The organism is Microbacterium shaanxiense (genome assembly GCF_054779995.1).
In genome coordinates this window covers 456970-568316 of record NZ_BAAGXE010000004.1, presented here as the reverse complement: position 1 = coordinate 568316, position 111347 = coordinate 456970, and the positions used below count along the sequence as shown (strand labels likewise).

Sequence of the window (111347 nt, the reverse complement as noted above, 5' to 3'; positions counted from 1 at the left end):
GGTTTCGTGTGCCAGCAGCGCTTTGCCACTTGAGGCTCCGATCGCGGGGATCACAGTTCCCGTGCGGTCGCCGATGCGCAGAATCGCGCTGGACTCGACCGTGGCCAAGAAGCGGATGTTGATCCCCACGCGCACCACGAGGTTCACCGTCTCGACGAGCTGCGCCGACAGGATCTCCATGGGCTCCATGGCGCGGTGCCGAAAGTCATGAAGCCACGGCGCCCCGATCGCCCTGGTGCCCAGGGCGGGGCCGGCCACATACCGCCTGCTGTCCTCCTGCATCGCGAAACCGCGGTACACGAGCATCGCCATCAGCCGGTGCGCGGTGGATGGCGCGACCTGCAGTTCCTCGGCCGCATCCGTGAGACGGATGCTGCCGCCATCGCGCAATAACTGCAGCAGGCGCAGGGCATTGTCGACGGATTCGATGGGGTAGGGCGGTCGCTGTTGCAGGAGTTGCTTCCTCATAGCAGAAGATCATTGCTCACAATCTTGCGGAAGGAAAGACTCTGAGTACCCGATAACCGGGACGAGCTCGAAGGAGAGACCGATGCCAGACACCGATGTCGTGCCGACCGACACGCGCGAAGACACCCTTTACGTGGGGGTCGATACCGGGGGAACCTTCACAGACGTCGTCGTGATGGATGCCGACGGCGGTGTCGTCACGAACAAAGCGCCCACGACCCCCCACGCTCTGGAAGAAGGCGTGCTCGCCGCACTCAGCCTGATCGCGGATGAGCGCGGCGAGACCCTGAGCGAGATGCTGGGTCACGTGGCCAGCTTCGGGCACGGGACGACGCAGGCGACGAATGCCCTGATCGAACGGCGGGGCACCACGACCGGGCTGATCACCACCCGCGGGTTCGGCGACACCATCCTCGTGCAGCGGCTGATGGGATTCACCGCCGGCACCCCGACAGAGCTGCTGGGCAAGTTCAGCGCCCGGAGATACCCCGATCCGCTGGTCCCCCGCACCCTGATCGCCGAGGTACCCGAACGCGTCGACCAAGCAGGCACCGTGCTCCTGGGCCTGGATGAGGAAGCCACTCGCGCGCAGGTTCGTCGGCTCCGGGATGCCGGCGCCGAGGCATACGCCGTGTGTCTCCTCTGGTCTTTCCGCAACGCCGCGCACGAGCGCCGTGTCGGCGAGATCATCCGGGAAGAGGCAGGAGAGGGCGCCTACATCAGCCTCTCGAGCGAGGTGAACCCGGTGCTCGGCGAGTACGAGCGCACCGCCACGACAGTGCTCAACTCCTACCTGGGGCCCACCGTCGAGCGGTATCTTGAAAGGCTCGAGCGATCGCTGCGCGATGAAGGTCTGCGTGGCCGCTTCAGTGTGCTCAACTCCATCGGCGGGGTGATGGGCGCTCGGGATGCGGCGAGCCGCGCCGTGCTGCTGCTCGCATCAGGACCCACCGGCGGAGTGCTCGGCTCCCACTTCCTGGCGCAGGAGCTCGGCCATCGCAACGTCATCACGACCGACATGGGCGGCACGAGCTTCGACGTCGGCCTCGTGGTCGCCGACCGCCCCGTCATCTCGCAGGTGACAGAGGTCGCTCAGTACCACGTGGCCGTACCGATGGTGAACATCGCGGCCATCGGCGCCGGAGGCGGCTCGATCGCCGAGGTCGTAGGCGGCGAGCTGCGCGTCGGACCCGCCAGCGCCGGCGCGTTCCCCGGACCGGTGTGCTATCGGCGCGGCGGCCAGCGGGTCACCGTGACCGACGCCGATGTCGTTCTCGGCGTCATCGACCCCGATGTCTTCCTGGGAGGACGAATGAGCCTCGACAAGGCGGCCGCGGAAGCCGCTGTCCGCGAGCAGATCGCCGACCCTCTCGGTCTGAGCGTCGTCGAAGCAGCCGCCGGGATCAAGCGCATCGTCGACTCGCGAATGGCGGACACCCTGCGTGAGCTGACCGTCGGACACGGTCACGACCCGCGCGACTTCGTCATCTACGCCTATGGGGGTGCCGGCCCGATGCACTGCGCAGGGTTCGGAGCCGACCTCGGAGTGGGCACGATCCTGGTTCCGGCGACATCGATGGCCCATTCGGCGTATGGCGCGCTCGCCGCGGACATCCGCCACAGTGCCGAGCGCTCGGTGTCGTTCCGGTCCGCGCCCGGCAGCCCGCATCCCTCCGCCGACTTCGATACCGCGCTGCTGCGTGGCGTCTTCGAGGAGCTCGAAGAGAATGCGCGGGCGCAGCTGATGCAGGACGGAGTTCGTCCCGAGGACATCGTCATTGAACGGTCGGTCGACATGCGATACCGCATGCAGACCCACGAGCTCATCGTGCCGGTTCAAGAGCCTCTCGACGACGATGCCGCGGCGGGACGCCTGATCGACCTGTTCGAGGAGATCTATGAAGACACCTACGGTCATGGCGCCGGCTTCCGAGAAGCGGGGATAGAGATGACGACGTTCCGCGTGTCGGGGATCGGTCGCACCCCGAAGCCCAAATTCGCGCACGCGCCGGCGAAAGCCGCCACCGCGTCCTACGGCAGCAGGCCCGTCTACGACGTGAGTATCGGTGCCTGGTCCGATGCCGTGGTCGCCGACTGGGATTCGCTGGGCAGCGAGCCGCTTCTCGGACCGGCCGTGATCGAACACCCGACGACGACCGTCTACGTCGCCAGCGGCCAGCAAGTCGCGGTCGACCGCATCCGCAATCTCGTCATCACACCCACCGCGTGACAGGGAGGCCACACACCATGAGTATCACCATGCAAGAAGAGTCCGTTTCTCCGCTCGACGTCGATCCCATCACTTTCGAAGTGGTGCGCAACCGCCTCTCCGCCATCACGGAGGAACAGGCGATCACCCTCAAGGCGGTCTCCGGGTCACCGGTGGTCACCGATGCCACCGACTTCAACGTGGGCACGTATCTCTCCGACGGGCAGATCGTGACGATGGGGCCGCAGGTGCTGTTCCACTCGGGATCGATGGCGAGTGTCGTCCGCAACATCGTCGCCGACTGCGAGGCGAGTCCCGGCATCCGCGAGGGCGACATGTTCATCCTGAACAACCCCTACAAGGGTGCACTGCACCAGCAAGACGTCTCGATCGTCGCCCCGGTCTTCTACCACGGCGAGCGCGTGGCGTGGGTGGGGGCGTGCGCACATCAGATCGACATGGGAGGAATGAACTTCGGCTCCTGGGGGATCGGCGCGACCATGATCCAGCAGGAGGCCGTGCTCATGAGCGGTGTCCGTCTGGTCGAGCAGGGCGAGATCCGCACCGACATCTGGGACATGGTGCTCGGGATGACCAGGATGCCGCTCGCGGTCGGCCTGGATCTGAAAGCGATGATCGCCGCCAACAACGTCGCGGCGCGCCGCCTCACCGAACTCTTCGACCGCTATGGCCTCGCCGAGGTGCTGCGCATCATGGAGCTGGAGATCGAGCACTCGGAGCAGCACCTGCGCGATCGGCTCCGGGAGCTTCCCGACGGTTCGTACCGCGGTCAGGACTTCCTGGAGCACGACGGGCACACGAACACGCTTTACGAGATCTGCGTGGAGGTGCGCAAGACAGGGGATCGACTCGTCTTCGATTTCACGGGCACGAGCCCGCAAGCGCCCGGCTTCATCAACTGCACCTGGTCGGGAATGCTCGCGGGAGTCTTCACCGCGCTGCTGCCGACTCTGGCCCCCGATCTTCGGTGGAACGAAGGGCTGCTGCGAGTCATCGAACTGGAAGCACCGGAGGCGATCGTCTGCAACGCGTCGTTCCCCGCACCTGTCTCGTCTGCGACCATCTCAGCGACGTGGGTCGTCACCAATGTCGCCCTGCAAGCGCTGTCGCGACTCGCCGCGACCACCGCTGCCACGCTGCCCGATGCGACCGCGGTGACGAAGGGCTCCATGACCGCGTTCGTCATCAACGGCGTCAACCGTGACGGGACGCCATACGGCAACTTCCTTCTGGATTCGACCGCCGGAGGCGGTGGCGCGTACAGCGACCACGACGGTCTGAGCGGGTCCGGAGACTTCTGCGTGCCGCGCCCCGCCATCACGAACGTGGAATCGCACGAAGCGTCCGGGCCGATCCTGTTCCTGTACCGGAGCATCCTCACCGACACCGGCGGGCCAGGGCGGCAGCGCGGGGGAGCGACGCTGGGGCTGGCCATCACTCCTCACGATGTCGACGGGCTGCACGGCATGATCGTCGGCCACGGCGTCGAGGTGCCGAATAGTCTCGGTCTGTTCGGCGGACTGGAGGGATCTTGCAATCGCAACGCGAAACTCCATGCCGATGGCGATACGCCGGTGGGACGCATCTTCGGAGTGCACGACCTGCCGTCATGGTCGGGTGAGATCGAGCACTTCGGTGCCAAACCCGGCTTCTTCCGGATCGACCGCGGCGACGTGATCGCCTACAGCTTCCAGGGCGGCGGCGGATTCGGCGATCCGATCGACCGCTCGCCTGGGCTGGTGGCCGCCGATGTGGCCGACGAGTACGTGAGCATCGGCGTCGCCCGTGACATCTACGGTGTCGAGTTCGACGGCAGCGACGTGGATGAGCTTGCGACGCTGCGGCGACGCGACAGCATCCGTGAAGGGCGGGTCGCCGGCGCCGGTATCGGCGAGGACGTCACCGTGCCCGACGATGCGGTGTGGCTGACGCCGGACGTGTTCCAGTTCGGAAACGAGGTGCGCACGCGTGCGGGGGCCCTGCTCGGCGCCCCGACGGACTGGGTGTCCGGCGTCATCAAGCGGGTCGTGCCGGCTGAGGCGCATGGCCCCTACATCGCGTTGCACGAAGAACTCGAGCTGCGAGAGTACCTGTGCCCGGCGAGCGGTCGTCTGCTCTGGTCGGCCGTGGCGCGCACCGGCGCCGCCGACCTCGTTCCGGTGGAGGTGCGATGACTCTCCAGTTCCAGGTGCAGACACGTATCCACGCGGGGATCGGCGCGGTGTCAGGCACGAGAAGCATCCTCGATCGGCTGGGTGCGCAACGGGTGCTCGTCGTGGTCGATCGGGGACTCGAAGAGATCGGCATGCTCACACGGATGCTGGACACCGGTCGTGTCGGCGATCTGGTCGTCGACACGGTGCGCATCGATGTGAACCCCGCACCTGCGCCGGTGGAGGAGGCGGCAGCGGGTGCACGTGCGGCCGATGTCGATGTCGTCCTCGGCGTGGGAGGAGGCAGCGCGCTGGGAGCGGCCAAGGCCATCGCGCTGCTGCAGACCAACCGCGTGCCGATCCTCGAACTGGAGGGTGACGCACGCGCTCGGCACCTGCCAGTGCCCACCGTGGCGATTCCGACGACGGCGGGCAGCGGCAGTGAGGTCTCCAATGCCCTCGTGCTGCACGAACCCGGCCTCGTGCGTGAAATCGTGATCCGCGGGGCGGGTTACGAACCCGTCGCGGCGATCCTGGATGGCACGACCCTGCGAGACCTGCCGAGGAACCCCCTGGTCTTCGCCGGGCTGGATGCGCTCACTCATGCCCTGGAATCGCTCTGGGCGCGAGGGCGCAGCGTGTTCACCGATGCCTGCGCAGCCCAGGCCGCGCGCGAGCTATTCGAGGTGCTGCCCATCGCCGTCTCCGGAGATGCCGATGGCCGAAACAGCTCGGGAGAGAACGACACCGCGCTGCAGCGCCTGATCGAAGCATCCAGTCTCGCCAACATCGCCTGCGGGAACAGCGGCCTCGCTCTGGTGCATGCGCTCTCGTCGTCCCCTGTGGTGGAACTCGCGCACGGCTTGCAGAACGGGGTTCTGCTTCCGCATGTGGCGCACTTCAACCGCGATGCTCTTGACACCTCGACACGTGAGCTTGTGGAACGACTGCCCGCGCTGTACGAGCAGATCGGCTTCCACGCCCGCTTCGAGGAGCAGATCGCCGATGCGGTCGCCATGGTTCAGGCGAGCCGCGGGCATCCCTTCCGTGAGAACAACGTCCGCGACGCGACCGATGAAGAGCTCCACGCTCTACTGCACGCAGCGGGCGCTGACGACCTGGCACGAACGACATGACCCTGGAGGAGCACGAAATGACAGACGTGGACGTGGACAAGGTGCTGTCCGGCCGTGAGCACGAGGCGACGGTTCGCCGCCTGCTGCAACGCGATTGGCGGATGCTGATCGACGGTGAGCTATGCGGCGCGAGTGACGGTGGCGAGTTCGCCACGGTGGACCCGTTCTCGCAACTTCCCATCGCGCGCGTGCCGGACGCGAGTGCGCACGATGTCGATCGTGCGGTGGAAGCAGCCCTCGCGGCCCGTGCCGCCTGGCGTGAGACGACGGCTGTGGAGCGTGCGCGTCTCGTACTCGACTTCGCTGATCTCGTGGAAGAGCATCGAGACGACCTGGCGCTGCTGGATGCGATCGACGCCGGATCGCCCATTGTCAATGCGCGATTCGATGTGACGATCGCCCTTGCGCAGATGCGGATGTTCGCGGGCCTTGCCTTGGAGATGAAGGGGCAGACGGTACCCGCATCCGCTGCTCTGCATTTCACGATCCGCGAGCCTGTGGGCGTGGTCGCGAAGATCTGGCCGTACAACCATCCGCTGATGTTCTTCTGCCGCATCGCGGCGCCACTCGTCGCCGGCAACTGCGTCGTGGCCAAGCCACCGGAGGCGGCTCCGCTGTCGCCCCTCGCCCTCGGCGAGCTGGCGGCACAGGTCTTCCCCCCGGGAGTCGTGAATGTCGTGGTGGGCGACGGGCCGTCGGTACCCGACCGGATCGTCCGGCACCGCGGCGTGCGCCGGGTCGGCTTCATCGGGTCGGAACCGACCGGACGATCGATCCAGAAAGCTGCGGCGGAAAGCGGCGTGAAGCACGTGACGCTGGAGCTGGGCGGCAAGAACGCGATGGTCGTGTTCCCGGACGTCGATCTCGATGCGGCTGCGGCCAGCGCCGTGAACGGCATGAACTTCACCTGGTCGGGACAGTCCTGCGGATCGACGTCACGGTTGCTCGTGCATGAGGATGTGCACGATGCTCTGGTGGAGAAGGTCGCCGCCCTCATCCGCGAGCGGCGCCAGGACGATCCCCTCAGCGAGGCCTCTCAGCAGGGGACGATGATCAACAAGAATCAGTACGACAAGTCGCTCGACTTCATTCAGACCGCCCAGGCAGAGGGAGCGACAGTCGTCGTCGGCGGTGGCAGGCCCGAAGGGGAGCGGTTCGGAGACGGCCTGTTCGTCGCAGCCACGTTGCTGACCGGAGTGTCTCCCGATTCGCGGATCGCTCAGCAGGAGGTCTTCGGGCCGGTGCTGTCGGTCATCACGTTCCGCACCGAGGACGAGGCGCTCCATATCGCGAACGATGTCGAATACGGACTCACCGCGAGCGTGTGGAGTAACGACATCCATCGCGCGCTTCGCATGGCTCGCGGGTTCGAGGCGGGCTTCGTGTGGGTGAACGGGTCGAGTGCGCACTACCCGAACGTGCCCTACGGAGGTGTGAAGAGCAGCGGTGTCGGTGGAAAAGAGGAGTGCCTGGAGGAACTGCTCTCGTACACCGAAGAGAAAGCCATCAACATCCTGTGAGCGGGTCAACGAGCGTGAAAATGGGTCGACATGACTGACTATCCCGAGCTGCGAGAGACCGTGGCTCTCTCCAGCCGCATCATGGCGGCCTCCGGCAGCGGGGACTTCATCTGGGGTCATGTGTCGGCGCGTGATCCTGATGGTCGAGGGGTCTGGCTGAAGCAGGCATCCTGGGGTCTTGAAGAGATCACGCCTGAGCGCGTCCACCTCGTCTCGCCCGGGGGCGAGGTGCTCGCAGGCGGCGGCCAGCGCCACAGCGAGTACCCGATTCACACCGAGATCATGGCAGCGCGCCCCGATGTCGGCGGCGTGGTCCATGTGCACAGCAGGCACTCGGTCGCTCTCGCAGCCGCCGGGGTGGAGCTGCGTCCCGTGAGCCATGAGGCGAACTACTTCGCACCTCTCGGGGTGCCGAGGTTCACCCGGACGGCCGATCTCATCCTGACCCGCGAACTCGGCGGCGCCGTCGCTGATGCTCTGGGCGATGCTGAAGCGGTCTTCCTGGTCAATCACGGCGTCGCCGTCGTCGGCCCTGATCTCCAGACGGCCACTGTCGCCGCGATCGTGCTCGACCGTGCCTGCGCCCAGCAGCTGCTCACCAGCGGCTACGGCGGCTCACCGTCGTGGTCGGACCCAGAGGAGTCGCTCGCCAAGCGCGAGCACATCTACGGCGGCAATGCTCGCCGCCAGGTGTGGGACTACCTCGTGCGGCAGCTGCCTGCACTGCGATAGCCGCGTTCGGACGCGCACAACGACGTCGCACCTTCCCCTCAGAAAAGGTGCGACGTCGTCACTCGTTCAGGGGGCGCTGGCGCTGACCGCGTTCGGATCGAGGACCACGGATGCGGCGAAGCCCCCGTCGACGGCCAAGTCCACGCCGTGCACCAAGTGGGTGGATTCGCTCAGGAGGCACCCAATGGCCGGTGAGATGTCGTCTGCCGTGGCGGTCGTGGGCCGCGAGCGATGTCCGATTGATCAGCTCGTCGCCCAGCGCGGAACGGAATTGCGTGATCATCGGCGTCACGACCGGTCCCGGGCTTACGGTGTTCAGCCGGTGTCCGGTCCTCGTCCAGCTCACGGCCTCGCGTGCCGACCAGATGATCAGCGCCTCCTTCGATTTCGAGTAGCTGTGCAGGCCGTCCTGCGGGTTCTCCTCCAGTCATGCCTCGCCGGATTCCCAATCGGTCGTTTCAGCAAGCGGAAGGAATGTATCGAGGTCGTCCCGCCATTTCAGACCGGTTCCTGATGCGACGTTCACGACCAAGCCGCCCTCGGCGATGTGCTCGCGGAACACCCATACCATCTCGCGGGTGCCGAGGAAGTTGACGGCGAATTACGCCCTCCACGGGAACGACGACGGCACGCCGGCCGTGTTGACGAGACCATCGAGTGCGCCCACCCGCTCACCGAGAGCATGTATGTGCGCGCGGTCGGACAGGTCGAGCTGGTGCTCATTTTGCTGTTTTCTCTCTGCGGGTGAAAGCCCGGGGTGGATTGTGATGCGGTCAGTGCGCGCGCATCACCCGGATCAGAGCGACCGGAGTCAGCGCGGAGAATTGCGCACGCGGCCGCCGAGGACCGCGAAGAGCAGGATGATGCCCGTGAGCACCTGCTGCCATGCTTGAGGAACACCTGAGATGCTCAACAGGTTGCCGAGTCCGCCGATGAAGAGGACTCCCAGAACCGCGCCGATGACGCTGCCAGCACCTCCAGTGAGGAGGGTGCCGCCGAGCAGGACGGCTGCGATCGCCTGCAGAGGGAGGAACGCATCCACCTGGGCGGTTGCCGCTCCCGCCCGGCCGACAGCGATCGCCCCGCCAGTGCCGCAGCGCCTCCGGAGATCGCGTACACCACGGTCAGGGTACGGACGGTGCGGATGCCCGAGAGCTCTGCTGCCGTGACCGACCCGCCGACGGCGAAGACGTCGCGGCCGAATTAGGTGTAGCGCTCGACGAAGAATGCGAGCGCGAGGGTGGCGACCATGATCCACACCGGCACTGCGACCCCGAGCACTTTCCCGCTGCCAAAGGGCTGTGAAGAACGCATCCGAGAGGACGACGGACGACGAGCCCGTCCAGAGCTGGACGACACCGGTCAGCACCGTCATCGAGGCGAGCGTCACCAAGTAGACGGAGAGTTTCAGCCAGACGCTGAACAGCCCGTTGAGGAGTCCTCCCAGCGCCGCCCCGAGGGCGACCACGACGACGAGCGTCGGCCACGCCGGCACGCTGGCGGTGACCAGCGTCGTGACGACACCCGAGAATGTGGCGATCGCTCCGACCGACAGATCGAGTCCGCCGCTGACGAGCACGAAAGTCATAGCGAGGGCGATGACCCATGTGACTGACTGCGATAAAACGAATCCTGCTCTTCATTGAGACTCCAGATTCATCGTGGAGCCACGCTCCACGATTTGCACGGCGGGGGTTCCCGCCTTGGCGAGTATGCAGCGCATGCCGAAGGTCGACACTGTCATTTCTAGCAGGAGGAAAAAGGCGTCAGACGCAGTCATGGCGGGGCGCATCATAAGCTGCCGTTTCTGACTTACAGAATCCTCTGTACCCGCACGCATTTCGCGACAAGTCTGCAGATCAGCGGGGCAAGGATGCTCCACCGACGAAGGAGTCAGCTCACATGAGCGATATCGACACTCTGAAACGCGACTCCGCCCCTGCAGTGCGGACACCGCAGTCCGACCATGCGCGGCGGCCGCTGCGCGGCATCGGATACAGGTACGGGCTGATAGTGGTCTGGGCGATCGAGATCACGATCTTCGCTTCTCTTGCACCGAACTTCTTCACCGTCGCAACCGTGACGTCCATTCTCAGCTCTCAATCCGCCCTGATCGTACTCGCTCTCGCGGTGGTGCCGACTCTCGTGGCCGGCGAATACGACCTATCGGCGGCGGGTGCCATGACCGTGGCGGCGACGATCGTCGGGCAGCTCAACGGCGTGCTCGGGATTCCGATCCTCGTGGCGGTGACCGCCGGTCTGGCAGCGGCCGCCCTGGTGGGCGTCGTGAACGGTCTTCTTGTCGTGCGGGTCGGGGTGCAGAGCATCGTCGTGACCCTTGGAATGGGGACGCTGCTGGTCGGGATCTCGATCTGGCTCAGCGATTCCCTGACCATCGGCGGGGTCTCGCGTGACCTGGGCAAGCTGTTGAACACACCTGTTCTCGGCGTAAACGCATCGTTCTTCCTCGCCATGCTGATCGGCGTCGTGCTCTGGTACGTCTACCGCCACACCCCGTTCGGCCGTCACGTGGTCTTCGTCGGCCAGAGCCGAGACGTTGCACGCCTTTCGGGGCTTCCGGTCGGACGAATCAGATTCCTGTGCTTCGTCGCGACAAGCCTGCTTGCGGGCGTCGCGGGCGTCATGGTCGTCGGTATCGCGGGCGGCCTTCAGCCGTCGTCACTGCAGGGACTGCTGCTTCCCGCATTCGCCGCCGCGTTTCTCGGGACGGCGGTCTTCGAGCCGGGTCGGGTGAATCCGATGGGAACGATCGTCGCTCTGCTCTTCCTCGCGACGGGAATCAACGGGCTGGTGCTTCTCGGACTCGATGCCTGGATCCGCGATGTCTTCTACGGGGGCGCCGTCGTCATCGCCGTGACCGTTTCGCACCTTCTCTATCGACGAGCTCAGCAGAAGAACCTGCTCTGACCTGTTATCCGCAATACCCGATCTGAGCCGGCACTGTCGCCGGCATGAAAGGAAATTCCTGTGCATTCTGCTACCCGAAAAGCAACTCTTGCGGCGGCTTCGGTCTTCACCGTTGCGGCTCTTCTCTCAGGCTGCTCCGCCCCTACGAATTCATCGTCGGATACTTCTGCATCGAGTGAGATCGATTCTGAAGTGATCGCCCAGCTCGATGAATACTCTGCTCCCACCGAAGTGTCGTACGAAGGAGCGCCTTTCTCCGTGGGAGACGCAGCAGGAAAGACGGTCTGGTGGGTGACGTTCTACAGTGGCAATCCATTCCTCGCGGCCGTTGGCGAAAGTTTCACTCAGGCTCTGGAGGCCCAGGGAGTCAATGTTGTCAACTGCGATGGGAAAGGCAATCCCGTTGACGTGGATGCGTGCATCTCACAGGCGGTGGCGCAGAATGCCGACGCCATTCAGGTGGACGGGCCCGAGCCGAAAACGTACTCGAATGCGCTCGCTAGTGCCCAAGCGGCCGGTATCCCAGTCATGTCGGGAGCAGCGCTCGACGCTTCAGGTGAACTCTACGATGGCCTCGCCGCGCAGAGCAGTCAGCCCTTCGAGCTGACCGGCGCACTGGCCGCCGACTGGATCATCCGCGACTCCGGCGGCGTGGCGAACGTGCTGTTCCTATCTGTTCCGGATGTGATCGGCTCGACCCAGGAAGAGACCGCGTTTAGCGACCGGGTCGCCGAGAAGTGCCCGTCCTGCACAGTTTCGGTTGAAGGAGTCACTCTGGCAAACTGGGCCACCGATCTGGCGACGACGACGAGTGCAGCGCTTCTGAAGAACCCTGACATCGACTATGTCGTGCCGGCCTTCGATCCGATGACGCAGTTCGTGACGCCCGCTATCCAGCAGGCAGGTAAGGCATCCAACGTCAAGACCGTCACGGTGAACGGCAGCCTGCAGCAGATGCAGGACCTTGCAGACGGAGTCATCGCTGCGGAGATCGGGATCGACCTGAACGCCCTTGGCTACATCGAGGCGGATCAGGCGCTCCGTGTGATCACCGGTAATACGCCGGTCGAGCTTGCGTATGCGCCAGTGCGGATCTTCGATGAGAGCAATGTCGGCGAGCTCACCATCGACGAGGCGTCGAGAACCAGCGGAGCGTGGTTCGTCGACTCCGGATCGTTCTCAGACGTGTTCACCGACCAGATCTGGACGAAGTGATGACCACCCCGGCGGCGCTGCGTGCGCGCGGCATCCGTAAGGCATACGTCGAAGGCGTGACCGTGCTCGACGGGGTCGAGCTCACTGTGCCCCCGGGGTGCATCGCCGCTCTTGTGGGCGCGAATGGGTCGGGCAAGAGCACTCTGGTCAAGATCCTGAGCGGATTTCACCGGCCCGACGAAGGATTCATTGAGATCAGGGGTGAGCGGATCGAGGGAATCACCCCTGATCTTCTGCGGTCGGCGGGCGTTCGCTTCGTCCATCAGGAACCCACGATCGTCGGCGGGGTGAGCGTTCTGGAGAACCTCGCAGCGGGCAGCTACGAGACCCTCGGCGGGCGCATCCGTTGGCGAAAGGAGCGCCGCAGGGTGCGAGCGCTTCTCGAGGAGTGGCGGATTCCGGTTGACCCGTCCACGAATGTCGCACGCTTGAGCGCGGCAATGGTCGCGAAGCTCGCCCTGCTGAAGGCGATCCGCATGCGGCCGGGCGATGAGCCGGTTCACGCCATCGTGCTCGACGAGCCGACGGCGGCGCTCGGACGGGAGGACGCCGACGAACTGCTGGGATGGCTGCGAGACATCGCGCAGCAGCAAGGAGTCGGCATCCTTTTCATCAGCCACCGAATCGAGGAGATCCTCGCGTTCGCCGACAGCGTCGCGGTTCTCCGAGAAGGGCGAATCATCGTTGACGGGCCCACTGCGGGTCTGAGCGCGACGGCCCTCGTCGAGCACATCGTGGGCGGGGCACTGGGCGAGTATTACCCGCAGCGAGAAGAGGCGACCTCTGAGGATGCGGTCCTCGTAGTGAAAGGCGCCACTGGCTCGGGAGTGGACATGCTCACCTTCACCTTGGCGGCGGGAGAGACGCTCGGAATAACCGGTCTGCCCGGCAGTGGGTTCGAGAGCATTCCTCTTCTGTTGATGGACCCCCAGTACGCGGAGGCCGGGACCCTAACATTGGACGATCGAGAGCTGTCGCTGCGATCGACGTCCATCAGAGCGCGGGTGCGGCTCGGGATGGCGCTAGTTCCGGCTGATCGTAAGCGCACCGCGCTCGCGACCGAACTGAGCGTGCGAGAGAACATCGCCTTGCCGCGGTTGAAGCAGTTCCGCGTGAGCGGTGTACATCTGCTGTCGCGGGAGAAGCGCGATGCGGAAGGCCTCATCGCGCGCTTCGGGATATCGACGCAGTCTCCGGCAACGGCGGCGAGCCGCCTGTCGGGCGGGAATCAGCAGAAGGTCGTGCTGGCGAAGTGGATGAGCACAGAGCCTCGCGTGCTCATCGTTCATGAGCCGACACAGGCGGTCGATGTGGGGGCCAAGGCCGAGATCTTCGCATTGCTGTCAGAAGCGTCCGCACGAGGAGTGGCCACGGTGATCGTCAGCGTCGAACACGAAGACCTCGCGCATCTGTGCGATCGTGTGCTCGTACTCGCGGACGGCGTCGTATCTGCCGAGCTGTCCGGCTCTGGGCTGACCGGCGGTTCACTTGCGGCGGCGACGTTGGCCGGTACTCCGGCCTGACGGCGGGCGTGGCAGGTTTACAGTACCGGCGCGACTCTCTTCGACGTCAGGAATCGTAGACGATCTCCCTGCCGGAGCTAGAGCTGCGCTGTCCTCCAGGCGGACCAGCAGCCGCGGGTCTCGGGGCTCTTCCGCTCGGAACGTTATACGCGCGGAGCGCGTCTCGATGTGACTGAGGACACGGTCGGCTGCTTGGTAGTACGCGGTGATCTCCGTCTCCAGTTCGCGAACACGCGGATCGAGCGGATGGAGGGAGTGCTTGCCGGCATGGAGAGCGTGGCCTAGGAGGCGGGTCTGCTCGTCGATGCGGTCGAGACGCTCGGCGACTTCCGCTACTGCATCCATGATGTCGGTGACGCCTGCGCTGGCCGACAGGAATGACGACCAACGCGCCAGGGCGGTGGTGAGAATGTCGTGATCGTCAGCTGCGGCTTGTGAGAGGAGACTCACTCTTCCAGATATTCGGCCGTGGTCGAGAAGGGCGATGTGGTCGGCGAGTTCGTCAGCCTCCTGGAGATACTGGGTGGTGAGGAACACCTGCCGGGTGTGACCGTGACAGGCGTGCACCTGGACACTGCGATCTGCAGTGTCCAGGACGGCGCGCGATTGGGGGACCGCATCGGTGGCGAGGTCTTCCCGGACCTATCTCAGCAGATCAGTGTTCTCGCTCCGTGCGGGTGAAGGGTGGTGGACCGACGTGTGGCCCGGTGCGTAGGCGCTCAGCAGCATCTGCAGTTCACGAACGTCACGCGACAGACTGCGCAGAAGGGTTGGAAAGGGATGGGATTTCCTCGGGTCGGCGCACAGCGACGGGGGAGCGGGAGACGGACTCCCACAGCGCGGGGCGCTGTGGTGCAGCCACAGGTGCACATCCCGGTGTTCGGAGAGAGCGTCGAGCATCTCGAGGTCACGGCGGGTCCCCGGCTCGGCCCGAACATACTGAAACGGCGCGGGAGCACCACCCGCTGCGGGTTGTTGCGCATTTCCTCCAGGAGTTGCTAGTGCAGGTCGACGGGAGAAGCGCTTCCCAGCCTGTTCAGCACGCTTCGCCAGAGGCGGGTTGCCACTGCTCTGGGACAGCTACTGGTGAACCGTCGGACCGTACGTACTCATCGGTGGCCCACCGTGCCAGCATGGCTGGTCGAGAATGCGCGTACGTGTCGAACAGCCGCGCAACGCGCGCCGCGAAACCTAACCGACGATCCGGTACCTCATCTTCACCTGCATCGTTTGGAAAGAGATACTGACGTGGCAGTCGGCACCAGTCCTCGTTGAGGTTCTCGTCCAGAGCGGCACGGACAGACCAGGTCAGTCGCGGTGGCGCCCACATCGCCAACTGCTCTGCAAGGACGGGGGAGCTCTCAGCGGCGGCGTCCTGGAGCAGTTGCCGAGGCGAGGGGAAACGACGTTCGCACACACCCCGTCGTCGGGTGCGATGCCGTCGAGGCGGGATGTCCCTAAGTGCAGTGAGAGGCGCTGCACCAACCAGCGCTCCACGCCCTTCGCGGGTACTGCGACGATCTCGGGCGCAAAGGGGGTCCTCCAAAGGGTCGGCGAGCAGCCGCGCGGGCTCTTCCGCAAGCACTTCACCGCTCTCTGCCCGATGGACGACGAACATGCCTCACCCCCTTCACAGCGAGAGTACCGGCTGACCTGAACGCACCGCACGGCGGGGTGCCACCGTCCCCGTTGATACGAGCTACCTTGCATCTATGTCACGTTCCCGGTAAGCTTTCGTGACATGAGCAGTATGTCTCCGTCGGCCGTGATCCGGAGTGCCCCTGAACGGTCCTTCGTTCACGTCAACCGCCTGCCTGGCACCGCCGCGGCCGCGCGGCAGGCTGCCTCGCGGGCTGCGCGGAACGGCGACCTTTTTCCTATCCGTCGGGGCCTGTACTACCGGGGAGCGAAGACGCGGTACGGCATGTCTCGCCCCCGTGTAGAAGAGATCGCCCGCGAGGTACTCGGGGAAGTAGGAAGCGGCCCGGCCGGGTACTCTGCTGCACGCGAGTGGGGCGTGACGACCCAAGTTCCCTCTTCATTCCATGTCGCGACGCTCTGGACAGCCGATCCGATTGCCGGGGTGACGCAACATGCGCGACGGAACAAGGAGCGGACGAAGCTCAACGCGAAGGAGATCGCCCTCCTCGAACTGCTTCGCGCCCCCGACGTGTACGTCGAAGCGGGCTGGGATGCGCTGGTCGGGCGAGTCCGGGACGCTCTCGCGGCAGAAGAAGTGCGAGAGGAGACTCTTCGTGCTGCCGTCACTGGGGAACGGAATACCGCCGTGCGAGAGAGCTTCGACAGGCTCATTATCGACCTGGTGACTGAATGAGCGAGCGGCTTCGGGATAGCCCAGACGATCTTGACGCGCTCGTAGGTGTTACGGCTGAGGCTTTGGGGATGCCCGCGGCCTACGTAGAGAAGGATTTTTGGGTAACTGAAGTTCTCCGGGCCGCTAGCGCCGAGCAGTCGATCGCCGTCCCGGACGGATCGTTTGCACCGGTGACGTTCACGTTCAAGGGCGGGACGAGCCTCAGTCGGGTGTTCGGTATCGTGAAACGCTTCTCGGAAGACGTCGACCTGCTCGCAGAATTCCCCGCCGAAGCTTCTCTGAACGCTCGGCACAAGATTCTGAAAGCGGTTGATGACGCCGTTCGGAACCATCTATCCCTCGAGAACGATCGGGTGACCGTTGGTTCCTCGACGACGGGCGTCAAGCGCTACACGACCTATGCCTACCCAACCGCAACCCAAGACCCGTCGCTGAAGGAGGGCGTGCTCCTCGAGCCTGGGAGTAGGGGTGGAACTCAGCCGTCTGCGCCGCACCGGTATCGATCGCTCGTCGCGGATCACGCGATCGGCATGCTCGGCGATGATGAGTCAGCGTGGGAAGAGTTTGCCTCCTTCGATGTGAATGTGCTGGCACCCGAACGCACTCTGTTTGAGAAACTCGCCGCCGTTCATGACGCGGCAAGTAGGAATGACGCTGCCACTCTGTTGAAGTACGGTCGCCACTTCTACGACATTCACCGTCTCGTAGAGAACGAGCAAGTCGCGAGGGTACTCGAGACGCTCAGCCCCGTCGGCAAGCAGCAGCTCATCGACGACATCGAGCAGCAGAGCATTGCCGCAGGTTTTCCGTCGACGAACCGACCAGCCGGCGGCTACGCATCGAGTCCTGCATTCGACCCCGAACACTCATCACGCGACGCGATCGAGACCGGCTACAACGCCGCGCAGCAGCTCATCTACGGCGAACTCGTCTCGCTGGACGAGGTGGTCGGGAGCGTGCATCGCCTGCGGGATCTGCTCTAGAGGGGCGTGTCTGCGAGGTGCCACGCGCTCAGTCGGAGCGATCGCCCCCCCCGGGTGTTACGAGCTCCCAACGGTCGGCGAGCACGTCTCATCCCGCGCCTCTCGTCATCGCTGATGGTCTCGGCGTTTGCGGCGCTTCTTGCTGATCTTCACATCGATCCGCCGACGAATTGGCGCATGACCACGGATTCTCGCCGCGTTGGGGTGTCGCGGTTGGCTGCTCGGGGAGAGACCCCACAGGCATCGACGTTCTCTCGTACTTGTCCCGTTCGTCACAGTGGGTCCTATCTATCGGTCCGACGAGGCGCTGCAAGTACCCTAATGATTCCGAGCATCGACGTTCGAAGGAGCCTGAGGATGTCCAGGTCGTTCGGCTCTTGAGCTTCTCCGACATGCGCCGCGAGGAAGATATCTGTGTATGCGCACAAGAGCACGGAGCCATGCTCACGTATCTGCGAAGTCCACCTCGGGTCAACCGCACCTCCGAAGTTTGGTTCTCCCGTGGGCTGGAGCACGAGTGTTGATGCGGTGAAGTCGTTGGTGGGATTCAAGATGCAGGTACGAACGGACTCTGCTTCGTCGATGAAGAGTGCTAGGGGGTCCGAGAACTCGAACTGGGTCGGCTGCGTAGCTCCTGGTTGGAGCTGCAAATCGAGCTCGTCGGAGAAGCCCTTTGGAACGAGCAGCATTGGCAGGCGGCCAACGACATCGTCGATGTTAAGGACCGTCCAGACTTCGGGGCCCGTGCCGAGTTCGTAGACGGCGCTCACCAGTTGTGTCCGAATGGATCGAATGCAATCGCCCGCCCGTCCATAGTTCTCATTGAACTGTTGGGTGAGCGTCTGCCGGGTGCCGTGGGCGGGTGAGGTTCGTTGAGGAACATCCGCAGGGCCACAGATTCGGAGTTTCTGTCGCGGACGTCGCCGCTTCCGTCCTCCGGCGAATGCCCGATCAACCAGCGAAACATAGAACTCGCAATGCCAACTGCTGCGGGGGAGGCGGCCTCGATGGCGGTCGCAGCCAAGTTTTGATGCGTGAACGCCGCGACTGGGGCGACCGCGATCCCCGCTTGGATTGAATCACCCAGGCCGGCTTTTAGCGCCGATGACAGTCGTTCATTGGTCTGAAGTTGTTGTGCGTGGTCAGCGATGTTCTCCTGCACCTCCAACCTGGTGGCGAGGTCGGGCGTTGAACTGAGGAGTTCAATATCCTCACGGAAAAGTTCACGCCAGTGGCTCATGTGATCGGTGTGCCGGACTGCCAGGATGTCTTTGACTGAAAGTTGTTGCACGATGTTCGCTGCGGGCGCCGGCAGATCGAGTAGTTGAGAGACGGCTCTTTGGTCCCGGAGTCCCTGCGTGTTCAACCATCCGGGTGGTGTCGCGGTTCTATACAACCATTCGAGAAGCTCGGGACCGGCGAACCAGTCCGGAAGATACAGATCGACGCTTTGGCGGTGACGTTCGGCGTGGCCGAGGGCCGCCTGTAACTGCTGGAACCAGTATCCAAGCTCGAAGATGACTTGGTCACGGCCGTGCGGACTGTCCTTGACAGTGGGAATCCAGCCTCGCCGCTCAGCCACCAGAGTGTCGAGATCCTTCGCCGCTTTCGTGGCAACTTTCTCGCGAACCTCGTCTTCGTCGGGGAAGATCGGTGGTTCGACATAGTAGAGCAACTGGGCGTTCTCTAGCTCTGCGTATCGTGCGATGCGGCGGAGAGCCCAGGGTAGATTGCCGCATTCAGGGAATCCGCCAAAGTACATCTCGTTGAGATGCGCTTCCGGATCGTGCTGTGCGGCCCAACCGGCGACTTCATCGACGACTGCGACCTGGTCGGCGTAGCTCAACGAACGTGCAACGAAGGCGAACTCTCGGTCGTAGGGAGTGTCGCTTTCTCCGTAGTAATCGAGGAGGAAAGCTGGACGAAACGTCGATGGCGTCTTCGATGGCACAGGGTCGAGGTAGCCAGATCGGTACCTCTCGAGAACATCGAGCGCGAGCGCCATTCCGCTGCGATCTTGACGCGTCGCCAGCCAGAGGTTCCGGTCTGTCGGTTCCGCTCCAAGGGAATCTGCGAGGAGTTCAGAAACGAGCATCGTGTTCCCATCTATGTGAAGGCGTCGTCGTTCAGCGGATCCACCGCGGGTGTAGGCACATGTTAGGGGAGACGAGCCTGAGAACGCGGAGGCAGTCCGCGGTCACGCAGCGTATCGACCGGAGGATCGCTGCGATCAGGGTGCAAAACGAGCGTTCTCGGACAAGCTATCCGTCTCGGCACGACTCACTACGCAAGCTCTTCGCCGACCGGCGCCACCTTCATCGGGTTTGAGCTCATCGACGCGGTGTGAAGGAGGCTTGAGCGAAGGGGAGGGTCTGATCATCGGGAACCGAACCGGGACCACACCCAGCGCTGCACCCCTTGCAAGATCGTGCCAGAAATCGCGAGATCGTCCGGGGGATGGCGTTGATAGACCGAGACCCGGTGCCTGGAAACGGTCTACAGCGAAGAGCCCACAAGCACGAATGAGTGGTCAGGGGAAAACGGCCCCTGCGCGATGTGGTACTCGCTATGGCGGCCTTTGAGGGCCGATTTGTCGGCCGTGCGTGCAACTATTGGCTATGGCTCACATCCAAGTTACTGCAGGTAGGACGCTGCTTGAGGGGTACGTCAGGACGCCCCCGGTCGGGTTGTGTGAGCTGGTCTGGAATGCGTTCGATGAAGATGCGACGACGGTGCGTATCGAGATAGAAGCAGGATCGCTCGGCGGGACGGAACTGATCCGTGTTGTCGACGATGGCAACGGGATGACGCGCGAGCGTGCCGAGCTAGCCTTTTCACGAGTTGGTGACAGTTGGAAGCTAGCGCCCGGCACAACGAGCGAGGGCGGGCGGCCTGTTCACGGTAAGCATGGGCGTGGACGGTACGCAGCTTTCTCTCTTGGCTCATTGGTGCAGTGGGTGTCGACCAGCGAAGTAGTCGCGGGAGGTAGCCTGGCGACGATACGCGTCAGAGGCTCCCGGTCGTCTCTCGATGGGTTCGAAATTGAGGAGGTACCGGTCGAGGGGGATGACACCGGTACACGGGTTGAAATTGCCTCGATTACGCCGGATGCGATCGCTGCCTTCGATGCCCCAGAATCGCTTCGGCAACGACTGCTGATGGAGTTCGCTCTTCACTTGGAAAGACATGAGAACTTCGCAATCGAGTTTCTCGGGACGCAGGTAGATCCATCGGCTGTGATCTTGTCACGCACCCCGATCCCGGTTGAGCGCCCTGAAGGCGTTGAGGGTGACGTGCTACTGACCGTGATTGAGTGGAAACTCAGCCACGTTGAGCGACGTCTCTACCTTTGCAGCCCAGGCGGTGCGATTGTCGACGAGATGCAGCCGGGTATCCGAGCCGTCGGGTCAGAGTTCACGGCATACCTCGAATGGGACGGCTTCACCCATGACCAAGGGCTCTTGCTGGAAGGCGACAACGCTACCCCGGCGGGCAAAGTGGTTCAGGCGGGCCGCGAGGCTCTACGGGCTCATCTCGTGGAGACATCGAGACGACGCGAGGCAGAAACAGTCCAAAGATGGAAAGCTGAAGGCGTCTACCCATACAAGGGAGAACCCTCGACGACCGTCGAGCGGGCGACTCGTGACACGTTCAATATCGTCGCAATGGCCGCTTCACGTACTGTCGATGAAGCGAAATCCCAGTCTTCAAAGGCGCTTGCGCTCGGCCTCTTGAAAGAGACGTTCGAGAACGATCCGGAATCTCTACTGCCCATCCTGCGGCAGTTCTCACAGCTTCCGGCTGCACGGATCGACGAGCTCCGCGAGATCCTCGAGCATACGACGCTTACGCAACTGATCTCGCTCGGGAAAGAAGTAGGAGACCGGATCGAGTTTCTCAGCGGTCTGAACGCGTTGATCTTCGACAAGGCTACGAAGAAGCGCATGCTAGAGCGTCGACAGTTGCATCGGATTCTCGCCCATGAAACCTGGCTCTTCGGAGAGGAATGGTCGCTTACCGGGGATGACGAGCGGCTCACCGAAGTGCTCAAGAAGTTCCTCGGGAAGCTTGGCGCCGATGTGGAGCTTGTTGGCGAAAAGTTGGTTCTGCGTGAAGACGGTTCAGACGCCATACCCGACCTCGTGCTCGGGCGGCAGCTGGAGACCAGAGAAAATCACTTCTCGCACCTGGTCGTCGAATTGAAGCGGCCCAGTCACAAGCTGACCGACGACGACGTCTCCCAGCTGCGGAGCTATGCGAGCGCGATCACCAACGACGAACGCTTCGACCAGCCCAACAGCTCGTGGGAATTCTGGCTTGTCGGCAACGAGACGACTAACGCCGTGGACGAGCAGCGTGAGCAAGAGCATCTTCCTTTCGGGGTCGTGCAAAACAGCAAGAAGTATCGGTTGATCGTCCGTACATGGGCGGAAGTGCTTGGTGACGCCGAGCATCGCCTCAAATTTGTCCAGAAGTCGCTGCAGTACGAGTCCAACCGCGATACTGGTCTGGCATCTATGCGAGACAAATACGCTGACTATCTCCCGAAGGAGGCGTTCGATCAACTCGACCGAATCCCCGACATCGTCTTGGCGGCGGACAGTGAGACAGCCGACGAAGAAGATGGTTCGATGCCGAACGAAAACACCGCGTAGAACTGAGTCAGCGGCTGACAATTACAAACTCGTCGGAAGTGCGGGACGAGCGTTCTGTCGTCCGGCGAATGAAGCGCGATGGCCGCGGACCGGGACCGCAAGCGCAGCGTGCGATCTGCTCGGTGCGGTGGTTTCTGTGCATGAGTGGGTAGCAGACGCGGCAGGAGGGGTCGCTGTCGCCCTCGGCGCCGGGAGGATCTACGCGGGATTGCAGCAAACCCGACGCTACTAGTGGTGCCACGTACCTACGTCACGTAAGGGTGGAAGCGGCGCAATCCTTCCGGCGGTTCCAGCTGAGAGAGTCTGACATTCGCCGGGACCAGAGCGGGACCACAACCATGCAATCCATGCAATGCATAACATGAATTGGAGTCCTCTGCGCAGCACTACGGCCCGGAAAATCAAGGAAAACGCCTGAACGGGCTACCTGGGGGTCAAGGGGTCGCAGGTTCAAATCCTGTCAGCCCGACAAAAAGCCCTGGTGAGAGTTGACTTTCACCAGGGCTTTGTCGTCACCGGACTTGATCACTGCCTGAATCGGAGTTCTGGGCCTGATTTTCCGTTCCTGCCCTGCAGCGTCTCGGGATCATTCCGAGTAACGCGACGACCCGCCTTGCAGGGCTCATCACGCTCGGGTGTTCGGCCGTGCCTCGGCGTCGAGGGGCCCAACTCCTATGCCTGAGCAGGGACTGGTGTCTGCTGGTAGAGCGCGAGTCGCCACACGCCTTCGTGCCGTGTGTAGACACTGGACATGAGTGCGCTGAACGCGGGTTCACTCTCGTCGCGGTAGGCGCGGCCGGTGTAAACGAGGATCGCACAATCCTCGCCGAGAGAGATGAGTCGCTCGTCGGCGACGTCGTAGGTCCGCCACGGAGGCGCCTCATTCAGGGAGTCGATGACCGCCTGACGGTCGAAGACCTGGCCGTGCGCCAGGACCATGACACCGTCGCCGGTCATAATTCGCCCGTAGAAATCCGCGCCACTGCTGTTGCAAAGGGATTTCCATCCTTGGTGTTCGAGGTCGAGCAGTTCGTCGAGCATGGTCTTTCTCCTTCCATAACCGGGGCGTTCAAGCCTACTGAGGGAGCTAGCGGAGGTTAGAGGGCGTTGAGATCGCGGTCAGCGCTGCCCATATCAGACCGCACCGGTCGCCGATGCATCATGCGACGCCGCCGGAGTTGTGGACCTCGGCGAGGACGCAGTCCTCGGGCAGGTCGGCGGCGTGCGGACGAGGATCGTGTGACTCCTCCACGCTTGTGGTGGGCCGCGGACGCATGCGGCAGTTCATTCGAAGTGCGAAGAAGCGATGCGGTCGAACCTGACGGGCCGAAGGCAAGTGGTCCGCCAGGCTGACCGGCATCGTCAGGCGGTGAACTCGGAGACGGCGGCGTAGATGCCGGGGCTTGGCGTCGCGATGGCGGCGGTGCGTTCGACGTACGCGGCCGCGGCAGGGTCTGCCTGGGTGGCCTTCGCGTCGTCGGCGCTTTTCCATTGGGCGATGTTGACGACGCGGCTCTTGTCGGCGCTCGCGAGGACCGTGACGGAGATGAAACCGGGCCGCTTGGAGATGACCTGCTCGGTTCCTTCATTCAGGATGTCGATCACCTCCTGCTGCTTGGACGGGTCGACGTCGATGATGTTGACGAACGTGACGGGACTGGACATGTCCGGCCTTCCTTTCTGATCGTTCCGCGATTGGTGTCCGTGGTCGGCGCTGTTGAGTGCGTCCGGCCTGGTGAGCAAGACGGTCGTCCGCTCTGGGACGAGACGAGATAGCGCCGCAGAGTGTGAGGCGCCCCCAGCAGTGGGGCGGCCCGCCTCACGGTCTGGGGGGCTGCGTCGTCCTCATTGGGGTCGGGCTTTTCCGGCCCTCGGTGACGGAAGGGGCAAGATTGGCAGGGTCAGCGCGGGGGAGTGCTCGGGTCACCGATCGGGCCGCCCGGTGGTTGGATGATCGGACACGTATCGGTGTGATGGTCCGCGTTTGGCGGGGCCGGGCGTTCCCGGATCACTGGTCACTGTTGCTCGGGCACGTCGTCGTAGTGAGTTTCGTCGTCTGCTCGCTCACAGGAGTGTTTCTGCTGTTCTTCTACGACCCGTCAACCACTGCCGTGCAGTACGACGGGCCCTATATCCCGCTCCAGGGTGTTGAGATGTCCCGTGCGTTGGAGTCGACCCTGGACATCTCCTTCGAGGTCCGCGGCGGCCTGCTGATGCGGCAACTTCACCACTGGAGCGCGTCGCTGATGATCGCAGCTCTCCTGCTGCATATCCTGCGCGTGTTCTTCACGGGCGCGTTCCGCAAGCCGCGTGAGCTGAACTGGCTGCTCCTGTTCGGCATCCTGTTCGCGAGCATGGCGGCGGGACTGACCGGCCACGTCTTGCCCGACGACATGCTCTCCGGCAGCAGCCTGGCTGTGCTGGACGGGATACTCAAGGCGATCCCCGTCGTGGGTACGTGGCTGTCATCCCTGGTGTTCCAGGGCGAATTCCCCGCCGGCGCGATCACCACGTTCTATCTGCTCCACATTCTTGTGCTGCCGGCGATCATCGCCGTGCTGATGGTCGTGAACGGCATCCTCGCCACCCTGCACAAGCCTGCACAGTTCCCTGGCCCCGGCAGAACGGAAAGCAACGTCGTCGGGCGGCCATTCGGTGCGGCGGCGATGAAGAGCGTGGGCCTGTTCTTCATCGTGTTTGGCGTGCTCACCGGGATCGCGGCGACCGTGACTGTGAACCCGATCTGGACCTATGGGCCGGCCGATCCGGGCAACGCATCAGCCGGTGGCGGTGCGCTCTGGTATCTCGCGTTCCTCGACGGCGCGCAGCGCCTTGTCCCTCCGGGCTGGGAGTTCGTGTTGTTCGATCGCACGTGGACGTTGGCGATTCTGGTCCCGGTCGGCGTGTGCGTGTTGTTCCTTGTCACAGCGATGGTCTACCCGTTCATCGAACGCTGGATCGCCGGTGGCCGGCGTGAACACCACCTGCTGACCCGACCTCGCCATGCCCCGACCCGCACTGGCATCGGCGTCGCGGGGATCGTGTTCTACGGCGTGCTGTGGGCGGCGGCGGGCAGCGACCTCATCGCGCTGCACTTCTCGCTCAGCATCGAAGGGATCGTGCTCACCCTCCAGGTCGCCCTCATCCTCGGCCCGGTGGCCGGCTTCGTCCTGACGAAACGCATCTGCCTCGGTCTGCAACGCAAGGACCGCGAGATCGCCCTCCACGGGTACGAGACCGGCCGGATCGTCCGTCTTCCCGGCGGCGAGTACGTCGAAGTCCACCAACCCGTCGACGCCTACGAACGGTGGCGACTCATCGATCACAACGGCTTTGAACCGCTCGTGCTCCGACCTGACAAGACGGGGCGCACCCGTTCCCGCGACCGCGTGAGAGCGACACTGTCCGGCTGGTTCTTCCAGGACCGCATCCTCCCGGCCACCGCTCTCGAACTCACCACCGACTCCGGCAACCGTCCGGTTGCCCCCGCCCAAGGGACGGCACAGGATCATCAGCCCTGACCTGTGATCACCTCACAGTTCGCCGGGCTGTCTCGTCTACTTCTCACGGGCATGTGATCCGATAGACACCACGCATCGAATCGAACACGAGAGCCTGGTCGATGAGAGGAGGAACGAATGAGTAGGCCACGTCGCGCAGGGGACGCCGAACCACCCGAGCTTGGTGACGCGATCCGCGAACGCAGCGTCCTCCTCGGCCTGTCCTACCGGCTCCTCGGTTCCCTCACCGACGCCGAAGACGCCGTTCAAGAGACCTACATCCGCTGGTACCGACTCAGCGACACCGAACGCCGCCAGATCGGCTCCCCGCGAGCGTGGCTCATCAAGACCGCCAGCCGCATTGGACTGGACATGCTCACCACCGCCCGCGCCCGCCGCGAACAGTACGTCGGCGAATGGCTCCCCGAACCCATCCCCACGCCCGGCACCTGGACCAGCCACCACGACAGCGCCCCCACCGACCCGGCCGAACGGGTCAGCCTCGACGAATCGGTCTCGATGGCGCTGTTGATCGTGCTCGAATCCATGACCCCCGCCGAGCGGGTCGCATTCATCCTCCACGACGTGTTCCGCTACACCTTCCCCGAAGTCGCCGACATCGTCGGACGCACCCCGGAAGCCTGCCGACAGCTCGCCTCCTCCGCGCGCCGCCGCGTGCACAGCGCTCGCAGCACAATGGTTGAGCGAGCCGAGCACACCGCCGTCGTCCGCTCGTTCAAGGCGGCGTGGGAGACCGGCGACCTCGCCACCCTCATCAGCCTGCTCGACCCGGACGCCACCGCGATCACGGACGGCGGCGGACTCGTTTCCGCAGCTCTCGAACCGCTGCTCGGTGCCGACGCCATCGCAGCGTTCCTCCTCGGCGTCTACGAACGGCAACCCGACCTCGCCATCCGCGAAGATCTCGTCAACGGTGAACTCGGGCTCGTCGCCTCGGGCGCCGGACACATCCTCGCGGTCGTCAGTCTCAGCCACCGAGCCGGCAAGATCGAACACGTCTGGGCCGTCCGCAACCCCGGCAAACTCGGAGCGTGGAGGTAACCCGACTCGTGCCTCCGTGGCGACCCGACGCCCGAGGAAATGTGCCAAACGTCTCAGGCGACTCACCTTCATCACGGAGTGCAACTAAACGACGCTGTAGCCGAGCGCGGGCAGCTTTCGAGCAGCGGAGGTGCGAAGCGATGGAGGTGGCAGTCATGTGCGCCCAGACGCTCGAGCATGTGCCGGATGTGCGGAGCCACCTATCCTTCCCTTAGTCGAGACGTCTGGGAAGAGCGACCGCACAGCACCTCTATCTGCTCGTCGACGCTCCCATCAACGGTGGGGATGTTTCCGGGACTCGGGGCCTCGGTCCACTGACCAGTCGAAGATTGCGCGACGGAACACTGATGTCGGAGACCGGATGTTGTCGCTGTCGAAGACATCCTTTACGGCGAGGCGAGCACTCCGTTTCCGGGGCAACAGTGACCTTATTCGCAGGTGTCGCTGCTCGCACTGGTCGACTCCTGCATGAACTTCCCGGCAGGTAAGGGGACGGCCGGCCTTGTTCCGCTCGTGAACTCGATGCTGTGCAGGTCACCTGCCGAGATGCACGGACTCCTCCTACCGCCGCGCTGATCTCTCCCGCGGTATATCGCCGGACGTGTCGGCCACCCCTCGCCTGAGCTGCCACACGTCTTTCAGACGAGGGCTTCTCGCCGTCGAAGCTCCGCGGCAAGCGCGTAGACCTGGCAGACCAGTTGTTCTAAAATCAGGCCATGCGTTCTGAAGATGCCATCGCGGAGTCCTCGGCGTCTCGTGAGAGATCGGGGTCGTTCATCGAGATGGCGCGGCGCCGGCAGTTGATCGATGCCGCGGTGGTGACGGTGAACGAAGTCGGATATCACCGGGCATCGCTGGCGGAGATCGCGGGGCGTGCTCAGATCGCCAAGAGCGCGGTGGCGTACTACTTCGCATCGAAGGAGGGTCTGCTGCTCGACGTCGTCCAGACCGTGTTCACGGCCCTCGGGGATAGCGTGCTGACGGCGGTTGACGGGATCGTGGGGCCTGTAGCGCGTCTGCGGGCTTATGCGGATGCGTATGTGACGCATGTGGATGCGCAGCGTCACGCGATAGCGGCGGCGGTGGAGATCGTGATCTCGCATCGCACGGCGGACGGCACACCCCTGTACCTCGTTGAGGATGAGGGCGATACGGCCCTGTTGCGCAGCATCCTGCGCGCCGGAATCGACCAGGGTGTCTTCACTGCGATGCCGCTCGATGTCGCAACCGGGCTTGCGGAGAGTGTGCTGGATCGTGCAATCACCCTCGTGCAACGCAACCCCGGTGCAGATCTCAGTGCGTTGCGTGCGCACGTCGTACCGTTCCTGTTTCGAGCGTTGGGAGCGGCCGATGACTGAACCGGTGCGCGGGATCGGCTACGACGCCGGTGTGCTCTACGAGAAGGGCTTCGAGAGCAACCCCTTCTTCACCGAGCAGCGCGCACGCCGCGATCTCCGGGCGATTCGTGAGGAGCTCGGCTGCGATGCGGTACTTGTCATGGCCAGCGACGCCGACCGCTTGGCGATCGCTGCGGGCATCGCCGTGGAGGAGGGGTTGGGGGTTTGGTTGCAGCCGCGTCCCTTCGATCGCCCCCGCCACGAGCTCGTGGCGGACGTCCGGTCAGCAGCTGCGGTAGCCGAGCGTCTTCGTGCATCGGGCGCCGAGGTCGGGCTGGTCGTCGGCTGCGAACTCACCCTGTCGACTCCGGGCATGCTTCCCGGCCCGACGTTCTGGGCCAGAGGGAGCCTGTTGACGGTGACGTTCCCGCTGCTGCCGCTGGCGAACCTGCGGCTACGACGTTTGCTCGCAGTGCTCGTCGGTGAGGCGCGGGAGCGCTTCGCCGGACCGGTCTCGTACGGGGCGGGGGACTGGGAGCGTCCAGACTGGTCGATCTTCGATGTCGTCGGCGCCGACCGTTACCGCGATGCGCGCGATGCGTGGCGGTTCGAAGACGCCATCCGCACGCTCGCCGATCGGGCCCACGCGCAGAACAAGCCCTGCTACATCTTCGAGTTCGGATCCTGCACCTACCGAGGTGCGGCCGCGAAGGCGTCGACTGCGGCGGGCGTGCTTGGCGGGCGCACCGAGCTGTCGGTACCGAAGAATCTCGTTCGAGATGAGCAGGAGCAGGCCGATTACCTCACCGGTCTGATTGATGTGTTCGACCGCGCGGGAGTGGACGGGACCTTCGTCTGGGGATTCAGCGAACCCGACCTGACCACCTCAGATGAGCCCGGCCGAGACCTCGACCTCGCCAGCTACGGCATCGTCACCGCCCACGCCGACGGCACCTGGACGCCCAAACGCGCCTACCACGCCCTCGCGCACCGATACCGGGGAACACCATGACGACAACAACCAGACCACGCTCCCACCGGCTCGGCTCCGCCGCGTGGCGGATTGCGCTCGCCATCCTCCCACTCGCCGCGGGACTGGCCCTCGCGACCATTCTGCTCCCCTCATCAGATCATCCCTCCGCACCCGGGACCCTGGGCGTCCGGATCGCGGTGGGCGTCGCGATCAGCGCCGCCGCTCTCACCGTGATCGCTCTCCTGGTCCGGCTCGCCGACCGCCGCCGACTGAGCGAGGTAGGGCTTACGAGCGTGCGCACGGGATGGCGGCTGGCGGTGTGGGGCGCAATCGTCTGGATCATCCCGGCCGCGGCGACCTTCGGGGTGCTCGCCATCCTCGGCACCCCTCTGACAGTCACCGTCGCCGGACCGGAACTCGCGCGAACCGTCATCCTTCTCTTCCTCGCCGTGCTCCTGGCCGAGGCGCTTCCGGAAGAGGCGGTCTTCCGCGGCTACGTCACCACCGTGCTCGGAACCCTCACCCGCGGGTGGGGCATCATCATCATCCAGGCTCTGCTGTTCACCCTCTTCGCCGCGCTCCTACGGCAAAACGCCAACCCCGCCGATCTCTCGCTCTTCCTAGCGATGGGCATCGGGTTCGGGTATCTGCGCATGATCACCGGCTCGGTATGGATGCCCATCGGATTCCACACGGCCTTCCAGACCGGCGCGCAATTGATCCTCACCCACGACGCCATCAACTTCGCAGGCGGCACCGGCGCGGCCATGCTCGCCCTTGGCGTCATCCCGTTCTCGGTCGCCGCGATCCTCATCAGCAGCACCGGCATCCCCCGCATCATCCGCCCCGGGGCGGGTGGCGCCCGCTGACGACATCAGCCGCCGCGTTCGGGGGAGGGTCGAGCCCACTTCACTCTCTCCACGAGACAACAGCGTGTAACCGCTACACCCTGTTAAAAGCGTTACTCTCCGCGGTATTCGTGAAACGAGAGAGGTCGACAGTGAGGCGCGTAGCAAAGACGAGACATCGGGACCGGGACGTCGCCGGGCTACGAGTGCACTACCGCGAGGCAGGCGTTCCATCGACAACGGCTGTCGCGCTGCTGCACGGCGCGCCGAGCTCGTCGTACTCCTTCCGCGAGGTGCTCCCGGTGCTGGGCGAGCATGCGTACGTGGTCGCCCCCGACATCCCGGGGTTCGGGCTCTCGGGCACGCCATCGGTAGCGGACTACGAGTACACCTACGAACGCCTATCGATGGTGATCGAGGCGCTGCTGGATGACCTCGGAATCGAGCAGTTCATCGTGTTCGTCACCGACTACAGCACTCCCGTGGGCTACTTCCTCGCCACCCGTCACCCGGAGCGAATCCTGGGGCTGGTTTCGATACGTGTGATGTCGGCCGGCGATCCTGTCAGCCCGACAAAAAGTCCTGGTGAGAGTTGACTTTCACCAGGGCTTTGTCGTCACCGGACTTGATCACTGCCTGAATCGGAGTTCTGGGCCTGATTTCCGTTCCTGCCCTGCAGCGTCTCGGGATCGTTCCGAGTAACGCGACGACCCGCCTTGCAGGGCTCATCACGCTCGGCGGAAAAGCCGGCTGATAGGGGGGCGATCGACCTCGTTCCGCTCGTGAATGCCCCTTGGCTCACCTGGGGCTCCCTCCACTGGTCCTGAGGGAGCATGCGCGATCCGAGCTTTCACCACAAGAAACCGCTTGTTGTCGTCAGCGACGAGGCTGGCGGGCGCGGTTCTCTCTGTGCAACCACTCCGGTCCATCGCCGGGTGATCGAGCTGCGATGATCTCACGGCACTCGGAACTCAATCCAGCTTGATCAGCACAATCGCGGCTGCGGCGAGCATGAGGCCGATGGCTTGAACGGGCGTCGCGCGCTCGCGTAGCAGGGCCGCTCCGAGGGCGACCGTCACGGCGGGATACAGGGAGGTCAGCACGACCGCGACCGTCAGCGGACCTGCCTGCGCGGAGATCTGAAAGAGCAGCGTCGCGGCACCGGCAAGTGCGCCCGCCGAAGCTGCGGCGAGAGCGGTTCGCCCGCTCCCGGGGACCCAATCGACATGACGTGCACGCGCTACGAGGACGATGAGCGCCACGGAAACGAGTTGGCTGATGGCAACCGGGGTGAGACCGGACTCAGCCGGCACCTGACCCAGGGCAGCGAACTGCGTCCCGAATCCCGCTCCGGCGAGGACGCCGATGACCACGTTGGCCTTGCCGGTTCGCTTGAGGATCCGCACACTGCCGCCGGAGACAAGCCAACCGGCTGCGACGGCGACGATCACGCCAACCATGAGAATGACGCTGAGGCGTCCTCCGCTGATGACGTCCGTGATGACGGGAAGTACGGTGGAGGTGACCGCCGCGAGTGGCGCGACGACCATCATGCGTCGAGTGGCGAGACCGTGGTAGATGAGGACGTTGCCGGCCCCTGCGCCGATCCCGGCGAGGATTGCCCACCCGACGTCGGACGCTCTCGGAACGGTCAAAGTCGCCAGCGCGAAAGGTAGCGCCAGCGCTGCCGCCGTGGCCTGACTGGTCGCGGCGACAGCCCACACGCTCTCGCGTCGACTGGTGAGCCCGCCGATGAAGTCCGATCCTCCGTAGGCGACCGCGGCGCCCAGTGCCAACAGCATCGGCACGCCCAAGGCCACCTCTGTCACCGCGCTCCAGAGGCCTCGTGGATGTGCTGGTCAATCAAACCGATGACCTGTTCCCAGACTCGCGGTGGAAGTTCGTGCCCCACGCCCGGCAAGCGTTCGAGACGTGCACCGTGAATCTCGCGAGCCAAGACCTCCGCGTTCCCGACCGGAAACATCGGATCCGCCGTGCCATGCAGGATCAAACACGGCACTGAGATCTCCCCGAGCCGATCGCGCCAGCGCGGCCCCTGGTCCGCCATCGGATGATTCGCGACTGCCGACCGGACCTGATGCGCCCGGCGCACACAGCTCTCGACGATGGACTGCGCGTGAGGCTCATCGAACTCATCGCCCGCGATGGACCTTTCGCCCTCGACGAGGAACTCGATGATCTCGTCAGGGCTCTCCCAATTCGGTTCTGCGGACGCCTCGCTCCACGAGGTGAGCAGACGTTCCGAGACTTCAGGGAGGTCAGCATCTGCTGGGCCGTGGCCGGTGGCTCGCGTGGAGAGCAGCACCAGCGAGCGCACTCGCTCGGGGTGGTCGAGTGCGGCGAGCTGGGAGATCCATCCGCCCTGGGAGAATCCGACCCAGTGGGCGGACTCGATCTCGAAGTGATCGACCACTCCGAGTGAGTCGGTGACGAGATCCGGCAGCGAGTACGACGGCTGACCGGGAGGATCGTAGGAAGCCTTGCCCGTGTCGCGCTGGTCGAATCGGATCACGAACAGACCCCGGTTCGCGAGCGCCTCGCACAGGGCAGCAGGCCACCAATCCATCGAGCAGGAGGTGCCTGCCACGAGGAGCACGGGCTCGTCGGTGCGGGACCCAAACGACTCGACACATATCTCCACGGTGCCGACCTGAGTTGTACGTTCCATGTTGACTCCCTGCTTGATCAGGCTGCAATGACATCGACTTCAGTCGTGTGCTCGATGCTATGGCGGGGCTGCGCTGCCCCGGATGTGCCGAAGGTCACCCTCCGCTAACACGCTGTGGGTTCGGAGTCGCTGCGTCCTGGGACCGGGCGTTCCAGGACTTCTCGAGGTGGCGCAGCAGCGCGGGATACACGATCAGGTATCGGAAGGGCTTGATGACGGTCATGTAAGCGGACCCGAACCGGCCTCGGGGCTTCACGAGCACCGCCATTTGTCCCTGATACTCCTCGGCGCCTCGAGGGACCCAGGACAGGTGCATCACGCCGTGCATCGTTGCGTTCGAGATCTCTGCAGCGAACTCGTCATCGAGTTGGTACAGGGCGGTCATGGGCACCGAGCTGAAGTGCACACCCGCGGCTGTGCCCACGAGATCCTCGTCCAATCGTTCTGCCAATGAGGCGCGGTCGTCACCGGGGATGAGACGTTGGTTCGTACTCTCGGAGGGTTCGGTGATGGTTCCGAGGCGAAAGAGGCGGCCGAGCAGATCGCGCAGCCTCCACAGGAATCGCGCCGCTGCGGAATCCAGGAAGTCGATCTGCTCGCCTTGTCGCTCTTCGTTGTCGCTGTCCGTCATGAGTTCGGCGAGGGCAGTGAACTCGGTGGCGCGGCCGTGGACGGGGAGCGCCCAGACATCCTCGACGACGAAGTCCGGGACGATAGCGTGAATGCGCCACGGCCGTGACGTGTGCTCCGTGTTCGACAGTCTCATCTTGGTCTTCGTTTCAGGGAGCAGGGTGCTTCAGGGCGCGCCGCTGCAGGAATGCGAACGCGAGGACGATGAGCGCCTGTGCGATGACCCAGACGATGCCCCACACAGACAGATGGAAGGGGTTTACGAAGGCGATCACGAACGAGCCGAGAGCCCAGACGAGGTTGACGGCTGCGAGGAGCTCAGGCAGGACACGGTGACGTCGCGAGGAGAGCGTGACGACGAGCAGGCCGACGGTGACCACCGCGAGGATGATTCCGGCGACTGTGTACAGGGTTGGTGTCGAGCCGAACACCTCGGACAGCAGCTGGTGCAGGATCAGATAGGCGACCGCGTTCGCTCCCGAGACGACGCCGTCCACGAGAAACCAGAAGCGATAGCGGGATGCGACTGCCTGGCGTGTGCTCATGAGGCACCTCCTTGGGCTTCCTCGAGGGCCTCCGCGGAGAACTGGGCAAGGTACTCCTCGCTCGGCTGGATCGGGGTGATGATGTCGATCAACACGGCGTCGGGACCGGCGAAGATCGCGTGGCGCTGGCCGAACTCCTCTGAGCGCAGTGGCAGGACAGGGTTGAGCCCGGACGCCACGAGACGCTCATACAGGGAGTCGACGTCGGGGACCTCGATGTTGAGGAGCATCCCGCTCGCCGCCTTATTGCGGAACTGTTCCGGGATCGTCGGGTGGTCGGCCTGGAGGATCGCGAGTTCCCAGGTATCGAGCTTCAAGCTCACGTACCAGTCGGACTCGAACGAGGTGTCGAATCCGAAGTGGCTGCGGTAGAAGGCTGCGGTCGCCGCGACATCGTTCGTCGCGAGCACGGGGTAGAAGCTGGAGATGTTCATGAGCGTCTCTTTCTGAGTCGGTGATGAGTAGGCGAGTCTCTTCTCGACGGTAGGCATCCGAGCGTCCCGGCACAGGTGTCGAAGGTCACGACATCACGGCGTCGCTTTGCTCAGCCGATCATGACGCCGATCAGGATGAGCGCGGCGATGCCGGCAACCGACCCCATGACGGGCGTCCAAGATGAGCGGAGGCCTGATCGGTGTGCATGCGAGATCGCCGCCAGCACGAAGAGCGCTCCGGGCAAGCCGAAGACTGTCAGCACCGCGCCGAGATGAACCCAGCCCTGCACTGACAAGTTACCCACGCCGGTATCAGGCAGCTCGACGACTCCCAACAGTACGAGCATCTTGATCAGCGTCGCGGCTGCCGGATAGGCGAGCTGGGCAGCCGCGCATCCCCACAGTGCTACACCGACGACATACCTCGGCAGCCGCATGCCCCAGCGCTGGACGCTTCCCAGCGCCACGACAATGGTTCCGAGACGCAGAAGCGTCGCCAGGGCCACGATGCTCGCGTTCTCATCGATCGGCGTCCGCACCACAAGATGATCGAAAGCCCACAGGCCACCGACGACCGCGCAGAAGATCCCGACCAGGATCACGACAGTGTACGCAGGCCAGACGGCGGTGAATCGCTGTCTCTGGATGTTTCCGGCGGCCTTCTGGGAAGAAGTGACCAATCGGCGAGCTCCTCTCGCGATAAGGGCTGCCCTCGCGAATCTTCGTCGACGGCCTTCCGACGACGCTACGTCCCATTGCGTCCTGCAGCATGTGCCACAGGTCACGGTCGAACGTGCTCACCATGCGGAGGTGCGCAAGAGGTTGGAGTCCGTTACCTGTGGCACATGCTCGACTGGCGACGCGGCCATAGCGTCTATGTCAGCGACGGGCGAAGGAGGGCCTTAGCTCGGAAGCGCACGGTTTGTCGAAGGAAAGGGAACGCCCGTGAAAGATGCGATCGAGGTCGCCGGGCTCACGAAGCGGTATGGGTCCGTTGTGGCGGTGAACGATCTCTCCTTCACCGTCCCGGCAGGAAGCGTGTTCGCTTTCCTGGGAACGAACGGCGCCGGTAAAACGACCACGATCGGATGCCTCACCACCACTATCCCGTTCGACCGCGGTGCCTTGCGCTTAGCCGGCTCCGACGTCGCCCGGGACCCGGGCGTCGTGCGGCAGCGCATCGGCGTCGTCTTCCAGGAATCGCTGATGGATGCCGCCCTGACGGTCCGGGAGAATCTTCAGACCCGCGCACGCCTGTACCGGCTCGAGGCGTCGCGGATCTCCGCGCGCATCGAGGAGCTATCGGATCTGATCGACCTTGCCCCGTTCCTCGATCGGCGGTACGGGCGCCTGTCCGGAGGGCAACGTCGCCGGGCTGACATCGCCCGCGCACTCCTGCACGAGCCATCATTGTTGTTCCTCGACGAGCCGACCGCCGGCCTTGACCCGGCGAGCCGCGCAGCCGTATGGTCCACGATCCGCGCGCTCCGTGAGCGGCGCGGTCTGACGGTGTTTCTCACGACGCACTACATGGAAGAGACGGAGGAAGCGGACGAAGTCTGCATCATCGACGCAGGCGCCCGTATCGCCAAAGGAAGTCCCCATCAGCTCCGCGCGGCACACAGCAGCAGCATCCTGCCCGTCACGACACGGGATGCCAGCGAGCTGCGCACCGTCCTCGAACGCGTCGGAGTCAGCAACGCGGCAGAGGACGGCAGCGTCGTGACGATCCACGTCGACCGCGCGGATCAGGCGCTGTCGATTCTCACGGCGCACGGCGATGCCGTCGTCGATTTCGAGTTCCGGCACGGCCGGATGGACGACGTGTTCCTCGCCCTCACCGCCGCTCGAGATCCCGAGGCGAACCAATGACCGCCGTCCGCGCCGTCATCAGCCGAAACCTCCGACTGTTCTTCCGGGACCGGATGGCGGTGTTCTTCTCGCTGCTGGCTGCGATGATCCTGTTCGTCCTTTACACGCTGTTCCTCGGACAGCTTCAGGCCTCCGATCTGCAGGAGTCGTTCCCCGCCGCGACACCACGTCAGATTCGGGCCTTCATCGACTCCTGGATGTTCGCCGGTGTTGTCAGCATGACCTCGATCACCACGGGCCTCGGCGCGCTCGGGGTCTTCGTCGAGGACGCGGCGACCGGTCGGTTTCGCGACTTCCTCGTCTCACCGATCAGGCCAGGACAGCTCGTGCTGGGCTACTTCGGCGCGGCATTGATCATCGCCGTGACGATCACGTTCACGATCCTCGCCGTGAGCCTCGCCTACCTCGCCCTCGCGGACGGCATCCTGCTCCCTGTCGATGCCGTGGCGCGGACAGCGGGCATCATCGTCCTCACCGCGGCAGCCTTCGCCGCCATCTCCGCCTTCGTGACCTCGTTCGTCGCCAGTCCAGGGGCATACTCCGCGCTTTCGACCATCGTCGGCACCACCCTCGGCTTCCTCACGGGCGCCTACATCCCCGTCGGCTCGTTCCCGACCGCCGTACAAGCAGTCATCAGTGGCCTCCCGTTCGCGCAAGCGTCGATGCTCATGCGTCAGGAGTTCGCTGACGGAGCACTCGATGCGCTCGCTTCCACGGACCCGGGATCCCGCGAACCGCTGCGCGAGTACTTCGGTATGGAGGCGTCGATCGGGGATTGGGCCATCACCGCCCCGTTCGTCTCTGCATCCCTCGTGGCGTTGATGGTCTTGTTCGCATGGCTCGGCGCGATGCGAATCCGCCCGCAAATAGCACCCACGAGGTCCGGGCGTCAGCCTCGAGGAACAGAAGCACGGCGACGGCCGTGAAAGTCGCACCGCAGGCGGCGGGCGCCGTTGGTCCCGTCGGCGAGCAGCTCGGAGCGATCCGGCACGTCACATTCCTTCACTCGGTGCCACCCATCGCAGAGCACCAGCAGGAGAAGGGCATGAAACGCGGTCGATTCTTCCCGAGTGCTATCCATCGCGAACTCTGCCCAGGTTGTCCGGATAGAAACCTCCTCGCGGCAGGTGCCGCAACGTCAAGATCCAGGCATGTGAGCCTGACGTTACGTCAGCCGGAAGAGTGGAACTGCTTGGAGATCAGGTCTCAGCGGACGCCGGCGACCTTCGGGGAAGCTTGCCGGTGATCGTCGTTCCTCGCCCGGGGCTGCTGGCCACGTCGAGGCTTCCGCCGAGCGCCTCGAATCGCTCTCGCATCCCTGTCAGACCGTTTCCGGGCACGATGTGTTCGGCTCCCTTGCCGTGGTCGGAGATGGTCACAAGAACGTCACCCCCGTTCTCCTGGACTGCTACGCGAGCGTTGCTCGCGCCCGAATGACGCAAGGTGTTCGTGATTGCCTCCTGAACACTGCGGAGGATGACGATGACTCGATCAGCGTCGAGGGCGAGCTCGGGATCGACGTGAACCGAGACGTCCAGCCCGGGGGTGTCCGCGGTCAGCCCGAGCAGTGCGGGCTCAAGTGCGGGAGCCGTGCTCCGCATCGCCCCGACCGCGGCCCGGATGGTGTCAAGCATATCCTTGGCGATCGACTTCGCGCGCTGCACATGCTCGTGACCGGATGTGTCCGCGGTCAAGTGGCCTGCGACCTCAAGTTCCAGTGATAGCGCGGTGAGGTCGTGACCGGCTAGGTCATGAAGATCACGGGAGATCCTCAACCGCTCGGCCTCGCGCGTCGTCAGTTCCAACAGTGCTGCGGTCCCGCGCAGCTCGGCATGCGCGACCGCCAGTTGAGCATGTGCGACCGCCAGTTCGTCGCGCGCCTGCGCCTCACTACGAACGGCGAAGACGACCAGCGCGCCGAACACTTGGAAGTTGCCGAATCCCACCATCACGAGGACGAGCTCAGTCACCGGCCATACGCCGACGACGCCGATCCCGAGGGTGAGCAAGACTTGGGCGACGATGAGAACGACGACGGCTCTCGGTGGCCAGAAGAAGGACGCCATCGCGGCAGTCATCACGAAGAGTGCCAGCATCCATGTCTGGTCGGGGATGAGCAGAACGAGAAGTGCAGCGAGCACGATTAGTGCGCCGAGGAGGATGTGGGGTGAGAGTGCTCGCGGCGACGGCAACCAGCCGTGAATCGCGAGAAGAGTCGCCATGAAGAGTGCATAGGCCGTCCACCACAGGGTCAACCGCGCCGTGTGATCCGGTCCGTTGCTCGTGCTCTCGACGATCACGACGAGCCCGATGGCCGCGGCGCAGACGATGCTGGTCAAGACGATCCAGCGAGATGTCCGTCGCCGCGCCCCGTTTCCCTCCACTATGACGTCTCCGTGTCGCGCTCGACCGGAGGAGAGAGGAGACCGTCGGCGAGGGCCTTCAGTACAGCTTTCGTCCGGTCGGTGACCCCGAGCTTGAGCAGGACATTGGACATGTGGTTCTTCACCGTCCCCTCAGCGAGAAAGAGTCCCTGTGCGATCTGCGCATTCGACCACCCACTCGCCGCGAGTCGCAGCACGTCGAGCTCACGATCGGTCAGCGGGTCCTGGTGGGCGAGAGGGGCGATCGACAGCGGCGCGCGGGCAACGGCGCGCATGAGTCGATCGGAGAGCGCCGGCTGCAGCACCGTGCCGCCGTCGGCGAGAGTGCGCACGCCATTCATCAGCTGCTCGAGCGTCACATCTTTGAGCATGTAGCCCTTGGCCCCGGCATGAATCGCGGCGAGCACGAGCTCATCATCGTCGAATGTGGTGAGCACGAGCACCGGAATATCGATGCCTCGCTCTTGCATCGCTCGCAGCGTCTCTATCCCATCGCGACGAGGCATGCGAAGGTCCAGCAGCATGACGTCCACCTCGTTCTCGACGAGGAAGTCGAGCGCCTCGTCACCATCGGTGCAGCTGCCGACGACCTCGACCTCGGTGCTCAGGGACAGCAGGCTCAGAAACCCATCCCGCACGAGCTTCTGATCGTCGACGACCAGGACCCGAATCTCTTCTGTCATCGCCGTTCCCGCGAACGCCGTGACTCCGTAACCGCTGCCATAGCCGAAGCCTAGGCAACGAGGTCGTGAGTCAGATGTGCCGATAGTCATCTGACTTCCGAAGTTCGGCCTGATCTGGATGGTTCGCGTGACCATGATGGTCTGGAGCGACCATTGACCTTTACGCGACGTCAACGTCTATTCTCAGTTCCAATCTGGTTTGCGAACACGAAAGTTGGTGTGCTCATGACGAAGCGACGAATGCAATCTCCGATGTCCTCTGCTGAAAAGCGCGAGCAATGGGGCACCTTCGCTGACCGCGAGGATGAACTGCTCGACGAAGTCGAAGCGCGGTGGGGTGACTCCGATGCGTACCAGGAATCCGCGCGCAAAGTGTCCAAGTACACCGCAGCCGACTGGGCACAGATCAACGCCAGCAACGCGGCAGTCGAATCCCGCATCCGCGAACTGATCGACGCTGGGACTGATCCGACGAGCGAGGAAGCGATGGACGTCGCCGAGGCGCAGCGCGTGCACATCAGCCGATGGTTCTACGCCATGGACCACGATTTCCATGTGCAGAAGAGCTACCTGTACGTCCAGGACGCGCGGTTTCGTGCGGGCATCGAGGAGAACACACGACCGGGCGCTGCCGAGTGGCTGCAGGTTGCGATTATCGCGAACGCCCAGCGGGCTCAGGCGGGAACGGACTGAGACACTGTATCGAAACGCCGTCGAGAGACGTGGGCTGCCACACGTCCGGGCGCTCGCGGTCGTCAGCCTCAGCCACCGAGCCGGCAAGATCGAACATGTCTGGGCCGTCCGCAACCCCGACAAACTCGGGGCGTGGGGGGGATCCAGGTCTGAGCGCCATCACAGCGTGCAACTACCCTACGTCGTACCCGTGCGATCCCCTTGAATGATGGGGGTACAAAGAGGCGGAAGTGGTACCTAAGGTGTGCCCAAAATGTCCGGGACGAGCTACCGCACAGCACCTCCAACTGCTCGTCGGTGCTCCCATCGAAGGTGGTAACTAAAAGGGGCGCAGGTTCAGATCCTGTCAGCCCGACCAAGAAGTCCCGGAAACTCAAGAGTTTCCGGGACTTTCTCGTTGGTGAGAGTTGATCGGGCCTCAGTGCTCCCGCACGGCGTGCCGGCTCATGCTTCTACCGATCTCTGCAGCGCTTCGAGGTAGACGTGCACAGGCTGGGCACCGGAGATGCCCCACTTCCCGTCGATCACATGGAGGGGCACGCCGCTCGCGCCGAGTGCGCGGAGCCGTTCGCCGTCCTGATCGACCGCGGCGCGGTGGCGGCGGTCGAGTAGGACTTCTCGTGCGGCCTCAGGATCCATGCCGATCTCGCGACCAAGATCGACGAGTTCGTCGACGTGTCCGATGTGTCTCCCCTCGGTGAAGTACGCAGTGAAGACTCGGCGGGTCAGTGCAGCCCGGTGTCCGCTCTGCTGGGCGTGATGGAGCAGTTCCAGGGCGAGGTGCGAGTTCGTCGGCCGGGTGAGGTCGGGACGAAAACTCATTCCTTCGGCATGGGCGAGCTGTGTGAGTTGCGCGGTGACGGCCTCGACGCGTCCAGGGGACGCGCCGGCGTGTTGTGCCATCTGAAGCTCCTTGTCGATCTCGGTGGGCACGCCGGGGCGCAGCTCGAAGGACCGAAACGTCACTTCGACCTGTCCGTCGAACGCTGCGACGGCCTTCTGAAACCTCGGATGCGCGATGAAGCACCACACGCACTGGGGATCGGACCACACTTCGACCTGCACGGGCCTGGCGACTGTCGTTTTCATGATCAGTCGGCGTGCCGCGCGGTGTCGGCGTCAGCGAAGTCCTCTGCCAGGCCGTCGGGTTCGTCCACCGGCGACGCAGTCGGGGCAGCGCCCTTGGGGCCGCGGAAGAGGATGAAGATGACGAGGACGATCATGACGGCGACGCCGACCCACATGGCCTGCTGCCAGCCGGCGATGAACGCCTCGTTCGCTGCAGTGCGAATCTGCTCCGCATAGTCCCCGGCACTCTGGCTGACCGCGGTGGCGTTGGCGATGCCTTCGCGCGCTGTCGCCGCGAACTCTTCGGGCACACCGGAAAGGCGTCCGGCGATCGCACTCTGGTATCCGGCCACCAGCACACCACCCAGAAGCGCGATGCCCAGGGCCGCACCGAGCTCTCGGGAGAGGTCGTTCAGGGCCGAGGCGACACCCTGCTGCTCGCGAGGAAGCGAGGAGGTGATCGCTTCGGTCGAGGGCGTCATCGCCAGGCCCGCGCCGAGTCCCATCGTGATGAGTCCGGGCAGCACGCTGAGGTATCCGCCGTCAGCGGACACGAATCCGGCCATGAGCGTGAGCCCCGTGGTGGCGATGGTGAGTCCGATGACCATGGAGGCCCGAGCTCCGATTCGTGCTGTCAGCCGAGGGGCGAGCCCGGAGGCGAGCATCATCAGCAGTGCCATGGGCATCATGGCGAGAGTGGACAGCAGTCCGCTCCATCCGAGGACGACCTGGAAGAACGGGTACAGCACCAGGGACACCCCGCCCAGGACGCCGAACCACACGAGCAGGAGCGTGGCGCCGGACGAGAGTCCGCGCTTGCGGAAGTGTCGAATGTCCAGCAGCGGGAACCGGGTGCGCAACTCCCACACGATGAACACCACGGTGGCGAGCACAGCCGCGATCAGCGTGGTCAGCACCACCGGGTCGGTCCAGCCCACGGACGGTGCCTCGTGCAGAGCGAAGGTGAAGCCCACCGTCGCGACGATCGACGTCAGCGCTCCCAGGGCATCGAACCTGCCTGGCGCCTTCTCTCGGGAGTTCGGCACTGAGCGCGTGCCGATCAGCAGGGCAGCTGCGGTGAGCACGATGGGGAGCGCGAACAGCCAGCGCCAGGACGCGATGTCGACCAGCACGGCGGAGAGGTACATGCCGACGATGCCACCGCCCCCGGCGACGGCGCTCCACACCCCGATCGCCTTGGACCGCTCCTTGTCCGGGAACGAGGAGGTGATCACCGACAGCGTGACGGGCATGATCAGTGCCGCACCGATGCCGCTGAACAGTCGGGATGCGATCATGACCTCCATGACCGGAGCGATGGCCCCGGCGACGTTCGCGACACCGAAGATCACGAGGCCCATGATGAGCACGGGCTTGCGCCCGAGGCGATCGCCCAGGGCTCCGAGCGGCAGGAGGAGGGCTGCGAGAGTGAGTGTGTAGGTGTTGATGATCCAGAGCACTTGTCCCTGTGATGCATCGAAGGTCGTCGCAAGCTGCGGCTGTGCGACGTTGAGACCGGTCACCGAGGCGACAACGGCCATCAAGGCGATGCCGACGGCCCAGAGAATCGCGCGTCTGCGACGGGGATCCTCGATGACGGGCGCATCGCCCTCTGCGTCGGCGTGAGTGATGGAGGTCATAGCGGGTGGTGTTTCCTTTCATGGTGATGTGCCCTGTGTGCGTGTTCGCAGGCAGGGCGAAGCAGCGCCGAGGTTGAAAGACCTCGGCGCGCGAAGGGGGAAGGGTGGGTCAGGTGAGTCGGTGGACGCGGACGATCACGTCGCGCAATTGCACCGGGGAGCCGCCGGGACGGACCGTGCGGGTGTGCTCATACGCTGACTCGATCCGCCACTCCGGAGAGTCGAACAGGTTCGTGATCCCCTCCAGCGTCGCCGTCGCTCCCTCGGGATGGTCGTGTCCGTGGTGAACGTCGCGATGCTGGCCGTGGAGGTGCCCCACGATGAGGAGCGCTCCGCCAGGGGCGACCCAGGAGGCGATACGCCGGTAGAACGGGAGCTGCCCGATCTGCGCATGCGCGTAGTTGGTGACCACGAGGTCCCAGGTCCGTCCCGGCTCCCACTTCGACAGGTCGGTTTCCACCCAGTCGACGCGCTCGCCCATACCGGCGGCAGCAGCACGAACCCGTGCCTCAGCCAGTGCGGTCGCGGAGATGTCGGCAGCCGTGACGTCCCAGCCTTGTTCGGCAAGCCAGAGCGCTTCGGTTCCCGTTCCGCAGCCCGCATCCAGAACCGTGCCGACGGGCAGATGCGCGGTCTCGGCCGTGAGATAGGGGTTGACCGGGAGCCGGCGTTCGTGGCCAGCGGTGGTGGGACCCCACTGATCCTCCCAGTAGTCCTTGTCGAACTCCGCCATCATGCGCTCGTCCGGCCGTGATCATGTGTGGTGCGCAAGGCGCAGTCCTCCCGTTTGTCCGTGATGTGAGTACCAGGATCACCCAGATCATTCGCGTTGGCAATCTATCTTGCCGAATGGCAAAATAGGGGGATGACCCAACACATCGATCAGACCCTCGACACGGTGGGCCTGCGCCTGAAGCATCTTCGGCTGCGCCGCGACATCACCCTGACCACACTCGCCGACGAGACCGGGATCTCGACGAGCACCCTCTCCCGGCTGGAAGCAGGCCTTCGGCGGCCGACGCTGGAGCAGCTGCTTCCGCTGGCCCGCTACTACGGCGTCACCCTCGACTCCTTGGTCGACGCGCCCCGCACCGCGAATCCCCGTATCGATCTGCGGCCGATGGCATGCGCTGACGGCTCGGTCATCATCCCGCTCACGCGCCGTCCCGGAGGCGTCCAGGCGTACAAGTTCGTTCTCCCGACCGGGAGCGACGACATGATGCCGGACCTGCGCTCACATGAAGGATTCGACTGGGCTTTCGTGCTCAACGGTACCCTGCGTCTGGTGCTCGGCGACCAGGATCTGCGCTTGCAGGCAGGCGAAGCGGCTGAGTTCGACACCCGCACGCCGCACTGGTTCGGAGCCACGAGCGCGGGGCCGGTCGAGTACCTCAGCCTGGTCGGGAGGCAGGGCCAGCGGGCCCATGTGCACGCCTCCGGTGGCGACCACGAACACTGATACGGACTGACCGGCGGACAGGGTCAGCCCAGCAGGGTCACCCCGAATCCGGAGACGACGGTCCGCAGCTCGGCGAGAAAGCGCTGTGCCTGCTCGGTGAGGGGGATCGCCGAGTGACCGATCCAGCCGATCTCGATTCGCTCGTCGACATCGAGCGGGATGGCGACGATCTCAGGGTCGAGGTCGTCGCTGATGATGCCTGTCGAGATGGTGTACCCGTCGAGACCGATCATGAGGTTGAAGATGGTCGCGCGGTCGGAGACTCGGATCTCCTGCGGGCTCGAGAGGGTGGAGAGGATCTCCTCGGCGAAGTAGAACGAGTTGTTCGCGCCCTGGTCGAACGTGAGCCGCGGCACATCGGCGAGGTCGTCGAGGGTGACGCGATCACGAGAGGCGAGCGGGTTCTTGCGGGAGATGAAGATGTGCGGCTCGGCGACGAAGAGCGGATGGAAAGCGAGCCCGGAGTCCCGCAGCAGCTTGTCGATGACGTTGCGGTTGAAGTCGTTCCGGTAGAGGATCCCCAGCTCGCTGCGGAGGGTGCGGACGTCTTCGATGATGTCCCACGTGCGCGTCTCCCGCAGTGAGAACTCGTACTCGGCCGCCGAGGTCGCCTTCACCATCCGTACCAGCGCGTCGACGGCGAACGAGTAGTGCTGCGTCGACACCCCGAGCAGGCGCCGTGACGGAGGGCGCCCGAGGTATCGCTGTTCGAGGAGCGCCACCTGCTCGACGACCTGCCGGGCGTACCCCAGGAACTCCGCACCGTCGGTGGTGAGCGTCACGCCCCGGGCGGAGCGGAGGAGTAGCACGCGCCCCACTCTGCTCTCCAGATCCTTCATCGCCGCGGACATGGTGGGCTGGGCGACATAGAGCAGATCCGCGGCGGCGCTGATCGAGCCCTCCGCGGCCACCTCGATGTAGTAGGTGAGTTGCTGCAGAGTGATGCCGCTTGAGCGCTTAGCCATAGCCTCAGACTATGTCATGGCATAGTCGCAGCACATTTCTCGATGGGCCGCGCAGCCGCCACCATGGAGATACCCCTGCTTGCGAGGCCGAGCCCGGCCGATCAGCTCATCGATTGGCATCTCCATGGCGCACGAATTCACGTTCCGAATCACGAAGACCCGTTTCGACGAGGACTACCGTCCATCGGACGATTCTCGGATCACCACGAATTTCGCCAACCTGGCGCGTGGTGAGCACCGTCAGCAGAATCTCCGCAACGCCCTGACGATGATCGACCGACGGTTCAACGATCTCGCGGACTGGGACAACCCGAATCGCGGCCGCTACACGGTCGAACTCGAGATCGTGTCCGTCGCGGTGCAGTTCGCCGCAGAGAGTGAGGATCAGGAGTTCCCGCTGCTCGAGGTCCTGGACATCCGGATCCTCGACCGTCTCACCGGAAAGCGGAGTCAGGGGATCGTGGGGAACAACTTCTCGTCCTACGTCCGCGACTTCGACTTCAGTGTGCGGCTGCCGGCGGCCAGCGAGGCTGCGGGCGGGTTCGCCGTCCCCGCCGACTTCGGTGATCTGCACGGCAAGCTCTTCCAGCACTTCCTCGACTCGCCGGCCTACCGGGAGCGCTTCACCGGGTCGCCGGTGATCTGCATCAGTGTCTCGACGAGCAAGACGTACCGTCGCACCGAGAATCACCATCCGATCCTCGGCGTCGAGTACGAGCAGAAAGATCCCTCGCTGACCGACGAGTACTTCGGCAAGATGGGGCTCTCGGTCCGATACTTCATGCCGCGCGGCAGCGTCGCGCCGCTCGCGTTCTACTTCCGCGGCGATCTGCTCGGCGACTACACGAACCTCCAGCTCATCGGCACGATCAGCACGATGGAGACGTTCCAGAAGATCTACCGACCGGAGATCTACAACGCGAACTCGGCAGCGTCGAGCGTCTATCAACCGAGCCTCGAGCAGCAGGACTACTCGGTGACGAAGATCGCCTACGATCGCGACGAGCGCAGCCGGCTCGCGGCCGAGCAGGGGAACTATGCGCACGAACACCTCATGAAGCCGCACGGCGACCTTCTCGAGCAGTGGGCGGCCAACTCCCTCGTTCCTGTCGGATGACCAACGGAGAATCACCGACCATGAACACGCTGCTTCCCACCTCCATCGTCGGCAGCCTGCCGAAGCCGTCCTGGCTCGCCCAGCCCGAAACCCTCTGGTCCCCCTGGAAGTTGGAGGGTGACGCGCTGGTCGAAGGCACGCAGGACGCGCTGCGCATCGCCGTCCAGGAGCAGCGGCACGCGGGCATCGACATCATCAGTGACGGGGAGCAGACGCGCCAGCACTTCGTCACGACGTTCATCGAGCATCTCTCCGGTGTCGATTTCGAACAGCGGGAGACGGTCCGGATCCGCGACAGGTACGACGCGAGCGTGCCTACGGTCGTCGGCGCCGTGAGCCGCGAGAAGCCCGTGTTCGTCGAGGACGCGAAGTTCCTCCGTCAGCAGACCGATCAGCCGATCAAGTGGGCGCTGCCCGGCCCGATGACGATGATCGACACTCTCTACGACCGCCACTACAAGAGCCGCGAGAAACTGGCCTGGGAGTTCGCGACGATCCTCAATCAAGAGGCGAGGGAACTCGAGGCGGCCGGAGTCGACATCATCCAGTTCGACGAGCCGTCCTTCAATGTCTTCTTCGATGACGTGCAGGACTGGGGCGTGGCAGCGCTGGAGAGGGCCGCTGAAGGGCTGCGCGCGGAGACCGTGGTGCACATCTGCTACGGCTACGGGATCAAGGCGAACACCGACTGGAAGGCGACTCTCGGGGAGGAGTGGCGCCAGTACGAGAAGTCGTTCCCGCTTCTGCAGCGATCGAGCATCGACACCATTTCCCTGGAGAGCCACCACTCTCACGTCCCCCTGGACCTCATAGAGCTCATCCGCGGCAAGAAGATCATGCTCGGAGCGATCGATGTGGTCAGCCACACGATCGAAACCCCGCAGGAAGTGGCAGACACCCTGCGGGATGCACTTCCTTTCGTCGACGCGGAGAAGCTCATCGCGAGCACGAACTGCGGTCTGGCGCCGCTGCCGCGCGACGTTGCGCGCGGCAAGCTGCACGCACTAAGCGCTGGTGCCGGCATCCTTCGCGAAGAACTCTTGGCCGGGAAGCACTGACCGGCCGGGCTATCGATTGAGCGGGATGTGTCCCGCTCAATCGTCGATGTCGGTGCTGATGACGGCGAAGTCCGCGCTGAAGTCGATGTCGATCGAGCGGTTGTCCGAGGTGAGGACCGAGGCGTCGTATGGGCTCACGTCGTCCCCGTCGCCGTCGACGTCGAGGTCCGTGATCGTCCCGTCGGCCTCGGCGAGTGCGGCGGTGACCAGCGAGCGGATCGTCTCGTCGTCCAGGCTCAGGCTGGCGGCCGTGTCGTCGCCGTCGGCCGGGTCGGTCGAGATGACCGAGGCTGCAAGCCCTTCGTCGACGCGGACCTCGGTCTCGTCGCCTGCGGCGTTCGTCAACTGCACCTCCCAGGTGCCGTCGCGTTTCGCATCGATCGACGTCACATCTCCGTCGGCGGCGTCACGCGCGGCATCCGCGATCGCGATCAGCTCGTCGGCCGACGCCGTTCCGATACTGGTGCCTGAGCCGCTGCCGTTCGAGGGCGCACCCCCGTCGTCAGCGCTGTCGTCGTGATCGCTGTCGTCGCGGGACGCATCATCGTCGTGGGCACCATCGTGGCGGGGGTCGTCGGATACCGATGAACTGTCGTCATCGCCGAACTCGTCGCCGACCGCCGCACCGATCGCGATGCCGCCGCCGGCGAGCAGCACGGCCGCCGCGATGCCGCCTCCGATGAGGAGCGCCCGCTTGCGTCCAGGCTTCGCCTCGGCGGGAGCCGAGGCCGGTGCCGCCGAGTGCGGTGCCTCGCCGGAAGTCGGCGTCACGGAAGCCGTCTGAGCGTCGGGCCCGGACTCCGGGGTGTGACGAGGGGCGTGGTCGGGAGTCTGGTCTGGGATGGGTGTCTTGTCGTCCATATGATGATCGTCTCGCGCAGGCACTGAAGCCTTCCTGAAGCGTCCTGAAGGCTTCTTCAGGAACCGGAGATCAGTCGCCGAGTGGAAGCGTGAGCACGAAGCGGGCGCCGCCCCAGCGAGAGTCGTCGACCGCCAGAGCACCGTGGGCGGATCCTGCGATGCCGCGCGCGATCGCGAGGCCGAGTCCGCTGCCCCCGGCATCGCGGCTGCGCGCCTCGTCGAGCCGGACGAAGCGTTCGAAGATGCGCTCGCGCTCCTGGGCGGGGACGCCGGTACCGTCGTCCTCGACTGTGACGAACACATGTCGATCCGATGGGGTCACGCCGATCGCGATTCGGCCGCGGCTGTGGCGGACAGCGTTGTCGGCGAGATTGCGCACGAGCTGACCCAGCAGGCGCGGGTCACCATGCACACGCGCGGCGCGGATGCCGGACCCGTCGACCTCCAGCCCCACCGCACGCAACCGACGCACCTCGCTGAGCGCGATGTCGTCGAGATCCACCGCCTGACCTTGGACGCTCGCGCCCTCGTCGAGCCGGGCGAGCAGCAGCAGCGACTCGACGATGCCCTGCAGACGCAGCCCCTCCTCCGACACGACCTCGGCGAGCTCGCCGATGCTCGTCACGTCGGGGTGTGCCTGTGCAAGCTCCGCATGCTGGCGGATGGTCGCGAGTGGGGAGCGCAGTTCATGCGACGCGTCCGACACGAACCGACGTTGCGCGGTGGCCGCGGCATCCAGCCGATCGAGCATGCCGTTCATGGTGGTCGCCAGCGCGGCGATCTCATCTGCTGTCGCCGGCACGGGCACGCGCTGGTGGAGGCGCTCAGCGGTGATGCCGTCGACGTGTTCGCGGATGCGCTCGACCGGGCGGAGCGCGCGCCCGACGACGAGCCACGTGGTCACCGCGACGAGGAGCAGGATCAGCGGGACGGCGACGGCCAGCAGGGTCGAGACTGTCGTCAGGGTCTCCGCGTCGTCCTCCATCGAGACGGCGAGCACGAGAGTCTGGTCGCCGTCGAGGTCTTCCGAGACGACAAGCATCTGCTCCTCGTCGACGATGAGAGTCTGCGCGTCGTCGGAGACGGCGATCGCGTTCGACCCCAGCGCTTCGCGGGCATCCTCGCTGGCGGCACTGACCGATCCGTCTGGTCCGATGAGCTGCACGATCTCGTCGTCGACCGCGTCGACCACGTCGCCGCGGGTGCCGTCGACACGTTCGACGAGTTCATCGAGGCGCAGTTCAGCCGCGCGCTCCGTGCTGCCATGGATGCTGGTGCTGAGAACGCCGTAGAACGAGAACGCGCCGACGAGCAAGGCGACCGCGACGACGGCAGTCGCCCCGAGTGTCGTCCTGCCGTGCACCGAGCGCCACCCACGGCTAGCCACCGTCCGCCGCCAGCCGGTAGCCCGCACCGCGGATGGTCTCGATGGCCTCGCGGCCGAACGGCTTGTCGAGCTTGCGGCGCAGGTGGCCGACATACACCTCGACGATGTTCGGGTCACCGTCGAAGTCGTCGTCCCAGACGCCGTCGATGAGTGCGCGTTTGGACAGCACCTGGCCACGGTGGCGCATCAGGTACTCCAGCACGGAGAACTCCCGAGCGGTGACCGTGACAGCGTTCTCGCCGCGCCAGACGCGGTGCGCGGCGGGGTCGAGCCGCAGATCGCCCGCTTCCAGGATCGTCGGGCGGGCGACGGCTCCTCGGCGTACGAGCGCGCGCAGCCGCGCCACCAGGATCGCGAACGAGAACGGTTTCGTGACGTAGTCGTCGGCCCCGGTCTCCAGCGCCTCGACCTGATCCCATTCGCCGTCCTTCGCGGTGAGCATCAGCACGGGCGTCCAGTTCTCCTCGGTGCGCAGCGCCTCGCAGACCTTCCACCCGCTCATGCCGGGCATCATCAGATCGAGCACGATCGCGTCGTAGCGCACCTCCCGCGCCCGCCAGAGTCCGTCGACGCCGTTGTGCGCGACATCGACGGCGAACCCCTCGGCCTCGAGACCGCGGCGCACACCCTCGGCCAGGCGCGCCTCGTCGTCCACCACCAGGATCCGCATTCTTCCAGTGTGGCCGTTCGACGCTGAATCCGGGCTGAAGCGATGCGCGAAGTCGGGTCTCCGGCGCGGAACGTCGGCACATCGCACTGCGCTGGTTCAGGACACATCGGCGGTTGATGTCTGCGGTTCACGACCCTCTTTGCGAAGACCGAACCTTCGGAAGACCGGGGTGAGGAAAGCGGGTGCCCACCAATTCGCCCGCCCTGCAGCCCGTCCAGCCTGTCGGCCGCGAACCTGGAACGCCATTTGCGGACCGTGTCCACATGCACGCCTTCCGCCGGGCAATGTGCGCGTTGGACGCTCCGCGGGCTGCCGCGAGAATGATCCTGTGGATAACCTCGGAAGCGCTTCGGTGTGTCCAGGAATCATGCAGCCCCGGCCGGCGTACGGCACCGGGTGCGCCGGGCGATGGCCCGCGCGAGCGATCAGTCTGTGTCGTGAGGATAGGCCGCCATGGCATCGGCGATCGCGGCCGTCGCATGTTCGGGCAGCAGCCAGCCCGCCGTGACGAGCCGTGCGGCATGGGAGCGGAGGAGCGCCCGGTATCCTTCCGGCCCGCCGTATCGTCGATCGGCCTCCTGCCGCGTCAACACCTCGGAGCGCCAGACGCGCATGATGTGCCTGCCCGTCTCGACCGGCACCGCCCGGCGCACGGGCAGATCGATCTCCAGATAGCGCAGGCCGCCGATCGCGTGACCGTCGGCGTCGACCACGGGCTTCACGGCGCGGTAGTCGACTCCTCGCGGATCGCGGCTCGCTCCTCGATCTGCACGCACGCGCAACGGCTGCGCTCGGGGCGGCACAGTGCCATCGAGCCACGCTACGAGATGGGAGACGGCCGCCGCGATCAGCCAACGGCTGGCGGGATGCCGGAGCGGGTCGTGGTCGTCCAGTGATGTGTCGGAGATGTCGAGATGCTGCTCGACCGCTCGCGCGCTCGTGGCGAGCAGCCCGGTCTCGTGGCCGCGCCCTGGCACCTGGTAGCAGCGGTATGCGTCGCCGTGAGTATCGCCGTCCGGTCGCCGATGCCAGACATGCTGCATCGCTTCGTCCTCGCTCATGTACTCGATCACCGGCACGGGCGGGTCGAGGATGATGCGGCGTGCATCATCTAGCGCGAGCTGGCCGACGGTTTCACCCGTGGGGGCGAAGTTCTCATCGAGGTCCATTTCGCCGTCGCGCCCGATCTCGACGTAGCCCATCGGCCCGAATCCGCCGCTGGAGACACCGATCAGGTAGCCGTCGATGATCTCGCTCCCGCCGACACCGAGTACGGTGGTGTGCTCTTCGTGGAGCCGCTCGGAAAGGTACGTCCGTAGAAAGCTGCCCGACTGCGACCACCCGGTGGCGACGCGGCGCTCCGGACGCCGGAACCCGGGGAGAAGGCCGCCGGCGGCAGGCAGGTGCGTGGCGGCCGCGACCGCTCCGAGGATGTCCCACACGGCGCTGTCGTGCGGAATGCTCAGCGTCTCGTAGCGCTCGGGATCTTCGGTGCGCAGGTCGTCGGCAGTCACCGACTTGCAGGTCACGCCGAGGTACGCGTCGCCCCGTGCCATGAGGTGGAAGCCGGCGTCCGGCCAGTACATCGGGTAGTCCGTCCCGCTGGACGGATTGATCAGTTCGATGTGGACGACGCCGCTGAACTCGTGGTCGTGGGAGGGACGGATCGCGAGCACGCGCGTCGTATACGCAGTGGTCCCCACACTCTCGCGCTGGTCGCCTTCGAAGACTCGCGCCGTGCCGGATGCGGTGAAGTCCTCGCAGACGTATCCCGCATCCTCGAGTGGCGGATGCGGCAGCGTCTGCCATCCGCCGGGTGCGAGGAAGGGGAAACGAGGGGAGTGCGTGGGAGTGACGGTGAGAGAGAGGTCGATCACATCGAGTCCTTGAGGTGTGGGTCGGTCACGATATCCGGACGATCATGCCGTCGCGCAGGTCGTAGGTCATGAGTCCGGCAAGGCTATGCGTCTCGCCGGCGCGATAGGGACGCAGCGGAGAATCAGTCCAGTCCCGCACCACGGTCAGCTCGTTGCGGACGTCCGCGACGATGCGCTCGTCGTCGGCCGACACAATGGTCGCGCTGACGTTCTCGTCCAGGTACTGCCAAGCAGTGCGGTAGAAAGAGAAGAACGCCTCACGTCCGACGAGATCGTCCATGACATCGCCCCATTCGAAGACGATATCCGGCGAGAGAAAACCCTCCAGCGCGACGAGATCCTTCCCGTTGAAGGCCTCGAGATACTCGCGGTAGCGTCGGCGCACCGCATCCGCCGCGCCGCCGCCGACGGACGCGGTCATCGGAGACCTCCAGCCAGCGAGGGGTGCGCGAAAGACAGGCGGCCTGAGACGACCGTGGCGAGCACGCTCAGCTCAGGAAGCTCGTCGGCAGCGACTTCGAGCGGGTCCGACGCGAACACGGTGAGGTCTGCTCGATACCCGACCTGCACCGAGCCTTCGAGGTGGGCGGTGCCGTGGATCAGCGCGACAGCCCGGGTGTAGCCGTCGAGCGCTTGGCGGGCCGTGGCCGCCTGTTCGGGGCGTACCGGATCGTTCGACGAGCCAGGCATCCGTCGCAGCCGAGCCATCGCCATGATCTCGCGAGGGTCGTACGTGCCGATCGGCCAGTCGGAGCCGAAGGCGACGGTACCGCCGGCATCCATTATCGACCGGGCGGGGAACGCATCGGCTGCGCGCGCACCGAGACGACGCGACCACTCGTCTTCCCCATCGGCGCGAATCGAGGTGACGGCGTGTGCGGGCTGCATGCTTGCGATCACCCCGCTCGCGGCGAACCGCCGCACGAGCTCGGCATCGACGGTCTCGACGTGCTCGATGCGGTGCCGGAGCCCGGGAAGCCCGGGTGGCAGCGCCTCGAGCGCATCCAACGCGTACGCGACCGCGGCATCTCCGATGGCGTGCGTCGCCGTCGGGATCCCCGCCGCGTGCAAACGGGCTACGGCAGAGGCGTACGAAGACACGTCTGACCAGATCGAGGCATTCGACTCGCCATGGCTGTCGGGCGACGACAGCCATGCGGTGCCGTTGTCGATCGTGCCGTCCAGGAAGAACTTGGCACCCTCGACGCTCCAGTCCCGCCCGCCCGTGCCGTGGAGCGCGATGATGTCTTCGATGTCTGCTCCTCCCGCCTCTTCACGAACGGCCGGGGAGAGCCGCACCCGCAGCGGGAGCGGCGCTTCGCGTTCGAGCTCGGTGAGCAGGTCGATGCAGCTCGGATCGAAACTCAGCGAGTGCGTCGCCGTTAGACCTGTGCTCGCCATCCCCTCAAAGAGTGTGCGCAGGTCAGCGCGCCGCTGAAGCTCGGCGAGCGGTGGCATTGCCTCCAGTACGAGCTCCATCGCCGCCATCTCCTGCAGGAGACCGGTCGGTACACCGTCGGGGTCGACGACGACGGATGCGCTGCCTTCCAGGGGCATGGAACCGTGCACTCCCGCTTCGCGCATCGCACGGGTGTTCGCGATACCCGCGTGGAAGTCGAAGAACCGCACGAAGACGGGATGGTCCGGTGCTGCGTCGTCGATGGCAGCAGAGTCCGCCGGACCCTCCAGCGCGTCGGGATGGAGTCCCCACCCGAGCAGCCATTCGCCAGGTTCGCGTCGGGCCGCTTCGTCCGCGATCGCCTCGACGAGGGCCGCACGGTTCCGTGCCGTCGTGAGGTCAATTCCGCGGATGACGGGGAGGCCGTGGATCGGGTGCGAGTGTGGGTCGCTGAGACCGGCGACGATCGTCGACTCTCCGAGGTCGAGAACCACGCCATCCGGAGCGAGCGCCCATCGGCTCGCGTCTTCGCGCGAGCCGATGGCCGCGATCAGGCCGGCTGAGATGCCGACCGCCGCGGCGCGTTCTGGCTGTTCACCGTCGACCCGTCCACCGAGCAGTATGAGGTTCATGGTCATGAGATGGCCTCCGAGATCGGGTGCAGCGCCGCAGAGAGGAGGCGGCGTGTGTAGTCCTGGACGGGGTGGGCGAAGATCTGCTCGGCGTCGTTCAGCTCGACCACCTGTCCTTCTTTCATCACGGCGACGCGATGAGACAGATGGCGCACGACGGCAAGGTCATGGGAGATGAACAGGTAGGTCATCCCCAGGGAGCGCTGCAGATCCACCAGAAGGTTGAGAATCTGCGCCTGCACCGAGACGTCCAACGCACTGGTCGGCTCGTCGAGCAGGATCAGCTCGGGTGCCGTAGTGATTGCACGGGCGATGGCGATCCGCTGTCGCTGTCCGCCCGAGAACTCATGGGGTCGCCGCGACACCGCGTCCTGATCGAGACCGACCAGTTCGAGGCATTCGGCGACGCGCGCACGCGTGGCCGCGGTCGCCGTGCCCGCGGCGCGCAACGGCTCGGCGATCGAGGAGCCGACCGGCTGGCGGGGATCGAGGGTGTCGTTGGGGTCCTGGAATACGATCTGCACGCGGCGACGGTGCGCGCGAAGCGCCTGGCCTCGCATCGAGGCCAGCGGGACGCCGTCGAACTCGACCCGACCGGACGTTGGTCGCTCCATGCGCGTGGCGATCTGCGCCAACGTGCTCTTGCCAGAGCCCGACTCGCCAACCACGCCGAAGGTCTCGCCGCGCCGGACGTCGAAGTCCACGCCCCGGAGGGCCTGCACCTCGCCGCCGCGCACGCGGAAGCGCTTCGTCACGTCGACGAATCGCACGAAAGGGGTGCCGGCCGCGGATTCGACGTGGTCGATCGGACCGGTGAGTGGGGAGGACGGGTGGTCCTCTACCCGATCGACGACACTCAACCGGATTCGCGGAGGTGTTTCAGGACCGGGCGCGCACGCGAGAAGTGCGGCAGTGTAGGGATCGCGGGGACTCTGTAGGACGCTCGAGGGAATGCCCTGGTCCACGATCCGACCGTGGCGCATGACCGCAATCCGATCGCACACCGATCCGGCCATCGCGAGATCGTGCGAGATAAGCAGGATGCCGATGCCCAGACGTTCGCGTAACTCAAGCAGCAGAGTGAGGATCTGTGCTTGGACCGTGACATCGAGCGCAGTCGTCGGCTCGTCGGCGACGAGCAGCGACGGATTCGAGGCGATAGCCATCGCGATCAGCACCCGCTGTCGCTGCCCGCCCGACAGTTGGTGCGGGTACTGACGCATTCTCAGATCGGGGTCGGGTATGCGCACCAGTTCGAGCAGTTCTCGTGCACGCAAGCGCGCCGCTCGGCGATCGGCGAGGCGGTGGATTTCCAGGACCTCGCCGATCTGGGCGCCGATTCTCATGGTGGGGTTGAGCGCGGTCATCGGCTCCTGGAAGACCATCGCGGCGACACGGCCGCGCAGGTCGCACAGGCGGCGCTCGTCGGCTCCCGCGATCGATTCGCCAGCGATCTCGAGCGTGTCCGCCCTGAGGTCTGCCGCTGCCGGCAGCAGACCAAGGGCGGCCATCGCGATCGTGGACTTCCCGGATCCGGACTCGCCGATGATACCGACGACTTCCCCAGCGCCGACGGTGATCGAGACACCGTCGACCACCGTGCGGCCGCCGTAGGCGACGGTCAGCGCGTCGATTCGCAGCGCGTCCACGTTCTCTCCTCGTCGTCTCAGTCGATCAGCCGGAGATCCACGCGTCGCGGAGCGACGTGCGTGCCATGTAGGGATCAGGTGTGTATCCCTTGACTGTCGGCGACAGGACCTCGTAGCCCTGGGCGTTGGCTGCCGGGGTGAGCACCAGCACCTGATCCGCGATCTCGTTCGACAGTTCGGCAGCGATGTCGGCGCGTGTCTTCTGATCTGTCTCGCTGATGAGCTCTCCGACGAGCTGGTGAGCGGTAACCACATCGGGTGAGTCGCCCCAGAAGTCCAAAATGCCCATCGACACCGCTGCGAAGTACCCGGAGATGTCGGACTGAGCGATCGCCGGTAGAAGAGTGAGCCCGGGCGCCGGCGCGGCGCCTCCGAGTACCGCTGCGATCGCGGGCCACTCGACGGCACGCAGATTCATCGTGATGCCCGCCTTGGCGAGTTGTTGTTTGATGACCTCGAGGGCGGGGACGTCGGCGGCGCTAAGGTCGCCGGCGTACGTGAGATCGAACGAGACATCCGTCATTCCGGCCTCAGCCAGGAGTGACTTGGCCTCATTGATGTCCTGCGTGTAGAAGGGCGTGTCCTTGGTCGGGCGAACCGTGCCGGGGTCTCCCGGCGGGATCGCGAGAGTCAGCTGGGCTGCTCCGCCCAGACCGACGTCGATGACCTCCTCGCGATCGATGGCGAGGGAGATTGCCCGACGCACGTTCACGTCGGCGAGTGGCCCGCCCGCTGCGTTGATGAGCATCAGGAGGGTGCGAAAGTCGGGAGACGAGCCCGGGAGGAATCCGGACGCCTCGGCCTGCTGGGCGAGCAGTGGATCGCTCAGATCGGCCATCTGGACGCGGCCCTGTTGGAGCATGGCGAGACGAGTCGTGTCGTCGACAGCGAGAACCCACTCAATCTTGTCCAGATGCACGTCAGCCGCGCCGCGGTACTCGGGGTTCTTGGTCATCGTGAGACTCACGCCGTCTTCCCACTCCGACACGACGAACGGACCGGAGCCGTTGGTCGTGCGCGAACGGTCTTCGGGAGCGGTTTCTTTGTACCAGGCTTCGCTGATGATGAAGACACCGGACCAGGACGACAGGATGGGGAGGAACGCCCCGTTCGACGCAGCGAAGTCGACACGCACGTCGCCGGATTCGGTCACCGAGGCGCCTGCGAAGCCGACCCACTGGTCGGGCATCAACGGCGCGGCCTCGTTGAGTGAGAACGCTACGTCCTCAGCGGTGACCGGGGCGCCGTCGGCGAAGGTGAGGTCGTCGCGGATGGTGAAGACGTAGGCGTTGCCGTCGGTCGTCCACTCGTTCGCCACGCCTGCTTCGATCTGGCCGTCATCACCGCGGGTCAGAAGCGTGTCATATGTCTGCGCCAGTACGGACCGGTTGGCGTAGGGCGCCGATCCGAGAATGGGATCGAGAGCGGCACCCACGGGAAGCGAATCGACGGCGTAGCTGAGCGTGCCACCCTTCGTCGGCGTGGCGTCGTCGCCGCCGGTCGAAGGGGTCGTCGGGGAGCAGGCGGTCGTGAGCGCGAGCGCCGCGCCGACGATGGCGGCGACCAATGCGATACGCCGGGTGTGTACAGGGATCATGCGAGGGGTGTCCTCTCGGAGGGGTGGGATGATGCCGGGTTCTGTGATGCGGCGCCGGCGGGGGCCCGGCGCACGGTGAAGCGCGACGACCTCCCGATGCTCTGGCGCATGCGCCTCGTGCCGCGTGTGGCCGCGAAGCTGTTCTGCAGCCCGTCGGCCAGCAGGTTCCAGGCGGCCACCTGGAAGAAGATGAACAGCGCGGGGACGATGACGAGCAGAGGCTGCACGGTCATGAACTTCTGGAACTCGTTGATCATGCGACCCGCTGACGGTGTCGGCGGCTGAAGGCCCTGGCCCAGATAGCTCAGGGTGGCCTCGACGAGTACGGCTTCTCCCGCGATCCCGGCCGCGGTGACGAAGAGCGGCGTCAGGATGTTCGGCAGGAGATGATGCCAGGCGATCGCGACGCGATTGCGGCCGACGACCTCGGCGGCCCGGACGAATCCTCGTTCGCGGACGGCGAGCACCGGTCCGCGCATGATCCGTGCGAACACCGGCGAGAAGATGATCACCATCGTCAGGATGAGCGTTCCCATCCCTGGCCCGAGGATGACCTTGATCATCAGCGCCATGAGCAGGCCGGGGATGGACAGGACGAGATCGAGTGCGCGCATGATCAGCGCGTCCCATACGCCGCCCAGGTAGCCGGCGACCAGAGCGAGTGTCGTGCCGATCGCGGCCGAGAGCCCGGTGGCGACCAGCGAGAGGAGAAGCCCGTTGCCGGTGGCGACGGCCATGCGCGTGGCCACATCGCGACCGAGGTTGTCTGTGCCCAGCCAGTGCGCGAGCGAAGGAGGGGCGAACGGCGTCGATGAGTACGCATCCGGATCGCTGCTCGGAAGGAAGGAGGTGAGCGCGAAGAGGATGAGAGCGGCGAGTATCGCGGCGCCGAGCCACAGCTCCCAGTTCCCGGCTCGCCGTCGCGGAACGGAGAGGCGCACGATGTCGGTGCGGACGTTCATCGACTGACCAGCCTTACTCTCGGATCGAAAAGGGGATAGCTCAGGTCGACGACGAGGTTGATGAGCACATACAGCGCCCCGAGGATGACGATCAGGGTCTGGATGGTCGGATAGTCGGTCGTGTTGATCGCCGAGATGAGGGCAGTCCCCATCCCCGGCAGCACGAAGACGTTCTCGATGACGATCGTTCCGCCCACCAGCACCGCCAGTTGTGCGCCGAGGACGGTGACGACCGGGATCATGGCGTTTCGAAGCCCGTGCTTCAGGGCGAGGCGTCGTGGTGAGGCGCCCTTGGCACGTGCGGTGCGGATGAAGTCCAGGTCGAGCGTGTCGAGCAGCGCGTTGCGGATGTAACGGGCGAGGACTGCCCCCATGGGAACGCCGAGCAGGAGGCCAGGCACGAGAAGGGTGCCGAGATGGCCGACCGGGTCGGTCGCCCAGCTCGTGTATGTCAGCAACGGCAGCTTCAGCGTCGTGGAATTGACCAGCACGATGAGGGCAGCGATCACGAACACCGGCGCTGCAATGAGGACGAACGAGCCGGCGCGGATGGCGATGTCCGGCCAGCGGCCGCGGTAGATGGCGGCGGTGATGCCGAGCGGGAACCCGATCAGGATGCTGAAGAGCGTGCCGAGCAGGGCGAGCTCGAGGGTCACGGGAAGCCTTGCCGCGACCTGCTCGCTGATCGGGATCGGCTGCGTCAGCGACACGCCCATCTGCCCGGTCAACAGGCCTCCGAGCCAGGCGACGTACTGCTCCAGCCACGGGCGGTCGAGTCCCAGACGTGCCCGAACCTCGGCGATCTGCTCGGCGGAGGCCGTCGCGGTGTTGATGACGTTCGCCACCGGATCGCCCGGTATCAGCCGGACCATGAGAAAGGAGAGCAGGGATAGGGCGATCAGCACTGCTACGGCGGCGGCGAGTCGACCGAGGACGTAGCGGGTCATGACGGGATCTCCTGCAGGGGAAGACGAAGCACGCTCTCCAGGCCCGGACCCGAGTGCACGGTCCACAGTCCGTGGTTGCGCAGATCCTGATGGAGGATCTGGAGGGGTGGGACACCGGCTGACGCAGGACGGTGCAGCACGTCGCGACCCTGCACGGAGAGGACGATGGTCTCACCGGCCCGGAAACGAGTGGCAGACGGCCAGATCTCGATCTCGAGTTCCACCGGCGTGCCAGGGATGAGCGGCTCCTCCTCGAGATGCGGATGCCACGGGACGAGGGGAGTGGAGCGTGCGGTATCAAGCGCGCGATGGCTGGCGCGGAGCCACCCCAGTGCGACTGGGCCATCGGCGAAGAGCGCGTTGATGGGAAAATGCACCGCCTCACCGCCGGCAGCCCTCTTCTCCAGAGCGACGAAGACGTCGGCGTCGGTGGCTTCGTCGTCGACCGAGAGTCGCAGGCGGAGCGACGCGGGGCCGACGACGTCGACATCGCGCGTGAACGTGTGCGTGAGCTGCAGGCTCTCGGTGGCAGGGTCGAAGGTGCGCGTGGACGGTCGACTCAGGTCTCCTGTGCTGAGCAGGCCGGCGGAGAGGTCGAGCGGGAGCATCTTGAACCGCTCGGGAAGCGGCCAGTCTTCGGTGCTGGTCCATCGCCAGCCCGCCGTGTCGTCGCCGTCCCTGACCTCGAGGCGGACGCGGGGCCAGTCCCGCATCCTGCCGCTCTCGCCTTTCAGGAAGGTGTCGAAGAACTCTCGCTGCCGCTCGACGCTCTGCGGGTCGTAGAAGTGCCGCCACTTCTTGCGGCCGTGTACTTCGAGCCATTTGTCCGGCGAGCCGAGTTGCGAGTACGCACGGAGGGTGCCGCGCGTGTGCAGCCCATGATCGCTCCAGGAGGCGACCACATAGGCGGGGATGTTCACCGCGCTGAGATCGCCGTATTTCTCGGCGTAGTAGGGGCCATCCAGCGGACGCGCCGCCATGTTGGCGTCCGGATCCTCTGTCGAGCTCAGGGAATAGGAGACGTTCTGTGCAACACGGGGCCGGAATCCCGTCTCAGGGACGCCGCCGTGGAATCCGAACTCGCGGTACCAGTCCGAGAAGCATTCCCACGGGCTGATCGCCTTGAGTGAGGGCGGCCCGGCCGCTGCCGCCTGATATTGGCTGCCGGCAAGGTATGACACGCCGAGCATGCCGACCGAGCCGGTGCACCACTCCTGGGCACCGATCCACTCGATCGTGTCGTATAGGTCGTCGCGCTCCTGCGGTCCGTTGTGCGGGAAGGTCCCCTCGGAGTGCCACAGCCCTCGCGGATCGGCGTAGATCACGGCGTAACCGTGGGCGCACCAGTAGGCGGGATCCGGCGCCTCGAAGCCGGTGAGCTCGGAGATCCATCCGGCGTCGACATCCGAGCCAGGGAACATCCGGTCGGTCTGCCAGTGCTTCCCGTACGGACCCCAGGCGAGCAGTGCCGGCACGGTGCCCGTGAGGTCGCGGGGGAGGTAGGCGTCGACGTACAGCACCGAACCGTCGCGGAGTGGTACGGCGAGATCCTTCTCGCGCACGACATCGCCCAGTACCTGCCGCTCCCGCGCCAATGGTGGCGGTGGAGGCTTGCCGATCACGTGCGCGGGATCGATCCCGGCGCGGATGATGATGACGTCGTTGCTCATCGGGGGTCCACTCAGAAGAGATTCAAGGGGCGGGGGATGCCGAGGTGACCGCGCAACATCGGCTCCTCGTACTCGGTGCGGAACAGGCCGCGGTTCTGCAATTCCGGCACGAGGAGATCGCAGATGCGTTCGAAGCCCTCCGGGTTGTAGGGGGAGTTGAGGTTGAACCCGTCGCAGGCTCCCGCGTCGAACCAGTCGGCCATCACATCGGCGATCTTCGACGGGGTGCCGGCGATCCACTGATGCCCGGTCGAGCGCGCCCTGTCGACGATGAGTTCGCGCAGCGTCAACCGCTCTTCGATCGCCTTGTGACGAAACAGCGCCTGACGGGACGTGGAGGCTTCGCTGTGCGCGAAGCGCTCGGCGGGGATGACGTCGTCGAGGTCGATGTCATCGAGCACCGCGCCTGCGTCGATGCCGAACTGCGCGCGCCCCTGCTCGAAGTCGAGGTATTCCGACAGCTCAGCCTCGATCTCATCCGCCTCGGCCTGGGTGGCTGCCACCACCGGTACGATGCCGGGGAGGATCTTCACCTGGCGCGGATCACGTCCCGCTGCGGCGATGAGGCGTCGTGACTCCTCGGCGAACGCGATCGCCTTGGTGCGATCGGGCTGGGCGGTGTAGATGGCGTCCGCGACCGCTGTGCCCAGCGCCATGCCGGGTCCCGACGACCCTGCCTGGACCATGACCGGCCGTCCCTGGGGCGAGCGCGGACCAGGAAGCGGGCCCCGGATGCGGAAGTACTCCCCGGCGAAATCGATGGGCCGGAGGCGCGGTGTGTCCAGCCATCTCCCGCCGGCGCGATCGACCACCACGGCGTCGTCTGACCAGCTGTCCCAGAGCGCGATGACGGCTTCGACGAACTCCGTCGCACGTCGGTAGCGTTCGGCCGGCTCCGGCATCTCGTCCAGTCCGAAGTTCTGATAGCCGTCCGTGGAGGTGACGATGTTCCAGCCCGCGCGACCGCCGGACAGATGATCCAGCGCCGCCAGCTGACGAGCGACGTTGTACGGGTGGCTGAAGGAGGTGGAGATCGTACCGATCAGTCCGATGCGCGTTGTGCGCGCGGCGATCGCCGAGAGCACGGTCATCGGCTCGTAGAAGCCGTTCATCATGGTGTCGCCGCGCATCGCGGTGTTCCCATGGACGACATCGCCGAAGAACACCGCATCGAGGAGCGCGCGTTCGGCACGCTGTGCGATGTCGACGACGAAGTCGAGGCCGGGAACCTCCTCCGCGCGGCTGGCCGGTCGGCGCCAGCTGTTGCGGTGGTATCCCAGAGGGAGCACGAACGTGGTCAGGGTCATGCGGCGCTGCTTCATGGCGTGAGTCCTCTCGGGCTGATCAGTCGGTCGGGACGTTCTGCGGGCGCAGAGCCGACCCGAGTGTGCGGTTCTGGGCTATGGCTGCCGCGATCTCGGCATCCGAATCCGGAGCATGCACGCGGAACCACAGTCGGCTGATACGCCAGTGTCCGTCTTCGCGGCGGTACTCGGCCTCGTAGCGTCCTTCCGACCAGGGGCCCCAGATCCGAACGCGGCCCAGGCCGGTCTGGAAGTCGCTCTGGAACCTATGCCAGGTCCATGTCCCGCTGGCGTGATCGCCTTCGACCGTGATCGACGGCGAAGACAGGATGTAGCCGTCGTTGCTCAGCACGACTTCGCGCAGATCCGACGAGAACATGCCTCGGATCGACTCCCGCCCGATATGGACTCCATGGTGGCGGATGTCGCACTCCGCGTCCTCCGTGTAGAGGTCGGCGACGGCATCCCAGTCCCTCGTGGCCAGAGCCCGTACGTACTCGTTATGGACGAGCGTGATCGCCTGCACGGCCTCGAGGCGGTCGACCCTCGCCAGCAGTTCGGCGAGATCGGGGGTGGTGCTCACGTCAGACATCTGTCTCCTCAAGACGAAGCCTCGTGAGGCGTGGAGCCGCGACGAGGGTAGGAAAGACGGGCACAGTCAGAGCGGCGTCGGTCCGGTGGGGCGGTGGTTCGGACCGTGAGTCCGGGTGGTAGCCAGAAGCTAACACCGCAATGAGAATTTAGTCAAGTACCGAACTACTTTTTGCAACTGATTCGTGAAGACCACTGTTATCGCGGGGAAAACGTTCTTCGACTTCCTGGAAATTTAGTTCTGTTGTGTACTATATTTGCCAGGACGCCAGTGCTCAATCCGTGCCGTACGAGACGTCTGAAGGAGACGCGATGCCGCAGAACACCCCTGATAGTCTGGCTTCTCAGGAGGCACAGGAGCCTTCGCCGCATCGCTTCAGCTCCTTCGTCGCACGGTCCCAGCAGCGTGCGCGAGAGCACGATGATCGCGCCGACACGGATGTGACCGTCGCGATCGGACTCCTCATGCGACGCGTCAACAAACTGATGATGCTGGATGCCGAGATCGAGATCCTGCGGCCCGCCGAACTCTCCTGGGCGGCGTTCCGCGTCTGCGTGTCGCTCTGGGTCGACGGTCCGCAGCAGCCGGCGGAGATCGCCACATCGACATCGATGAGTCGTGCGGCGATCTCCGCGACCATGAAGGCTCTGGAGAAGCAGGGGCTGATCTCGACGGCGGCCATGCCTGAAGATCTGCGCGGCATCGTGATGAGCCTGACGCCGGCGTGCCTCGAGATGATCAGCCGCGCGCACGCCAAGCACGTGGAGCTGACCGCGCAGTGGTTGGCGCCGCTCTCCGATCCCGAGAAGCTCCTGCTTCAGGGTCTGCTCGGAAAGATCATGATGGGTCCGCGATCCCTGGTCTACGACAACGGTCGGGCCATCAACAGCTGAAGCAGAAGGAGAGCAATGTCTTCCATGACCCACGCAGTCCGGTCCGATGATTTCGATCGCGACACGTTCCGCGACGTGGTGGGGCACTTCGCCTCGGGAGTGAGCGTCATCACGACGATCGACGGCGGCGTCCCGTTCGGGTCGACCGTCTCCGCCGTCAGCTCGCTCTCGATGGAGCCCCCGATGATGCTCGTCTGCCTCAACGGATCGAGCACCACGCACGCCGCGGTGGAAAGGTCGGGGCGCTACGCGATCAACATCCTCTCCGCCCAGCAGGGGGATCTCGCGTCGGTGTTCGCGCGTCGGGCCGATGACAAGTTCGATCGTGTTTCGCACACGGTCTCGGATGCCGGTCTGCCGCTGATCGCGGGCGCCCTCGCGACGATCGAGTGCGAGGTGGTGGAGGCGCCGCGCGGGGGGACGCATACGATCTTCATCGGCCGCGTGATATCGGCCACCGCCGCCCCTGGGCACCCGCTGACCTACTATCGCGGGCGGTTCGGGGCGTTCGAGGATGCGCAGGAGGCCAAGGCCTACGCCGCGATGCGTCGCTGGGTCCTCGGCCGCCACACTCCGGTGGGCGGCTGCATCGACATCGAGAAGGTCGCGGAAGAACTGCGCCTGCAGCCGGCATCGGTCTACAACGCCCTCATCCGCCTCGCCGCGCAGCCTCTCGTCAGCCGAGGACGCGACGGGGAGTTCATCGTCGAGTCCCTCACCGCCGACACCATCGATGCCCTCTACGATGCGCGCGCGGTGGTCGAGGGGGGAGTCCTCGAGGCTCACCTCGAGTCGGCCGGCGACCGGGAGCTCGCCGAGATCGCCGAGCGCTCGCGTCGACTTCTGGACATGCACGTCACGACCGAGGACCAGCTCGACGAGTTCCTCGACGCCAATCTGGAGTTCCACTGCGCGATCGTCGCGCTGGCGCATTCGCGTCCGCTCGTCGATCGTTTCCGTGAGTTCAGCGTGGCGCCCGCGCTGCGCGGGACGTACCGGGACGCGCTGTGGCAGACTCGCGCAGGACACCGGTTCGTCGACGAGATGACCCGCGCAGTCCTCGCCCGCGACAGCCGGACGGCGCGCACTCTGGCGAAGAGCCAGGTGGCATTCGTCAAACGCGGAGCGCGCGAGGCGGTCGAGCGCCTGGGCGGGTCGGTCTGAGTTCGATAGAGCTCTTCCGGATGGCGCCCGGCAGGGCGGATTCGGCGATCCCGTGCGTGGCGCGACCCGGTACGGACAGGCGCCGGGTTTGCACCTACGCGGCAGGAGTCATGCGACGAACTTACGACAAGCACCACTAGCGGCGCGGCACGAGGTGCTTGCCGGCCCAATCCGATGCATCACGTCTCCCGCGTCCACCGTGAGGTTCGGATGCTCGACGCACTGACGAGCGTCGAGGTGAGGGCGATCCGCGCTGATCGCCCGCGGTGAGTCCGGCGGCGACCTCATCTCAGGTCCCGGTCCGATGGGCAGCTCGGCGCGATCGTCGAGCTTATGCTCGGCACGTCCGTCCGCATCGGCGAGTAAGCGCAATGCACCTGTCGAGCGTGCGCGGGTGCTGCTTGACGTGCTCTCGCGCTACGAAGATCGGTGGCCGGGCTGGGCGACGCATCACCCCGAGCGACCGCCCCGTTCGCCGAAGTGCTGCCTACAACGTGCCCGGTACGACTCGATGCCGCCCACGTGCTCGGCGGTCGCGTCGCGAGCGTCCGCGACTTCATCGGCGAGGACGCGCTGATGGAAGGTGGCGTCTTGCCCGCAGATGGTGCACACGGCTGTGAGCTTCGTCACGTCCTCGGCGAGCGCCATGAGCGATGGGAGGGGCTCAAAGGGGCGGCCGTCAAACGTCACGCAGAGGCCGGCGACGACCACCGACATCCCAGTGAGCACCAGCCTGCTCACCGCCGGGACGAGCTCCGGCCCGAAGAACTGGGCCTCGTCGATTGCCAGCAGGTCCAGCTCACGATCACCGACCAGCTCCACCAGCGACTCGACGTCGGACGCTGATCGGGACGCAATGCTGAGCCCCGAGTGCGAGACCACCTGGCCTGTGGCATGCCGATCGTCAAGCGCGTGGTTGACGACCTCGACGGTGAGGCCAGCAAGTTGCGCGCGGCGTACCCGCCGCAGCAGCTCTTCGGACTTGCCGGCGAACATCGGCCCGCAGACCACCTGGAGCCGGCCGTTCGGGTTCCTGGACATGGGTCAGAGCTTAGGCCAGGCCTTCGTCAGTTGGGGCTTAGCGCCGCTTCTCGAACTCAACGTCATCGAACCGGAAGCGGCGCCCGCTGCCATCGACCAGCATGTGGATCAGCTCTTCCGTTCGGCGTCGTGACCACGCCCTGGAGTCGTATCGATGTACCCGGAGCACAGTCGAGCCCGTGGATGCTGTGCTTGCGCGACGCTGACGGGTTCACAAGGCTCGAATAGGGTCGCAATATGGACATCTCCGACTTTCCCCGGGTCGATCTCCCGTCTCTCAGGTCGACCCTCGGCGAGCCGGGTGCCCCCACGAAGCAGAAGATCACAGATTTCCTCGACGACAACTGTCTGGCATTCCTCGCGCACTCGCCGTTCTGCTGCCTGTCGACGGCGGACTCGGAGGGAAACTGCGACTGCTCGCCGCGCGGAGACTACCCGGGCTTCGTACGCGCTCTCGATGAGCGCACGGTGGTGATCCCCGACCGGCTTGGCAACAGGATCGCCGATTCAATGACCAACATCCTCGACAACGGGCACGTCGGGCTGCTCTGCTTCGTCCCGGGCATGACCGAGACTCTGCGCATCAACGGCACGGCGACCGTCACGAACGACGCCTCGCTGTTGGCGATGCTGGAGCAGGACCACGCCGTCCCCGATCTGGCGATCGTCATCCGCACCGAGCAGGTCTATCTGCACTGCGGACGCGCGCTGCTGCGCGCCGGACTCTGGGATCCCGAGTTGCAGGATCTCGCGAACGAAGTGCCGAGCTCCGGTCAGATCTGGGCGAGCATGTCCGGATTCGCGCCCGAAGTCGGTGACGACATCAACGATGCGATGGCCGGCGCGTACCGGGCCCTGTACTGAATGCGCTCCCGGGCAGGCATGACGGAACTCGTCGTGCGCGAGATCATCACAGAGACCCCGTCCATCCGCAGCATCCGTCTGGAGTCCCCGGACGGATCGATCCTCCCGCCGTGGCAACCGGGCTCGCATGTCGACCTCCAGCTGCTCACCCGGCACGAACGTCAGTACTCCCTGTGCGGGGATCCTGGCGACCTCACGTCCTACCGGATCGCCGTCCGCCGCGAACCGCGCTCGCGCGGCGGCTCGCACTACATCCATGGGTTTCTGCGTGTGGGCAGCCGGGTCTGGGTGCGTCCACCGCGCAACCTCTTCGCTCTCGCCGATGCACCCGCGCACCTCCTCCTCGCTGCAGGCATCGGCATCACGCCGATCCTCTCGATGGCGCGTCATCTCGCGGCGCAGGACGCGGACTGGCGGATGACGTATGCGACCCGCCACCGCGATGACATCGCGTTCTCGGACGAACTCGCTGCGCTCGGTGACAACGTGACGACGCACGTCAGCGGTGAGTCCGGACGGCTCGATCTGCCCGCCCTTCTCTCCGCGCTCGCACCAGGCACCGCGGTCTACGCCTGCGGTCCGCAGGCGTTCATCGACGATCTCACCGGGCTGGCGGGGCTGCTGCCCGAAGGGAGCAGCATCCACGTCGAGCGATTCGAACCTCGACAGCGCGAGAATCGGCCGAACGCCCCGTTCACCGTCGTCTGCACGCGATCGGACGTCACCGTGGAGGTCCCGGCGAAGCGCTCGATGCTCGAGACCCTCCAAGGTGCTGGAGTTCCTGTCGAGGGCTCCTGTCTTCGCGGCATCTGCGGCTCATGCGCATTGAATGTGCTCGAAGGAGATCCGGAGCACCGCGACTCACTCAATGGCGACGATCAATCGACGACGATCTACCCGTGCGTCTCCCGTTCGCTTTCGCCGACACTCACCGTCGACATCTGACCGCTTCGCGGTGCTCTCTCACTTCGTGATCGCGAGTCTCGGATCGCTGAAACGGACGCCGTGTTCCATTAACTTTGCCGCATGGAGATCAATCAGTCGGCTACCCGTCCCGGCGTCGAACACCGTCTCGATGTGGACATCTGGACAGACGTCGTGTGTCCCCACTGCTATCTGGGTGACACGCACTTCGAACAGGCGCTCCAGCGGTTCGATCACCGGGATCGGGTCGAGGTGCGCTACCGCTCGTTCCTGCTCCTCCCTCAGGTCGACGGCGCACCGGTTCCGCTCAATCAGTTCATCGCTCAGCAGATGGGCATCAGCCTCGACGATGCCGCCAGGGTGAACGATCCCGTCGCCGCGCGCGGACGGAAGGACGGGCTCGACTACCGTTTCGACCGGGCCTTGGTCGTCGATGCGCGTCCCGCTCATGAGCTTCACCATTTCGCCGGAGTCCGTGGGCTGCAGCACGAGATGCTGCGCCGTCTGTTCCGCGCGTACTTCACCGAGGGACAGGATCTCAGCGACCATGAGGCACTCGTCAGACTCGCGGCCGATGTCGGCCTGGATGCGGACGAGGCGTCCGAGGCGATCAGATCGCGGGAATTCTCCGCCCAGGTCGACGCGGATCTGCACGAGGCCCGCAGACTCGGCGTCACCGGTGTGCCGTTCTACGTCTTCGACGGTCGCTACGCGGTCTCGGGCGCGCAAGAGGCAGGAGGCTTCCTCGATGCGCTCGAGACCGCGTGGAACGCTATGGTCGAGCGTCGGGGATGAGCACGATCTTGCCGCGTGCGTGACGCGTCTCGCTGAGCTCCTGAGCGGCGACAGCATCCGAATACGGGAAGACCGCAGCAACCGGGATGCGCAGTCGCCCCTCATCGGCGAGCCTTCCCGCTTGGGCCAGGCCGTACTGGGCCAGGGCGTCCGTGGCGCCGCTGGTCATCCGTACCCCGTGAGTCGCAGCAGAGGGATCAGCGATCGTGATCACTCTTGCTGCGTCTCCGGCGATCTTCACCAGGTCGGGAAGGGCACCGCCCGCGCAGTCGATCACGGCATCCACGCCGTCTGGAGCGAGAGTCCGCACCTGCTCGATCATCCCTTCCCCGTAGGTCGTGGGCAGTGCGCCCAGAGAGCGCAGGAACTCGTGATTGCGTTCGCTCGCCGTGCCGATGACACGTGCGCCAAGGGCCACCGCGACCTGCACGATCACCGACCCCGTCGCGCCCGCGGCTCCATGCACGAGCACCGTGTCTCCACTCGCAGCGTTCACGATGTCGAGCACGCGCGCGGCTGTCTCCACCGAACCGGCGGCTCCACCCGCTTCCTCCCAGCTCCACGACGCAGGCTTGCGTGCCCAGGCGGTCAGCACCACGAGCTCGGCGTTGGCGCCCCGCTGTTCCGGGTCCACCCATCCGAAGACCTCATCGCCCACAGCCATCCCCTCGACGCCGTCGCCCACCTCGTCGACCACTCCGGCGGCATCGAAGCCCATCCGGAACGGGAAGGCGATGGGCATCACGTCCTGCAGGTCGCCGGCACGAATCCGCAGTTCTCCTGTACCGAGACCGGACGCTCTCACGGCGATCCGGATGCGCCCGGCGGTGGCGTGGGGTTCGGGGACGTCGCCGATCTCCACGACATCGGCTGAACCGTATTGGCGAAACAACAGTGCTCTCATACGATCAACGTAACGAAACACCCCGTCCGCTTAGGCGAAATGAGAGCGGGGACGACGGAAGTGAGATGCCGAATGCGATCGGACGCGAGAGACAACCGTGAGCAGATCCTCGCCATCGCGCGAGAAGCATTCGCGCGGGAAGGACTCGACGTTCCGATCCGAGAGATCGCCCGACGTGCGGGAGTGGGTCCGGCGACGGTCTACCGGCACTTTCCGACGAAGGACGCTCTGCAGACGGAGGCATTCGAGCACCAGCTGACCACGTGCGAGGAGATCCTGCGCACCGGACTCGCTCAAGAAGATCCAGGGGAGGGGTTCCGGTACGCGGTCACCGAGCTCATGAGCCTGCACTCGCATGATCGGGGCTTCGCTCATGCGTTCACATCCGGACAGTCCGTGAGCGACGCCTTCGCAGAGCGACGCCGTCGCAGCATCGGTCTCGCCGACGAGCTGGCGCAACGAGCCAGGCGATCAGGGGTCATCCGCCCCGACGTCACCCTGGACGATCTGATTCTCGTGCTCGCTGCCAACGCCGGATTGCGCGCGGAGAATTCTCCCGCACGGGTGCGCGCCGCACGACGCCTGGCGGACCTGTCCCTCCGTGCTTTCGAGAATCGCGGCTCCTGAGGGAGTGATGTCGACGGGCAGGTGACGGATGCCGTTGAGTGCGACCGCCTCATGGCACTCGCGTGAGTATGGTCGTCACCATGGCGGTGATCGAGGACGTCCTGGCCCTGGGCGCTGAACTGGAGCGCTCGTACCAGGTGCGCGTGCGCGGACGATTGAAGTTCCGCGTCGGGCAGCTCGTCTATGTGGCGTTCTCCCTCGACGAGAGCGTCATGGAGTTCGCCTTCCCGAAAGAGGAGCGGGCTGCTCTCGTCGGTGGCGATCCGCGCAAGTTCCAGATGCCGGCAGAGTCGGATCTGCGCTTCAACTGGGTCCGAGCCGACCTCGGATCGCTGGCACCGGGCGAGGCGCGTGAGCTGGTCGTCGACGCGTGGCGCATCGTCGTTCCCCAGAAGCTCTCCCGCGCGTATGACCTCGCCCATCCGTACGGTCCGGGCTGACGGGACGGATGGGCAAGGGGTTCGCCCAGGTCGCGCCGTTACCCTCTGCAGTATGCGCCGCATCGTCATCGTTCCCGTTCTCCTCGCCGCCGGCCTCCTCGTCTCGGGATGCTCCCAAGTGGCACAGGTCGCAGGTGACGCCATGGGCGTCGACGTCGAGGCCACCTGTACGACGATCGATGACGCGTACGCGCAGTACCAGACGCTGCTCGATCAGGGTGGGGCGTCGGCCGAGCAGGTCGATGCAGCCCGTGACGATCTCGTCGCGACTCTGGACACGCTGGCATCGGACGTCGACGGCCAACTCGGCGATCTCATCCGCTCGGGAGCGCAGCAGATCGGCGGCATGACCGATCTGCAGGCTCCGCAGACCATCGAAGCCATCGACCAGCTCAAGGACTCCGCGTCCGCGTTCTGCGGCTGACCCCGCACCGCGGGCACAGGGGAGGGGCGGTCAGGCGAGCTCTTCGCCCAGCATCCGTCCCGCCAGCCCTCGTGCCACCTCGAACGGCTGGGCGAACGTCTCCATACCGACCGTGACGATCGCGCCCTCGTAGAGAAGCATCATCGCCCTGGCTGTGGATTCGGCGTCCGCGATACCCCCTTCGCGGCACAGTTCGGTGAAGAGCTCGTAGAGCCAGGCCTTCTGCCGAGCGACCTCGGGAAAGACGGGGTGGCCGTCGTGACCGTCGCCGATCTCGGCGCGGGCGTTGATCGCGCTGCATCCCTTCGGGCTGTTCTCGTCAGACCAGCTGATCGCCGCGTCGAACACGGCGAGGATCCGTGCCGCCCCCGGCTCAGGCACGCGTGCGAGGTGCGTGGCGACATGCGCGCGCCATCTCGCATCCCGATGCTGCAGGTACGCGACGACCAGCGACTCCTTCGATCCGAAACGGTCGTACAGCGTCTTCTTCGTGACGCCGGCTGCTTCGGCGATGGTGTCGACGCCGATCGCGTGGATGCCGTGCTCGTAGAAGAGCCGTGACGCGGCGTCGAGCACGCGAGTTGCACCCGGGGTGAGCGGGGCGAGGTCGGGAATGAGAACTGCCATGACATTGAGTATACCAACCTGTATAGTCGGAGAAATGAGTAAACAGGTCGGTATAGTCCGCGTCGGAGTGACCGTGATGGCGGGAGCGGGTTTCATCCTGAGCTGGAGTTCGGGCTTTCTCGTGCCGGCGATCGCCGCGGTCGATGTCTCGCCACTGACCCTGCTCGTGTGGCGCTTCGTGCCGCTCGCCATCGTGCTACTGGCGGTCGTCGCATTCACCGGCGCAGCGAGAGGAGTGACGCGGGTGGATGTGCGGCGTCAATCGCTCATCGGCCTCTTCGCACAGTTCGGCTACTGCACCGCGGTGTACGCCGCTGTCGCCGAGGGCGTCGCCACGGGTACGACGGCACTGATCGATGCCGTGCAGCCGCTCGTGGTCGCGATGCTCGTCGGCCCGCTGCTGGGTCTGCGAGTCCGAGGGACGCAATGGGCGGGTCTCCTCATCGGCGCGGCCGGCGTCCTGCTGGTCGTGCGCTCGCAGCTCGACGACTCCACGGCGCACCCTGCCGCCTATCTATGGCCGGTGCTGGCGATGGTGTGCCTGATCGTCGGCACCTTTCTCCAGCGGCGATCCGAACCGCGAACGGGAACCCTTGTCACGCTCACCATTCACGTGACCGTGACCGCTGTCGTGCTCGTGCCGGTCGCCGCGCTGTTCGGCGCTCTCATGCCACCGGCATCCGCCTCGTTCTGGCTCGCCTCTGCTTTCGCTGCACTCTTCCCGGCGCTCGTGGCGTACGGACTCTACTGGTGGTTGCTGCGTCGGGTCGGCATCACAGCGCTGAACGCGCTGCTCTTCCTGGTGGCGCCGACGACCGCGGCGGCAGGGGCGATCCTTCTCGGCGAGCCGCTCACGATCGTCACCCTGCTCGGATTCGCGCTGTGCGGTGCCGGGGTCGCCGTCGTGCTCACGAGCGAGGCGCGCGCCTCACAATCGCCCGCTGCGACAGTCGGACACGCACAATAGGAAGACCATGACGGTCCATCTCCTTTCCGTGTCTGTAGTGATCCCGGTGCGCAACGACGCGCGATTGCTCGACGGGTGCCTGCATGCGCTTGAGGAGCAGACGCACCGAGCCGACGAGATCGTCGTCGTCGACAACGGCAGCAGCGATGACACGGTGTCGGTCGCACAACGGTACGGCGCACGCGTCGTACCCGAACCTGTTCCGGGAATACCGCAAGCCGCATCGACGGGGTATGACGCGACGTCGGGGGACATCATCGCTCGACTGGACGCCGACTCGCGTCCGGGGCCGGACTGGATCGAGAGGATCGTGCATCGATTCACTCAACACCCCGACCTGGACTTCCTCACGGGAGATCCGCGCTTCTACGGCTCGACCCGCTGGGTGCACTGGGTGGGCGAGCGCCTCTACATCGGAGGCATGTACGCCGCGCTCACACCGTTCCTCGGACACGCGCCGTTGTTCGGCTCGAACATGGCGATGCGCGCCAACGCGTGGCGAATGCTGAGCCACGAAGTGCATCGCGACGAGCCGAACATCCACGACGACTTCGACCTCTCGTTTCACGTGCGTCCCGACATGACCGTGCTGCACGACCGCGACATCGTCGTCGAAGTATCGGCGCGCCCGTTCCGGGATTGGTCCTCCCTGCGGCGACGGCTCAGTTTCGTGCTTCCCACCGTGAAGCTCCACATGCCGCAGGAGGCGCCTCACCGTCGTCGTCGGGCTCGTCGCCGTGCTCGTGACACGTCGGCATCAGGGCGATGAATCAGCGGGTGCTCTGGCGTACAGATCGAGCAGGTCGGCACTGAGTTGATGCGGAGTGGTCTCGCTCGGGCTGTGCCCTGTCGTGTAGGTCCGCAACTCCGCCCCGATGTCCTGGGCGAACCGCTCGTGCGCCGACAGAGGCCACAGGTCGCGCGAGCCGGCGGCGACGAGCTTCGGCAGCGGCAGATTCCGCAGGCGGCTACGGAGGTCGGGGGAGACCATCATCAACCCGACGATCTCCTCCACGCTGCGTCGGCTCGTGAGGGCGAAACGCGACCGTACGAACGCGAGCCGTCGGGGCGGCACGCGGTTCTTGTTCGTCATGATGCCCCAGATCATGAGAGCGGCAGCGCGACGTGCATTCGTGATCGGTGCGAGAGGGCCTAGCCAGCGCATGCTCGTGAAGACGTTGCCGACGCCCGGCGGCGTGGTCAGGAGCGCGAGGGAGCGGAGGAGGTCCGGCCGGTGCACCGCCGCGAGTTGAGCGATCGTTCCGGCGAAAGAATAGCCGAGAAGGTGCGCCGGCCCGCCTGATTCGAGGAAGGCGATGAGGTCGTCGACGAAGAGCTGATAGGTGTACGTCGAGTCCGCGCCCGCAGTGTGGGACTGGTATTGACCAGCCAGGTCGAACGACTGCACGAAGTAGCCGGCGTGCGCGAGGATCGGCAGCATCAGTGCAAAATCCTCTTTGGAGCCTGTCGCGCCGGGCACCAGCACGACGCGCGGATGTCCCGGATCGCCCAACGAGAGCACCGCCAGTTCACCGCTGGGTGCGGAGAACCTGGAGACATCTGACCCGGGCGGTGGAACCGTCCAATCGATGTCGCGGAGAGCAGCGTCCAGCGTCGCCGGAAGCGCGGAGGAGGCCCGCTCGCTCCTCGAATCTGTCGACACGGTCATAAGTTACTCGTCGCCGCGCCCTGGGAGAAGCGACCGAGCCGTTTCACGCATATCCCGTCGTGGATAGAGATCAGGGGCCAGGCTACGAGGCAGGCGTCTGCCCTGTGTAGAACCCGTAGGTCGCGTCTGCCATGCGGGCCGCCGTGCCACGGTCTTCTCCCGCCGCGACATTCGCGTCTGCCCAGCGATCAGACGCCGCACGGGTGAACGCCCGGCCTTCGTCGGACAACGCCCACTGCTCGGCGTCTTCCGGAGAAACCCGGCCGTCCTGCGCGCCGAGGTGCAGCGCGAGGCCCAACAGGCTCTGATCCCAGCCCACGCCGGTGGCGCCAGGGCCGAACGTGTCCCACATCTCGGCCGGCACGTCCGCGACACGTGCGGTGTGCTCGAGCTCGAAACGCGTGTGCGCGGGATCCAGGGCCGTCAGTCGCACCCGAATCCACGAGATGCCGCCGCCGAACTCCCAGGTCGCGTGGTACTCCGCACCGCCGTCAGTCGGCGGCGTGCAGGAGAGGACCTCGCCGCTCGCGTTCCCGGTCAGCTGATAGCGACCGCCGACGCGGAGATCGCCCGTCACCGGCAGGAACCACCGTGCGATGCGTTCGGCGTTCGTCGCGGCATCCCACACATCGTCGATGCCGGTCGGATAGTCCTGGGTGATCGTCTGGACCCGTGAAGGCGTTCCGTCGACCTCCTCGGTGCGCAGCGCGCGCGTCACGGAATTGATCTGTTCGTGGATGTCAACCATGGTCACTCCTCATCGTCAGGTGGTGAAACGGATCTGTGCGTTCGCCGTCCGCGGGCCAGTTCAGTGCCCAGTGCGGCGAGCGGACCGCGCCAGAAGCGCTCGAACGGACTGAGCCATTCGCTCGCCTGCTGGAGTCCCTGCGGATCCACTGCGTACAGCCGTCTGGCGCCCGCGGGACGCACGGTCGCGAATCCGTGCTCTCGCAGAACCCGCAGATGCTGCGAGACCGCCGGCTGGGAGATGCCGAACTCCTCTTCGATGACCATGGAGATGCTGCCGGCGGGCTCTTCTCCGTCTACCAGCAACTCGAGAATCCGCCTCCGAACGGGATCACTCAGGACGTCGAACGCGTGCATGGCTCAATGATTACGCGACAGCTTATATAAGTCAAGGCGTAACCATTCACAGAAGCAGCTGGCTGAGGGGATGGACGAAGTAGCGCAGCGAGTACGCCTCCCAGGCGGCGCCGATGATGAGCAGTGCGACTGCGGGTAGTGCGAGAAGTCCGATGCGCTGCAGGCCGCGGACGTATCCCTGACGGCGGTTCTTCGCTCCGATGCTGCGCGGGAACAGCCAGTACTTGCCCAGCAGGTATGCGCCGAGCAGCAGCAGTATGTATGCCTGGAGCTCGATGATGAACGTCAAGGAGTGGGGGATGAGCGCCACCCACCCCTGGGCGGATGCCGGGACCAGTGTGATGCCGGTCTCGACCGCCCAGTATCCGAAGAACGCGAGACCGGCGAACGGCACGATGAGCGACGGCAGCACGATCGTCAGCAGGCTGAGCCGGAAGACGTTCACGCCCAGGATCGTAAGTGCGAACAGGGGTGGGATGTTCACCAGCCAGCGAACCAGTTCGCCGGTGCCGTCCTCTTCGAGGCCCGCGGCCTGTGCTGCATTGAGTTCAGGGAAGACCAGTCCGATCGCGAACCCGATGAGGGCGAGGCCGTACGCGGCGAGATTGATCACGAGATAGGCGCGCCGGTTGTCGCGGATGATCCGGAAGGGGCGGCGCCAGAAGGGAGCGGGTGCGGGCTGCTCGATGCGCGCGGATTGAGTTGTCATGCTCCTATCCCACTCTGCCCGCCGCTCTCCGTGAAGTGCCGGGCTGTCACTGGAAGGCATGACACCAGTCATTGCCGTCCAGGAGAAGTCATCGCATCCGTTTGAGGAGAGGCTTGCGGAATGTAAAGAATTCTGTACATTGGACATGTCAAGAATCTTTTACATGGAGGTCGTATGTCCAGGTCATCTGCTCGTTCCGCCGCCCTCGTCGCCGGTATCTGCCTCGCTCTCATGGCGGTGATCGCACCGATCGCCGTCTTCGTGGCGATTCCGGCCGGTCTCACCGGCGTGGCGGCACTCGTCGTACTCGTCGTCGCGATCCTCGACGTCATCGTGGCTTTCGCTCTTCTCCCGGTCTTCTCCGGACGCGCCCAGACGCTGGGGCACATCACCGCCGGGCTCCGCATCGCCTATGCGGCCGTGTTCGCCGTCGCGGGCGCGAATCTACTCGGCAGAGCAGATGTCGACGCATTCGAACGCATCTGGGATGCCGGACTGCTCCTGTTCGCCGCGCATCTCATCGCACTCAGCGCACTCATCTGGCGCTCGGAGGTCGTCGGTCGGTGGCTGTCCGTACTGGTGCTGATCGCAGGACTCGGCTACTTGGTGGATGCCGTCATCGTCGCCGTAGCGCCGGATGTCGGTATGGAGGTCGGCAGCGTCACCTTCGTCGGGGAGGTCGCGCTCCTGTTGTGGCTGCTCATCCGAGGTGGGCGTCCGCACCGCAACCGTGACGCTGATCAGCTGACCGCAGACGCGGTGGCAGCCGAGCAGAGCGCTTAGCCTTCGCGAACTCCCTGCAGCTCGGCGATCATTCCGAACACCCTGTCGTCCATCTCGACCTGGGTCATGACGATGCAGATCGTGCCGTCCGGGTCCACGAAGAAGTCGGTGCCGAGACCGCCCGACCATCCGAAACGGCCACGGTGCGGACCGCCCGTGACGACCGAGACTCCGTACCCCCAGCCGGTGTTATCCCAGAACCCGGGGAAGAAGCTGTCCGGCTGCTTCGCGCTCGCATCGACCTGATCGGTGCGCAGGGCGTCGCGCAGGTCGGTGTCGATCAGCCGTCCGTCGATCAGGGCGCGAAGGAACGCGTGGTAGTCGACGAGGGTCGAGACGAGTTCCGAGTGGCTCACATCGAACGGCGCCGGAGCGACGTAGAAACCCGCACCACCCGGTTCCGACTGCTCATAGCCCTGCGCGCCGTGCCGGAACGCCGGAGGCAGACGGTGCGCCTGGTCCGCGGGCACAATGAACCCGGTGTCCGACATCCCGACGGGCGTGAAGACTGTCGCATCCAGCACTTCTTGAGTGATTCGATCGGTGACGCGGCCCAGCAGGATGCCGAGAATGCCGAACGAATGGTGATAGCGCCACGCTTCGCCCGGCTCGAAGGCGAGCGGGAGTGCGGCGAGCGTCTCGAGCCACTCCTGCGCGCCGCGATCCACCGGCTCGGCGCCGGCTTCGACACCTGCGTCGATCATCGCCTGTCGCAGCGGTGCGTCGGAGGTCATCATGCCGTAGCCCGACTGATTGGTGAGCAGGTGGCGCACGGTGATCGGGCGCCGCGCCGGCCTCGACTCGTCAAGGGGAGCATCCGGACGGGGGAGGACGCGCGGCTCGGCCAGCTCGGGGATCCAGGTGGCGATCGGGTCGTCAAGGGCGATCACTCCGTCCTGCACCAGACGCAGGGCGGCGACCGCGGTGATCGCCTTCGTCATCGATTGGATGCGGAAGATCGCGTCCGCACCGAGAGGCGGGCCGCCCGGGGCCGTGAGGCCGACAGCGACCGGCTCGCACCCCTCTCCGATCGTGCCGACCGCTCCCGGCATCGTGCCGGCGTCGACGTGGCGGCTGAGGAGATCGTGCAGGGAATCGGACACGTGGGTGCTCCTTGATCGGACTGCGTGGGCCCAGAATAGCCCGGCCGCTGCGCGCATGCGTGTTCAGAATTCGGCAGGGACTTGCACCTACGATCGGAGGAACCGATCGGAGCACTCATGACGACGCTGTACTTCGCCAGACACGGCGAGACCGAGTGGCACGCAGAGCATCGCTATGCGGGATCGTCGGACGTCGCACTCGTGCCGGATGCGATCTCGCAGGCTGCGGGACTCGCCGCATGGGCGGGCACGGCAGAGCTCGGCGCGATCGTCGCCTCTCCGCTGAGCAGGGCTCGATTGACGGCCGAGCCCGCAGCGGAGTCCGCCGGACTGCCGCTCCGCATCGATCCGCGTCTCGTGGAGATCGATTTCGGCCGGGGCGAGGGGATGTCGCCGGCGGAACTCGCGACGGCCTTCCCCGAGGATTGGGCCGGATTCGAACGGCACCCGGCGCAGCATCCGCTTCCGGGCGGTGAATCCGGACGCGACGGCATCGCGCGCGCCATGCCGGTGCTCGACGAGCTCGCCGCCGAGTTCCCTGACGGCCGGGTGCTCATCGTCGGACATGCGACGCTGATGCGGCTCATGCTCTGCGCGCTGATCGGACTCGACCCCGACTGGTATCGCGACATCTTCCCGGCGCTCGACAACTCGGCGCTTCTCGAACTCGAGTTCCCGTACGCGGGGGAGTCCGACTGGCCAGGGCGCGCGCGCATCCTCGGCATCAATGTGCCGCCGATCTCGCACATCCCCAGGACCCAGCTCCCGTCCTAGTACCTTGACGTCATGATCTCCACCGCGAGTTCTCTCCTGCGCGATCTGCATCTCGTCGCGGATCCGAAGGCCAATCCGAACCGGCACTATCGAGGAGATGCCGCGCTGCTCGGAGTCCGAATGGGGACGTTGTTCGAGATCTCCAAACGCCACATCGAGATGCCGATCCAGGAGGTGGCGCGTCTGCTGGATGAGGAACCGTACGAACCGAGATTGGCGGCGTTCTGCGTCATGGACTTTCAGGTGCGTCGCCCTCGGATCTCGCACGCTGAGCGCGAGGAACGCTACGACCTGTATCTGGAGCGACACGATGCGATCGACTCCTGGGACATGGTGGATCGGGCTGCCCCGCGCGTCGTCGGTTCTTTCCTCCGCGCCAGGTCGCGGGAACCGCTGTTCAGTCTCGCTGCCTCGAAGGACCCCCTACGGCGGAGAACTGCGATGACTGCGCCGCTTGCGTACACGCGCCCCGCACATCCGGAAGGGATAGCCGACCTGCTTCGTCTTGCAGAGCAACTCGCCGCGGACACGGATCCGATCGTCAGCAAGCCCGTCGGAATAGCGCTCAAACACGCGGGTGCGGTTGCACCGGACCTGGTGCGTGCATTCCTCGACAGGATGGGGGATCGTCTACCGGCGCCCGTGCGTCGAGAAGCGCGTTCCAAGCTGCCATAGAGAGCCGGGGTGTGGTCACTTCTGTCCGGGCAGCTCGCCACGCGCCCGTGCCACGACTATTCCCCGTTGCGAGGTCGGGAACCGCTCGAGCATCTCGCGCAGCTGCGCAGCTTCGACGTCGGCGCCGAAAGCCTCGGCACCCGGCTCCAGCATGATCCCCGCGGCGAGCGGCCCGGCGATGACCGGGTCGAAACCGAGGTCGTCCACGAGGTCGGCGACGATCGAGACCTGCGCTGCGTCATCGCCTGCGATCGCGATGGCCTTGCGTTCGGGGCTCCCGGCCGGTCGGGCCTCGTCCTCGAGATCCTGATAACCCATGTGGCTCAGCGCCTTGACGACGTGCGCGCCGATGAGATGCGCCTGCACGAGCTCGCTCGTCGAGGTACGCGGGTCGCTCAGGTCGTCGCGGATGCCGTCGGACGCCCACCAGTAGTTCATGGCGTCGATCACCAGGGTGTCGTCCAGCAGTTCGGCCGGCAGCATCCGGTACTGCCCCAGCGGCAGCGCCAGAACGACGGCATCCGCTTCGGCGGCGACCATCGCGACGGTCCCCGCCGTCGCGCCGATGGAACGCATGGCGGGAGCGATGAGGGTCGGCGCTCCGGAACCCGCGACGATGACCCGATAGCCGGCGGAGGCCGCGAGGCGGGCGAGCACCGCGCCCAGTCGACCGGCTCCGATGACGCCGAGAGTCCGGATCGTGCGCTCGTCGCTGCCCATCTGGTCATCGTACGACGCCGCGGACTGTAGCCCTCGGCCACCGCATCAGCAACCCCCTGAACGCCTCGCGTCGGATCGGGAAGACTGACCGCAGCGGGATCGACGCATCGCTCGCTCCCACGCGAAGGAGGAGACATGACATCGACACCTGGCATCGGATCCACCGAGGACCCGGACGACATGCAGCCGTTGCGCGATCGCGATGCGACGGCGCCTGCCGACCCGATCGACGACCCTGCGCAGGTCGAATGGGACCGCAGCGCAGCACTCGATGAGGGCGCGACCGAAGAAGACCTCACTGCGACCACCGCGACCGGTCGCGACCCGGATGAGATCCCCGCGGCTGACGACGAGATCCCGGCCGAAGACCTGCACGGGTCCGCCTCGCAGCCGGAGTCGCAGGGCGAGGATCCTGTCATCGCCGATATGGGCGATGAGGGAGAAGGCGATCTCTCGCCCGAGGACGCCTGATCGACACGGGAGGAGAACACGATGAGCACGCCTGAGTCGCGCGCGTCCGCCGATGCGACCGATGCCGATCTGCAGGAGCAGCAGCGATCGGCGCTCGAGGACGGGTTCGACCCGGAGCAGACCGCGCAGAGCGACCCGCCGGACGGTTCCAGGGCCGATGCCGACCCCGCCGACGTTCACGACCAGTCCCTCGAAGTGCCGGAGGACGACGAGCGCCCACCGGAGTGAGAATCACGGGTCAGAGCACTCGTGCGGTCGGATAGACGTCGCGGATGTGCGCCACGAAGAAGCGGCCCTTGCTCTCGGCATCCATCAGCGCGCGGTGCACCGACGGTGCCACCGCGTGATACCGGTAGACGTCGCCGCTCGTGAACTCGATCTCCAGAAGGGCGAGCGCGTCGTCGTAGCCGACCGATCGGATGGCCGAGGATTCCACGCCGAGGCGTCTCATGAGAGGAAGCCTAAGCCGCGTCAGCGCGTCAGTCGACGGCAACCCTGTTGCGGCGCACCTGGCGGACCCGCAGCGTGATCCACACGGCGACCGCCACCACGACGACCGCGATCACGACCTTCTGGAACACGCCGGCGTACTCCTCGACGACGTGCCAGTTCGCGCCGAGGAAGTACCCCGCGAGGACGAAGATGGTGTTCCAGATCGCGCTGCCGGCTGTCGTGAGCAGCGTGAACCGCAGCAGCGGCATCCGCTCGATCCCCGCAGGAATCGAGATCAGGCTGCGGAAGATGGGGATCATGCGGCCGAAGAAGACCGCCTTCGATCCGTGACGGCCGAACCACGCCTCGGTGCGTTCCACGTCTGCGACCTTGATCAGCGGCATCCGCTCGGCGATCGCATACATGCGGCGCCGTCCCAGCCAGGCGCCGATGCCGTACAGGGCGAGTGCGCCGGCCACCGAGCCCGCCGTGGTCCAGATCAGCACCTCGATCAGACCCAGCGTGCCCTGCGCCGCTGCGAACCCTGCGAGAGGCAGGATGACCTCGCTCGGCAGCGGGGGGAACAGATTCTCGAGGGCGATGGCGAGCCCTGCGCCGAAGCCGCCGAGAGTCTCCATGAGGGCGACCGCCCATGCGGCGATCGCGTTCAGGTTCTCGGCTCCGGCATCCATGCTCTCCAGGCTAGGAGGCCGAGCCTGAGGATCTCCGCTGAGTCACTGGATGTTCACCATCCGGAAGGAATGGCGTGAGCCGGGGCACCCAGCACCGCACGGCGTGGGTGTAGTCGGCGTACTCGGCACCGAAGCGGTTCGCGAGATCTGCTTCCTCGAGCGGACGCACCACCCAGTTCCACACCAGCGAGCCGCACAGCGCGTAGACGACCACCAGCCAGGAATCGACCAGCAGTCCGACCGCCGCGCCCTGCGCGATCCCGGCCAGTGCCATCGGATTGCGCACGAACCGGTAGGGCCCGGCGATCACCAGCCGCCGCGCCGTCGCAGACGGCAACGGGGTTCCCTCTCCGCGCGTCGACATCGCCACCGCCGACCAGACGCCCAGTGCGCTGGCCGCCAGAAGAATCACCAGCCCCGACCATCGTGCGGCCTCCGGAAGGGGCAGATGCAGATTCCAACGACGCTCGATGACGGCGATGATCGCCGGGAAGACCACGAGGAACAGCCCCCAGAACACGACCACCTGGCCCGTCGTGCGTGCCACATGCGCCGAGGTGGACGCCGATGGCGCCACGCGGATGGCGAACGGACCGAAGAGGATCCACTCCGTGGGCAGCCTGTCGAAGCGGATGAGCAGCCCGGCCCCGATGCCGACGGCGGCCGCGGCGATCATCAGCAGTGCACCCCACCCCGCCTCGCCCGTCACCGTCGCGTACAGAGCCATACCCGCCGCGACCAGCGCCGTCCACGCCGCGACGACCCACACCACCGGGCGCACACCGCATGCGACGAGCGCAGAGCCGATCACGAACAGGGGGATGTCGAGCCACGCGACGAGGATCGGATCCAGCGACCCGAGAGTGAGGGAGCGGATGCCGTCGCTGAAGAACACGCCCAGCCACCAGGCCGCACCCGCCACTGCCTGCACGGCGAAGTACAGTCGCCCCACGCGTGCATCGAGGCGGAGCGGGAAGGGCATGGCCCGAGTATAGGAGTCGGCGAGGTCTCGCCCCGGCACTGTCCTGCACGACCTTGCTCTTGCCCGGGGGCCGGAAGTTCATAGGCTGGAGCCATGGACAGGACGATCACGATCGCGGTGCCGGCACCGATTCCCCACGGGCATCGCATCGAGGTGGTCGAGCGGGTCGACGATGCGGGGTCGCGCTCGGTCGTCGTGGTCACCGACCTGGAGACGCGTGTCCGCTATCGGCAGGATACGTCACACGTCTCGGATGCCGCGACCTGGACCGGCCGGGTCATCGAATGCGTGATCGCCCCGACGAGAGCCGGGGTCAAGACCATGCTCGTCGTCGATCCGACGGGACCGGGCTCGGCAGAAGCCGACGTCGCGCTGCGCGGAGCGGATGCTGCGGCCGATGCCGCCAGGGTCGAGGCGCTCCGCTGGGGCGGCGCGGACACCGTTCCCGAGCCGGAGCCGCCGCGCTTCTGGTGAGTTCCGCTCCGCGCCCGAGAGCACGGTGCTGATCAGGTGCGCTCGCGCAGCATCCGATCACCGGAGTCGATGTATGCCTCGAACAGATCCGTGACGTCGCGCAACCGTGAGACGGCGTGCTCGCCCTCGACCACGTCCTCTCCTGCGCGCAGCGTTCGAACGAACGCGCGCGCACGTTCGTGACTCGCGGCGAGCAACTGCTCGAATCCACCCGCCGCCTCCACGAGAAGCCGCCTGCTGCCGGGCTGGGGGATCGTGCGCGCCAATCCCCACGAGACGAGTTCACGCACGGATGCGCTCACCGCACCCGTGCTCAGTGAGAGCTCGGCGCGGAGCTGATCGGAGGTCACCGGGTCTGCGCTCGCGAGCAGGTGACCGTAGACGCGGCCGGTGGCGCGGGAGAGGTTCCAGGAGGTGAGCAGGTCGCCGACCGTGTTGATGAACCTCTGTCGGTCGTCATCCATGCTCCGCACCTCCGATCCGGCCGGCGAGGAACTGCAGGATCACGTCGGAGACCTCATCCGGCGCATCCAGCGGGGAGATGTGGCCGGCCGCGGGGATGACGTGTTCGGTGATGCCCTCGGCACGTGCCCACCGCGGCATCGCGGTGCGGATGTTCCCCGTGTCGTCCTCCGCGCCGCGGAGGAGCGCGAGCGGCACGGAGGAACGTGCGCCTGGGTCGGGATCGACCAGCGAGAGCGTGGCGCGCCAGACGTCGAGGAACACCGGTTTCGACATGCGTGCGAAGCACTCCCTGGCGTACGCGATGCCGGCCGGAGTCGTGGCGGAGGCCTTCGCCATGAGATCCGGGAGCCGTGATGCGGGTATCAGGGCGAGAAGCGGTGCGGCCAGGCGCAGCCCGAGGCGCTCCATACTCGTCAGGGGCCCGGCGTTCCAGGTGGAGTCGATGACGATGAGCCCGCCGGCGAGAGCGGGACGCTGCTTCACCACGGTCTGCGACAGGTTGCCGCCGAGGGAGTGGCCGACCAGCGTCGGGCGCTCGAGTTCGAGGTGCGCGACGAGCGACACGAGATCATTGACGGCATCGGGCGCGCGGAAGCGGACGCCGTCGTCGAGAACCGATGCGCCGTGTCCGCGCAGATCCCAGCGGATGACGCGGAAGCCGGCTCCCTGCGCGGCCTGCGCCTGGGCGTCGAACATCACGTGATCCACGCCGGCCCCATGCGTGAAGACGACGGGATGGCGGTCCCCACCGCTGTCGGAGTAACGCAGGTCGCAGCCGGGCCTGGGCAGGTGCTGAGCTAAATTCACCATTTTCTGAAAATAGCAGAAGAACCTGTCGGTAGGGGTTCAGCGGAAATCGCGTGAGCGGTGCTCGATGCCGGTGCGCAGATCCTGGAATCCGTCTGCCAGCACGTTGATGACGCCCTCGGGGGAGCGCTCCAGCATTCCTCGTATGATCAGCGCCGGTGAGTCCCGCGCGACCCGTCGATAACGATTCCAGACCCCGGTGGAGCAGACCACGTTGACGAGGCCGTGCTCGTCCTCGAGGTTGAGGAACGTGACCCCCGCCGCCGTCGCCGGCCGCTGCCTGTGGGTGACGAGTCCGGCGACCTCGATGCGCCGGCCGACCTCATGATCGCGTAGCTGTGCGGCGGTGAGCACGCCCCGCTCGCTCAGTGCGGAGCGGAAATGCGCCATCGGGTGGTCATCCGTGGAGACGCCGGTGGCGGAGAGATCGGCGGCAAGCTGCTCATAGCTCGTCTGGTCGGTGAACAGCGGAGGCTGCACGGACACGGTCGTGCCCGGCAGAAAGCGGGCGCGATCCTCGGCGGCGGCGCCCGCGAGCCAGATCGCCTCCCGCCGCTTCAGTCCGAGGCATTCGAAGGCACCAGCCGTGGCCAGCGCCTCCAGCTGAGCGGATGTGGCATCCGTGCGCCGCACCAGGTCATGCAGGTCGCGATAGGGGCCGTTCTCCTCGCGTTCCGCGACGATGCGCTCGGCCATCGGCTTCCCGATCCCGCGCACCTCGCTGAGCCCCAGACGCACGGCGAAGGCGCCGTCACGACGGTGCGCTGCCGACTCATCCGGCGCATCGCGGTCGAAACGCGGCGGGTCCGGCTGCTCGTAGGCGAGGCAGGAGTCCCGGCCTGTGGGGCCGAGGGAATCCGACCTGTCTTCCGGGGACAGGGGCTCCAGGGAGTCGGTCGCCGCCGATGCGTGAAGGTCGGGCCTGCGCACCTCCACGCCGTGCCGCCTGGCATCGGCGGTGAGCGTCGACGCCGAGTAGAAGCCCATCGGCTGAGAGCGCAGGAGACCGGCGAGGAACGCGGCGGGGTAGTGCAGCTTCAGCCAGGAGCTGGCGTAGACGAGCAGCGCGAACGACAGCGAGTGCGACTCGGCGAACCCGAAGTTCGAGAACGCCTGGATCTGCTCGTAGATGCGATCGGACTGTTCATCGGAAAGCCCGTGCCGCGCCATGCCTGCGTACAGCTTGTCGCGGATGCTGTCGATCCGCTCCAGGCCGCGTTTGGAGCCCATGGCGCGCCGGAGCGTGTCGGCCTCGTCGGCCGTGCAGTCGCCGATCGTCGTGGCCATCTGGATGAGCTGCTCCTGGAAGATGGGGATGCCCAGGGTGCGCTCCAGAGCGGGCTTGAGGACCGGGTGCGGGTAGGGGATCTCCATCGGTGGCGTCGGAGCCTCACCGCGGGCCGCTCGCTGACGATTCTCCTCATCGATGCGGTCCTTCTCCATCTTGCGACGGACGAACGGGTGCACGGCACCGCCCTGGATGGGTCCGGGTCGGATGAGGGCGATCTGGATGGCGAGATCGTAGAAGCTGCGCGGCTGCAGTCGGGGGAGCAGCCCGATCTGCGCACGCGACTCCACCTGGAACACACCGATCGAATCGGCGCGGCAGAGCATGTCGTAGACCGCCGGCTCCTCCTTGGGGATCGTCTCCAGCCTCCACGTCTCTCCGGTGGAGGCGGCGATCAGCTCGAAGCAGCCCTGCAGAGCCGCGAGCATCCCCAGTCCCAGCAGATCGAACTTCACCAGACCCATCCAGGCGGCATCGTCCTTGTCCCACTGGATGACCGTGCGATTCTCCATCCGGGCGTGCTCGACCGGCACGACCTCTCCCACCGGGCGCGCGGTGAGCACCATCCCGCCGGAGTGGATGCCGAGATGCCGCGGCGCCTTCAGCACCTCGCCGGCGTACTCCAGCACTGTCTCGGGGATGTCATGGCCGTCCACGGGCATGAGGTCGGCACCCCAGCCGTCGACCTGGCGCGACCAGGCGTCCTGCTGCCCGGGGGAGTAGCCCAGCGCCCTCGCCATGTCGCGCACGGCGTTCTTCGGGCGGTACTGGATGACGTTCGCGACCTGCGCGGCGCACTCGCGGCCGTACTCGCCGTAGACCCACTGGATGATCTCCTCTCGCCGGCCGGAGTCGAAGTCGACGTCGATGTCCGGCTCCTCCTCGCGCGTGCTGGCGAGGAAGCGCTCGAACGGCAGTCCGTAGAGGATCGGGTCGACAGCGGTGATGCCGAGCAGATAGCAGACCGCGCTCGCCGCAGCAGAGCCCCGCCCCTGGCAGAGGATGCCGCGGCGCTTCGCCTCGGTGACGATGCCGTGCACGATCAGGAAGTAGCCGGGGAAGTCCTTCTCCTCGATCACGTTCAGCTCGCGTTCGATCCTGGCCCGCCCGTCGTCGTCGAGTCGTGGATACCGAGCGGGAACCGCATCCCACACCAGTCGCCGCAGCCAGCTCATCGGAGTGTGCCCCTCCGGGACTTTCTGCCTCGGCAGATCGGGCCGTGCACGGCGCAGCGGGAAGGCGGACTCCTCGGCGAGGAGAAGTCCGTGCGAGATCGCACCGGGGTAGCGCTGGAATCGGGCGGTCATCTCGGCGCCGCTGCGCAGATGCGCCGCGCCGTGGGAGGGCAGCCACCCGTCCAGATCGTCCATGCTGCGCACCGCTCGTATCGCCGACATGGCCTCTGCGAGCCCGGCGCGCTGCGGAGTCGCGTAGTGCACGTTGTTCGTCGCCACCACGGGGAGGCGGTGCGCAGCGGCGAGGTCGGCGAGGGCGTCGTTGCGACGGGTGTCCTGCGGATCGCCGTGGTCGAAGAGCTCGACGGCGATGCTGTCGCGGCCGAACAGCTCGACGAGGCGGCGCAGCGGTGTCTCGGCGTCGCCTGCCGCGAGCCCCTGGCGCACGCCGCCCTTGCGGCATCCGGTGAGGATGGTCCAGTTCCCGTCCGCGCTCGCCGCCAGATCATCGAGGTCGTAGACCGGGCGCCCCTTCTCTCCGCCGCGCAGCTGCGCCCTGGTGATCGCTCCCGAGAGACGGTGATAGCCCTCGAGTCCGCGGGCGAGCACCAGCAGATGCTCGCCCGCGGGGTCGGGAACGCCGCCCTGCGGAGCGGGGAGTCCGAGCGACAGCTCGGCGCCGAAGACGGTCTGCAGCTGCTTCTGCGCTCCGCGCTGTCCTTCGGCTTGAGCCCTGGCCCTCATCAGATCGGCGACCTCGGCGAATCTGGCGGCGCCGTAGAAGCCATCGTGGTCGGTGATGGCGAGCGCCGTGAGCCCGAGCCGCGTGGCCTCGGCGAGCAGTTCCTCGGCGGAGGACGCGCCGTCGAGGAACGAGTACGACGTGTGCGCGTGCAGCTCGGCGTAAGGGACCGCATCCTCGGGCGGGGTGACCGTCGGCGGAGCCGTCGGTGCACGGCGACGGCTGACCGGCCCTGGGTCGGGTCGTGGCCGGGGCTCTGCCGGCTCGGAGGGCGCGCGCCCGCTGAGGGTCTGCTCGAGCTCCTTCCAGGTCAGCGGCGGGTTGTGCCAGCCCATCAGCGGTACCGCCCCTCGACCCACCACGAATCGTGCTCCCAGAGCACCAGCCAGGCGCGCTGCGACTCGTCGACGATCTGGAGCCGCTGTGCGAGGCGCCCCTGAGTCTTGTCCCAGGTGCGCTCGCGCAGCGGCCATGGGCCCGCCCAGCCAGATACCGCTGCCTCTTCGATCCATGCGGGGGCGGCGGAGAGCGCGCCGCGATCGTCCACCCGCGGCGGCGTGCCGTCCGCCGCGGTCACCCGTGCCGGCAGCGGCGGGTCGAACACCTCGGACGGATACGGCGGAGGCAGGCTGCCCGGCCATGGCAGGGTGGCATCGCGCTCCGGCGGCACTCTGTCTCCCCATGGCTGGAGCAACTGCCGATCGGACAGCCGGCGTCCGCCGATGACGACGGGGGTGACGACGCCGCGATGGCCCAGCATCGCCTGCACCCGGGAGACGGCATGGTGCAGCCGCTGCTGCGGCCCCTGCCCGAAGAGGCCCGGCTGATGGTGGGCGCTGTCATCGACCCTGGTCGGTACGATCCGCACCTCGACGATGCCGGCCGACGTGCGATCAGGGGTCGCGAGGGCGGGCGTGCTCTTCGCGGGAGCGGAGAGCGACTCCAGCTGCCAGCGCACCCGATCGACCAGGTCACTCGCCTCGAAGGAGGTGGGGTGCAACCACACCCGCGACGAGATCGCCCCGTCGTCGTCGGTCAGGTCGATCCGCACCTCGGTGCACACCTGCGAGAGCTCGGCGAGAGCCGCGGTCACGGCATCCGCTGTCTGCCGCACCGCGAACGCCACCTGATCGGCCTGCTCGAGGGGGCTCTCGAACACGACTTCGCGTGCGAGCTCCGGTTCAGGATGCTGCGGCACCAGCGGCCGTGAATCGGCGCCGGACGCCAGGGCATGCAATCTCGCACCGCGCTCGCCCAGCCGGTCGCGGACGTCGGTCTCGGCGAGGGCGGCGAACTCCGCCAGGGTGCGGACGCCCAGTCTGCCGAGCAGGGCGGTGACCTCGTCGTCGCCCAGCGCCTGCACGGGGAGAGGGGCGAGGAACTCCCGCGCGCTGCCGGGCTCGACGACGAGAGCCGGCATCGCCAGACGCGCAGCCTGCTCTGCGGTGAAGAGCCCGTCGGCGATGGCGGCACGGGCATCGGGATGCTCGTGCTCGGCGAGGGCATCGATGAGGCGCAGCGCCGCCTGCTCTTCTCCGCCGTAGTAGCGGGCCGCACCGCGGGCGCGCAGTGCGGCGAGTCCTGGGCGCAGCGGCTGCACGCCGGGCACCAGCTCTTCCAGCAGGCGCAGCACGGGCAGGAACGCCCTCTCGTCACGACGGGGGTCGGCGGGAATCAGGCGCAGCGCAGGGGAGCGGGTCTGCGCGAGCCGGCGGCGCTGACCCCGTCGTACGCCCTGTGCCCTGGCGGATGTCGAGCACGCGATCACGATGTTCCCCTGAACGACGGCGACCGGCTCCTCTGCGGGCGGCGCTCCGAGCGCCGCCCGCACCGGCCAGTCCGGCAGCCACAGCACGAGATGACGAGGAGGCATGCTCATCCGGCCACCGCCCACCTGTCGGATTCGGCGCTGATCGTCAGGGGCGCGGGTACGGGCAGCGGAGCCACCGGGCGCAGGGGCGCCGGAGCGGCATCCACGCGGCCGAGCGAGGTGGGCATCCGCACCCGCACCCGGCTCGGGGCCTCATGCCTCCGCCCCGATGCGCGCAGGGTCACGGTGCGATCGGCGAGGAGGCCCCAGCCGGAGCCCAGGCCGTGCCATTCGGTCTCCTCCACGCGGATCGTCGCCTCGCTCTGCGGCCAGGGCGCCGTGACCAGCAGCGTGCAGCCGCGATCGCGCAGCCGCGCGTTCAGCCGGGCGATGTCGGCATCGGCGACCCTGCTGCGCGGGTGCACCGCGATGAGGGGGATCACCTCGGAGAGCGCGGTGGCGACCGTGAGCCAGCGCGGACCAGGGTCGGGTACGAGGACGAGACGCTCCAGCTCGACTCCGAACCCCGCCATCGCCTCGACGCCGATCGTGGGCATGCCGATGATCGCGCACCACGATCCCTTCTGCGAGGGGGCGGCGAGCAGAGCACCCAGAAGACTGGGCGAAGGAGAGAGGGAGTAGGAGGATCCGACCCGCAGGCCGGGATCGGGCAGCAGACCCTCCAGTGCGGGGTCGAGAGGGAGGAAGGGCACATCGCTTCGTCGCCGCTGCATGCGGGCGATCTCACCGCGCAGGCGATGCACCTCCTGAGCGCGCGAGGCCGTGCTCGTGCGGGAGGCGTCGCTCTCGCGGAGGAGAGCGGAAGGGGCGGAGAGTGCGGTGCCCATGCATCCATCCTCGAATCTATCTACGAATAAAGCAAGTGGAACCATCATGCTAATTCGCACATCCGACAACCGTTCACCGGGTAGCGTTGACGCATGCAGATCGAGTTCGAGAGTCCGGTCACGCGCTGGGGCAAGCGCGTGGAGTCGTGGTACTTCGCGACCCTGCCCGAGGAGCTCTCGCTGGAGCTCCGCGAACTGCCCGCACCGAAACGGGGCTTCGGTTCGCTGCGCGTGCAGGCCAGGATCGGCGCCTCCATCTGGCGGACCTCGATCTTCTTCAGCGACAACGCCTTCGTGCTGCCGCTGAAGAAGGCGATCCGCGACGCGCAGGGCATAGAAGAAGGCGACATGCTCACCGTCGATCTCGACATCATCGATCTCTGACCTGCCCCGGCGATGCCGGGTTATCCACAGGCCCTCATCCACGGCATCCGCCGTTCTCGTAACCTTCGGGCATGCTCTCAGCCGTGACGCCGTACGACGTGGTCGTCGTGCTCGTGCACATCGCGCTGGCCGGCGTCGGCGTCTGGCTGCTCGCGATCGACGCGCGCACGCACCGGCTGCCCAACCGGATCGTGCTGCCGACGCTCGCGGCACTGCTGGCACTGGTGGGGGTCGACGCACTGGTGACGGGCCGCAGCGGCCCACTGATCGGCGCCGTGATCGGCATGCTGGTGCTCGGCGGCGTCTACGCCGTGCTGCGCGGCGCGAGCAGGGGCGGCATCGGAGGGGGAGATGTGAAGCTCGCCGCGCTGATCGGCCTGATGCTGGGCTGGCACGGCTGGCAGGCGCTCGCCGTCGGTGCGGCATCCGCCTTCGTCCTCGGCGCGTTCTACGCCCTCGCCCTCATGGCACTGCGCAGGGCCGACCGCTCCACCCGCATCGCCTTCGGCCCCTGGATGATCATCGGCGCGGTACTCGGCGTCGCCGTGGCGTGAGCACCACGCCGCGCACTCAGGACTATGGTGAGCACATGGCAATCGCACGACTTCACGACGGCCCGCTCGACGGGCAGATCCTCCCGCTCGAAGACATCGAGCAGGACAGACTGATCGCACCGTACGGCGCGACCCAGGTCGTCTACCGACGAGGCACCGCAGCCGCGGCGAACACCGGCGCGAGCGACGGGCCCACCGAGGTCGGATTCTGGTTCGTCGAGTCCAGCGACGACATCACGCCCAGCGACGACTGACGGCGACGCCTGAGAACAGTGACGACTGAGCCTTCTCGCACGGTCGAGGTCGAGCGCAAGTACGACGTCGACACCGATACGCCTCTTCCTGCCTGGGATGCGGTTCCCGGCGTGGATGCGGTGACCTCCGGCGAGCATCGCGCGCTCGATGCCGCATACCTCGACACGGTGGATGCCACGCTGTCGCGAGCCGGCGTGGCGCTGCGCCGCCGTACCGGTGGACCGGACGAGGGCTGGCACGTCAAGGGGCCGCGCGAGGGCGACGGACGCCTCGAGCTCGGCTGGCCGCTGGGCGATTCCGACGCAGTGCCCGATGCCGTGACCGCGGCCATCTCACGCTGGACGACCGATCCGCTCGCACCGCTCGCACGCATCCGCAACGATCGCACCGCCTACCTGCTCACCGGACAGGGCGGCATCGTCGCCGAGTTCGTCGACGATCACGTGCGTGCCACGGATCTCCGCTCCGGGACCGAGCGCGAATGGCGCGAATGGGAGATGGAGCTGGGCCCTGCCGCTCCGGCGGACGCCGCAGGACGCGAGGCCTTCTTCGCGGCCGTCGAGGCCGCGGTCTTCGCGGCGGGCGGCAGGCACGCGGCATCCGGATCCAAACTCGCTCGCGCACTCGGCTTCTGAGCGCAAGCCCCTTCCCCGCGAAGGCAGTGTCGTGCTTGAGTGACACTCATGACGCCACCTGCTGTACTGCGCTCCATCCAGACGATCGTGCCGGAGACGGTGCTGGAGCAGGAGCAGGTACGAGACGTCTTCGCCGCGCAGCCCGAGATCAGCCGTCTCGCCAAGCGCATCGTCTCGGCGTCGTTCAACGGATCGGGGATCGACACCCGGCACACGGTGCTGGAGGAGCTTTCGTTCTCTTCCGAGGCCTCCTCGCCGCAGTTCTTCGACCGCGACACCGGCCTGCTGCTCGAGCCGGGCACCAAGGCGCGCAACGAGGTGTACATCCGAGAGGCGGGACTGCTGTTCGTCGAGGTGGCCAGGCGCACGCTCGACGCCGATCCCGACATCACCGCCGCTGACGTCACCCACGTCATCACCGTCTCGTGCACCGGGTTCTACGCGCCGGGCCCGGACTACGAGATCGCACGAGCCCTCGGATTGCGGGAGGGCGTGCGCCGTCAGCATTTCGGTTTCATGGGCTGCTACGCCTCGATGCCGGCGCTGCGAGCGGCGAGCGAGTTCTGCGCCGGGGATCCGGATGCCGTGGTGCTGGTCGTCAGCGTCGAACTGTGCACGCTGCATCTGCGCTCCACCGATGACCCCGACATGATCGTCGCGACCTCGCTCTTCGCCGACGGCGCTGCGGCGGGCCTCGTCACGTCTCGGACCTTCGGCTCCGAGGTCGCCGGACTCGCTCTCGACCGCTTCCACACCGGCGTCATCCCCGAAGGCAAGAAGGACATGGCGTGGACGATCGGCGACAACGGCTTCGAGATGGTGCTCTCGACGGCTGTCCCGCAGCTCATCGGCGATCACATCCACGATGCGCTGCGGCCTCTGTACGCCGAGGAGGAGCCGCTGGCCGACGCGTTCGCCAAGGACGAGATCGGAGAGCTCATCGCGCATTGGGCGATCCATCCCGGCGGCCGGAGCATCCTGGACCGTGTGGAGGAGAAGCTGCTGCTGTCCGAGGCGCAGCTCGTGCCGGCGAGGGAAGTCCTGCGGGAGTACGGCAACATGTCCAGCGCCACAGTGCTGTTCGTCATGAGCAGGATCCTGGAGGACGCACACAACGGGGAACGCGTGGCGGCGATGGCCTTCGGACCCGGCCTCACCGCCGAATCCGCGTTGATGACCGTCGTCGCGCCGGTGACGCAGCGGCATGAGGGCTGACCTCTCGGTCCGCGCCGTCGACGAGCGCGAGCTGATGGACGATCCGGATGCGGACCCTCAGATGCTCGAGCGCACCTACGAGCGCTTCGCCCTGATCAACGCGGTCGTCTCGCGATGGCGCGGTGTGTACCGGCGGGACATCCGTCCACTCGCGAGAAGACGGCCGATCAGCCTGCTCGATGTCGGTGCGGGCGGCGGCGATGTGTCGCGCGCGCTCGCCGACTGGTCGCACGACGACGGACTGGCGATCGAGATCACCGCTCTGGATGCCGATGCGAGAGCGATCCGGTGGGCACGCGGTCGCGGCGGAGCGGTGCAGTACCGCTGCGCGTACACGAGCGATCTCGTGGCTGCCGGTGAGACGTTCGACATCGTGATCTCCAACCATCTGCTGCACCATCTGAGCGACGGCGAACTGGGCGTGGTGATGCAGGATTCGGTGGCTCTCATCAACGAGGACGGACTCGTCATCCATCGGGACATCGCACGCAGCGGGTTCGCCTACCGAGGCTTCGCCGGCGCCACCCTTCCATTCGCGAGGAATCTGCTCGCCGGATCGTTCATCCGCCCCGACGGGCTCGCCAGCATCCGCCGGGCGTACACGCCCGCCGAGCTCTCCGCCGTGGTGCCGCGCGGCTGGCAGGTGCGGACCGGTTTCCCCGCGCGGCTCGAACTGCGGTACGAGGGCGCAGATGCCGGATCATGACGTCGCAGTCGTCGGCGGCGGGCCCGTCGGACTGCTGCTGGCCTGCCTGCTGGCGCAGAGCGGCGTCGACGTCGCGGTGTTCGAACAGCGCACCTCGGATGACGACCGCTCCAGGGCGATCGGCATCCACCCTCCCGGCCGCGCTGCTCTCGACGCGGCCGGGGTGGGAGCGGAGGCTGCACGCCTGGCGCTGGCGCTGGACGGCGGCGATGTGCTCTGTGGAGGCCGCGTGCTCGCCTCGGTCTCCTTCACTCCTCGCCAGCAGGTGCTGATCCTTCCGCAGCGCCGCACGCATGCGCTGCTCTCGGAGCGCCTCGCCGATCTGCAGCCGGATGCCGTGCGTCTCGGTCATGCGGTGAGCGACCTCCGCGATGAGGGCGAGGTCGTACGCCTGACGGTCGAGTCGGAGGGCGTGGCCAGGGAGGTCACCGCATCCATCGTCGTCGCAGCGGACGGGGTGCGCAGCGGGGTACGCCGCCGTCTGGGCGTCGAATGGCGGGAGATGCGCGGCAGCGGCACGTATGCGATGGCGGACGTCGCCGACGATGAGCCGGGCAGGAGGGTGAGCCTGTACTGCGAGCCCGCCGGCATCGTGGAGTCCTTTCCTCTTCCGGAGGGACGTAGACGCTGGGTGGTGGCCGATCCGCTGGAGCGGCTGCGCGATGAGGCGGCGTTCTCGCAGGAGATCGAGGAGCGCACCGGGATCCGGCCCGACCTCGCGCTCCCGCCGACGCCGTTTCGCGCGCGACAGCATCGTGCGGCGCGTGCGGGCGTTGGCCGCGTCGTGCTCCTCGGTGACGCCCTTCATGAGACGAGTCCGATCGGTGGTCAGGGCATGAACCTCGGGTGGAACGCCGCGCGGCACCTCGCGGCGGCCATCGAGAAGTCGTCGGGAGGCACTGAGCCCGACTTCCGTGCCTACGGACGACGCGCGCTGCGCTCGGCCGCTCGGGCCCAGCGGCGTTCGTGGTTCTACATGAGCATGGGGGAGCCTGCCCACGGTGTCGGCCTTGGCACCCGCAACGCGGTGATCAGGGCACTCGGATCGCCTCCGCTGCGCCGCAGCGCCGCGGATCTGATCACCATGCGCGGTCTGTGAGGGGCACCCTATACTTCAGCGTGTGACCGACGCCGCCGCTGTTCCGCCACGTCGCGCACGTATCGGACGTCGGATAGGTCTCGCGTCGTTGGCGCTCGTCGTCGTCGCGCTGATGGTGGGAACCGTCTTCATCGTGGTGAAGCTTCCGCAGCCGTCCACAGCCCTCGCCGATGCGCCAAGGGGCGACCTGATCGTTGAGGGTGCCGAGGGCGAGTGGAGCGTCGGCGCGTTCACGGTGCGACTTGACACGGGGCTCAGCGTCACGCATCCCAGTGCGGCGACCACGGTCTGGGAGAGCCCACATGGCGAGGGGTTCCTCGCCGCGGCAGAGGGAGCATCGAACATCATCGACGACCTCGGCCTGCTGCGCGTCAGCGACCGCCTGACGCAGCGATGGGCGGACCAGCGAATCACGACCGTGCGCCCCGACGCGGATGGCTCGCTCGTTCTCGAAGGGACCCTCGAGGGCGACGGAGCCCTCGATTGGGAGATGCGCATGAGTGAGGCTGCGCCGGGACGTCTGGAGGTGTCGGTGCGGATCGACCCCGTCGCTGATCGGCTGTACCTCGCTGCGGCGCTCGGAGCGGAAGAGGGTGTGCACGGGTTGGGTGCGCAGTCGTCCGGATGGGATCTGCGCGGTACGCGTGTGGCACTCGTTCCCCGCGAGCAGGGAATCGGACGCGGGGAGCAACCCTTGTCGCTGCTCGTCGATCTCGCCGCGAGTGCCGCCGGCGGTCAGGACACGACGTATCTCACCAGTGCCGTCGGCGTCACCGACGCAGCGCGCAGCGTGGCGTACCGCGGCGACGCGATATCGTCCGTCGACCTGCGCTCCGACGACAGGATGACCTGGGAGGTGTGGGACGGCACGGCGACCTTCGCGCTGGCGGCCGCCGAGACTCCGTCGCAGGCGCTGGCGATCCAATCCGAATGGGCCGGCGCGGCTGCGCCGCCTCCACCGTGGACGGCCACTGGACTCATCGCAGGTCTCCAGGGCGGCACGGACGAGGTGCGGATGAAGATCGAGACACTGCAGTCGGCAGGCGTGCCGCTTGCCGCGGTGTGGTTGCAGGACTGGGTGGGACGGCGCACGACCGGCTTCGGCGAAAGACTGCAGTGGAACTGGAGCCTCGACGAGCACCAGTACCCCGATTGGGAAGAGCTGATCGCAGAACTCGACGACCAGGGCATCCGAGTTCTCACCTATGTGAATCCCTCGCTCTCGGTCGATAGCGGTGCGGCATCCGCCTCGCGAGGCGGTCGCGATCTGTATTCAGAGGCGGAATCGGCCGGCTATCTCGCGCTCGCCGCGGACGGGAGCGTGCTCGATGCCGATCAGCACGGGTTCACCGCCGCCACCGTGGATCTGTCGAATCCGGCTGCTCGGGAGTGGTTCGCCGAGGTCATCGCAGACGAGGTCGCCGGCGCCGGGGCGTCCGGCTGGATGGCGGACTTCGCGGAGGGGCCGCCGCCGGATGCTGTGCTCGCCGGTGGCTCCGGGATCGACTGGCGCGTGCGGTGGCCGGTGCTGTGGCAGGAGGTGAACCAGCGTGCCATGGAGATCGCCGGACTGACCGAGGACGGATTCGTCTGGCACCGCAGCGGGGGCACCACGTCCGCGGGTCTCGCCGATGCGCTCTGGCTCGGTGATCAGACGCAGGACTGGTCGCGCACCGACGGACTTGCCTCGACCGTGACCCTCACGCAGTCACTGGCTGCAAGCGGCATGATGCAGGTGCACGGCGACATCGGTGGTTATACGGGCGTCGATCTGCCGGTGCTGCCTGATGTCGCTCGCGATGATGAACTCGTGCTGCGATGGGCCGAGGCATCCGTGCTGCAGCCGGTGTTCCGCACCCACGAGGGCAACCGGCCGGCTTTCGCCGCACAGCCGGCGGAGGATGCAGAACTCGCCGCGAGACTCGGTCGCCTCACCCGGTTGTTCGTCGCGCTCGCACCCGAGCGGGATCGTCTGGCAGCCGAGGGACCGCTCGCCGCCGGAGCACAGCATCCCTGGATGCTCGATCCCGACGAAGAGCTGAACGGCGGCGCCGATGACGAACTGCAGTTGGGACCCGACGTGCTGCTCGCGCCCGTGCTCGAACCGGGTGCCGAGACGGTTGAAGTCGTGCTGCCACCGGGTCACTGGCGTCACATCTGGTCGGGAGAGCGATACGGCGACACGGCCGAGGTCGTCCACGTCACCGTCGCCGCTCCACTCGGGCAGCCTGCGCTGTTCGCTCGGGAAGGCACGGCGGTCGCGAACGAGCTCGCCGACTTCGTCGGGTCGGAGTGAGGCCGCTCCGCTCAGTACTGCTGCGGCGGCCGTGAATCCTGTTCACCGTGCGCCGGCCAGCGCGCCATGGCCCGCTCAGCCATCGCTGTGATCGTCAAGGAGGGGTTCACCCCCGGGTTGGCCGGTACGGCGGCGCCGTCGACGACGTGCAGCCCCGGATAGCCCCAGATGCGGTGGTACGCGTCGACGACACCGTGTTGCGGGGAGGCGGAGACGATCGCGCCGCCGAGGAAATGCGCGGTCAACGGTATGCCGAACACCTCCGGCCACGAGCCGCGTGCCTCGGTCCGTACACCGCCTTCCTTCTCGAGCCGAGCTGCGATCGCCCTGGCGGCGACGTGCGCGCCCGGCAGATACGAGGGATTCGGCTCGCCCTCGCCCTGCGCGCTGGTGAGGCGGTAGCGGCCGAAGCGCCGTTTCACCGAGAGCGTGAGCGAGTTGTCCGCGGTCTGCATGACGAGCGCGATGATGCCGCGCTCGCTCCAGCGCCGCAGGGAGCCGAGCCGGAGGGCGGTGAGGGGAGCGCGGAGCACCTGGCCGATCAGCGAGCCCAGCCGGGCGAAGAGCGGACGGCCGCCGTCGACGAGCCCGGTGGCGAGCATGCCCATCAGGTTCGACCCTGGACCGTATCGCACGTTCTCCACGTGAGTGCGCTCGTCGACGTGGAACGAGGTCGTGATCGCGACGCCGTCCGCGAGGCCGACATCGTCGGGTACGGCCACCGAGATGGCGCCGTCGAGCGCCTCGGAGTTGGTCCGGGTGAGGTGCCCGAGGGAATCGGGCAGCAGGGGGAGCACACCCGTCGCCTTCATCCGGTGCAGGAGCGATTGCGTTCCCCAGGTGCCGCCGGCGAAAACGACCTGTTCCGCCGTCACGGTGCGCGGTCGTCGGACCCACGCTCCGCTGCGCACAGTCGTCACTCGGTAGCCGCCGCCGGTCAGCGGCTTCACCTCGACGACCGTGCGCAACGGTTCGATCGTGACACCACGCCGTTCGGCGAGGGCGAGGTAGTTCTTCGCCAGAGTGTTCTTCGCTCCGACACGACAGCCCACCATGCAGTTGCCGCACAGCGTGCATCCGGTGCGTGCAGGGCCGTCGCCCGAGAAGTAGGGGTCGGGCGCGGTCACACCCGGCGTGCCGAAGTACACGCCGACCGGCGCGTGGCGGAATGTGCCGCCCACGCCGAGGTCCTCGGCGGCCCCGGCCATGATCCGCTCGACGGGGCCGGTGTGGGGGTAATGCTCCACGACGCCCAGCATCCGCCGTGCCGTCGCATAATGCGGATCGAGTTCTCTCTCCCAATCGAATCCGTCGGGCCAGCGCGCATCTACGAAGAACTCAGCGCCGGGCCGGTAGAGCGTGTTCGCGTAGTTGAGCGATCCGCCGCCGACGCCGGCCCCGGCGAGGATCATGACGTGAGGCAGCTTGTGGATGCGCTGCACGCCGAAGCATCCGAGGGCGGGTGCCCACAGGTAACGCCTGACATCCCATGAGGTCTTCGCGAAGTCGTCGTCCTCGAAGCGGCGTCCGGCTTCGTACACGTGCACGCGGTAGCCCTTCTCCACCGATCGCAGGGCAGCCACAGAGCCGCCGAAGCCGGAGCCGATGATCACGACGTCGTGATCGAAGCGTTCGTTCATCGGTGCGCCTTCCGCGGGTCGGGGGTCTCGTGATCGCCATCGACCGTGGGCAGCAGCATCCGCAGCGCTCCCGGAAGGGTGCTGATGCGCACGCTCTCGGTGCCGACGCGCTCACCGTCGGCGTAGACGACGAGATCCGCAGCCGAGACCTCGACCACCGCGGCACGCATCGTCGTCACCTGCGCCAGCTCCACATGCGTGCCGCGCAGCAACCGAGGGAAGAGTCGGATCAGCTTCATCCTGCCCACCGGCGCGATATGCACGACATCGAAGACGCCGTCGTGCGGGTCGGCCTGCGGACACACCGGCATCCCGCCGCCGTAACTGCGGGTGTTGCCCACGGCGATGAGCGTGCCGCCCGACAGCGGGCTCCGCACGCCGTCGGTGCGCAGAGCGAAAGCCATCGGCCGCAGGCGGAGCAATTCGATGACCAGCGCCAGGTAATAGCGTGCGCGGCCTCGCGGCCAGCGCAGACGATTGGTGCGCTCACTCACCTTCGCGTCGAAACCGAGAGCGGCGACGGTGAGGAAATGTGCCGCACCGTCCGGACAGATCGCCTGTCCCACGTCCAGGGCTCGCGGCACCCCGTGCACGACTGCGGCGGCCGCGATCGCTGCGGTATCGACCGAACCGAAGGGGACGCCGAGAGAGCGTGCGAGGTCGTTGCCGGTGCCGGCGGGAACCAGCACGAGTGGGATATCGGTCCCGACGAGAACATCGAGCACTGTCGCCAGTGTCCCGTCGCCGCCGACGAGCACCAGAGCGTCCGGCCTGGCCGCGACCGCCTCGGCGGCGAAGCGACGGGTCTCGGCGACCGACGAACCGGTGCGCTCCGAGACGCGGACCCCGAGCTCATGCAGTCGTGCGATGGCGGCGTCACGCGCGGCGGTGCCTCTGCCGCGTCCTGATTCGGGATTGGCGAGGACGAAGACATGCCGCATGTCAACTCCTCGCGCGGGCGACTGCCGGCAGCAGTGCCCCAGGATTCATGATCCCGGAGGGGTCGAGTTCGTCCTTCACCGCACGCAGCAGACGGATCCCGCCCTCGCCGACCTCGCGCGAGAACCAGGGCGCGTGGTCCCGCCCCACGCCGTGATGATGGCTGATGGTGCCGCCGTGTGCGAGGATCGCGTCGTTCACGCCCGCCTTGATGCGGTTCCACTCGTCGAGCACATCACCGCGCAGGTTCCCGATGATGGTGAAGTACAGCGCCGCACCGGTGGGATAGATGTGCGAGATGTGGCACATGATCAGCGATTTCGAGCCGTGCTCGCCGAATCCGGAGCGGATGGCGTCGGTGACGGCATCCTTCAGGCGGGGGAGGTCCGCCCAGGTGGCTGCGGTCTCCAGCGTCTCGCAGAAGGCACCGTGATCCAGCAGTGCATCGCGCAGGTAGGGGGCTCCGAAGCGTCCGCGCGCCCATTCCTCTGCAGGGGCCGGCCCGGTCGGGCGTCCACCGGCGTCTGTGAGCACGCGTGCTGTGCGCTCGTGACGCTCTGCGACGGATGCGGCATCTCCTTCGAACACGGTGACCGCACTGCATCCCTTCGCCAGGGCTTTGCCCACACGCCCATGCTGCGCGAAACCGATCCCGGTCTCGACCTCGTCAGAGAGCCGGATGACGGTCGGTCCCGCGCCGAGCTGAGCGACACGGCGGAGTGCATCGGCGCCGCGTTCGAAGTCAGCGAAGGTCCATCCCTCGTATCGGCGGGCCTCGGGCAGCGGATGTACCCGCACGCTCAGCTCGGTGATGACGCCGAGGATGCCCTCGGCTCCGAGGAAGAGTCGCATCAGATCCGGACCGGCGGCCGACCCCGGTGCCCCGCCGAGCGAGATCTCGCCGGTGGGCGTCGCGACGCGCAGCGCGGTGACCATCGTGTCGAATCGGCCGTTGCCGGCGGAGTTCTGGCCTGACGAGCGCGCCGATGCGAATCCTCCGAGCGTCGCGTAGAGGAAGCTCTGCGGAAAGTGTCCCAGCTCGAAGCCGTGCGCGGTGAGCAGCCGCTCGGCCTCCGGGCCCGTGGTACCTGCGAGGAACCGGGCGTCGCCGCTGATCTCGTCGAAGTGCAGTAGTCCGCTCAGGCGGCGCAGGTCCACCGCGATGACGGTTTCGTGCGCGCCGCGTTCGGGTGCGAGCGCGCCGACGACGCTGGTCCCTCCGCCGAACGGGATCACCGCGATGCCGTGCGCTGCCGCGAAGCCGAGCACGCGGAGCACCTCATCGTGATCACCCGGCAAGACGACCGCGTCCGGAACCGCCTGATGCGTTTGCCGGCGGCGCAGCAGGTCGGGCGTCGATCGTCCACCGGAGTGGCGGATGCGCGTCTCGTCGTCGGTGTGAAGCGCATCGACGCCGACGATCGAGATCAGGCCGGCGCGATCCTGCTCAGTGAGAGCGGAGGCGGCCACGACGACGTCGGCCAGCGCGGTCGGCGGTTCGGGGCGGCGGATGCGTCCGAGGATCGTGGGCAGCAGCGCGCGCACGGCCAGGGGAAGGTCCTTGGCCAACGCGGGATCGCCCCAGCCGTTCCAGCTCGTCGTCGATGCCGGTGTCGTCTCCGTCGTCATGCGTTACAGTGTGACACATCATGGAAGATCGTCAAGCAGTCATGGTGTCATCGGCCGGATTCGAACCACCCGTGTGGGACGAGGTCGACGCGCGTCTTCTCAAGGTGGCATCCGACCTGATCGCATCGCGCGGGACGGGCGGGTTCACGATCGCGGAACTCGCACGCGACGCGCGTGTGAGCCGGCCGACCATCTACCGGCGGTGGGCCGGCACCGATGAGGTGGTGCGTGCGGCTCTGCTCAGGCAGACCGTGTCGATCATCAGGAGGATGTCGACTGATGTGCGCACAGGCGCGCAGCTCGTGGCAGAAGTGATGCGCTTCGCCGAACTCTTCCGTCACGACCCTGTCTTCGGGCGGCTGCTGGATCGAGAACCGGAGGCGTTCACGCAGTACAGCCTCGAGCGGGTCGGATCCAGCCAACGTGCGATGCTGCGCTGGCTCGAGCTCGCCATCGCCCGTGGCCAGATCGGAGGCACGGTCCGCGAAGGGGACCCGGGCGACATGTCGGTCATGCTTCTGCTCATCGTGCAGTCCGCCATCCTCTCGCACCACGCGGTCTCATCCTTGATCGGCGCCGCGGAGTGGGAGCGGGAGCTCACCCGCGCTGTGGAGGGGTATCTGCTCGCATGAGTCGACGAGGGGGGAACGAGGGGGCCGCCGGCGGGGTGAGGGCCTCGTCCATGCTGAACGTCTCGAGACGCGCTCGCGACCTGGAGACGCTCGCCGACGGCGGAGAGATCGACCTGCTCGTGATCGGCGGCGGCGTGACCGGCGTCGGAGTGGCGTTGGATGCCGCGAGCCGTGGGCTCTCCGTCGTCCTCGCCGAGGCGCACGATCTCGCATTCGGCACGAGCAGGTGGAGCTCGAAACTGGTGCACGGCGGGCTGCGCTACCTCGCATCCGGCGATCTGGCGGTCGCCCGCGAGAGCGCCGTCGAGCGCCACCTGCTCATGACGCGCATCGCGCCGCATCTCATCCGGCCGTTGCCGCAGCTGCTCCCGTTCGTGGACGGTGTGTCGTTCAGACAGCGCACCGTCGGGAGCATCGGTTTCCTGCTCGGCGACGGGTTGCGGCGCTTCGCCCGTACGCCAGGTGACGTGCTGCCGCGTCCGCGTCGAGCCTCGGCGGGGGAGTCGATCGGCATGTTCCCCGCTCTGAGCAGGAGCGGGCTGCGGGGCGGGATGGTCGCCTCCGACGGTCAGCTGATCGACGACGCCCGGCTCGTGACGGCGATCGCCAGGACCGCGGCGGCCCATGGCGCGAAGATCCTCACCCGCACGCGAGTGACGGACATCGACGGCGAGGGTGCGACCCTGGAGGACGTGCTGACCGGTGGCTCGTTGCGGGTGCGCGCCCGCGCCGTCGTGAACGCAGCAGGCGTCTGGGCGGCAGAGCTCGATCCCGACATCCGCCTCCGGCCCAGCAGGGGAACCCACATCGTCCTGGATGCCGCGGCCCTCGGCCATCCGACCGCTGCGCTGACCGCCCCGCACCCCGGATCGGTCAGTCGTTTCGTGTTCGCCCTGCCCACCCAGCTCGGACGAGTCATCGTCGGACTCACGGATGTGGACGCCCCCGATCCGATTCCGGACGTGCCTTCGCCGACCGATGACGAGATCGACTTCCTGCTGACCACGCTGTCACGCGTGCTGGAGCGTCCCCTCACGCGCGACGACGTTCGCGGAGCGTTCGCCGGACTCCGTCCTCTCGTCGCATCCGGTGCCGGCGAGTCGACCGCGGACATCTCCCGTCGCCACCGCGTCGAGGTGTTGTCGAACGGCGCCGTCGGCATCCTCGGTGGCAAGCTCACGACATATCGCGCCATGGCGAAGGATGCCGTCGATCTCGCCTGCCGGCAGGCAGGCATCGACGACCCAGGGTGCCGCACCGATCGTCTGCCGCTCGTCGGAGCACCCGGTTCGCCGGTGTCGATCGCGGACCCGGGCGTCTCCCGCCGTTCGTCGGCGACTCTCCGTGCACGCTACGGGGCGGAAGCCGCAGCAGTCCTCGCGGCGGGCGGCTCAGGCGGTGCGGGGCGCGTGGCCGAGGGCATCGACGTCATCCGCGCCGAGGTGGCGTTCGCGGTGCGCGGCGAAGGAGCGCTGGATGCCGATGATGTGCTCGACCGTCGGACGCGGATCGGACTGGTTCCCGCCGACAGGGATGCCGCGTCTGAAGTAGTCGGCCAGGTCGTGGCCGAGACCCTCGCAGCGTTCCCGCGATAGGCCAGGAATGAAGAAGAACCCGGCTTCCGAATCGAATTCGGAAGCCGGGTTCTTCTTGTCCGGTCTGTGCGGGCCGATCAGAAGTTGATCATGTGGCCGGCGAGGCCGTGGAAGCCCTCCTGCAGCGCCTCCGACAGTGTCGGGTGCGTGTGCACGTTGCGGGCGAGCTCGAGAGCGGTGAGATCCCACTTCTGCGCCAGCGTCAGCTCGGGGAGGAGCTCGGAGACGTCGGGGCCGATCATGTGCGCCCCGATGAGCTCGAGGTGCTCGGCATCCGCGATCAGCTTGACGAAGCCCACGGGCTCGCCGAGGCCGTGGGCCTTGCCGTTGGCCATGAACGGGAAGGTGGAGACCTTGATCTCGCGGCCCTCGTCCTTGGCCTGCTGCTCGGTGAGGCCGAACGAGGCGACCTGCGGAGAGCAGAACGTCGCACGCGGCATCATCCGGTAGTCGCCCAGCGTCTGGGTCTCTGCCCCGCCGATGGTCTCGGCCGCGACGACACCCTGTGCCTCCGCGACGTGCGCGAGCTGCAGCTTCGCGGTGACGTCGCCGATCGCGTAGATCCCGTCGACGTTCGTCTTCATGTGGTCGTCGATGTCGATCGCGCCGCGCTCGGTGAGCTTCACACCGGTCGCTTCGAGTCCGAAGCCCTCGACGTTCGGCGCGAAGCCGACGGACATGAGCACCTTGCCGGCCTCGATCGAGGCCTGGTTGCCGTCCTTGCCGGTGTAGGTGACCGTGACGGACGAGCCGTTGTCGACGACCTTCTCGACCTTGGTGGAGGTGAGGATGTCGACGCCGTAGTTCTTGTACTGCTTCGTGATCTCCTTCGACACGTCCGCATCCTCGTTGGGGAGTGCGCGGTCGAGGAACTCGATGATCGTGACCTTCACGCCGTAATTGGTGAGGACGTAGGCGAACTCCATGCCGATGGCGCCCGCGCCGACGATGACGATCGAGTCGGGCAGCTCGCGGCTGAGGATCTGCTCCTCGTACGTGACGACGTTCTCGCTGAGCTCGACGCCTGGCAGCAGGCGCACCTTCGAGCCGGTCGCGATGATCACGTTGTCGAACGTGACCTCTTCGGTCGTGCCATCGGCCTTGGCCACGGAGATGGCCTTCGGGCCGGTGAAGGTTCCGCGTCCGTCGAACTCGGTCACCTTGTTCTTCTTCATGAGGAAGTGGATGCCCTTGACCCGGCCGTTGGCGACCTCGCGCGAGCGGTCGAACGCCTTGCCGAAGTCGATCGTGAACTCACCGGAGATGCCGAAGAACTCGGCCTTGTGGTTCAGCGTGTGGGCGAGCTCTGCGTTCTTCAGGAGAGCCTTGGAGGGGATGCAGCCGACGTTGAGGCAGACACCGCCCCAGTACTTCTCTTCGATGACCGCGGTCTTCAGACCGAGCTGTGCGCTGCGGACCGCGGCGACGTACCCGCCGGGGCCCGCGCCGAGGATGACGACGTCGAAATGTGGCATGTCTAAAGCCTATCGCTCTGCAGGGGCGTCGGAATCGGAACGAGGTTCCGATGATCCGCGCCTGCCGCGGATGACCATGAAGATGATGAACGCCGCGATCAGCAGCACCACTGCGCCGCCGATGATCCAGGGCGCGGAGATCGAGAACCCCGAGGTCATGCTCGGATCCTCGTCCGCCGGCACCGTGGGGGCGGCCGTCGTGGTCTCTTCCGGCTCGGTCGTCGGCTCCGCAGCAGGCGGCGCATCTCCTGCCGCACCGGTGCTCACACTGAACCCGAACTCGCCGGAGGTCGGGTGCCCGTCGCTGGAGACGACCTTCCAGATCACGTGGTACTGACCAGCGGTTCCGCCCGAGGCGAGCGGCTGGACGACCATGGCGCCGTCCAGAGTCGCCTCCCCGTCGGTCACATCGTTGCCCTCGGCGTCGGTCACGACGACGTCGGTGGAGCCGTCGCCGCCGATGAGTGCGGCGCTGAAGGTCAGTGAGAGCTCGTCGGGAAGCGTCTCGACGGTCGAGTCCGCGGCCGGGTTCGAGTCGATGAGGGCGTCATGGGCCGCTGCGGGCTGGGGCCACGCGAAGAGCACGAGGACGGCGGCGAGCAGCGTCGCAGCCAGCAGGATCGGGGCGGGGGAACGTCGAACTGTGAGGGTGCGCACAGTCCCAGCATAGGAAACCCCGGTGTGTGAGCGCTGACTCGCACAGACCCTCCCGGCGGCGGCGTGTGATCAGTTAGTCTGGACTCACGAGGAGGGCCACCGTGACAGACAACGACAGCCGATCAGCAGGCGACGCCGCAATTCATCGCGGCGGCGAACAGAGGCACGACGCGACGCAGACCTTCGGACACGACTCCGATCTCTCCTTCGTGCCCTTCGGCGCAGAGCTCACCGACGTGGAGCAGGCAGCGATCGCGGCACTGCCCGCCGGATCCGCACTACTGCTCGTCCGCTCCGGCGCGCTGGCGGGGGCCCGCTACCTGCTCGACACCGACGTCACCACCATCGGGCGTCACCCCGAGGCCGACATCTTCTTCGACGACGTCACCGTCTCGCGTCGTCACGCGGAGATCACCCGCAACGGCCATACCTTCGAGATCACCGATCAGCGCTCGCTCAACGGCACGTACGTCAACGGTGAGCGCGTCGATCGCAGCACACTGGAGAACGGCTACGAACTGCGAGTCGGCAAGTTCCGGCTGAACTTCTTCGCCTCGACCGCTGACCTCCCGGCGGCGAACGACTGATGGTGGCGCTTCACGCCCGCGATCGCTCTGCGTCCGCGGGTCTTCTGAGTATCGGTCAGGTACTCGCCCGCCTCACTCCAGAGTTCCCCGATCTCACCTCCAGCAAGCTGCGTTTCCTCGAGGTGCAGGGCATCGTCAGCCCGTCGCGCACCGACTCCGGCTACCGCAAGTTCTCGCAGGCGGACATCGACAGGCTGCGCCTCGGGCTCACCCTGCAACGCGACCACTACCTGCCGTTGAGCGTCATCCGCGAGCAGTTGGACGAGGCCGAGGCGAACGGTGACTCCGCAGCCGCGTTCCCGCCACCGCCGTCGATCACCCCCGCGCCGAGGCGCTATCGGCGCGATGAGCTGCTCTCGGCAGCCGGAGCAGGCCCGCAGATCCTGAACGACGCCATCAGCACGGGCATCATCGCGGCGGCTGAGACGTATCCGGAGACGACGGTCACCCTGCTGCGCGGCCTCGTCGCGCTCGACCGCCACGGGATCGAGCCGCGTCACCTGCGCACGCTGCGTCAGAGCGCGGAACGCGAGGTGTCGCTGATCGAATCGGCGATGTCAGCTCTGCTGCGCCGAACGGATGCCACATCCAGGGGCAAGGCGCGCGAGATGGCGCCCGAGCTCGCGACGAAGATCGACGAAGTGCGCTCGCTCTTCGTCAGGGAAGCCCTCACCCGAGTGCTTTCGTAACGAACTGGTTGCGACACACCTTCGCCGATGGGCGGATGTCATTGCCGGTGCCGGGGCACTGCTCTAGCGTGGAGTTAATTGCTTCAGGGAGGACTTCATATGAATGCGGATGAGCTGTCAGGCGACCCGCGGTTCGTCACCGAACTCCTCTTCACGGACGGTCTGCCCGCGATGGATGACGAGGTCGGGTACCGCGGTGCGGTCGCCGCTCGCGCCGCCGGCATCACGTACCGTCAGCTCGACTACTGGGCACGTACCGAATTGGTCGAGCCCACCGTCCGCGGCGCGAGCGGATCCGGATCGCAGCGCATGTACGGCTTCCGCGACATCCTCGTGCTCAAGCTCGTCAAGCGTCTGCTCGACACCGGCATCTCACTGCAGCAGATCCGCATCGCGGTCGAGCAGCTGCGTGCCGCAGGCATCCGCGACCTGGCCGGAACCACTCTGATGAGCGACGGCGCGTCCGTCTACCTGTGCACGTCGAACGACGAGGTCATCGACCTCGTCAGCCGCGGCCAGGGCGTCTTCGGCATCGCCGTGGGCAAGGTGCTGCGCGAGGTCGAATCGACCCTCGTGGAGTTCGACCCCACCGCGCCCGACCCCGTCGACGAGCTCGGCGCGCGCCGCGCGAAGCGCAGCGCCTGATACCTCGCATCAAAAAACGCGCCCGGCATCGCCGGGCGCGTTTTTCGTACGGTGCCGCTCAGGCCTGAGGTCCGGCCTCCGGCACCGGCACGCGGCCAGTGCGGATGATCCGGTCCAGGAGAAGGTCGAAGTCGGCTGCGAGCTCCTGAGCGGAGTCTCCCGGCCAGATGTGCAGCGGCTTGGCCGCGCCCTGCGCCTGCTGCAGCGAGGTGCGCTCCGGCAGCTGAGGGGACAGCACCAGCGGGCCGAACATGTCGCGCAGTTCCTTGATGCGGAACTGGTGCTCGATCGACTGCGGGCGCACGCGGTTGACGACGATGCCGAGCGGCTGAAGGCGGGGGGAGAGGCCGCGACGGATCTCCTCGATCGCGCGCAGCGCACGGTCGGCGGCCGCCACGGAGAACAGTCCGGGCTCGGTGACCACCATGACGCGGTCGCTTGCGGCCCATGCCGTGCGGGTGAGGGCGTTCAGGGACGGTGCGCAGTCGACCAGCACCAGGTCGTAGTCGCTCTCGACCGCGGCCAGTGCCTCCTCGAGCTTCCAGACATCGCGCACGCTCGGGTGCGGGCCGTCGAAGTTGATGGCGGAAGGGCTGCCGATGAGCACATCGATCGTGCCGGGGTGCACCTTCGCCCAGCCGCTGGAGGTGATCGCCTGTCGGACGACCTTCTCCTTCGGGTTCGCCAGGACATCGGCGATGTTGAGTCGTCCGGCGACCTGGATGTCCATGCCTGTGGACACATCGGATTGCGGGTCGAGGTCGACGACGAGGGTCCGGACGCCTCGGGCGAAAGCCGCTGAGGCCAGTCCGAGAGTCACGGTCGTCTTGCCGACGCCTCCCTTGAGAGAGCTGACGCTGAGTACGTGCACGGACACCACGTTACCGTCCCCTAGGCTTGGAGAACACTCAGCCCCGCCCCGTGAGCGTCGTAAACGGCGTACAACGAGTCATCAGAGGTGTGCATGTTCCAGAAGATCCTTGTGGCCAACCGCGGTGAGATCGCAATCCGCGCGTTCAGAGCCGCGTTCGAAGTCGGGGCGCGCACGGTCGCGGTGTTCCCGTATGAGGATAGGGGCTCGCAGCATCGGCTCAAGGCCGATGAGGCGTATGAGATCGGTGAGCGCGGCCACCCCGTGCGCGCTTACCTCGACGTCGACGAGATCATCCGCGTCGCTCTCGAATCGGGAGCCGACGCGATCTACCCCGGATACGGATTCCTCTCGGAGAACCCCGAACTCGCCGAGAAGGCCGCGGCGAACGGCATCGTCTTCATCGGACCGCCGTCGAAGGTGCTCGAGATGGCCGGCAACAAGGTCGAGGCCAAGCATCACGCGATCGAGGCCGGAGTCCCCGTGCTGCGGTCCACCGAGGCGTCATCCGACGTGGAGGAGCTGGTCGCCCAAGCCGACGGCATCGGCTTCCCGGTCTTCGCGAAGGCCGTCGCCGGTGGTGGTGGCCGAGGCATGCGCCGCGTCGAGACGAAGGGCGAACTCGCCCCCGCGCTGGCCGAGGCCATGCGCGAAGCGGAGAGCGCCTTCGGGGACGCCCGGATGTTCCTGGAGCAGGCGGTCGTGCGCCCCCGTCACATCGAGGTGCAGATCCTCGCGGACAAGACCGGCGAGACCGTGCACCTGTTCGAACGCGACTGCTCGGTGCAGCGCCGGCACCAGAAGGTCGTCGAGATCGCGCCGGCGCCGAACCTGGACGACAGCATCCGCACCGCTCTGCACGGATACGCGATCGCGTTCGCCCGATCGATCGGCTACGAGAACGCCGGAACCGTGGAGTTCCTGCTCGAGACAGCGGGGGAGCGCACGGGTGAGGTCGTCTTCATCGAGATGAACCCGCGCATCCAAGTCGAGCACACGGTGACCGAAGAGGTCACCGACGTCGACCTGGTGCAGTCCCAGATGCGGATCGCCGCCGGCGAGTCCCTCGCAGACCTCGGTCTGCAGCAGGGCGACATCCGTCTGCGCGGCGCTGCGCTGCAGTGCCGCATCACGACCGAGGACCCCACACAGGGATTCCGCCCCGACACGGGGAAGATCACGACCTACCGTTCGCCCGGCGGTGCCGGTATCCGCCTCGACGGCGGCACCGTGCACCAGGGAGCGCAGATCAGTCCCCACTTCGACTCGATGCTCTCCAAGCTGACCTGCCGCGGACGCGACTTCGAAGCCGCGGTCGGCCGTGCGCGTCGTGCACTGGCGGAGTTCCGCATCCGCGGTGTCTCGACGAACATCCCGTTCCTGGAAGCGCTGCTGGCAGACGAGGCCTTCGTCTCCGGGGACGTCAGCACGTCGTTCATCGACGAGCGCCCCGACCTGCTCCAGGGCAGGGTCTCGAAGGACCGGGGAACGAAGCTGCTGAACTGGCTGGTCGACGTCACCGTCAACAAGCCGAACGGTGCGCACCCCGGTGTCGCCGATCCCGTGACCAAACTGCCGTCCATCGATCTGCACGCCGAGCCGGTCGCGGGTTCCCGTCAGCGACTGCTCGAGCTGGGGCCGGAGGGCTTCGCCGCGAGCCTGCGCGCACAGAGCGCGCTGGCCATCACGGACACCACGTTCCGCGACGCGCATCAGTCGCTGCTCGCCACCCGCGTGCGCACACGCGATCTCGTCGCTGCCGCTCCCTACCTCGCCCGTCTCACCCCGGAACTGCTGTCGGTGGAAGCATGGGGCGGCGCGACCTACGACGTCGCGCTCCGGTTCCTCGGTGAGGACCCGTGGGAGCGACTCGACAAGCTGCGCGCCGCGCTGCCGAACATCAACATCCAGATGCTCCTGCGCGGCCGGAACACCGTCGGCTACACGCCCTACCCCAGCGCGGTCACCGAGGCGTTCGTCTCAGAGGCGGCCACGAGCGGCGTCGACATCTTCCGCATCTTCGACGCCCTCAACGACGTCTCCCAGATGCGGCCGGCCATCGACGCCGTGCGCGCCACCGGCACCTCGATCGCCGAGGTCGCCGTCTGCTACACGGGCGATCTGCTGAACCCTGCCGAAGACCTCTACACGCTGGACTACTACCTCGGCCTCGCCGAGCAGATCGTGGACGCCGGAGCGCACGTGCTCGCGATCAAGGACATGGCGGGCCTGCTGCGTCCGGCCGCAGCGGCCAAGCTGGTGACGGCGCTGCGCGAGCGCTTCGACCTGCCGGTGCATCTGCACACCCACGACACCCCCGGCGGACAGCTCGCGACCCTGCTCGCGGCCAGTGCGGCCGGCGTCGACGCGGTGGACGCGGCATCCGCACCGCTGTCGGGCACGACGAGCCAGCCCTCGTTGTCGTCGCTCGTGGCGGCCCTGGTCCACACGGATCGCGACAGCGGCATCGATCTGGATGCCGTCTCCGATCTCGAGCCGTACTGGGAGGCGGTGCGCAACCAGTACGCGCCGTTCGAGTCCGGCCTGCCCGGCCCCACCGGTCGGGTGTACCACCACGAGATCCCGGGCGGGCAGCTCTCCAACCTGCGTCAGCAGGCCAAGGCCCTCGGTCTGGCGGACGACTTCGAGCTCATCGAGGACATGTACGCCGCCGCCGATCGCATCCTCGGCCGTGTGCCGAAGGTGACACCGTCGTCGAAGGTCGTCGGCGACCTCGCGCTGCATCTCGCCGCTGTCCGCGCCGATCCTGCGGACTTCGAGGCGAACCCCGAGAAGTACGACGTGCCGGACTCGGTCGTGGGCTTCATGGCGGGCGAGTTGGGCGACCTCCCCGGCGGCTGGCCGGAACCCTTCCGGACCAAGGTGCTCGCCGGGCGCGAGGTACGCCTCGGCCTCACCGAGATCTCCTCCGACGACGAGAAGGCTCTGGCCGGCTCGAGCCTGGAGCGACGCGAACGACTGAACTCGCTGCTGTTCCCCGTGCCGACGCGGGAGTTCGCCCAGCAGCGCGAGGTCTTCGGTGACCTGTCGGTGCTCGACACCAGCGAC

The 111347-nt window shown here is 66.4% G+C and carries 109 protein-coding genes and 1 pseudogene (2 of these 110 only partly in view); 54 read left to right on the top strand and 56 right to left on the bottom strand.

The window, feature by feature from the left end:
- A protein-coding gene (locus tag ACYVG2_RS16195) for an IclR family transcriptional regulator (protein ID WP_460781925.1) crosses the window boundary here: on the bottom strand, positions 1–468 show its 5' portion. 330 nt of this gene lie to the left of the window's left edge; only the first 468 of its 798 coding nucleotides appear in the window; its start codon is at positions 466–468; its stop codon lies off the left edge, out of view.
- An 82-nt stretch (positions 469–550) separates the two neighbouring features.
- Between ACYVG2_RS16195 and ACYVG2_RS16190 the strand changes: the two genes are divergently transcribed.
- Genes ACYVG2_RS16190 through ACYVG2_RS16170 form a run of 5 tightly spaced genes read left to right on the top strand, consistent with a single transcriptional unit; the run spans position 551 to position 8239 of the window.
- A complete protein-coding gene (locus ACYVG2_RS16190; RefSeq protein WP_460781924.1) occupies positions 551–2698 on the top strand; it encodes a hydantoinase/oxoprolinase family protein in 2148 nt (715 codons plus the stop codon).
- Positions 2699–2715: 17 nt separating this feature from the next.
- The gene (locus ACYVG2_RS16185; RefSeq protein WP_460781923.1) at positions 2716–4872 is read left to right on the top strand and encodes a hydantoinase B/oxoprolinase family protein; all 2157 of its coding nucleotides are present in this window, start codon (positions 2716–2718) and stop codon (positions 4870–4872) included.
- Positions 4869–5987, top strand: coding sequence for an iron-containing alcohol dehydrogenase family protein (locus ACYVG2_RS16180; RefSeq protein ID WP_460781922.1), 1119 nt, complete (start codon positions 4869–4871; stop codon positions 5985–5987). Before ACYVG2_RS16185 ends, ACYVG2_RS16180 begins: the two co-directional genes overlap by 4 nt.
- 17 nt (positions 5988–6004) lie before the next feature.
- Entirely contained in the window at positions 6005–7507 is a 1503-nt protein-coding gene (locus ACYVG2_RS16175; protein ID WP_460781920.1) for an aldehyde dehydrogenase family protein, read from the top strand.
- A 30-nt stretch (positions 7508–7537) separates the two neighbouring features.
- The gene (locus tag ACYVG2_RS16170; RefSeq protein ID WP_460781919.1) at positions 7538–8239 is read left to right on the top strand and encodes a class II aldolase/adducin family protein; all 702 of its coding nucleotides are present in this window, start codon (positions 7538–7540) and stop codon (positions 8237–8239) included.
- Positions 8240–9050: 811 nt separating this feature from the next.
- Here ACYVG2_RS16170 and ACYVG2_RS16165 read toward each other — a convergent pair.
- A pseudogene (locus ACYVG2_RS16165) lies at positions 9051–9851 on the bottom strand (ABC transporter permease); the annotation flags it as partial.
- 290 nt (positions 9852–10141) lie between these two features.
- Between ACYVG2_RS16165 and ACYVG2_RS16160 the strand changes: the two are divergent.
- The 3 genes from ACYVG2_RS16160 to ACYVG2_RS16150 are packed head-to-tail and all read left to right on the top strand — an operon-like array spanning position 10142 to position 13905.
- Entirely contained in the window at positions 10142–11167 is a 1026-nt protein-coding gene (locus tag ACYVG2_RS16160; protein WP_460781918.1) for an ABC transporter permease, read from the top strand.
- A gap of 60 nt (positions 11168–11227) precedes the next feature.
- Positions 11228–12382 (top strand): sugar ABC transporter substrate-binding protein, encoded by a 1155-nt coding sequence (locus ACYVG2_RS16155; RefSeq protein ID WP_460781917.1) that lies wholly within the window; start codon positions 11228–11230, stop codon positions 12380–12382.
- On the top strand, positions 12382–13905 hold the full coding sequence (locus ACYVG2_RS16150) for a sugar ABC transporter ATP-binding protein (RefSeq protein ID WP_460781916.1): 1524 nt from the start codon (positions 12382–12384) through the stop codon (positions 13903–13905). The genes ACYVG2_RS16155 and ACYVG2_RS16150 overlap by 1 nt, the downstream gene beginning before the upstream one ends.
- Here the strand turns inward: ACYVG2_RS16150 and ACYVG2_RS16145 are convergent.
- Positions 13867–14442: a hypothetical protein gene (locus tag ACYVG2_RS16145; RefSeq protein WP_460781914.1), complete on the bottom strand. Its 576-nt coding sequence runs from the start codon at positions 14440–14442 to the stop codon at positions 13867–13869. The two genes, ACYVG2_RS16150 and ACYVG2_RS16145, sit on opposite strands and share 39 nt — an antisense overlap.
- Before the next feature lie 499 nt (positions 14443–14941).
- Positions 14942–15523, bottom strand: a complete 582-nt coding sequence (locus tag ACYVG2_RS16140; RefSeq protein WP_460781913.1) for an exodeoxyribonuclease V subunit gamma — start codon at positions 15521–15523, stop codon at positions 14942–14944.
- A 132-nt stretch (positions 15524–15655) separates the two neighbouring features.
- Here ACYVG2_RS16140 and ACYVG2_RS16135 point away from each other — a divergent pair, with 132 nt between their 5' ends.
- Both ACYVG2_RS16135 and ACYVG2_RS16130 read left to right on the top strand, forming a co-directional pair.
- Complete coding sequence (locus ACYVG2_RS16135; RefSeq protein WP_460781912.1) at positions 15656–16240, top strand: hypothetical protein; 585 nt, start codon at positions 15656–15658, stop codon at positions 16238–16240.
- 68 nt (positions 16241–16308) lie between these two features.
- On the top strand, positions 16309–17223 hold the full coding sequence (locus ACYVG2_RS16130; protein ID WP_460781911.1) for a nucleotidyl transferase AbiEii/AbiGii toxin family protein: 915 nt from the start codon (positions 16309–16311) through the stop codon (positions 17221–17223).
- Positions 17224–17507: 284 nt separating this feature from the next.
- On the opposite strand, the gene ACYVG2_RS16125 is transcribed toward ACYVG2_RS16130, so the two are convergent.
- Together ACYVG2_RS16125 and ACYVG2_RS16120 are read right to left on the bottom strand one after the other, a co-directional pair.
- Entirely contained in the window at positions 17508–17993 is a 486-nt protein-coding gene (locus tag ACYVG2_RS16125) for a hypothetical protein (RefSeq protein WP_460781910.1), read from the bottom strand.
- Positions 17990–19318, bottom strand: coding sequence for a hypothetical protein (locus tag ACYVG2_RS16120; RefSeq protein ID WP_460781909.1), 1329 nt, complete (start codon positions 19316–19318; stop codon positions 17990–17992). The genes ACYVG2_RS16125 and ACYVG2_RS16120 overlap by 4 nt, the downstream gene beginning before the upstream one ends.
- A 523-nt stretch (positions 19319–19841) precedes the next feature.
- On the opposite strand from ACYVG2_RS16120, the gene ACYVG2_RS16115 reads away from it, so the two are divergent.
- Positions 19842–21878 carry an ATP-binding protein gene (locus ACYVG2_RS16115; protein ID WP_460781908.1) on the top strand — a complete coding sequence of 679 codons (2037 nt, stop codon included), beginning with the start codon at positions 19842–19844 and terminating at the stop codon, positions 21876–21878.
- 672 nt (positions 21879–22550) lie between these two features.
- On the opposite strand, the gene ACYVG2_RS16110 is transcribed toward ACYVG2_RS16115, so the two are convergent.
- Both ACYVG2_RS16110 and ACYVG2_RS16105 read right to left on the bottom strand, forming a co-directional pair.
- Positions 22551–22919 carry a DUF4440 domain-containing protein gene (locus ACYVG2_RS16110; protein WP_460781907.1) on the bottom strand — a complete coding sequence of 123 codons (369 nt, stop codon included), beginning with the start codon at positions 22917–22919 and terminating at the stop codon, positions 22551–22553.
- Between the two features lie 321 nt (positions 22920–23240).
- Positions 23241–23543: an antibiotic biosynthesis monooxygenase family protein gene (locus ACYVG2_RS16105; RefSeq protein ID WP_460781906.1), complete on the bottom strand. Its 303-nt coding sequence runs from the start codon at positions 23541–23543 to the stop codon at positions 23241–23243.
- A gap of 122 nt (positions 23544–23665) precedes the next feature.
- Here ACYVG2_RS16105 and qcrB point away from each other — a divergent pair, with 122 nt between their 5' ends.
- From qcrB to ACYVG2_RS16075, 6 genes are all read left to right on the top strand, one after another.
- Entirely contained in the window at positions 23666–25399 is a 1734-nt protein-coding gene (gene qcrB, locus ACYVG2_RS16100; protein WP_460781905.1) for a cytochrome bc1 complex cytochrome b subunit, read from the top strand.
- A 117-nt stretch (positions 25400–25516) separates the two neighbouring features.
- Positions 25517–26440, top strand: a complete 924-nt coding sequence (sigJ, locus tag ACYVG2_RS16095; protein WP_460781904.1) for an RNA polymerase sigma factor SigJ — start codon at positions 25517–25519, stop codon at positions 26438–26440.
- 716 nt (positions 26441–27156) lie between these two features.
- The gene (locus tag ACYVG2_RS16090) at positions 27157–27798 is read left to right on the top strand and encodes a TetR family transcriptional regulator (RefSeq protein ID WP_460781903.1); all 642 of its coding nucleotides are present in this window, start codon (positions 27157–27159) and stop codon (positions 27796–27798) included.
- Positions 27791–28789 (top strand): hypothetical protein, encoded by a 999-nt coding sequence (locus tag ACYVG2_RS16085; protein WP_460781902.1) that lies wholly within the window; start codon positions 27791–27793, stop codon positions 28787–28789. The genes ACYVG2_RS16090 and ACYVG2_RS16085 overlap by 8 nt, the downstream gene beginning before the upstream one ends.
- Complete coding sequence (locus ACYVG2_RS16080) at positions 28786–29619, top strand: lysostaphin resistance A-like protein (RefSeq protein ID WP_460781901.1); 834 nt, start codon at positions 28786–28788, stop codon at positions 29617–29619. Before ACYVG2_RS16085 ends, ACYVG2_RS16080 begins: the two co-directional genes overlap by 4 nt.
- Before the next feature lie 131 nt (positions 29620–29750).
- The gene (locus ACYVG2_RS16075) at positions 29751–30194 is read left to right on the top strand and encodes an alpha/beta fold hydrolase (RefSeq protein ID WP_460781900.1); all 444 of its coding nucleotides are present in this window, start codon (positions 29751–29753) and stop codon (positions 30192–30194) included.
- 375 nt (positions 30195–30569) lie between these two features.
- Here ACYVG2_RS16075 and ACYVG2_RS16070 read toward each other — a convergent pair whose 3' ends face one another.
- The 6 genes from ACYVG2_RS16070 to ACYVG2_RS16045 all read right to left on the bottom strand — a co-directional run bounded on the left by ACYVG2_RS16070 (position 30570) and on the right by ACYVG2_RS16045 (position 34498).
- Complete coding sequence (locus ACYVG2_RS16070) at positions 30570–31400, bottom strand: EamA family transporter (RefSeq protein ID WP_460781899.1); 831 nt, start codon at positions 31398–31400, stop codon at positions 30570–30572.
- Positions 31401–31423: 23 nt separating this feature from the next.
- Complete coding sequence (locus ACYVG2_RS16065) at positions 31424–32287, bottom strand: alpha/beta fold hydrolase (RefSeq protein WP_460781898.1); 864 nt, start codon at positions 32285–32287, stop codon at positions 31424–31426.
- A gap of 94 nt (positions 32288–32381) precedes the next feature.
- Positions 32382–33053, bottom strand: a complete 672-nt coding sequence (locus tag ACYVG2_RS16060) for a DUF2867 domain-containing protein (RefSeq protein ID WP_460781897.1) — start codon at positions 33051–33053, stop codon at positions 32382–32384.
- Positions 33054–33066: 13 nt separating this feature from the next.
- On the bottom strand, positions 33067–33462 hold the full coding sequence (locus ACYVG2_RS16055) for a hypothetical protein (RefSeq protein WP_460781896.1): 396 nt from the start codon (positions 33460–33462) through the stop codon (positions 33067–33069).
- The gene (locus tag ACYVG2_RS16050; RefSeq protein WP_460781895.1) at positions 33459–33896 is read right to left on the bottom strand and encodes a VOC family protein; all 438 of its coding nucleotides are present in this window, start codon (positions 33894–33896) and stop codon (positions 33459–33461) included. The genes ACYVG2_RS16055 and ACYVG2_RS16050 overlap by 4 nt, the downstream gene beginning before the upstream one ends.
- 110 nt (positions 33897–34006) lie before the next feature.
- Entirely contained in the window at positions 34007–34498 is a 492-nt protein-coding gene (locus tag ACYVG2_RS16045) for a hypothetical protein (RefSeq protein ID WP_460781894.1), read from the bottom strand.
- A gap of 343 nt (positions 34499–34841) precedes the next feature.
- On the opposite strand from ACYVG2_RS16045, the gene ACYVG2_RS16040 reads away from it, so the two are divergent.
- Positions 34842–35768 (top strand): ABC transporter ATP-binding protein, encoded by a 927-nt coding sequence (locus ACYVG2_RS16040; protein WP_460781893.1) that lies wholly within the window; start codon positions 34842–34844, stop codon positions 35766–35768.
- Positions 35765–36694 (top strand): ABC transporter permease, encoded by a 930-nt coding sequence (locus tag ACYVG2_RS16035; RefSeq protein WP_460781892.1) that lies wholly within the window; start codon positions 35765–35767, stop codon positions 36692–36694. Before ACYVG2_RS16040 ends, ACYVG2_RS16035 begins: the two co-directional genes overlap by 4 nt.
- A gap of 273 nt (positions 36695–36967) precedes the next feature.
- On the opposite strand, the gene ACYVG2_RS16030 is transcribed toward ACYVG2_RS16035, so the two are convergent.
- Positions 36968–38107, bottom strand: coding sequence for a sensor histidine kinase (locus ACYVG2_RS16030; RefSeq protein WP_460781891.1), 1140 nt, complete (start codon positions 38105–38107; stop codon positions 36968–36970).
- A gap of 44 nt (positions 38108–38151) precedes the next feature.
- Complete coding sequence (locus ACYVG2_RS16025) at positions 38152–38835, bottom strand: response regulator (protein ID WP_460781890.1); 684 nt, start codon at positions 38833–38835, stop codon at positions 38152–38154.
- 225 nt (positions 38836–39060) lie between these two features.
- On the opposite strand from ACYVG2_RS16025, the gene ACYVG2_RS16020 reads away from it, so the two are divergent.
- Positions 39061–39528, top strand: coding sequence for a TipAS antibiotic-recognition domain-containing protein (locus ACYVG2_RS16020; RefSeq protein ID WP_460781957.1), 468 nt, complete (start codon positions 39061–39063; stop codon positions 39526–39528).
- 444 nt (positions 39529–39972) lie between these two features.
- Here ACYVG2_RS16020 and ACYVG2_RS16015 read toward each other — a convergent pair whose 3' ends face one another.
- The 3 genes from ACYVG2_RS16015 to ACYVG2_RS16005 form a co-directional block, all read right to left on the bottom strand.
- Positions 39973–40617, bottom strand: a complete 645-nt coding sequence (locus ACYVG2_RS16015; RefSeq protein WP_460781889.1) for a DsbA family oxidoreductase — start codon at positions 40615–40617, stop codon at positions 39973–39975.
- Between the two features lie 2 nt (positions 40618–40619).
- On the bottom strand, positions 40620–42236 hold the full coding sequence (locus ACYVG2_RS16010) for a DHA2 family efflux MFS transporter permease subunit (RefSeq protein ID WP_460781888.1): 1617 nt from the start codon (positions 42234–42236) through the stop codon (positions 40620–40622).
- 109 nt (positions 42237–42345) lie between these two features.
- A complete protein-coding gene (locus ACYVG2_RS16005; RefSeq protein WP_460781887.1) occupies positions 42346–42969 on the bottom strand; it encodes a class I SAM-dependent methyltransferase in 624 nt (207 codons plus the stop codon).
- 132 nt (positions 42970–43101) lie between these two features.
- Here ACYVG2_RS16005 and ACYVG2_RS16000 point away from each other — a divergent pair, with 132 nt between their 5' ends.
- Positions 43102–43695 (top strand): helix-turn-helix domain-containing protein, encoded by a 594-nt coding sequence (locus tag ACYVG2_RS16000; RefSeq protein WP_460781886.1) that lies wholly within the window; start codon positions 43102–43104, stop codon positions 43693–43695.
- 23 nt (positions 43696–43718) lie between these two features.
- On the opposite strand, the gene ACYVG2_RS15995 is transcribed toward ACYVG2_RS16000, so the two are convergent.
- Positions 43719–44660, bottom strand: coding sequence for a LysR family transcriptional regulator (locus ACYVG2_RS15995; RefSeq protein WP_460781885.1), 942 nt, complete (start codon positions 44658–44660; stop codon positions 43719–43721).
- A 124-nt stretch (positions 44661–44784) separates the two neighbouring features.
- Here ACYVG2_RS15995 and ACYVG2_RS15990 point away from each other — a divergent pair, with 124 nt between their 5' ends.
- Both ACYVG2_RS15990 and ACYVG2_RS15985 read left to right on the top strand, forming a co-directional pair.
- Entirely contained in the window at positions 44785–45777 is a 993-nt protein-coding gene (locus ACYVG2_RS15990) for a DUF1852 domain-containing protein (protein ID WP_460781883.1), read from the top strand.
- A 20-nt stretch (positions 45778–45797) separates the two neighbouring features.
- Positions 45798–46835 (top strand): methionine synthase, encoded by a 1038-nt coding sequence (locus ACYVG2_RS15985; RefSeq protein WP_460781882.1) that lies wholly within the window; start codon positions 45798–45800, stop codon positions 46833–46835.
- A gap of 36 nt (positions 46836–46871) precedes the next feature.
- Here the strand turns inward: ACYVG2_RS15985 and ACYVG2_RS15980 are convergent, their stop codons facing one another.
- The 13 genes from ACYVG2_RS15980 to ACYVG2_RS15920 form a co-directional block, all read right to left on the bottom strand.
- Positions 46872–47606: a hypothetical protein gene (locus tag ACYVG2_RS15980; protein WP_460781881.1), complete on the bottom strand. Its 735-nt coding sequence runs from the start codon at positions 47604–47606 to the stop codon at positions 46872–46874.
- A 160-nt stretch (positions 47607–47766) separates the two neighbouring features.
- Entirely contained in the window at positions 47767–49059 is a 1293-nt protein-coding gene (locus tag ACYVG2_RS15975; protein WP_460781880.1) for a sensor histidine kinase, read from the bottom strand.
- 16 nt (positions 49060–49075) lie between these two features.
- Positions 49076–49753, bottom strand: a complete 678-nt coding sequence (locus tag ACYVG2_RS15970) for a response regulator transcription factor (protein ID WP_460781879.1) — start codon at positions 49751–49753, stop codon at positions 49076–49078.
- A gap of 425 nt (positions 49754–50178) precedes the next feature.
- The gene (locus ACYVG2_RS15965; protein ID WP_460781878.1) at positions 50179–51630 is read right to left on the bottom strand and encodes an alpha/beta hydrolase domain-containing protein; all 1452 of its coding nucleotides are present in this window, start codon (positions 51628–51630) and stop codon (positions 50179–50181) included.
- Between the two features lie 25 nt (positions 51631–51655).
- Entirely contained in the window at positions 51656–52051 is a 396-nt protein-coding gene (locus ACYVG2_RS15960; RefSeq protein WP_460781877.1) for a nuclear transport factor 2 family protein, read from the bottom strand.
- On the bottom strand, positions 52048–53667 hold the full coding sequence (locus tag ACYVG2_RS15955) for an amidohydrolase (protein ID WP_460781876.1): 1620 nt from the start codon (positions 53665–53667) through the stop codon (positions 52048–52050). The genes ACYVG2_RS15960 and ACYVG2_RS15955 overlap by 4 nt, the downstream gene beginning before the upstream one ends.
- Positions 53664–55310: a dipeptide ABC transporter ATP-binding protein gene (locus ACYVG2_RS15950; protein ID WP_460781875.1), complete on the bottom strand. Its 1647-nt coding sequence runs from the start codon at positions 55308–55310 to the stop codon at positions 53664–53666. The genes ACYVG2_RS15955 and ACYVG2_RS15950 overlap by 4 nt, the downstream gene beginning before the upstream one ends.
- Positions 55311–55335: 25 nt before the next feature.
- Positions 55336–56907 carry an ABC transporter substrate-binding protein gene (locus ACYVG2_RS15945; RefSeq protein ID WP_460781874.1) on the bottom strand — a complete coding sequence of 524 codons (1572 nt, stop codon included), beginning with the start codon at positions 56905–56907 and terminating at the stop codon, positions 55336–55338.
- Positions 56904–57869 (bottom strand): ABC transporter permease, encoded by a 966-nt coding sequence (locus ACYVG2_RS15940; protein WP_460781873.1) that lies wholly within the window; start codon positions 57867–57869, stop codon positions 56904–56906. Before ACYVG2_RS15940 ends, ACYVG2_RS15945 begins: the two co-directional genes overlap by 4 nt.
- Complete coding sequence (locus ACYVG2_RS15935) at positions 57866–58816, bottom strand: ABC transporter permease (protein ID WP_460781872.1); 951 nt, start codon at positions 58814–58816, stop codon at positions 57866–57868. Before ACYVG2_RS15935 ends, ACYVG2_RS15940 begins: the two co-directional genes overlap by 4 nt.
- Positions 58813–60486, bottom strand: coding sequence for a CocE/NonD family hydrolase (locus tag ACYVG2_RS15930; RefSeq protein ID WP_460781871.1), 1674 nt, complete (start codon positions 60484–60486; stop codon positions 58813–58815). The genes ACYVG2_RS15935 and ACYVG2_RS15930 overlap by 4 nt, the downstream gene beginning before the upstream one ends.
- Before the next feature lie 11 nt (positions 60487–60497).
- A complete protein-coding gene (locus ACYVG2_RS15925) occupies positions 60498–61793 on the bottom strand; it encodes an NtaA/DmoA family FMN-dependent monooxygenase (RefSeq protein ID WP_460781870.1) in 1296 nt (431 codons plus the stop codon).
- A gap of 37 nt (positions 61794–61830) precedes the next feature.
- Positions 61831–62382 (bottom strand): nuclear transport factor 2 family protein, encoded by a 552-nt coding sequence (locus ACYVG2_RS15920; protein WP_460781869.1) that lies wholly within the window; start codon positions 62380–62382, stop codon positions 61831–61833.
- 311 nt (positions 62383–62693) lie between these two features.
- On the opposite strand from ACYVG2_RS15920, the gene ACYVG2_RS15915 reads away from it, so the two are divergent.
- On the top strand, positions 62694–63275 hold the full coding sequence (locus tag ACYVG2_RS15915; protein ID WP_460781868.1) for a MarR family winged helix-turn-helix transcriptional regulator: 582 nt from the start codon (positions 62694–62696) through the stop codon (positions 63273–63275).
- A gap of 15 nt (positions 63276–63290) precedes the next feature.
- A complete protein-coding gene (locus tag ACYVG2_RS15910) occupies positions 63291–64439 on the top strand; it encodes a flavin reductase (RefSeq protein WP_460781867.1) in 1149 nt (382 codons plus the stop codon).
- A 450-nt stretch (positions 64440–64889) separates the two neighbouring features.
- On the opposite strand, the gene ACYVG2_RS15905 is transcribed toward ACYVG2_RS15910, so the two are convergent.
- On the bottom strand, positions 64890–65480 hold the full coding sequence (locus ACYVG2_RS15905; protein WP_460781866.1) for a thymidine kinase: 591 nt from the start codon (positions 65478–65480) through the stop codon (positions 64890–64892).
- On the opposite strand from ACYVG2_RS15905, the gene ACYVG2_RS15900 reads away from it, so the two are divergent.
- The 4 genes from ACYVG2_RS15900 (at position 65479) to ACYVG2_RS15885 (ending at position 68063) form a co-directional block, all read left to right on the top strand.
- Entirely contained in the window at positions 65479–65613 is a 135-nt protein-coding gene (locus ACYVG2_RS15900; protein WP_460781865.1) for a hypothetical protein, read from the top strand. The two genes, ACYVG2_RS15905 and ACYVG2_RS15900, sit on opposite strands and share 2 nt — an antisense overlap.
- A gap of 104 nt (positions 65614–65717) precedes the next feature.
- Positions 65718–66344: an MSMEG_1061 family FMN-dependent PPOX-type flavoprotein gene (locus ACYVG2_RS15895; RefSeq protein ID WP_460781864.1), complete on the top strand. Its 627-nt coding sequence runs from the start codon at positions 65718–65720 to the stop codon at positions 66342–66344.
- Between the two features lie 18 nt (positions 66345–66362).
- Complete coding sequence (locus tag ACYVG2_RS15890) at positions 66363–67289, top strand: PDR/VanB family oxidoreductase (protein WP_460781863.1); 927 nt, start codon at positions 66363–66365, stop codon at positions 67287–67289.
- A gap of 81 nt (positions 67290–67370) precedes the next feature.
- Positions 67371–68063 (top strand): DsbA family oxidoreductase, encoded by a 693-nt coding sequence (locus tag ACYVG2_RS15885; RefSeq protein ID WP_460781862.1) that lies wholly within the window; start codon positions 67371–67373, stop codon positions 68061–68063.
- Here ACYVG2_RS15885 and ACYVG2_RS15880 read toward each other — a convergent pair.
- Complete coding sequence (locus tag ACYVG2_RS15880) at positions 68041–68967, bottom strand: NADP-dependent oxidoreductase (protein WP_460781861.1); 927 nt, start codon at positions 68965–68967, stop codon at positions 68041–68043. The two genes, ACYVG2_RS15885 and ACYVG2_RS15880, sit on opposite strands and share 23 nt — an antisense overlap.
- Before the next feature lie 72 nt (positions 68968–69039).
- Here ACYVG2_RS15880 and ACYVG2_RS15875 point away from each other — a divergent pair, with 72 nt between their 5' ends.
- From ACYVG2_RS15875 to ACYVG2_RS15865, 3 genes are all read left to right on the top strand, one after another.
- Entirely contained in the window at positions 69040–69594 is a 555-nt protein-coding gene (locus ACYVG2_RS15875) for a TetR/AcrR family transcriptional regulator (RefSeq protein ID WP_460781860.1), read from the top strand.
- Between the two features lie 68 nt (positions 69595–69662).
- The gene (locus tag ACYVG2_RS15870) at positions 69663–70034 is read left to right on the top strand and encodes an MmcQ/YjbR family DNA-binding protein (RefSeq protein ID WP_460781956.1); all 372 of its coding nucleotides are present in this window, start codon (positions 69663–69665) and stop codon (positions 70032–70034) included.
- A 52-nt stretch (positions 70035–70086) separates the two neighbouring features.
- Positions 70087–70458 carry a hypothetical protein gene (locus ACYVG2_RS15865; protein WP_460781859.1) on the top strand — a complete coding sequence of 124 codons (372 nt, stop codon included), beginning with the start codon at positions 70087–70089 and terminating at the stop codon, positions 70456–70458.
- Positions 70459–70488: 30 nt separating this feature from the next.
- Here the strand turns inward: ACYVG2_RS15865 and ACYVG2_RS15860 are convergent, their stop codons facing one another.
- Positions 70489–71085 carry a TetR/AcrR family transcriptional regulator gene (locus tag ACYVG2_RS15860; RefSeq protein ID WP_460781858.1) on the bottom strand — a complete coding sequence of 199 codons (597 nt, stop codon included), beginning with the start codon at positions 71083–71085 and terminating at the stop codon, positions 70489–70491.
- A 34-nt stretch (positions 71086–71119) separates the two neighbouring features.
- Between ACYVG2_RS15860 and ACYVG2_RS15855 the strand changes: the two genes are divergently transcribed.
- On the top strand, positions 71120–72052 hold the full coding sequence (locus tag ACYVG2_RS15855) for a DMT family transporter (RefSeq protein ID WP_460781857.1): 933 nt from the start codon (positions 71120–71122) through the stop codon (positions 72050–72052).
- Between the two features lie 7 nt (positions 72053–72059).
- Complete coding sequence (locus ACYVG2_RS15850) at positions 72060–72821, top strand: glycosyltransferase family 2 protein (RefSeq protein WP_460781856.1); 762 nt, start codon at positions 72060–72062, stop codon at positions 72819–72821.
- Here the strand turns inward: ACYVG2_RS15850 and ACYVG2_RS15845 are convergent.
- From ACYVG2_RS15845 to ACYVG2_RS15830, 4 genes are all read right to left on the bottom strand, one after another.
- Positions 72810–73721: an alpha/beta fold hydrolase gene (locus ACYVG2_RS15845; RefSeq protein ID WP_460781855.1), complete on the bottom strand. Its 912-nt coding sequence runs from the start codon at positions 73719–73721 to the stop codon at positions 72810–72812. The two genes, ACYVG2_RS15850 and ACYVG2_RS15845, sit on opposite strands and share 12 nt — an antisense overlap.
- A gap of 82 nt (positions 73722–73803) precedes the next feature.
- Positions 73804–74469: an SRPBCC domain-containing protein gene (locus ACYVG2_RS15840; protein ID WP_460781854.1), complete on the bottom strand. Its 666-nt coding sequence runs from the start codon at positions 74467–74469 to the stop codon at positions 73804–73806.
- 2 nt (positions 74470–74471) lie between these two features.
- Entirely contained in the window at positions 74472–74825 is a 354-nt protein-coding gene (locus tag ACYVG2_RS15835; protein WP_460781853.1) for an ArsR/SmtB family transcription factor, read from the bottom strand.
- A 46-nt stretch (positions 74826–74871) separates the two neighbouring features.
- Complete coding sequence (locus ACYVG2_RS15830) at positions 74872–75534, bottom strand: hypothetical protein (RefSeq protein ID WP_460781852.1); 663 nt, start codon at positions 75532–75534, stop codon at positions 74872–74874.
- Between the two features lie 174 nt (positions 75535–75708).
- On the opposite strand from ACYVG2_RS15830, the gene ACYVG2_RS15825 reads away from it, so the two are divergent.
- Positions 75709–76317 (top strand): DUF4386 domain-containing protein, encoded by a 609-nt coding sequence (locus tag ACYVG2_RS15825; RefSeq protein WP_460781851.1) that lies wholly within the window; start codon positions 75709–75711, stop codon positions 76315–76317.
- On the opposite strand, the gene ACYVG2_RS15820 is transcribed toward ACYVG2_RS15825, so the two are convergent.
- Positions 76314–77420 (bottom strand): serine hydrolase domain-containing protein, encoded by a 1107-nt coding sequence (locus ACYVG2_RS15820; RefSeq protein WP_460781850.1) that lies wholly within the window; start codon positions 77418–77420, stop codon positions 76314–76316. The genes ACYVG2_RS15825 and ACYVG2_RS15820 overlap by 4 nt on opposite strands.
- A 117-nt stretch (positions 77421–77537) precedes the next feature.
- Here ACYVG2_RS15820 and ACYVG2_RS15815 point away from each other — a divergent pair, with 117 nt between their 5' ends.
- Positions 77538–78194, top strand: coding sequence for a histidine phosphatase family protein (locus ACYVG2_RS15815; RefSeq protein WP_460781849.1), 657 nt, complete (start codon positions 77538–77540; stop codon positions 78192–78194).
- A 12-nt stretch (positions 78195–78206) separates the two neighbouring features.
- The gene (locus ACYVG2_RS15810; RefSeq protein WP_460781848.1) at positions 78207–78869 is read left to right on the top strand and encodes a DNA alkylation repair protein; all 663 of its coding nucleotides are present in this window, start codon (positions 78207–78209) and stop codon (positions 78867–78869) included.
- Between the two features lie 15 nt (positions 78870–78884).
- Here the strand turns inward: ACYVG2_RS15810 and ACYVG2_RS15805 are convergent, their stop codons facing one another.
- Positions 78885–79589, bottom strand: a complete 705-nt coding sequence (locus ACYVG2_RS15805; protein WP_460781847.1) for an NADPH-dependent F420 reductase — start codon at positions 79587–79589, stop codon at positions 78885–78887.
- A 135-nt stretch (positions 79590–79724) separates the two neighbouring features.
- Between ACYVG2_RS15805 and ACYVG2_RS15800 the strand changes: the two genes are divergently transcribed.
- A complete protein-coding gene (locus tag ACYVG2_RS15800; protein ID WP_460781846.1) occupies positions 79725–80060 on the top strand; it encodes a sugar ABC transporter ATPase in 336 nt (111 codons plus the stop codon).
- A 21-nt stretch (positions 80061–80081) separates the two neighbouring features.
- Complete coding sequence (locus tag ACYVG2_RS15795; protein ID WP_460781845.1) at positions 80082–80288, top strand: hypothetical protein; 207 nt, start codon at positions 80082–80084, stop codon at positions 80286–80288.
- A 10-nt stretch (positions 80289–80298) separates the two neighbouring features.
- Here ACYVG2_RS15795 and ACYVG2_RS15790 read toward each other — a convergent pair whose 3' ends face one another.
- From ACYVG2_RS15790 to ACYVG2_RS15780, 3 genes are read right to left on the bottom strand one after another with little or no spacing between them, the layout of a single operon-like run.
- Complete coding sequence (locus ACYVG2_RS15790) at positions 80299–80511, bottom strand: KTSC domain-containing protein (RefSeq protein ID WP_460781844.1); 213 nt, start codon at positions 80509–80511, stop codon at positions 80299–80301.
- A gap of 28 nt (positions 80512–80539) precedes the next feature.
- Positions 80540–81184 (bottom strand): DedA family protein, encoded by a 645-nt coding sequence (locus ACYVG2_RS15785; protein WP_460781843.1) that lies wholly within the window; start codon positions 81182–81184, stop codon positions 80540–80542.
- Positions 81185–81194: 10 nt separating this feature from the next.
- Positions 81195–82166: a methyltransferase family protein gene (locus ACYVG2_RS15780; protein ID WP_460781842.1), complete on the bottom strand. Its 972-nt coding sequence runs from the start codon at positions 82164–82166 to the stop codon at positions 81195–81197.
- Positions 82167–82259: 93 nt separating this feature from the next.
- Between ACYVG2_RS15780 and ACYVG2_RS15775 the strand changes: the two genes are divergently transcribed.
- Positions 82260–82640, top strand: coding sequence for a hypothetical protein (locus ACYVG2_RS15775; RefSeq protein ID WP_460781841.1), 381 nt, complete (start codon positions 82260–82262; stop codon positions 82638–82640).
- A 32-nt stretch (positions 82641–82672) separates the two neighbouring features.
- Here ACYVG2_RS15775 and ACYVG2_RS15770 read toward each other — a convergent pair whose 3' ends face one another.
- Genes ACYVG2_RS15770 through ACYVG2_RS15750 form a run of 5 tightly spaced genes read right to left on the bottom strand, consistent with a single transcriptional unit; the run spans position 82673 to position 89775 of the window.
- Complete coding sequence (locus ACYVG2_RS15770; protein WP_460781840.1) at positions 82673–83104, bottom strand: GbsR/MarR family transcriptional regulator; 432 nt, start codon at positions 83102–83104, stop codon at positions 82673–82675.
- Positions 83097–83915, bottom strand: coding sequence for an alpha/beta fold hydrolase (locus ACYVG2_RS15765; protein WP_460781839.1), 819 nt, complete (start codon positions 83913–83915; stop codon positions 83097–83099). The genes ACYVG2_RS15770 and ACYVG2_RS15765 overlap by 8 nt, the downstream gene beginning before the upstream one ends.
- 36 nt (positions 83916–83951) lie before the next feature.
- A complete protein-coding gene (locus tag ACYVG2_RS15760; protein WP_460781955.1) occupies positions 83952–87452 on the bottom strand; it encodes an error-prone DNA polymerase in 3501 nt (1166 codons plus the stop codon).
- Positions 87452–88996, bottom strand: coding sequence for a DNA polymerase Y family protein (locus tag ACYVG2_RS15755; protein WP_460781838.1), 1545 nt, complete (start codon positions 88994–88996; stop codon positions 87452–87454). Before ACYVG2_RS15755 ends, ACYVG2_RS15760 begins: the two co-directional genes overlap by 1 nt.
- Positions 88993–89775 (bottom strand): hypothetical protein, encoded by a 783-nt coding sequence (locus ACYVG2_RS15750; RefSeq protein WP_460781837.1) that lies wholly within the window; start codon positions 89773–89775, stop codon positions 88993–88995. The genes ACYVG2_RS15755 and ACYVG2_RS15750 overlap by 4 nt, the downstream gene beginning before the upstream one ends.
- A gap of 93 nt (positions 89776–89868) precedes the next feature.
- Here ACYVG2_RS15750 and ACYVG2_RS15745 point away from each other — a divergent pair, with 93 nt between their 5' ends.
- The 8 genes from ACYVG2_RS15745 (at position 89869) to ACYVG2_RS15710 (ending at position 96919) form a co-directional block, all read left to right on the top strand.
- Positions 89869–90159 (top strand): DUF1905 domain-containing protein, encoded by a 291-nt coding sequence (locus ACYVG2_RS15745; RefSeq protein ID WP_460781836.1) that lies wholly within the window; start codon positions 89869–89871, stop codon positions 90157–90159.
- Between the two features lie 71 nt (positions 90160–90230).
- On the top strand, positions 90231–90713 hold the full coding sequence (locus tag ACYVG2_RS15740) for a prepilin peptidase (RefSeq protein ID WP_460781835.1): 483 nt from the start codon (positions 90231–90233) through the stop codon (positions 90711–90713).
- Between the two features lie 35 nt (positions 90714–90748).
- On the top strand, positions 90749–90967 hold the full coding sequence (locus ACYVG2_RS15735; RefSeq protein ID WP_448965966.1) for a response regulator: 219 nt from the start codon (positions 90749–90751) through the stop codon (positions 90965–90967).
- 18 nt (positions 90968–90985) lie between these two features.
- Complete coding sequence (locus tag ACYVG2_RS15730; RefSeq protein WP_460781834.1) at positions 90986–91603, top strand: CYTH domain-containing protein; 618 nt, start codon at positions 90986–90988, stop codon at positions 91601–91603.
- A gap of 48 nt (positions 91604–91651) precedes the next feature.
- On the top strand, positions 91652–92818 hold the full coding sequence (locus tag ACYVG2_RS15725; protein ID WP_460781832.1) for a type III polyketide synthase: 1167 nt from the start codon (positions 91652–91654) through the stop codon (positions 92816–92818).
- Positions 92808–93524, top strand: coding sequence for a methyltransferase domain-containing protein (locus ACYVG2_RS15720; protein WP_460781831.1), 717 nt, complete (start codon positions 92808–92810; stop codon positions 93522–93524). Before ACYVG2_RS15725 ends, ACYVG2_RS15720 begins: the two co-directional genes overlap by 11 nt.
- Positions 93511–94623 (top strand): FAD-dependent oxidoreductase, encoded by a 1113-nt coding sequence (locus tag ACYVG2_RS15715; protein WP_460781830.1) that lies wholly within the window; start codon positions 93511–93513, stop codon positions 94621–94623. Before ACYVG2_RS15720 ends, ACYVG2_RS15715 begins: the two co-directional genes overlap by 14 nt.
- A 22-nt stretch (positions 94624–94645) precedes the next feature.
- A complete protein-coding gene (locus ACYVG2_RS15710; RefSeq protein ID WP_460781829.1) occupies positions 94646–96919 on the top strand; it encodes an alpha-glucosidase in 2274 nt (757 codons plus the stop codon).
- 11 nt (positions 96920–96930) lie between these two features.
- Here the strand turns inward: ACYVG2_RS15710 and ACYVG2_RS15705 are convergent, their stop codons facing one another.
- Genes ACYVG2_RS15705 through ACYVG2_RS15695 form a run of 3 tightly spaced genes read right to left on the bottom strand, consistent with a single transcriptional unit; the run spans position 96931 to position 101127 of the window.
- On the bottom strand, positions 96931–98559 hold the full coding sequence (locus tag ACYVG2_RS15705) for a GMC oxidoreductase (protein ID WP_460781828.1): 1629 nt from the start codon (positions 98557–98559) through the stop codon (positions 96931–96933).
- Entirely contained in the window at positions 98556–99500 is a 945-nt protein-coding gene (locus ACYVG2_RS15700) for a diacylglycerol kinase (protein ID WP_460781827.1), read from the bottom strand. The genes ACYVG2_RS15705 and ACYVG2_RS15700 overlap by 4 nt, the downstream gene beginning before the upstream one ends.
- 1 nt (position 99501) lies before the next feature.
- Positions 99502–101127 carry an FAD-binding oxidoreductase gene (locus ACYVG2_RS15695; RefSeq protein WP_460781826.1) on the bottom strand — a complete coding sequence of 542 codons (1626 nt, stop codon included), beginning with the start codon at positions 101125–101127 and terminating at the stop codon, positions 99502–99504.
- Positions 101128–101147: 20 nt separating this feature from the next.
- On the opposite strand from ACYVG2_RS15695, the gene ACYVG2_RS15690 reads away from it, so the two are divergent.
- The gene (locus ACYVG2_RS15690; protein WP_460781825.1) at positions 101148–101759 is read left to right on the top strand and encodes a TetR/AcrR family transcriptional regulator; all 612 of its coding nucleotides are present in this window, start codon (positions 101148–101150) and stop codon (positions 101757–101759) included.
- A 50-nt stretch (positions 101760–101809) separates the two neighbouring features.
- A complete protein-coding gene (locus ACYVG2_RS15685; RefSeq protein ID WP_460781823.1) occupies positions 101810–103354 on the top strand; it encodes a glycerol-3-phosphate dehydrogenase/oxidase in 1545 nt (514 codons plus the stop codon).
- Between the two features lie 77 nt (positions 103355–103431).
- On the opposite strand, the gene lpdA is transcribed toward ACYVG2_RS15685, so the two are convergent.
- The gene (gene lpdA, locus ACYVG2_RS15680; RefSeq protein WP_460781822.1) at positions 103432–104829 is read right to left on the bottom strand and encodes a dihydrolipoyl dehydrogenase; all 1398 of its coding nucleotides are present in this window, start codon (positions 104827–104829) and stop codon (positions 103432–103434) included.
- Positions 104830–104838: 9 nt separating this feature from the next.
- Entirely contained in the window at positions 104839–105486 is a 648-nt protein-coding gene (locus tag ACYVG2_RS15675) for a copper resistance CopC family protein (RefSeq protein WP_460781821.1), read from the bottom strand.
- A 101-nt stretch (positions 105487–105587) separates the two neighbouring features.
- Here ACYVG2_RS15675 and ACYVG2_RS15670 point away from each other — a divergent pair, with 101 nt between their 5' ends.
- The 3 genes from ACYVG2_RS15670 (at position 105588) to ACYVG2_RS15660 (ending at position 107407) form a co-directional block, all read left to right on the top strand.
- Positions 105588–106073, top strand: coding sequence for an FHA domain-containing protein (locus ACYVG2_RS15670; RefSeq protein ID WP_460781820.1), 486 nt, complete (start codon positions 105588–105590; stop codon positions 106071–106073).
- The gene (gene ftsR, locus ACYVG2_RS15665; RefSeq protein ID WP_448965953.1) at positions 106073–106762 is read left to right on the top strand and encodes a transcriptional regulator FtsR; all 690 of its coding nucleotides are present in this window, start codon (positions 106073–106075) and stop codon (positions 106760–106762) included. Before ACYVG2_RS15670 ends, ftsR begins: the two co-directional genes overlap by 1 nt.
- Positions 106763–106861: 99 nt before the next feature.
- Positions 106862–107407, top strand: a complete 546-nt coding sequence (locus ACYVG2_RS15660) for a MerR family transcriptional regulator (RefSeq protein ID WP_460781819.1) — start codon at positions 106862–106864, stop codon at positions 107405–107407.
- 58 nt (positions 107408–107465) lie between these two features.
- Here the strand turns inward: ACYVG2_RS15660 and ACYVG2_RS15655 are convergent, their stop codons facing one another.
- Entirely contained in the window at positions 107466–108278 is an 813-nt protein-coding gene (locus tag ACYVG2_RS15655; RefSeq protein WP_448966165.1) for a ParA family protein, read from the bottom strand.
- Between the two features lie 93 nt (positions 108279–108371).
- Between ACYVG2_RS15655 and ACYVG2_RS15650 the strand changes: the two genes are divergently transcribed.
- Positions 108372–111347, top strand: the 5' portion of a protein-coding gene (locus ACYVG2_RS15650) for a pyruvate carboxylase (RefSeq protein WP_460781818.1). Its footprint extends 432 nt past the window's final position; the window shows 2976 of its 3408 coding nt (coding positions 1–2976); its start codon is at positions 108372–108374; its stop codon lies off the right edge, out of view.

Excerpts from the sequence above, each read along its gene's own strand:
- ACYVG2_RS16190 (WP_460781924.1), top strand. The coding sequence starts at position 551 with ATGCCAGACACCGATGTCGTGCCGACCGACACGCGCGAAGACACCCTT.
- ACYVG2_RS16185 (WP_460781923.1), top strand. The coding sequence starts at position 2,716 with ATGAGTATCACCATGCAAGAAGAGTCCGTTTCTCCGCTCGACGTCGAT.
- ACYVG2_RS16180 (WP_460781922.1), top strand. The coding sequence starts at position 4,869 with ATGACTCTCCAGTTCCAGGTGCAGACACGTATCCACGCGGGGATCGGC.
- ACYVG2_RS16175 (WP_460781920.1), top strand. The coding sequence starts at position 6,005 with ATGACAGACGTGGACGTGGACAAGGTGCTGTCCGGCCGTGAGCACGAG.
- ACYVG2_RS16170 (WP_460781919.1), top strand. The coding sequence starts at position 7,538 with ATGACTGACTATCCCGAGCTGCGAGAGACCGTGGCTCTCTCCAGCCGC.
- ACYVG2_RS16160 (WP_460781918.1), top strand. The coding sequence starts at position 10,142 with ATGAGCGATATCGACACTCTGAAACGCGACTCCGCCCCTGCAGTGCGG.
- ACYVG2_RS16150 (WP_460781916.1), top strand. The coding sequence starts at position 12,382 with ATGACCACCCCGGCGGCGCTGCGTGCGCGCGGCATCCGTAAGGCATAC.
- ACYVG2_RS16140 (WP_460781913.1), bottom strand. The coding sequence starts at position 15,523 with ATGTTCGTCGTCCATCGGGCAGAGAGCGGTGAAGTGCTTGCGGAAGAG.
- ACYVG2_RS16135 (WP_460781912.1), top strand. The coding sequence starts at position 15,656 with ATGTCTCCGTCGGCCGTGATCCGGAGTGCCCCTGAACGGTCCTTCGTT.
- ACYVG2_RS16130 (WP_460781911.1), top strand. The coding sequence starts at position 16,309 with ATGCCCGCGGCCTACGTAGAGAAGGATTTTTGGGTAACTGAAGTTCTC.
- ACYVG2_RS16120 (WP_460781909.1), bottom strand. The coding sequence starts at position 19,318 with ATGCTCGTTTCTGAACTCCTCGCAGATTCCCTTGGAGCGGAACCGACA.
- ACYVG2_RS16115 (WP_460781908.1), top strand. The coding sequence starts at position 19,842 with ATGGCTCACATCCAAGTTACTGCAGGTAGGACGCTGCTTGAGGGGTAC.
- ACYVG2_RS16110 (WP_460781907.1), bottom strand. The coding sequence starts at position 22,919 with ATGCTCGACGAACTGCTCGACCTCGAACACCAAGGATGGAAATCCCTT.
- ACYVG2_RS16105 (WP_460781906.1), bottom strand. The coding sequence starts at position 23,543 with ATGTCCAGTCCCGTCACGTTCGTCAACATCATCGACGTCGACCCGTCC.
- sigJ (WP_460781904.1), top strand. The coding sequence starts at position 25,517 with ATGAGTAGGCCACGTCGCGCAGGGGACGCCGAACCACCCGAGCTTGGT.
- ACYVG2_RS16090 (WP_460781903.1), top strand. The coding sequence starts at position 27,157 with ATGCGTTCTGAAGATGCCATCGCGGAGTCCTCGGCGTCTCGTGAGAGA.
- ACYVG2_RS16085 (WP_460781902.1), top strand. The coding sequence starts at position 27,791 with ATGACTGAACCGGTGCGCGGGATCGGCTACGACGCCGGTGTGCTCTAC.
- ACYVG2_RS16080 (WP_460781901.1), top strand. The coding sequence starts at position 28,786 with ATGACGACAACAACCAGACCACGCTCCCACCGGCTCGGCTCCGCCGCG.
- ACYVG2_RS16070 (WP_460781899.1), bottom strand. The coding sequence starts at position 31,400 with ATGCTGTTGGCACTGGGCGCCGCGGTCGCCTACGGAGGATCGGACTTC.
- ACYVG2_RS16065 (WP_460781898.1), bottom strand. The coding sequence starts at position 32,287 with ATGGAACGTACAACTCAGGTCGGCACCGTGGAGATATGTGTCGAGTCG.
- ACYVG2_RS16060 (WP_460781897.1), bottom strand. The coding sequence starts at position 33,053 with ATGAGACTGTCGAACACGGAGCACACGTCACGGCCGTGGCGCATTCAC.
- ACYVG2_RS16055 (WP_460781896.1), bottom strand. The coding sequence starts at position 33,462 with ATGAGCACACGCCAGGCAGTCGCATCCCGCTATCGCTTCTGGTTTCTC.
- ACYVG2_RS16050 (WP_460781895.1), bottom strand. The coding sequence starts at position 33,896 with ATGAACATCTCCAGCTTCTACCCCGTGCTCGCGACGAACGATGTCGCG.
- ACYVG2_RS16035 (WP_460781892.1), top strand. The coding sequence starts at position 35,765 with ATGACCGCCGTCCGCGCCGTCATCAGCCGAAACCTCCGACTGTTCTTC.
- ACYVG2_RS16025 (WP_460781890.1), bottom strand. The coding sequence starts at position 38,835 with ATGACAGAAGAGATTCGGGTCCTGGTCGTCGACGATCAGAAGCTCGTG.
- ACYVG2_RS16020 (WP_460781957.1), top strand. The coding sequence starts at position 39,061 with ATGACGAAGCGACGAATGCAATCTCCGATGTCCTCTGCTGAAAAGCGC.
- ACYVG2_RS16015 (WP_460781889.1), bottom strand. The coding sequence starts at position 40,617 with ATGAAAACGACAGTCGCCAGGCCCGTGCAGGTCGAAGTGTGGTCCGAT.
- ACYVG2_RS16010 (WP_460781888.1), bottom strand. The coding sequence starts at position 42,236 with ATGACCTCCATCACTCACGCCGACGCAGAGGGCGATGCGCCCGTCATC.
- ACYVG2_RS16005 (WP_460781887.1), bottom strand. The coding sequence starts at position 42,969 with ATGGCGGAGTTCGACAAGGACTACTGGGAGGATCAGTGGGGTCCCACC.
- ACYVG2_RS16000 (WP_460781886.1), top strand. The coding sequence starts at position 43,102 with ATGACCCAACACATCGATCAGACCCTCGACACGGTGGGCCTGCGCCTG.
- ACYVG2_RS15995 (WP_460781885.1), bottom strand. The coding sequence starts at position 44,660 with ATGGCTAAGCGCTCAAGCGGCATCACTCTGCAGCAACTCACCTACTAC.
- ACYVG2_RS15990 (WP_460781883.1), top strand. The coding sequence starts at position 44,785 with ATGGCGCACGAATTCACGTTCCGAATCACGAAGACCCGTTTCGACGAG.
- ACYVG2_RS15985 (WP_460781882.1), top strand. The coding sequence starts at position 45,798 with ATGAACACGCTGCTTCCCACCTCCATCGTCGGCAGCCTGCCGAAGCCG.
- ACYVG2_RS15970 (WP_460781879.1), bottom strand. The coding sequence starts at position 49,753 with ATGCGGATCCTGGTGGTGGACGACGAGGCGCGCCTGGCCGAGGGTGTG.
- ACYVG2_RS15960 (WP_460781877.1), bottom strand. The coding sequence starts at position 52,051 with ATGACCGCGTCCGTCGGCGGCGGCGCGGCGGATGCGGTGCGCCGACGC.
- ACYVG2_RS15955 (WP_460781876.1), bottom strand. The coding sequence starts at position 53,667 with ATGACCATGAACCTCATACTGCTCGGTGGACGGGTCGACGGTGAACAG.
- ACYVG2_RS15945 (WP_460781874.1), bottom strand. The coding sequence starts at position 56,907 with ATGATCCCTGTACACACCCGGCGTATCGCATTGGTCGCCGCCATCGTC.
- ACYVG2_RS15940 (WP_460781873.1), bottom strand. The coding sequence starts at position 57,869 with ATGAACGTCCGCACCGACATCGTGCGCCTCTCCGTTCCGCGACGGCGA.
- ACYVG2_RS15935 (WP_460781872.1), bottom strand. The coding sequence starts at position 58,816 with ATGACCCGCTACGTCCTCGGTCGACTCGCCGCCGCCGTAGCAGTGCTG.
- ACYVG2_RS15930 (WP_460781871.1), bottom strand. The coding sequence starts at position 60,486 with ATGAGCAACGACGTCATCATCATCCGCGCCGGGATCGATCCCGCGCAC.
- ACYVG2_RS15925 (WP_460781870.1), bottom strand. The coding sequence starts at position 61,793 with ATGACCCTGACCACGTTCGTGCTCCCTCTGGGATACCACCGCAACAGC.
- ACYVG2_RS15920 (WP_460781869.1), bottom strand. The coding sequence starts at position 62,382 with ATGTCTGACGTGAGCACCACCCCCGATCTCGCCGAACTGCTGGCGAGG.
- ACYVG2_RS15915 (WP_460781868.1), top strand. The coding sequence starts at position 62,694 with ATGCCGCAGAACACCCCTGATAGTCTGGCTTCTCAGGAGGCACAGGAG.
- ACYVG2_RS15910 (WP_460781867.1), top strand. The coding sequence starts at position 63,291 with ATGTCTTCCATGACCCACGCAGTCCGGTCCGATGATTTCGATCGCGAC.
- ACYVG2_RS15900 (WP_460781865.1), top strand. The coding sequence starts at position 65,479 with ATGGGTCAGAGCTTAGGCCAGGCCTTCGTCAGTTGGGGCTTAGCGCCG.
- ACYVG2_RS15905 (WP_460781866.1), bottom strand. The coding sequence starts at position 65,480 with ATGTCCAGGAACCCGAACGGCCGGCTCCAGGTGGTCTGCGGGCCGATG.
- ACYVG2_RS15895 (WP_460781864.1), top strand. The coding sequence starts at position 65,718 with ATGGACATCTCCGACTTTCCCCGGGTCGATCTCCCGTCTCTCAGGTCG.
- ACYVG2_RS15890 (WP_460781863.1), top strand. The coding sequence starts at position 66,363 with ATGACGGAACTCGTCGTGCGCGAGATCATCACAGAGACCCCGTCCATC.
- ACYVG2_RS15885 (WP_460781862.1), top strand. The coding sequence starts at position 67,371 with ATGGAGATCAATCAGTCGGCTACCCGTCCCGGCGTCGAACACCGTCTC.
- ACYVG2_RS15880 (WP_460781861.1), bottom strand. The coding sequence starts at position 68,967 with ATGAGAGCACTGTTGTTTCGCCAATACGGTTCAGCCGATGTCGTGGAG.
- ACYVG2_RS15875 (WP_460781860.1), top strand. The coding sequence starts at position 69,040 with ATGCGATCGGACGCGAGAGACAACCGTGAGCAGATCCTCGCCATCGCG.
- ACYVG2_RS15870 (WP_460781956.1), top strand. The coding sequence starts at position 69,663 with ATGGTCGTCACCATGGCGGTGATCGAGGACGTCCTGGCCCTGGGCGCT.
- ACYVG2_RS15865 (WP_460781859.1), top strand. The coding sequence starts at position 70,087 with ATGCGCCGCATCGTCATCGTTCCCGTTCTCCTCGCCGCCGGCCTCCTC.
- ACYVG2_RS15860 (WP_460781858.1), bottom strand. The coding sequence starts at position 71,085 with ATGGCAGTTCTCATTCCCGACCTCGCCCCGCTCACCCCGGGTGCAACT.
- ACYVG2_RS15855 (WP_460781857.1), top strand. The coding sequence starts at position 71,120 with ATGAGTAAACAGGTCGGTATAGTCCGCGTCGGAGTGACCGTGATGGCG.
- ACYVG2_RS15850 (WP_460781856.1), top strand. The coding sequence starts at position 72,060 with ATGACGGTCCATCTCCTTTCCGTGTCTGTAGTGATCCCGGTGCGCAAC.
- ACYVG2_RS15845 (WP_460781855.1), bottom strand. The coding sequence starts at position 73,721 with ATGACCGTGTCGACAGATTCGAGGAGCGAGCGGGCCTCCTCCGCGCTT.
- ACYVG2_RS15840 (WP_460781854.1), bottom strand. The coding sequence starts at position 74,469 with ATGGTTGACATCCACGAACAGATCAATTCCGTGACGCGCGCGCTGCGC.
- ACYVG2_RS15835 (WP_460781853.1), bottom strand. The coding sequence starts at position 74,825 with ATGCACGCGTTCGACGTCCTGAGTGATCCCGTTCGGAGGCGGATTCTC.
- ACYVG2_RS15830 (WP_460781852.1), bottom strand. The coding sequence starts at position 75,534 with ATGACAACTCAATCCGCGCGCATCGAGCAGCCCGCACCCGCTCCCTTC.
- ACYVG2_RS15825 (WP_460781851.1), top strand. The coding sequence starts at position 75,709 with ATGTCCAGGTCATCTGCTCGTTCCGCCGCCCTCGTCGCCGGTATCTGC.
- ACYVG2_RS15815 (WP_460781849.1), top strand. The coding sequence starts at position 77,538 with ATGACGACGCTGTACTTCGCCAGACACGGCGAGACCGAGTGGCACGCA.
- ACYVG2_RS15810 (WP_460781848.1), top strand. The coding sequence starts at position 78,207 with ATGATCTCCACCGCGAGTTCTCTCCTGCGCGATCTGCATCTCGTCGCG.
- ACYVG2_RS15805 (WP_460781847.1), bottom strand. The coding sequence starts at position 79,589 with ATGGGCAGCGACGAGCGCACGATCCGGACTCTCGGCGTCATCGGAGCC.
- ACYVG2_RS15800 (WP_460781846.1), top strand. The coding sequence starts at position 79,725 with ATGACATCGACACCTGGCATCGGATCCACCGAGGACCCGGACGACATG.
- ACYVG2_RS15795 (WP_460781845.1), top strand. The coding sequence starts at position 80,082 with ATGAGCACGCCTGAGTCGCGCGCGTCCGCCGATGCGACCGATGCCGAT.
- ACYVG2_RS15790 (WP_460781844.1), bottom strand. The coding sequence starts at position 80,511 with ATGAGACGCCTCGGCGTGGAATCCTCGGCCATCCGATCGGTCGGCTAC.
- ACYVG2_RS15785 (WP_460781843.1), bottom strand. The coding sequence starts at position 81,184 with ATGGATGCCGGAGCCGAGAACCTGAACGCGATCGCCGCATGGGCGGTC.
- ACYVG2_RS15780 (WP_460781842.1), bottom strand. The coding sequence starts at position 82,166 with ATGCCCTTCCCGCTCCGCCTCGATGCACGCGTGGGGCGACTGTACTTC.
- ACYVG2_RS15775 (WP_460781841.1), top strand. The coding sequence starts at position 82,260 with ATGGACAGGACGATCACGATCGCGGTGCCGGCACCGATTCCCCACGGG.
- ACYVG2_RS15770 (WP_460781840.1), bottom strand. The coding sequence starts at position 83,104 with ATGGATGACGACCGACAGAGGTTCATCAACACGGTCGGCGACCTGCTC.
- ACYVG2_RS15765 (WP_460781839.1), bottom strand. The coding sequence starts at position 83,915 with ATGGTGAATTTAGCTCAGCACCTGCCCAGGCCCGGCTGCGACCTGCGT.
- ACYVG2_RS15760 (WP_460781955.1), bottom strand. The coding sequence starts at position 87,452 with ATGGGCTGGCACAACCCGCCGCTGACCTGGAAGGAGCTCGAGCAGACC.
- ACYVG2_RS15755 (WP_460781838.1), bottom strand. The coding sequence starts at position 88,996 with ATGAGCATGCCTCCTCGTCATCTCGTGCTGTGGCTGCCGGACTGGCCG.
- ACYVG2_RS15750 (WP_460781837.1), bottom strand. The coding sequence starts at position 89,775 with ATGGGCACCGCACTCTCCGCCCCTTCCGCTCTCCTCCGCGAGAGCGAC.
- ACYVG2_RS15745 (WP_460781836.1), top strand. The coding sequence starts at position 89,869 with ATGCAGATCGAGTTCGAGAGTCCGGTCACGCGCTGGGGCAAGCGCGTG.
- ACYVG2_RS15740 (WP_460781835.1), top strand. The coding sequence starts at position 90,231 with ATGCTCTCAGCCGTGACGCCGTACGACGTGGTCGTCGTGCTCGTGCAC.
- ACYVG2_RS15735 (WP_448965966.1), top strand. The coding sequence starts at position 90,749 with ATGGCAATCGCACGACTTCACGACGGCCCGCTCGACGGGCAGATCCTC.
- ACYVG2_RS15725 (WP_460781832.1), top strand. The coding sequence starts at position 91,652 with ATGACGCCACCTGCTGTACTGCGCTCCATCCAGACGATCGTGCCGGAG.
- ACYVG2_RS15720 (WP_460781831.1), top strand. The coding sequence starts at position 92,808 with ATGAGGGCTGACCTCTCGGTCCGCGCCGTCGACGAGCGCGAGCTGATG.
- ACYVG2_RS15715 (WP_460781830.1), top strand. The coding sequence starts at position 93,511 with ATGCCGGATCATGACGTCGCAGTCGTCGGCGGCGGGCCCGTCGGACTG.
- ACYVG2_RS15705 (WP_460781828.1), bottom strand. The coding sequence starts at position 98,559 with ATGAACGAACGCTTCGATCACGACGTCGTGATCATCGGCTCCGGCTTC.
- ACYVG2_RS15700 (WP_460781827.1), bottom strand. The coding sequence starts at position 99,500 with ATGCGGCATGTCTTCGTCCTCGCCAATCCCGAATCAGGACGCGGCAGA.
- ACYVG2_RS15695 (WP_460781826.1), bottom strand. The coding sequence starts at position 101,127 with ATGACGACGGAGACGACACCGGCATCGACGACGAGCTGGAACGGCTGG.
- ACYVG2_RS15690 (WP_460781825.1), top strand. The coding sequence starts at position 101,148 with ATGGAAGATCGTCAAGCAGTCATGGTGTCATCGGCCGGATTCGAACCA.
- ACYVG2_RS15685 (WP_460781823.1), top strand. The coding sequence starts at position 101,810 with ATGCTGAACGTCTCGAGACGCGCTCGCGACCTGGAGACGCTCGCCGAC.
- lpdA (WP_460781822.1), bottom strand. The coding sequence starts at position 104,829 with ATGCCACATTTCGACGTCGTCATCCTCGGCGCGGGCCCCGGCGGGTAC.
- ftsR (WP_448965953.1), top strand. The coding sequence starts at position 106,073 with ATGGTGGCGCTTCACGCCCGCGATCGCTCTGCGTCCGCGGGTCTTCTG.
- ACYVG2_RS15660 (WP_460781819.1), top strand. The coding sequence starts at position 106,862 with ATGAATGCGGATGAGCTGTCAGGCGACCCGCGGTTCGTCACCGAACTC.